Origin of the sequence: Neobacillus niacini, assembly GCF_030817695.1 — a bacterium.
Taxonomy (GTDB): domain Bacteria; phylum Bacillota; class Bacilli; order Bacillales; family Cytobacillaceae; genus Neobacillus; species Neobacillus niacini_F.
In genome coordinates, this window is the sequence record NZ_JAUSZQ010000002.1 from 4,463,893 (window position 1) to 4,579,235 (window position 115,343).

General features: G+C 37.0%; 123 protein-coding genes and 2 riboswitches (2 of these 125 only partly in view). Of the genes, 43 read left to right on the forward strand and 80 right to left on the reverse strand.

Annotated features, from left to right (window positions below; all coding sequences use genetic code 11):
* The 4 genes from QFZ28_RS22550 to QFZ28_RS22565 form a co-directional block, all read right to left on the reverse strand.
* A protein-coding gene (locus QFZ28_RS22550) for a YjbA family protein (protein WP_307196732.1) crosses the window boundary here: on the reverse strand, positions 1–604 show its 5' portion. It extends 143 nt beyond the left edge of the window; the window shows 604 of its 747 coding nt (coding positions 1–604); the start codon lies at positions 602–604; its stop codon lies off the left edge, out of view.
* Between the two features lie 108 nt (positions 605–712).
* Positions 713–1,522, reverse strand: a complete 810-nt coding sequence (locus tag QFZ28_RS22555) for a DUF2268 domain-containing protein (RefSeq protein ID WP_307196733.1) — start codon at positions 1,520–1,522, stop codon at positions 713–715.
* Between the two features lie 120 nt (positions 1,523–1,642).
* Complete coding sequence (gene fabF, locus QFZ28_RS22560; RefSeq protein WP_307196734.1) at positions 1,643–2,884, reverse strand: beta-ketoacyl-ACP synthase II; 1,242 nt, start codon at positions 2,882–2,884, stop codon at positions 1,643–1,645.
* 49 nt (positions 2,885–2,933) lie between these two features.
* Complete coding sequence (locus QFZ28_RS22565; protein ID WP_307196735.1) at positions 2,934–3,866, reverse strand: beta-ketoacyl-ACP synthase III; 933 nt, start codon at positions 3,864–3,866, stop codon at positions 2,934–2,936.
* A gap of 183 nt (positions 3,867–4,049) precedes the next feature.
* Between QFZ28_RS22565 and QFZ28_RS22570 the strand changes: the two genes are divergently transcribed.
* Positions 4,050–4,277, forward strand: coding sequence for a hypothetical protein (locus QFZ28_RS22570; protein WP_307196736.1), 228 nt, complete (start codon positions 4,050–4,052; stop codon positions 4,275–4,277).
* 25 nt (positions 4,278–4,302) lie between these two features.
* On the opposite strand, the gene QFZ28_RS22575 is transcribed toward QFZ28_RS22570, so the two are convergent.
* A complete protein-coding gene (locus QFZ28_RS22575; RefSeq protein ID WP_307196737.1) occupies positions 4,303–5,148 on the reverse strand; it encodes a hypothetical protein in 846 nt (281 codons plus the stop codon).
* A gap of 61 nt (positions 5,149–5,209) precedes the next feature.
* On the reverse strand, positions 5,210–5,932 hold the full coding sequence (locus QFZ28_RS22580; protein ID WP_307196738.1) for a hydrolase: 723 nt from the start codon (positions 5,930–5,932) through the stop codon (positions 5,210–5,212).
* A 229-nt stretch (positions 5,933–6,161) separates the two neighbouring features.
* Between QFZ28_RS22580 and QFZ28_RS22585 the strand changes: the two genes are divergently transcribed.
* Positions 6,162–6,347, forward strand: coding sequence for a YjzD family protein (locus QFZ28_RS22585; protein WP_307196739.1), 186 nt, complete (start codon positions 6,162–6,164; stop codon positions 6,345–6,347).
* A gap of 51 nt (positions 6,348–6,398) precedes the next feature.
* Here QFZ28_RS22585 and clpB read toward each other — a convergent pair whose 3' ends face one another.
* Both clpB and QFZ28_RS22595 read right to left on the reverse strand, forming a co-directional pair.
* Positions 6,399–8,993: an ATP-dependent chaperone ClpB gene (gene clpB / locus QFZ28_RS22590; protein ID WP_307196740.1), complete on the reverse strand. Its 2,595-nt coding sequence runs from the start codon at positions 8,991–8,993 to the stop codon at positions 6,399–6,401.
* A 103-nt stretch (positions 8,994–9,096) separates the two neighbouring features.
* Positions 9,097–9,276: a YjzC family protein gene (locus QFZ28_RS22595; RefSeq protein WP_307196741.1), complete on the reverse strand. Its 180-nt coding sequence runs from the start codon at positions 9,274–9,276 to the stop codon at positions 9,097–9,099.
* A gap of 258 nt (positions 9,277–9,534) precedes the next feature.
* On the opposite strand from QFZ28_RS22595, the gene QFZ28_RS22600 reads away from it, so the two are divergent.
* A complete protein-coding gene (locus QFZ28_RS22600; RefSeq protein WP_307196742.1) occupies positions 9,535–10,227 on the forward strand; it encodes a Crp/Fnr family transcriptional regulator in 693 nt (230 codons plus the stop codon).
* A gap of 130 nt (positions 10,228–10,357) precedes the next feature.
* On the opposite strand, the gene mobB is transcribed toward QFZ28_RS22600, so the two are convergent.
* Positions 10,358–10,906: a molybdopterin-guanine dinucleotide biosynthesis protein B gene (mobB, locus tag QFZ28_RS22605; protein ID WP_307196743.1), complete on the reverse strand. Its 549-nt coding sequence runs from the start codon at positions 10,904–10,906 to the stop codon at positions 10,358–10,360.
* Positions 10,894–12,159 (reverse strand): molybdopterin molybdotransferase MoeA, encoded by a 1,266-nt coding sequence (locus QFZ28_RS22610; RefSeq protein ID WP_307196744.1) that lies wholly within the window; start codon positions 12,157–12,159, stop codon positions 10,894–10,896. Before QFZ28_RS22610 ends, mobB begins: the two co-directional genes overlap by 13 nt.
* Positions 12,160–12,355: 196 nt before the next feature.
* Here QFZ28_RS22610 and ric point away from each other — a divergent pair, with 196 nt between their 5' ends.
* A complete protein-coding gene (gene ric / locus QFZ28_RS22615; protein WP_307196745.1) occupies positions 12,356–13,054 on the forward strand; it encodes an iron-sulfur cluster repair di-iron protein in 699 nt (232 codons plus the stop codon).
* A 74-nt stretch (positions 13,055–13,128) separates the two neighbouring features.
* Here ric and moaA read toward each other — a convergent pair whose 3' ends face one another.
* Positions 13,129–14,145, reverse strand: a complete 1,017-nt coding sequence (gene moaA / locus QFZ28_RS22620; RefSeq protein WP_307196746.1) for a GTP 3',8-cyclase MoaA — start codon at positions 14,143–14,145, stop codon at positions 13,129–13,131.
* Positions 14,146–14,390: 245 nt separating this feature from the next.
* Between moaA and QFZ28_RS22625 the strand changes: the two genes are divergently transcribed.
* Positions 14,391–15,089 carry a Crp/Fnr family transcriptional regulator gene (locus tag QFZ28_RS22625; RefSeq protein WP_307196747.1) on the forward strand — a complete coding sequence of 233 codons (699 nt, stop codon included), beginning with the start codon at positions 14,391–14,393 and terminating at the stop codon, positions 15,087–15,089.
* A 39-nt stretch (positions 15,090–15,128) separates the two neighbouring features.
* On the opposite strand, the gene QFZ28_RS22630 is transcribed toward QFZ28_RS22625, so the two are convergent.
* The 3 genes from QFZ28_RS22630 to QFZ28_RS22640 form a co-directional block, all read right to left on the reverse strand.
* The gene (locus QFZ28_RS22630) at positions 15,129–16,253 is read right to left on the reverse strand and encodes a TIGR04053 family radical SAM/SPASM domain-containing protein (RefSeq protein ID WP_307196748.1); all 1,125 of its coding nucleotides are present in this window, start codon (positions 16,251–16,253) and stop codon (positions 15,129–15,131) included.
* Between the two features lie 162 nt (positions 16,254–16,415).
* Complete coding sequence (locus QFZ28_RS22635) at positions 16,416–16,724, reverse strand: metal-sulfur cluster assembly factor (RefSeq protein ID WP_307196749.1); 309 nt, start codon at positions 16,722–16,724, stop codon at positions 16,416–16,418.
* 18 nt (positions 16,725–16,742) lie between these two features.
* Entirely contained in the window at positions 16,743–17,516 is a 774-nt protein-coding gene (locus tag QFZ28_RS22640; RefSeq protein ID WP_307196750.1) for an alpha/beta fold hydrolase, read from the reverse strand.
* A gap of 218 nt (positions 17,517–17,734) precedes the next feature.
* Here QFZ28_RS22640 and QFZ28_RS22645 point away from each other — a divergent pair, with 218 nt between their 5' ends.
* The 3 genes from QFZ28_RS22645 (at position 17,735) to QFZ28_RS22655 (ending at position 18,999) form a co-directional block, all read left to right on the forward strand.
* The gene (locus tag QFZ28_RS22645) at positions 17,735–18,550 is read left to right on the forward strand and encodes a Cof-type HAD-IIB family hydrolase (RefSeq protein ID WP_307196751.1); all 816 of its coding nucleotides are present in this window, start codon (positions 17,735–17,737) and stop codon (positions 18,548–18,550) included.
* 108 nt (positions 18,551–18,658) lie between these two features.
* A complete protein-coding gene (locus QFZ28_RS22650; protein WP_283864202.1) occupies positions 18,659–18,811 on the forward strand; it encodes a hypothetical protein in 153 nt (50 codons plus the stop codon).
* A gap of 2 nt (positions 18,812–18,813) precedes the next feature.
* The gene (locus QFZ28_RS22655) at positions 18,814–18,999 is read left to right on the forward strand and encodes a DUF3813 domain-containing protein (RefSeq protein WP_307196752.1); all 186 of its coding nucleotides are present in this window, start codon (positions 18,814–18,816) and stop codon (positions 18,997–18,999) included.
* A 44-nt stretch (positions 19,000–19,043) separates the two neighbouring features.
* Here the strand turns inward: QFZ28_RS22655 and QFZ28_RS22660 are convergent, their stop codons facing one another.
* Positions 19,044–19,496 carry a BsuPI-related putative proteinase inhibitor gene (locus QFZ28_RS22660; RefSeq protein ID WP_307196753.1) on the reverse strand — a complete coding sequence of 151 codons (453 nt, stop codon included), beginning with the start codon at positions 19,494–19,496 and terminating at the stop codon, positions 19,044–19,046.
* Between the two features lie 14 nt (positions 19,497–19,510).
* Entirely contained in the window at positions 19,511–20,362 is an 852-nt protein-coding gene (locus QFZ28_RS22665; RefSeq protein ID WP_373428100.1) for a YitT family protein, read from the reverse strand.
* Between the two features lie 106 nt (positions 20,363–20,468).
* Here QFZ28_RS22665 and QFZ28_RS22670 point away from each other — a divergent pair, with 106 nt between their 5' ends.
* Positions 20,469–21,326, forward strand: coding sequence for a DegV family protein (locus tag QFZ28_RS22670; RefSeq protein ID WP_307196755.1), 858 nt, complete (start codon positions 20,469–20,471; stop codon positions 21,324–21,326).
* Positions 21,327–21,354: 28 nt separating this feature from the next.
* Here QFZ28_RS22670 and QFZ28_RS22675 read toward each other — a convergent pair whose 3' ends face one another.
* Together QFZ28_RS22675 and QFZ28_RS22680 are read right to left on the reverse strand one after the other, a co-directional pair.
* Positions 21,355–21,486 (reverse strand): DUF3941 domain-containing protein, encoded by a 132-nt coding sequence (locus QFZ28_RS22675; RefSeq protein WP_081810752.1) that lies wholly within the window; start codon positions 21,484–21,486, stop codon positions 21,355–21,357.
* A gap of 69 nt (positions 21,487–21,555) precedes the next feature.
* Positions 21,556–22,419 (reverse strand): CvfB family protein, encoded by an 864-nt coding sequence (locus QFZ28_RS22680; RefSeq protein WP_307196756.1) that lies wholly within the window; start codon positions 22,417–22,419, stop codon positions 21,556–21,558.
* Positions 22,420–22,564: 145 nt separating this feature from the next.
* Between QFZ28_RS22680 and QFZ28_RS22685 the strand changes: the two genes are divergently transcribed.
* Positions 22,565–23,056, forward strand: a complete 492-nt coding sequence (locus QFZ28_RS22685; RefSeq protein ID WP_307196757.1) for a YajQ family cyclic di-GMP-binding protein — start codon at positions 22,565–22,567, stop codon at positions 23,054–23,056.
* A 111-nt stretch (positions 23,057–23,167) separates the two neighbouring features.
* On the forward strand, positions 23,168–24,040 hold the full coding sequence (locus QFZ28_RS22690; protein WP_307196758.1) for an SDR family oxidoreductase: 873 nt from the start codon (positions 23,168–23,170) through the stop codon (positions 24,038–24,040).
* A gap of 49 nt (positions 24,041–24,089) precedes the next feature.
* Here the strand turns inward: QFZ28_RS22690 and QFZ28_RS22695 are convergent, their stop codons facing one another.
* Both QFZ28_RS22695 and asnB read right to left on the reverse strand, forming a co-directional pair.
* Positions 24,090–25,598, reverse strand: coding sequence for an alpha-amylase family glycosyl hydrolase (locus QFZ28_RS22695; protein ID WP_307196759.1), 1,509 nt, complete (start codon positions 25,596–25,598; stop codon positions 24,090–24,092).
* Between the two features lie 62 nt (positions 25,599–25,660).
* On the reverse strand, positions 25,661–27,511 hold the full coding sequence (gene asnB, locus QFZ28_RS22700; RefSeq protein ID WP_307196760.1) for an asparagine synthase (glutamine-hydrolyzing): 1,851 nt from the start codon (positions 27,509–27,511) through the stop codon (positions 25,661–25,663).
* 164 nt (positions 27,512–27,675) lie between these two features.
* On the opposite strand from asnB, the gene QFZ28_RS22705 reads away from it, so the two are divergent.
* On the forward strand, positions 27,676–28,239 hold the full coding sequence (locus QFZ28_RS22705; RefSeq protein WP_307196761.1) for a DUF2777 domain-containing protein: 564 nt from the start codon (positions 27,676–27,678) through the stop codon (positions 28,237–28,239).
* 50 nt (positions 28,240–28,289) lie between these two features.
* On the opposite strand, the gene QFZ28_RS22710 is transcribed toward QFZ28_RS22705, so the two are convergent.
* Positions 28,290–29,318: a ThiF family adenylyltransferase gene (locus tag QFZ28_RS22710; RefSeq protein ID WP_307196762.1), complete on the reverse strand. Its 1,029-nt coding sequence runs from the start codon at positions 29,316–29,318 to the stop codon at positions 28,290–28,292.
* 221 nt (positions 29,319–29,539) lie between these two features.
* On the opposite strand from QFZ28_RS22710, the gene QFZ28_RS22715 reads away from it, so the two are divergent.
* A complete protein-coding gene (locus QFZ28_RS22715) occupies positions 29,540–31,369 on the forward strand; it encodes an aldehyde ferredoxin oxidoreductase family protein (RefSeq protein ID WP_307197097.1) in 1,830 nt (609 codons plus the stop codon).
* 56 nt (positions 31,370–31,425) lie between these two features.
* Here QFZ28_RS22715 and QFZ28_RS22720 read toward each other — a convergent pair whose 3' ends face one another.
* The 4 genes from QFZ28_RS22720 to QFZ28_RS22735 form a co-directional block, all read right to left on the reverse strand.
* Complete coding sequence (locus QFZ28_RS22720) at positions 31,426–31,707, reverse strand: hypothetical protein (protein ID WP_307196763.1); 282 nt, start codon at positions 31,705–31,707, stop codon at positions 31,426–31,428.
* The gene (locus tag QFZ28_RS22725) at positions 31,700–31,972 is read right to left on the reverse strand and encodes a ubiquitin-like small modifier protein 1 (protein WP_307196764.1); all 273 of its coding nucleotides are present in this window, start codon (positions 31,970–31,972) and stop codon (positions 31,700–31,702) included. Before QFZ28_RS22725 ends, QFZ28_RS22720 begins: the two co-directional genes overlap by 8 nt.
* A 119-nt stretch (positions 31,973–32,091) precedes the next feature.
* The gene (locus tag QFZ28_RS22730) at positions 32,092–32,451 is read right to left on the reverse strand and encodes a YisL family protein (protein WP_307196765.1); all 360 of its coding nucleotides are present in this window, start codon (positions 32,449–32,451) and stop codon (positions 32,092–32,094) included.
* Positions 32,452–32,533: 82 nt separating this feature from the next.
* Positions 32,534–33,142, reverse strand: a complete 609-nt coding sequence (locus tag QFZ28_RS22735) for an ATPase, T2SS/T4P/T4SS family (RefSeq protein WP_307196766.1) — start codon at positions 33,140–33,142, stop codon at positions 32,534–32,536.
* A 206-nt stretch (positions 33,143–33,348) separates the two neighbouring features.
* Positions 33,349–33,435, reverse strand: a riboswitch (cyclic di-GMP riboswitch).
* Positions 33,436–33,663: 228 nt separating this feature from the next.
* Here QFZ28_RS22735 and QFZ28_RS22740 point away from each other — a divergent pair.
* From QFZ28_RS22740 to QFZ28_RS22765, 6 genes are read left to right on the forward strand one after another with little or no spacing between them, the layout of a single operon-like run.
* Positions 33,664–33,888 carry a spore germination protein gene (locus tag QFZ28_RS22740; protein ID WP_307196767.1) on the forward strand — a complete coding sequence of 75 codons (225 nt, stop codon included), beginning with the start codon at positions 33,664–33,666 and terminating at the stop codon, positions 33,886–33,888.
* A 16-nt stretch (positions 33,889–33,904) separates the two neighbouring features.
* Entirely contained in the window at positions 33,905–34,141 is a 237-nt protein-coding gene (locus tag QFZ28_RS22745; protein ID WP_307196768.1) for a spore germination protein GerPB, read from the forward strand.
* 9 nt (positions 34,142–34,150) lie between these two features.
* Positions 34,151–34,771, forward strand: coding sequence for a spore germination protein GerPC (gerPC, locus tag QFZ28_RS22750; protein ID WP_307196769.1), 621 nt, complete (start codon positions 34,151–34,153; stop codon positions 34,769–34,771).
* Complete coding sequence (locus tag QFZ28_RS22755; protein ID WP_307196770.1) at positions 34,761–34,931, forward strand: spore gernimation protein GerPD; 171 nt, start codon at positions 34,761–34,763, stop codon at positions 34,929–34,931. The genes gerPC and QFZ28_RS22755 overlap by 11 nt, the downstream gene beginning before the upstream one ends.
* A 12-nt stretch (positions 34,932–34,943) precedes the next feature.
* Complete coding sequence (locus QFZ28_RS22760) at positions 34,944–35,324, forward strand: spore germination protein GerPE (protein ID WP_307196771.1); 381 nt, start codon at positions 34,944–34,946, stop codon at positions 35,322–35,324.
* A gap of 53 nt (positions 35,325–35,377) precedes the next feature.
* Positions 35,378–35,596, forward strand: coding sequence for a spore germination protein (locus tag QFZ28_RS22765; protein ID WP_251631743.1), 219 nt, complete (start codon positions 35,378–35,380; stop codon positions 35,594–35,596).
* A 40-nt stretch (positions 35,597–35,636) separates the two neighbouring features.
* On the opposite strand, the gene addA is transcribed toward QFZ28_RS22765, so the two are convergent.
* From addA to QFZ28_RS22790, 5 genes are all read right to left on the reverse strand, one after another.
* Positions 35,637–39,428 (reverse strand): helicase-exonuclease AddAB subunit AddA, encoded by a 3,792-nt coding sequence (gene addA, locus QFZ28_RS22770; RefSeq protein ID WP_307196772.1) that lies wholly within the window; start codon positions 39,426–39,428, stop codon positions 35,637–35,639.
* Positions 39,421–42,915: a helicase-exonuclease AddAB subunit AddB gene (gene addB, locus QFZ28_RS22775; protein ID WP_307196773.1), complete on the reverse strand. Its 3,495-nt coding sequence runs from the start codon at positions 42,913–42,915 to the stop codon at positions 39,421–39,423. The genes addA and addB overlap by 8 nt, the downstream gene beginning before the upstream one ends.
* 172 nt (positions 42,916–43,087) lie before the next feature.
* Positions 43,088–43,642: a signal peptidase I gene (gene lepB / locus QFZ28_RS22780; protein ID WP_307196774.1), complete on the reverse strand. Its 555-nt coding sequence runs from the start codon at positions 43,640–43,642 to the stop codon at positions 43,088–43,090.
* Positions 43,643–43,644: 2 nt separating this feature from the next.
* On the reverse strand, positions 43,645–44,298 hold the full coding sequence (locus QFZ28_RS22785; protein WP_307196775.1) for a TVP38/TMEM64 family protein: 654 nt from the start codon (positions 44,296–44,298) through the stop codon (positions 43,645–43,647).
* Positions 44,299–44,341: 43 nt separating this feature from the next.
* Positions 44,342–45,289: an LCP family protein gene (locus tag QFZ28_RS22790; protein ID WP_307196776.1), complete on the reverse strand. Its 948-nt coding sequence runs from the start codon at positions 45,287–45,289 to the stop codon at positions 44,342–44,344.
* A 227-nt stretch (positions 45,290–45,516) separates the two neighbouring features.
* Here QFZ28_RS22790 and QFZ28_RS22795 point away from each other — a divergent pair, with 227 nt between their 5' ends.
* Positions 45,517–45,882, forward strand: coding sequence for a hypothetical protein (locus QFZ28_RS22795; protein WP_307196777.1), 366 nt, complete (start codon positions 45,517–45,519; stop codon positions 45,880–45,882).
* A gap of 5 nt (positions 45,883–45,887) precedes the next feature.
* Here QFZ28_RS22795 and QFZ28_RS22800 read toward each other — a convergent pair whose 3' ends face one another.
* Complete coding sequence (locus tag QFZ28_RS22800; protein ID WP_307196778.1) at positions 45,888–46,460, reverse strand: competence protein ComK; 573 nt, start codon at positions 46,458–46,460, stop codon at positions 45,888–45,890.
* Between the two features lie 190 nt (positions 46,461–46,650).
* Here QFZ28_RS22800 and QFZ28_RS22805 point away from each other — a divergent pair, with 190 nt between their 5' ends.
* Positions 46,651–46,884 carry an IDEAL domain-containing protein gene (locus QFZ28_RS22805; RefSeq protein WP_307196779.1) on the forward strand — a complete coding sequence of 78 codons (234 nt, stop codon included), beginning with the start codon at positions 46,651–46,653 and terminating at the stop codon, positions 46,882–46,884.
* A gap of 56 nt (positions 46,885–46,940) precedes the next feature.
* Here QFZ28_RS22805 and QFZ28_RS22810 read toward each other — a convergent pair whose 3' ends face one another.
* The 12 genes from QFZ28_RS22810 to QFZ28_RS22865 all read right to left on the reverse strand — a co-directional run bounded on the left by QFZ28_RS22810 (position 46,941) and on the right by QFZ28_RS22865 (position 57,508).
* The gene (locus QFZ28_RS22810) at positions 46,941–48,209 is read right to left on the reverse strand and encodes a M48 family metallopeptidase (protein ID WP_307196780.1); all 1,269 of its coding nucleotides are present in this window, start codon (positions 48,207–48,209) and stop codon (positions 46,941–46,943) included.
* Positions 48,210–48,303: 94 nt separating this feature from the next.
* Positions 48,304–48,612 (reverse strand): AzlD domain-containing protein, encoded by a 309-nt coding sequence (locus tag QFZ28_RS22815; protein WP_307196781.1) that lies wholly within the window; start codon positions 48,610–48,612, stop codon positions 48,304–48,306.
* Positions 48,602–49,333 carry an AzlC family ABC transporter permease gene (locus QFZ28_RS22820; RefSeq protein WP_307196782.1) on the reverse strand — a complete coding sequence of 244 codons (732 nt, stop codon included), beginning with the start codon at positions 49,331–49,333 and terminating at the stop codon, positions 48,602–48,604. The genes QFZ28_RS22815 and QFZ28_RS22820 overlap by 11 nt, the downstream gene beginning before the upstream one ends.
* A 245-nt stretch (positions 49,334–49,578) precedes the next feature.
* Positions 49,579–51,135: a fatty acid--CoA ligase family protein gene (locus QFZ28_RS22825; RefSeq protein WP_307196783.1), complete on the reverse strand. Its 1,557-nt coding sequence runs from the start codon at positions 51,133–51,135 to the stop codon at positions 49,579–49,581.
* 244 nt (positions 51,136–51,379) lie between these two features.
* A complete protein-coding gene (locus tag QFZ28_RS22830; RefSeq protein ID WP_307196784.1) occupies positions 51,380–52,390 on the reverse strand; it encodes a YheC/YheD family protein in 1,011 nt (336 codons plus the stop codon).
* Positions 52,391–52,438: 48 nt separating this feature from the next.
* A complete protein-coding gene (locus QFZ28_RS22835) occupies positions 52,439–53,824 on the reverse strand; it encodes a UDP-N-acetylmuramoyl-tripeptide--D-alanyl-D-alanine ligase (RefSeq protein ID WP_307196785.1) in 1,386 nt (461 codons plus the stop codon).
* Positions 53,825–53,828: 4 nt separating this feature from the next.
* Complete coding sequence (locus QFZ28_RS22840; protein ID WP_307196786.1) at positions 53,829–54,905, reverse strand: YheC/YheD family endospore coat-associated protein; 1,077 nt, start codon at positions 54,903–54,905, stop codon at positions 53,829–53,831.
* A 19-nt stretch (positions 54,906–54,924) separates the two neighbouring features.
* Positions 54,925–55,785 (reverse strand): YheC/YheD family protein, encoded by an 861-nt coding sequence (locus tag QFZ28_RS22845; RefSeq protein WP_307197098.1) that lies wholly within the window; start codon positions 55,783–55,785, stop codon positions 54,925–54,927.
* The gene (locus tag QFZ28_RS22850) at positions 55,786–56,235 is read right to left on the reverse strand and encodes a hypothetical protein (protein ID WP_307196787.1); all 450 of its coding nucleotides are present in this window, start codon (positions 56,233–56,235) and stop codon (positions 55,786–55,788) included.
* A gap of 163 nt (positions 56,236–56,398) precedes the next feature.
* Positions 56,399–56,629, reverse strand: a complete 231-nt coding sequence (locus tag QFZ28_RS22855) for a hypothetical protein (protein WP_307196788.1) — start codon at positions 56,627–56,629, stop codon at positions 56,399–56,401.
* Positions 56,630–56,837: 208 nt separating this feature from the next.
* On the reverse strand, positions 56,838–57,278 hold the full coding sequence (locus QFZ28_RS22860; protein ID WP_307196789.1) for a hypothetical protein: 441 nt from the start codon (positions 57,276–57,278) through the stop codon (positions 56,838–56,840).
* On the reverse strand, positions 57,275–57,508 hold the full coding sequence (locus QFZ28_RS22865) for a hypothetical protein (protein WP_307197111.1): 234 nt from the start codon (positions 57,506–57,508) through the stop codon (positions 57,275–57,277). Before QFZ28_RS22865 ends, QFZ28_RS22860 begins: the two co-directional genes overlap by 4 nt.
* Here QFZ28_RS22865 and QFZ28_RS22870 point away from each other — a divergent pair.
* Both QFZ28_RS22870 and QFZ28_RS22875 read left to right on the forward strand, forming a co-directional pair.
* On the forward strand, positions 57,418–58,047 hold the full coding sequence (locus QFZ28_RS22870; protein ID WP_307196790.1) for a polysaccharide pyruvyl transferase family protein: 630 nt from the start codon (positions 57,418–57,420) through the stop codon (positions 58,045–58,047). The genes QFZ28_RS22865 and QFZ28_RS22870 overlap by 91 nt on opposite strands.
* A complete protein-coding gene (locus tag QFZ28_RS22875; protein ID WP_307196791.1) occupies positions 58,028–58,333 on the forward strand; it encodes a glycosyltransferase family 8 protein in 306 nt (101 codons plus the stop codon). The genes QFZ28_RS22870 and QFZ28_RS22875 overlap by 20 nt, the downstream gene beginning before the upstream one ends.
* A gap of 189 nt (positions 58,334–58,522) precedes the next feature.
* Here the strand turns inward: QFZ28_RS22875 and QFZ28_RS22880 are convergent, their stop codons facing one another.
* From QFZ28_RS22880 to hemE, 9 genes are all read right to left on the reverse strand, one after another.
* Positions 58,523–59,830, reverse strand: coding sequence for a YheC/YheD family endospore coat-associated protein (locus tag QFZ28_RS22880; protein WP_307196792.1), 1,308 nt, complete (start codon positions 59,828–59,830; stop codon positions 58,523–58,525).
* Entirely contained in the window at positions 59,820–61,169 is a 1,350-nt protein-coding gene (locus tag QFZ28_RS22885) for a YheC/YheD family endospore coat-associated protein (protein WP_307196793.1), read from the reverse strand. The genes QFZ28_RS22880 and QFZ28_RS22885 overlap by 11 nt, the downstream gene beginning before the upstream one ends.
* Positions 61,135–63,432, reverse strand: a complete 2,298-nt coding sequence (locus QFZ28_RS22890) for a YheC/YheD family endospore coat-associated protein (protein WP_307196794.1) — start codon at positions 63,430–63,432, stop codon at positions 61,135–61,137. The genes QFZ28_RS22885 and QFZ28_RS22890 overlap by 35 nt, the downstream gene beginning before the upstream one ends.
* 101 nt (positions 63,433–63,533) lie before the next feature.
* On the reverse strand, positions 63,534–64,268 hold the full coding sequence (locus QFZ28_RS22895) for a YheC/YheD family protein (RefSeq protein WP_307196795.1): 735 nt from the start codon (positions 64,266–64,268) through the stop codon (positions 63,534–63,536).
* A 266-nt stretch (positions 64,269–64,534) separates the two neighbouring features.
* Positions 64,535–65,521: a lipoate--protein ligase gene (locus QFZ28_RS22900; RefSeq protein WP_307196796.1), complete on the reverse strand. Its 987-nt coding sequence runs from the start codon at positions 65,519–65,521 to the stop codon at positions 64,535–64,537.
* Positions 65,522–65,537: 16 nt separating this feature from the next.
* Positions 65,538–66,272: an MBL fold metallo-hydrolase gene (locus QFZ28_RS22905; RefSeq protein ID WP_307196797.1), complete on the reverse strand. Its 735-nt coding sequence runs from the start codon at positions 66,270–66,272 to the stop codon at positions 65,538–65,540.
* 55 nt (positions 66,273–66,327) lie between these two features.
* A complete protein-coding gene (gene hemY, locus QFZ28_RS22910) occupies positions 66,328–67,749 on the reverse strand; it encodes a protoporphyrinogen oxidase (RefSeq protein WP_307196798.1) in 1,422 nt (473 codons plus the stop codon).
* A 31-nt stretch (positions 67,750–67,780) separates the two neighbouring features.
* Positions 67,781–68,716 carry a ferrochelatase gene (gene hemH / locus QFZ28_RS22915; RefSeq protein WP_307196799.1) on the reverse strand — a complete coding sequence of 312 codons (936 nt, stop codon included), beginning with the start codon at positions 68,714–68,716 and terminating at the stop codon, positions 67,781–67,783.
* 173 nt (positions 68,717–68,889) lie between these two features.
* Complete coding sequence (gene hemE, locus QFZ28_RS22920; RefSeq protein ID WP_307196800.1) at positions 68,890–69,936, reverse strand: uroporphyrinogen decarboxylase; 1,047 nt, start codon at positions 69,934–69,936, stop codon at positions 68,890–68,892.
* Positions 69,937–70,216: 280 nt separating this feature from the next.
* Between hemE and QFZ28_RS22925 the strand changes: the two genes are divergently transcribed.
* Positions 70,217–71,614, forward strand: a complete 1,398-nt coding sequence (locus tag QFZ28_RS22925; RefSeq protein WP_307196801.1) for a hypothetical protein — start codon at positions 70,217–70,219, stop codon at positions 71,612–71,614.
* 28 nt (positions 71,615–71,642) lie between these two features.
* Here QFZ28_RS22925 and QFZ28_RS22930 read toward each other — a convergent pair whose 3' ends face one another.
* Positions 71,643–72,278: a phosphatase PAP2 family protein gene (locus QFZ28_RS22930; protein WP_307196802.1), complete on the reverse strand. Its 636-nt coding sequence runs from the start codon at positions 72,276–72,278 to the stop codon at positions 71,643–71,645.
* Between the two features lie 131 nt (positions 72,279–72,409).
* On the opposite strand from QFZ28_RS22930, the gene QFZ28_RS22935 reads away from it, so the two are divergent.
* Entirely contained in the window at positions 72,410–73,588 is a 1,179-nt protein-coding gene (locus QFZ28_RS22935) for a M20 family metallopeptidase (RefSeq protein WP_307196803.1), read from the forward strand.
* Positions 73,589–73,607: 19 nt separating this feature from the next.
* Here QFZ28_RS22935 and QFZ28_RS22940 read toward each other — a convergent pair whose 3' ends face one another.
* From QFZ28_RS22940 to QFZ28_RS22950, 3 genes are read right to left on the reverse strand one after another with little or no spacing between them, the layout of a single operon-like run.
* Entirely contained in the window at positions 73,608–74,330 is a 723-nt protein-coding gene (locus QFZ28_RS22940; protein ID WP_307196804.1) for an EcsC family protein, read from the reverse strand.
* 48 nt (positions 74,331–74,378) lie between these two features.
* A complete protein-coding gene (locus QFZ28_RS22945) occupies positions 74,379–75,590 on the reverse strand; it encodes an ABC transporter permease (protein WP_307196805.1) in 1,212 nt (403 codons plus the stop codon).
* Entirely contained in the window at positions 75,583–76,323 is a 741-nt protein-coding gene (locus tag QFZ28_RS22950; RefSeq protein WP_307197099.1) for an ABC transporter ATP-binding protein, read from the reverse strand. The genes QFZ28_RS22945 and QFZ28_RS22950 overlap by 8 nt, the downstream gene beginning before the upstream one ends.
* Before the next feature lie 588 nt (positions 76,324–76,911).
* Here QFZ28_RS22950 and QFZ28_RS22955 point away from each other — a divergent pair.
* Positions 76,912–77,331, forward strand: coding sequence for an HIT family protein (locus QFZ28_RS22955; RefSeq protein ID WP_307196806.1), 420 nt, complete (start codon positions 76,912–76,914; stop codon positions 77,329–77,331).
* A 139-nt stretch (positions 77,332–77,470) separates the two neighbouring features.
* On the forward strand, positions 77,471–77,995 hold the full coding sequence (locus QFZ28_RS22960) for a tryptophan transporter (RefSeq protein ID WP_307196807.1): 525 nt from the start codon (positions 77,471–77,473) through the stop codon (positions 77,993–77,995).
* Positions 77,996–78,056: 61 nt separating this feature from the next.
* Here the strand turns inward: QFZ28_RS22960 and QFZ28_RS22965 are convergent, their stop codons facing one another.
* Positions 78,057–78,245 (reverse strand): hypothetical protein, encoded by a 189-nt coding sequence (locus QFZ28_RS22965; protein WP_307196808.1) that lies wholly within the window; start codon positions 78,243–78,245, stop codon positions 78,057–78,059.
* Between the two features lie 278 nt (positions 78,246–78,523).
* Between QFZ28_RS22965 and QFZ28_RS22970 the strand changes: the two genes are divergently transcribed.
* Positions 78,524–79,099: an HTH-type transcriptional regulator Hpr gene (locus QFZ28_RS22970; protein ID WP_307196809.1), complete on the forward strand. Its 576-nt coding sequence runs from the start codon at positions 78,524–78,526 to the stop codon at positions 79,097–79,099.
* Here QFZ28_RS22970 and QFZ28_RS22975 read toward each other — a convergent pair.
* Positions 79,096–79,434 carry a DUF1878 family protein gene (locus QFZ28_RS22975; protein WP_307196810.1) on the reverse strand — a complete coding sequence of 113 codons (339 nt, stop codon included), beginning with the start codon at positions 79,432–79,434 and terminating at the stop codon, positions 79,096–79,098. The genes QFZ28_RS22970 and QFZ28_RS22975 overlap by 4 nt on opposite strands.
* A 220-nt stretch (positions 79,435–79,654) precedes the next feature.
* On the opposite strand from QFZ28_RS22975, the gene QFZ28_RS22980 reads away from it, so the two are divergent.
* Positions 79,655–79,834 carry a hypothetical protein gene (locus tag QFZ28_RS22980; protein ID WP_307197100.1) on the forward strand — a complete coding sequence of 60 codons (180 nt, stop codon included), beginning with the start codon at positions 79,655–79,657 and terminating at the stop codon, positions 79,832–79,834.
* Positions 79,835–79,915: 81 nt separating this feature from the next.
* On the opposite strand, the gene QFZ28_RS22985 is transcribed toward QFZ28_RS22980, so the two are convergent.
* Both QFZ28_RS22985 and QFZ28_RS22990 read right to left on the reverse strand, forming a co-directional pair.
* Complete coding sequence (locus tag QFZ28_RS22985; protein ID WP_179597851.1) at positions 79,916–80,005, reverse strand: YjcZ family sporulation protein; 90 nt, start codon at positions 80,003–80,005, stop codon at positions 79,916–79,918.
* 59 nt (positions 80,006–80,064) lie between these two features.
* Complete coding sequence (locus QFZ28_RS22990; protein ID WP_179158254.1) at positions 80,065–80,154, reverse strand: YjcZ family sporulation protein; 90 nt, start codon at positions 80,152–80,154, stop codon at positions 80,065–80,067.
* Positions 80,155–80,484: 330 nt separating this feature from the next.
* Here QFZ28_RS22990 and QFZ28_RS22995 point away from each other — a divergent pair, with 330 nt between their 5' ends.
* Positions 80,485–81,348 (forward strand): peptidylprolyl isomerase, encoded by an 864-nt coding sequence (locus QFZ28_RS22995; RefSeq protein WP_307196811.1) that lies wholly within the window; start codon positions 80,485–80,487, stop codon positions 81,346–81,348.
* 45 nt (positions 81,349–81,393) lie between these two features.
* On the opposite strand, the gene QFZ28_RS23000 is transcribed toward QFZ28_RS22995, so the two are convergent.
* From QFZ28_RS23000 to QFZ28_RS23025, 6 genes are all read right to left on the reverse strand, one after another.
* Positions 81,394–81,582, reverse strand: a complete 189-nt coding sequence (locus QFZ28_RS23000) for a sporulation YhaL family protein (protein WP_307196812.1) — start codon at positions 81,580–81,582, stop codon at positions 81,394–81,396.
* A 111-nt stretch (positions 81,583–81,693) separates the two neighbouring features.
* The gene (yhaM, locus tag QFZ28_RS23005) at positions 81,694–82,638 is read right to left on the reverse strand and encodes a 3'-5' exoribonuclease YhaM (protein WP_307196813.1); all 945 of its coding nucleotides are present in this window, start codon (positions 82,636–82,638) and stop codon (positions 81,694–81,696) included.
* 39 nt (positions 82,639–82,677) lie between these two features.
* Complete coding sequence (locus tag QFZ28_RS23010) at positions 82,678–85,689, reverse strand: ATP-binding protein (protein ID WP_307196814.1); 3,012 nt, start codon at positions 85,687–85,689, stop codon at positions 82,678–82,680.
* 9 nt (positions 85,690–85,698) lie between these two features.
* Positions 85,699–86,916, reverse strand: coding sequence for a metallophosphoesterase family protein (locus tag QFZ28_RS23015; protein ID WP_307196815.1), 1,218 nt, complete (start codon positions 86,914–86,916; stop codon positions 85,699–85,701).
* Positions 86,917–87,031: 115 nt separating this feature from the next.
* Positions 87,032–88,285, reverse strand: coding sequence for an ABC transporter permease (locus QFZ28_RS23020; RefSeq protein WP_307196816.1), 1,254 nt, complete (start codon positions 88,283–88,285; stop codon positions 87,032–87,034).
* Positions 88,278–89,177, reverse strand: a complete 900-nt coding sequence (locus QFZ28_RS23025; RefSeq protein ID WP_307196817.1) for an ABC transporter ATP-binding protein — start codon at positions 89,175–89,177, stop codon at positions 88,278–88,280. Before QFZ28_RS23025 ends, QFZ28_RS23020 begins: the two co-directional genes overlap by 8 nt.
* Positions 89,178–89,295: 118 nt before the next feature.
* Between QFZ28_RS23025 and QFZ28_RS23030 the strand changes: the two genes are divergently transcribed.
* Positions 89,296–89,481 (forward strand): YhzD family protein, encoded by a 186-nt coding sequence (locus QFZ28_RS23030; RefSeq protein WP_307196818.1) that lies wholly within the window; start codon positions 89,296–89,298, stop codon positions 89,479–89,481.
* 44 nt (positions 89,482–89,525) lie between these two features.
* Here the strand turns inward: QFZ28_RS23030 and QFZ28_RS23035 are convergent, their stop codons facing one another.
* The 4 genes from QFZ28_RS23035 to QFZ28_RS23050 all read right to left on the reverse strand — a co-directional run bounded on the left by QFZ28_RS23035 (position 89,526) and on the right by QFZ28_RS23050 (position 93,436).
* Complete coding sequence (locus QFZ28_RS23035) at positions 89,526–90,314, reverse strand: enoyl-CoA hydratase (protein ID WP_307196819.1); 789 nt, start codon at positions 90,312–90,314, stop codon at positions 89,526–89,528.
* Positions 90,315–90,458: 144 nt separating this feature from the next.
* Entirely contained in the window at positions 90,459–91,970 is a 1,512-nt protein-coding gene (locus QFZ28_RS23040; RefSeq protein WP_307196820.1) for a coproporphyrinogen III oxidase, read from the reverse strand.
* Between the two features lie 122 nt (positions 91,971–92,092).
* A complete protein-coding gene (locus tag QFZ28_RS23045) occupies positions 92,093–92,962 on the reverse strand; it encodes a Cof-type HAD-IIB family hydrolase (RefSeq protein ID WP_307196821.1) in 870 nt (289 codons plus the stop codon).
* A gap of 126 nt (positions 92,963–93,088) precedes the next feature.
* Positions 93,089–93,436, reverse strand: coding sequence for a YlbF family regulator (locus tag QFZ28_RS23050; RefSeq protein ID WP_307196822.1), 348 nt, complete (start codon positions 93,434–93,436; stop codon positions 93,089–93,091).
* Positions 93,437–93,613: 177 nt separating this feature from the next.
* Between QFZ28_RS23050 and QFZ28_RS23055 the strand changes: the two genes are divergently transcribed.
* From QFZ28_RS23055 to QFZ28_RS23090, 8 genes are all read left to right on the forward strand, one after another.
* Positions 93,614–94,972, forward strand: a complete 1,359-nt coding sequence (locus tag QFZ28_RS23055) for a YheC/YheD family endospore coat-associated protein (protein WP_307196823.1) — start codon at positions 93,614–93,616, stop codon at positions 94,970–94,972.
* Complete coding sequence (locus QFZ28_RS23060; protein WP_307196824.1) at positions 94,973–96,076, forward strand: YheC/YheD family endospore coat-associated protein; 1,104 nt, start codon at positions 94,973–94,975, stop codon at positions 96,074–96,076.
* Positions 96,054–97,421 (forward strand): YheC/YheD family endospore coat-associated protein, encoded by a 1,368-nt coding sequence (locus tag QFZ28_RS23065; protein ID WP_307196825.1) that lies wholly within the window; start codon positions 96,054–96,056, stop codon positions 97,419–97,421. Before QFZ28_RS23060 ends, QFZ28_RS23065 begins: the two co-directional genes overlap by 23 nt.
* On the forward strand, positions 97,415–98,479 hold the full coding sequence (locus QFZ28_RS23070) for a YheC/YheD family endospore coat-associated protein (RefSeq protein ID WP_307196826.1): 1,065 nt from the start codon (positions 97,415–97,417) through the stop codon (positions 98,477–98,479). The genes QFZ28_RS23065 and QFZ28_RS23070 overlap by 7 nt, the downstream gene beginning before the upstream one ends.
* Positions 98,480–98,554: 75 nt before the next feature.
* Complete coding sequence (locus QFZ28_RS23075; RefSeq protein ID WP_307196827.1) at positions 98,555–98,764, forward strand: YheE family protein; 210 nt, start codon at positions 98,555–98,557, stop codon at positions 98,762–98,764.
* Positions 98,765–98,831: 67 nt separating this feature from the next.
* On the forward strand, positions 98,832–99,026 hold the full coding sequence (locus QFZ28_RS23080) for a hypothetical protein (RefSeq protein WP_307196828.1): 195 nt from the start codon (positions 98,832–98,834) through the stop codon (positions 99,024–99,026).
* Positions 99,027–99,141: 115 nt separating this feature from the next.
* On the forward strand, positions 99,142–100,044 hold the full coding sequence (locus tag QFZ28_RS23085) for a PucR family transcriptional regulator (protein ID WP_307196829.1): 903 nt from the start codon (positions 99,142–99,144) through the stop codon (positions 100,042–100,044).
* Positions 100,045–100,151: 107 nt separating this feature from the next.
* Positions 100,152–101,261 carry an ABC transporter ATP-binding protein gene (locus tag QFZ28_RS23090; RefSeq protein WP_307196830.1) on the forward strand — a complete coding sequence of 370 codons (1,110 nt, stop codon included), beginning with the start codon at positions 100,152–100,154 and terminating at the stop codon, positions 101,259–101,261.
* Between the two features lie 43 nt (positions 101,262–101,304).
* Here QFZ28_RS23090 and QFZ28_RS23095 read toward each other — a convergent pair whose 3' ends face one another.
* Positions 101,305–101,547: a hypothetical protein gene (locus tag QFZ28_RS23095; protein WP_307196831.1), complete on the reverse strand. Its 243-nt coding sequence runs from the start codon at positions 101,545–101,547 to the stop codon at positions 101,305–101,307.
* Positions 101,548–101,930: 383 nt separating this feature from the next.
* Between QFZ28_RS23095 and QFZ28_RS23100 the strand changes: the two genes are divergently transcribed.
* On the forward strand, positions 101,931–102,134 hold the full coding sequence (locus QFZ28_RS23100; RefSeq protein ID WP_034675254.1) for an alpha/beta-type small acid-soluble spore protein: 204 nt from the start codon (positions 101,931–101,933) through the stop codon (positions 102,132–102,134).
* A 90-nt stretch (positions 102,135–102,224) separates the two neighbouring features.
* Here QFZ28_RS23100 and fumC read toward each other — a convergent pair whose 3' ends face one another.
* The 9 genes from fumC to thiT form a co-directional block, all read right to left on the reverse strand.
* Positions 102,225–103,604 (reverse strand): class II fumarate hydratase, encoded by a 1,380-nt coding sequence (gene fumC / locus QFZ28_RS23105; RefSeq protein WP_307196832.1) that lies wholly within the window; start codon positions 103,602–103,604, stop codon positions 102,225–102,227.
* A gap of 291 nt (positions 103,605–103,895) precedes the next feature.
* Entirely contained in the window at positions 103,896–105,911 is a 2,016-nt protein-coding gene (locus tag QFZ28_RS23110; protein WP_307196833.1) for an ABC transporter ATP-binding protein, read from the reverse strand.
* Positions 105,908–107,665, reverse strand: coding sequence for an ABC transporter ATP-binding protein (locus tag QFZ28_RS23115; RefSeq protein ID WP_307196834.1), 1,758 nt, complete (start codon positions 107,663–107,665; stop codon positions 105,908–105,910). Before QFZ28_RS23115 ends, QFZ28_RS23110 begins: the two co-directional genes overlap by 4 nt.
* A gap of 314 nt (positions 107,666–107,979) precedes the next feature.
* The gene (locus QFZ28_RS23120; RefSeq protein ID WP_307196835.1) at positions 107,980–108,180 is read right to left on the reverse strand and encodes a sigma-Y antisigma factor component; all 201 of its coding nucleotides are present in this window, start codon (positions 108,178–108,180) and stop codon (positions 107,980–107,982) included.
* Positions 108,173–108,523: a YxlC family protein gene (locus QFZ28_RS23125; protein WP_307196836.1), complete on the reverse strand. Its 351-nt coding sequence runs from the start codon at positions 108,521–108,523 to the stop codon at positions 108,173–108,175. Before QFZ28_RS23125 ends, QFZ28_RS23120 begins: the two co-directional genes overlap by 8 nt.
* Positions 108,477–109,034: an RNA polymerase sigma factor SigY gene (sigY, locus tag QFZ28_RS23130; protein WP_307196837.1), complete on the reverse strand. Its 558-nt coding sequence runs from the start codon at positions 109,032–109,034 to the stop codon at positions 108,477–108,479. Before sigY ends, QFZ28_RS23125 begins: the two co-directional genes overlap by 47 nt.
* A gap of 135 nt (positions 109,035–109,169) precedes the next feature.
* Positions 109,170–111,197 (reverse strand): transglycosylase domain-containing protein, encoded by a 2,028-nt coding sequence (locus tag QFZ28_RS23135; protein ID WP_307196838.1) that lies wholly within the window; start codon positions 111,195–111,197, stop codon positions 109,170–109,172.
* Positions 111,198–111,307: 110 nt separating this feature from the next.
* On the reverse strand, positions 111,308–111,763 hold the full coding sequence (locus QFZ28_RS23140; RefSeq protein ID WP_307196839.1) for a helix-turn-helix transcriptional regulator: 456 nt from the start codon (positions 111,761–111,763) through the stop codon (positions 111,308–111,310).
* Between the two features lie 177 nt (positions 111,764–111,940).
* Complete coding sequence (gene thiT / locus QFZ28_RS23145; protein WP_307196840.1) at positions 111,941–112,516, reverse strand: energy-coupled thiamine transporter ThiT; 576 nt, start codon at positions 112,514–112,516, stop codon at positions 111,941–111,943.
* 135 nt (positions 112,517–112,651) lie between these two features.
* A riboswitch (TPP riboswitch) is annotated at positions 112,652–112,758 on the reverse strand.
* A gap of 199 nt (positions 112,759–112,957) precedes the next feature.
* Between thiT and QFZ28_RS23150 the strand changes: the two genes are divergently transcribed.
* The 3 genes from QFZ28_RS23150 to QFZ28_RS23160 form a co-directional block, all read left to right on the forward strand.
* Positions 112,958–114,091 (forward strand): histidine kinase N-terminal domain-containing protein, encoded by a 1,134-nt coding sequence (locus tag QFZ28_RS23150; protein ID WP_307196841.1) that lies wholly within the window; start codon positions 112,958–112,960, stop codon positions 114,089–114,091.
* 189 nt (positions 114,092–114,280) lie between these two features.
* A complete protein-coding gene (locus QFZ28_RS23155; protein WP_307197101.1) occupies positions 114,281–114,682 on the forward strand; it encodes a MerR family transcriptional regulator in 402 nt (133 codons plus the stop codon).
* A 61-nt stretch (positions 114,683–114,743) separates the two neighbouring features.
* Positions 114,744–115,343: the beginning of a hemolysin family protein gene (locus tag QFZ28_RS23160; protein WP_307196842.1), read on the forward strand. Its footprint extends 750 nt past the window's final position; the window shows 600 of its 1,350 coding nt (coding positions 1–600); its start codon is at positions 114,744–114,746; its stop codon lies off the right edge, out of view.

A 115,343-nucleotide genomic window follows, 5' to 3' on the forward strand; every position in this document is an offset into this window, starting at 1 on the left:
AGTTTAATTCCTGAATAGCTGAGTAGCGCTCTGGGCACCATTCAGTAAACCAATAGCGTACTTCTGCCTCATTCTGAGATGTATGTAATTGATCAAGTGCCATAAATAACAACTGTTTTAGCTGACGCTCTTTTCGTGTTAATCCAGTCATTAATTCAGGCTCAGGTGATAAAATATGAAAATCCTTATCCACTGAACTCTGTTGAAAATGATATTTTTTTGCATCATGATTTGCAATCATCTCGTAAACAAGCTGTTCCTGTCTCGGTATGAGTCTGCTCTTTCTAATCGGTATTGAATATCCGATTGTATCAACTGCTAATATTCCAACCCCATCTGTAACCACGAAGCAATACTCAAGCTGAACTCTTTCATGGTTTTTTCTTAAATATGCCTTTTGAAAAATATCATCTAGAAGCTGTTGAGGTAATTCTGAGAGATCGTTCTCGATATAGTTAAAGAGAATCGGTTCTACTTTTAACAAAGGAGCTTGGTCTAACAGCTCTACACCGTCATCTTTGCGCCATTCATGAAAGTGGCACACATTATATCCGTTTTCTTCACCTTCAAACCAATTTACCCAAACATCATGAAGATACAACATTGTACAACCCCTCACTTCAAGAAACTGTTTGTCAATCAGTATGGGCAGACATAAGTTAATTTATTCCTGAAGAACCAAATACTATTTATTGAGCGCACAAAAAAAAGCCTATTTTTTTCGGCCCTTTTTTGGATAGTTATGTTCAGTCAATAAATACTTCTTTGCAGGCAAAGTAAAGGATAGTTTTGTAGAATAATGATTATGGCGATAATAATCTTCAACAATTTTAAAGCCCGCCGCGTATCCAAGTAATTTTGGAATCCTTCCTGCCCCATACAACAGATCATCATGTTTCTTTTCACTCTTTTTTACGTTTAAGTTGCCTTGTAAAAATTTTTCCCAGAAGTTATCTAATTCAGTTTCTGAATACATCGTACACCAATCAGCTAAATAGTTTCTCCCACAATGAACGAGAACTGAGTATTCTGCGAGCCCTTCGATAATAATAGAATCCAGTAAGGTATAATCATCGAATCTTTTAGTTTGTCTATTTAACCTGCAAATGTGATGGTATTCATGGACAAATAGGGCCTCTAACTCTCTTGAATTTAATCTATCTGAAAGAAATAAAAATATTTTATCCGGGTATGATACTCCACCCTTAACCTTTTCTTCTTGTCTAGAAAAGAAGCTTTTATTTTGACCAATTGGAAAAAGGTAGATAGGGATGTCTGGTCCTCCCCATTTCCTTTTATATTCCTGAAAAATACCTTCTACCTCTTCCCAAACCATGTTTTCCTTCATCGAGTTGAAAATTTCCTTAGTCAATCTAGATGCTCGATACATCCCGAAACCTGTTAATTGATTATAGATTTTGGGGGCACTTAGTCCCTTGAACGCAGAAACCAGCTTTTCGCATATTTTCGATGGAGTGTCAAACTCCTCGTCCAGCCATTTATCTGTTCGAATGATCCCCATTTCCTCACTCCATACCATATCATTTAGTTACATTTTATGACTGGTATGAAAAGTGGTTCGGGTATTGGTTGTCTTCATAAAAGAAAAATAGCCTGCCAGGTGTAACCCTGGTCAGGCTGCTTATTTTTCATATTTTTTGAAGACAATCGTTGCATTGTGGCCGCCAAAGCCTAGAGAGTTACTCATTGCTGCTTTTATTTCTTTTTGACGTGCCTTATTCGGGACATAATCTAAATCACATTCTGGATCTGCTGTTTCATAATTAATGGTTGGAGGGAGAATACTGTCTTTCATCGCAAGTACAGTAAAGATCGCTTCAACACCACCTGCTGCTCCCAGAAGATGACCAGTCATTGATTTGGTTGAACTGATTGCCAGCTTGTAAGCATGAACTCCGAAAACTTCTTTCACTGCAAGCGTCTCAAATTTATCGTTATACTCAGTACTCGTTCCATGAGCATTAATATAATCGATATCTTCAATACCTAGTCCAGCATCGTTAATGGCCATTTTCATTGCACGCGCGCCGCCCTCACCACCTGGGGCTGGTGCAGTTATATGATATGCGTCTCCCGTAGCACCATAGCCAACGATTTCAGCATATATTTTCGCACCACGTGCTAATGCGTGCTCTAATTCTTCGAGAACAATGATACCAGCGCCCTCACCGATAACAAAACCATCTCGATTTTTATCAAATGGTCTGCTTGCACTCTTAGGATCTGGATTTGTCGATAGAGCTGTATTCGCACAAAATCCAGCAACCGACATCTTTGTAATCGGCGCTTCTGCTCCACCTGTAATCATGGCATCAGCGTCACCTCGCTGAATGACTTTAAATGCGTCACCAATTGAATTCGTTCCTGTTGCACATGCTGTAACGGTACAAGAATTAAATCCTTTTGCACCTAGGGTAATTGAGACTTGACCAGTTGCCATATCAGGAATCAGCATTGGTACAAAGAATGGACTTACTCTCTTGTAACCTCTTTTTTGAAAGATTTCATATTGCTCTTCAAAAGTTTCCATTCCGCCAATACCTGAACCAATCCACACTCCAATACGGTGCGCATTTTCATCCGTAATCGTTAGTTTAGCATCTTCAACTGCCATCAGTGCTGATGCAACGGCATACTGAGTAAAACGGTCCATTTTTCTTGCATCTTTTCTTTCCATAAAGGATTCAGGATTAAAGTCATTAATCTGTGCGGCCACTTTTGCAGGATACTCTTCTGCATTTACTCTTGTTAAAGGTCCGATCCCAGACTTTCCTTCAATAATCCCTTTCCATGTTGTTTCAACATCTAATCCAAGCGGGGTAACCGCTCCTAAACCTGTTACCACAACCCTGCGCTTATCCATATAAGACATCTCCTTTAATACACTTCATTGTATATTTATCTAATTCCCTTTATTTACCCCATCTAATCGCAATGGCGCCCCATGTTAATCCACCACCAAAACCTACCATAACAACGAGGTCATCGTCTTTGATTTTTCCAGCCTCTATTTCCTCAACAATAGAAATCGGTATAGATGCCGCTGAAGTGTTCCCATATTTATGAACAGTCTTGGACATTTTTTCTATCGGAAGCTCAAGCCTTTGTCTAGAAGCTTCCATAATACGGATATTTGCTTGATGAGGGATAAGGAAATCAACATCCTCTTTTGTCAGTCCAGCCTTTTCGAGTACATTAATACAGCTTTCACCCATCTGTCGCACTGCAAACTTAAATACTTCCCGTCCATTCATAATAATATACTCTTCTTGGTATAAATGCTTAGCACCAGTTCCATCTGCACCCAACTCAAAGGAAAGAATACCTCTGCCTTCGGATACCTCTCCAACAATTACGGCTCCAGCACCGTCTCCAAATAGGACTGCAGTATTTCGGTCTTTCCAGTCGGTAATCCTTGAAAGTTTTTCAACACCCACCACCAAGACATGCTTATAAACTCCAGCTTCAACAAACTGCTTGCCAGTAACGATACCGTACATAAAACCAGCACAAGCTGCACTAACATCCATTGCCGCAGCTTTTTTTGCACCTAACCGTTCTTGAAGCATACAGGCTACAGAAGGGAATGGCTGATCTGGTGTTACGGTTGCAACCAAGATTAAATCGATATCTTCAGGAGTGATTCCAGCATTTTCAATGGCTTTTTGAGCAGCAGCAAACCCCATATCAGAAGTATTAGTGTTATCATCTGCGATACGACGTTCTTCAATGCCTGTCCGTGTTCGAATCCATTCATCTGTTGTATCCATTATTTTTTCTAAATCTGCATTGGTTACAATCTTTTCTGGTAAATACCTTCCAACTCCAATAATTCCAGCGTTCAAGGAATCATCCCCTTATATATTAATCTTTTATTATTATCAATTATTATGACTTGGTACTAATTTTATCAAATAAAAGTATGGTTAAGCAACAATTAAATAAACCATCCCCCGCTTATGTCCATACCATTTGTTCATAAACTTCATAATCTAAAGGAGAATCATACTATAAGGAGGGGGCAAATCATGGGAAAAGAAAGTAATCGAGATGATCGCTTTTCAAGAATGATGTTTGGGGATCGAAGAGAGAGTATACGGGGCAAACATCATAGTGTTCCTCAGTCGAATTCATCTTCACTTGATATTGAATCAATAATAGAAAACATAAGCAAATTAAGGGATTCCTCCCAAAACCTAAAACCATTACTTCAAATGGTTTATCCTTTCGTACAAGGATTTTTAAAGAAAAAATAAGCTGCCGTGGTATACGGCAGCTCTTTTATTTATCTGCATTTATGCGGTGAGCATGTTCTATTTGCCTAGTCAACGCAGCAGATAAGGGTACGGTACTAGGAACAATTATCTTGGTTAAATCCTCTTCCATTATTTCTGCTTTTGAATTGTTTAAACCCTGTTCGTTTATTTGAAGTAGTGCTGCACATAAATTCCATTGATCTCTTTTTCCACTTTGGAGCAGATATTTGCCAGGTTCCTTGTTTTCAATGATTTCTATAATGGATTTCACCGTATCCTCAACAAACAGGGCGTCACATGTTTCCTCCCGCAGTCCTTTAAATGGCTTACCTCTATCCATTTCCGTTAAAATGGAAGATTGAAACATAAAGGTTTCTGGCTGCCAGGGTCCAAAGACAGTTGGTAAATAAAGTATATAGCAATCCTTATTCTGAGAAATAATCCTTTTTAAGAAATCCTCGATAACAACTTCAGCTTTTGAATCAATCACATTTCTTAACAGTTGACTTGGAACCACAAATACAATATTTTCCCAGTTGTTCCTGTTGATTATTTTGCTTATCAATTGATCGGCTAGTAAGAAATCTTCCTTATGTCTCATATATAGGTCATAAACAGAGAGTACAATTGTTTCATATTCCGAAGAATGATTTGATATCTCCCCTAATGAAACCTCAGAAAAGTTAGCGTTTCTCCCAATCTCAAGTCGTTTTTCGTTAATCATATCCTCGTTTACTTCAGTCTCTAGTTGTACTCCCCTTACCTCAATCCCTTTATCAAGAAATGCTTTGCATACATGAAAATTCACAAAGTCAAATACTCCAATAACAACGACCTTGTCCATCACAATTCCTTCCTCCCCAAGCTTCATTAGTGAATCCTATGCGGATTCATGAAGAATTATATCTATATTAAGGAAGGAGGCGGCGAGCTTATAGCACCTTTTCGAACTGATTGAAAAACTTCTTCATCATATTTCCGAGCTGCTGCTTTTTTTCTGGAACAATATATGTTGGACTAATATTCGTATTAACGAGTAATTGTTGCAGCTGTTTAGATTGATTATAGGATTTACCACTGGACATCACATGAATAATCTTTATTGGAATACCAATATCCAATTTCACTTCATCTGCCATACTTTGAAGTTCGTGCTCAAGTGTAACTTGATCCTTCTTATGAGCAGCTGTCAATTCTCTCATTAGCTTTTTGTAGAAAAACTTGTGTTCTTTTTCAAGTTCGATATGTTTTTTTAAAGAAAGAATGGGATTTAATAAAACGACTGACCTTAGTTGCCCCTGCATTTTCTCCATTAATCTAACAGCCACTAGAGCCCCCATGCCTTCAGCTATTAGATGAACTTTATTATTTAGAATTTCACTTCTAATTACTTGCTGATACAGCCTTTGTGCAAGCTCTACAGCATGGTCACTTCCCCAGTTTCGCCCATACAAATTTGAGGAAAAAATAGTATATCCTGATTCTTTCAATTGGTTGATAATGGACAGTTTTCCTTCATTCTGGGTCCAAAAGCATTTGCTATCATCAACAAAATGCCTTTCATCTCCAATTATTAAAATTCCAAAACCTGTGGGCTTTTCAGGGTAATGGATGATATTCCACTGAGTATCCATCTGAAAATTCCGGTTCTCCATCGCTAAATCTCCTTTTACATATTTCCTCAAAATATTGTATGTGATTTCACATGAGGCGAAAGGGAATATAGCCTATTGGACAACTATACATCCGTATTTTTATTGTTAAACCTGGGTGTTTACTTCTCTTAGACCTGCTTTCCGGAGAGTTTTCAATTTTTGCTTTTATTATTTCAATAGCATATGGTAATATTATTAGAGATGATAAATAGGGTAGAGGTGAAAGATAGTGCGTTACTTTTGGACTTTTTTTTGGGTGTTTGTTTTAGTGCAAATGCTTTCATATGTAGTTAGTTCAATGACAGAAGGTGGAGTATTCAACTTCCAGTCAGGTGCCATTGTTTCTGTGGGCATTTTCATTTTGATTGTTATTGCAACGGCAGTACTTCCTAATGATCCTGTTGAAAAACACTAAATAATGTGAAGAAAGGTCATCCTTTAACCGGATGACCTTTTTTTGATTTCCTTACTGTATAGATATGGTTAATTCCCCATTATCAGTTGTAACACTGACGACGGAATGGTCGTGAACATTGCCAGCAATAATGGCCCTTGCAAGTTTTGTCTCAATATTACGTTGGATAAATCGTCTTAATGGTCTTGCCCCATAGATAGGGTCAAAACCATTTACCGCAATGAACTCTTTCGCACTATCCGTAATATTTATTTCAATTTCCTGTTCTTTCAGCCTGCTTTGAAGTTCCTTCATCATTTTTACGACGATATCTTTTATTTCATTTAACGATAAAGGTTTAAATAGGATTGTCTCATCTATCCTATTTAAAAATTCAGGGCGGAAATGACTCTTTAGTTGCCCTAGCACCTTTTCCCTTGTTGACTCTGAAATCTCAATTTCGTCTTCATGTCGTTCCAATAAGAAATGAGAACCGATATTGGATGTCATGATAATGACAGTGTTTTTAAAATCGACTATTCGTCCTTGTGAATCTGTAATTCTGCCATCATCAAGTGCTTGCAGGAGAATATTAAATACCTCAGGGTGCGCTTTTTCAATTTCATCCATCAGGATTACGGAATACGGCCTTCTTCTAACGGCTTCTGTTAACTGCCCGCCTTCTTCATAACCGACATACCCTGGAGGGGCACCAATTAGCCTTGAAACAGCGTGTTTCTCCATATATTCCGACATATCGATTCGTATCATTTGTTCTTCACTATCAAACAACGCCTCTGCAAGTGCTTTAGCTAGTTCAGTCTTTCCTACACCTGTAGGTCCTAGAAACAGGAATGACCCAATCGGTCTGTTTGGATCCTTGATTCCGGCACGTGCCCGCAATACCGCGTCGGCAACTAATTGTACGGCTTCATTTTGCCCGATTACTCGTTCATGTAGCAGCGCTTCTAATCTAAGAAGTTTCTCCCTTTCACCTTCAACCAGCTTAGATAGTGGAATACCAGTCCACCTTGAGACAATATTTGATATCTCTTCTCCGGTAACCTCCTCTCGAAGTAACCGTTCATTTTTCGCCGTTTGTGACTCAAGCTCCTTTAATTCTTTTTCCGCCAATGGAATCTGACCATGGCGCAGCTCTGCAGCACGGTTTAGATCATATTTATCCTCGGCCTGTTGTAATTCTCTTCGAAGTTTCTCAAGTTGTTCCCTTTTCTCCTGCAATTTTTGTATTCCTTGTTTCTCATGAAGCCACTGGGCTTTCATGCTGTTTGCCTGGTCTTTTAATTCTGCGAGTTCCTTTAACAGGGACTCAAGCCTTTTCTTACTCGCCTCATCCTGTTCCTTTCTCAAGGCTGCTTCTTCAATTTCCAACTGCATAACTCTGCGGGTTACCTCATCAAGTTCTGTTGGCATTGAATCAATTTCTGTTCGAATAAGGGCACATGCTTCATCCACTAAATCAATTGCTTTGTCTGGCAGAAAGCGATCGGTTATATAACGGTCGGATAATGTTGCGGCAGCCACGAGAGCATGATCATGTATTTTTACCCCATGGTGAACCTCAAATCTCTCTTTTAACCCACGTAAGATAGAAATTGTGTCTTCAACATTAGGCTCTTGAACAAGTACCTGCTGAAATCTTCGTTCTAGTGCAGGATCCTTTTCAATATATTTACGATGTTCATCGAGGGTTGTGGCCCCAATACAATGAAGTTCTCCACGAGCGAGCATAGGTTTCAGCATATTCCCTGCATCCATAGCTCCATCCGTTTTTCCTGCCCCCACAATGGTGTGAAGCTCATCAATAAATAACAGGATCCGTCCTTCACTTTTTTTCACTTCATTCAATACTGCTTTTAATCTTTCTTCGAATTCACCTCTGAACTTAGCCCCAGCAATCAATGCACTCATATCCAGCGAGAAAATCGTTTTATCTTTCAACCCCTCTGGAACGTCTTTCCTAACAATCCGCTGGGCCAGTCCCTCAACAATTGCGGTTTTTCCTACTCCCGGTTCACCAATTAATACAGGATTATTTTTGGTTTTTCTTGAAAGAATTCTAATGACATGACGTATTTCTGCGTCCCTTCCAATAACCGGGTCCAGTTTACCTGCTTTCACTTCTGCTACAAGGTCTCTTCCATATTTATTAAGCGCATCGTAAACGGCCTCTGGATTTTGTGATGTCACTCTTTGGTTCCCCCTTATTTCCTTAATTGCAGCTAAGATATTATCCGGAGTTTTCCCATTAGATAGCAGGATTTTCTTCATTTCCGAATCATTTGCATAACAAGCTGCTAATAAAATATGTTCAATTGAAATAAAGTCATCAGTAAACTTGGAAGCAAAATCTTCGGCACTAACAAACAACCGCTGCAGCTTGGATGTAATGTATAACTTCCCTTGCTCGGCACCACTTCCTGTAACTTGTGGTTTTTTATCAAGGACAGCCTGCAATGCTCTTTCAACGTTTTCCGTTCGGATATCTGCTTTCGTTAATATAGCTGCTAATAAACTATCCTCTTGGTGTAGTAACGTTAAGAATAAATGGGGTTCATCCACCTCTTGATGATTGCTTTTTACTGCTAAAGATTGAGCATCTAAAATACCCTTTTGCAGCCTCTCAATCATACGATTTAAATCCATATTATTCACCTCTTTGACCATTTTTGACCTATTTATTTTTATTATATACGAATATTAATGAAATATAAAAAAAAAGCCATCCAAGGATGACTTTTTCAAATTATTAAGGTTTATGCTGGTAAGTCCAAACGCGTTCATCATTTGAGTTTTCAGGGAACCTATCTCCTGCTTTAAGCCTAATCTTTTTTGGATTATTGACATTTGACTCCGTATCACCGATTTCTACATATACACCGTTATTTGGTGCTTTTTGTCCAGGCTTAAAATGACGACTTTGGCCCATTTTTTCTGTCCCTCCTTTTTCTGTACAATCTTATTATTTCCATTTAATCTTGGGGCATTAAAGGAATTATTATGAAATACAACTACCTTTCATGAGATGATATTTTGACGATTGTATGAATTTATGCCAGAAATATTGATATATAAGCGTTGTTAACAATATAATTATAGTATTATCTAGTAAATGAAACCCTTGACTGACATTTATTTAGGAAAGCAAATCAGCGATTTATTTCGCCCCTTTAAGGTGGTTATTCTTATGCAGTCAATAAAAGAAATACCTGTAAAGTTAACACAACTGTTTGATACGGTTCACCATATGAAGAAAATTGAAAAAGGCACATTTTTGTTCCAGGAAGGTTCCACTGCAAATGAATTGTATATTGTCAAAAGTGGAATCATACAAATCAGCAAGATAATTCCAGATGGCCGGGAACTTACATTAAGAATGTGTTCAAAAGGGGACTTTATTGGGGAACTTGATCTGTTTTCTCTTGCACCTAAGTACTTGTTAAGCGCCCGCGTGGCTGAAAGCGGCGAAGTAGCAGTTATTATGAAGGATGTACTCGAGGAGAAGTTTGGAAAGAACCATGAACTGTCACTTGAGTTTATGAAATGGATGAGCCTGCAGTATCGAAAAACCCAAACCAAATTTCGAGACTTGGTTCTTCATGGTAAAAAAGGTGCATTATTTTCTACGCTCATTCGAATTACTAACAGCTATGGTATAAAAACGAATCAAGGAATTCTTATTGAATTACCGTTAACGAATCAAGAACTGGCTAATTTTTGCGGTACATCACGTGAAGTAGTCAACCGGTTGTTAAGTGACTTAAGAAAAACAGGAATTATCTCCATTGATAAAGGCTCCATTACTATTCATGACTTAGATTATCTAAAAAATGAAATTGATTGTGAAGACTGTTCTCCAGAAATCTGTAAAATAGACTAAATAAAAAATCGGTCAGTTTTGACCGATTTTTTATTTAGTCTATTAGAAACAAACATATAATCCCCAATTTGTATTTTAGCGCAAATATGTATGCTCCACAGTGATAAAAGTACCATTTTTGACAATTTTATTAATTATTTTCATCAGTATTATGAACAAGCTTCATCAAATCTTTCGAGATCTCCATCAGTGCCAGTTCCTCTGAAATATAAAACACTGGAACCTCCAACTGTCCTCTAACTATATCTATCAATTCTTTCTTCCAAACCAGGACTGTCTTAATGTTAGATACACTGGAAATAAGTAAAAGATCGTTTTCGTCTTTAATAATTAGTAATTTCGGATAAGATTTCTTTTTATGTCCCTCAATTAAAATAATATCTGGTCTAAAGAAATCCACAAATCTAATTTGTTCTTCAAGTGTTAAAGCAGTTTCATCTGCTTGCAGGCATAACCTGCCCTCTCCTTCAACCAACGAAGCAACTGCTCCAGCGTTTATGTGCTTAGCTGAGTCCTTTTGAGAAAGAATGTCTGGTCGTCCTCCGTGCCCATGGTGCTTTATGGTAACGGTCTTAAAACCTTCATTTTTTAAGATTCCAATGAGCTTCAAAATGATAGTGGTTTTACCGCTATTTTGGTATCCCACGATTTGATAAATGATTGGCTTTACCAAGGCCATTCACTGCCTGCTTGATCTTCAAGCAACAAAATTTCAACCTCATCACCTGCTTTAAAGCTTCTTGTCCCTCCAGGAAGAATCATCAACGAATTAGCTCCAGAAAGACTCATAATAATATTGGATTTGTCTAAACCGCTAGGTGTTGCACTTAATTTCCCTTCCTTGATTGAAAAGGTACTGCGGACAAATCTTGTGAATGGATTAGCCTTAGGAAAATCAACCTCTAGGACTGCTTTTTCTTTTCGCAAGTGTGGAGTAGTAGAAAACAGCATTTTGCGAATGATTGGCCGTGCAAACAACTCGAAACCAACATAGCAGGCAGAAGGATTGCCTGATAAACCAAATAGCAGTTTCCCTTCTAATTGAGCTACTGTTGTAACACTTCCAGGTCTCATGGCAACTTTATTAAATAAAACTTCTGCACCCAGCTTTTCATAAATGGCCGGTAAATAATCAAAATCACCAACAGAAACGCCGCCCGTTGTAATAAGTATATCTACTTTCTGTAGAGCAGTTTTTATTGATGTAAAACATGTTTCAAAAACATCCGGAAGCTTGCCATAATAGTGAACAACTGCTCCAGTTCTCTGTATTTGGGCGGCGATCATATGTGAATTACTATTTCTGATTTTACCAGGTACTAATTCTTCGTCCACTTCCAGCAATTCTGTTCCAGTGGCAAATAACCCAATTATTGGTTTTTTAGCAACAGGAACCGAGTTGTAGCCAAAAGTGGCCAGCATTGCTTGAATCCCAGGGTTAATCAGCGTTCCCTTTTTTACTAGAACTTCACCTTCCTTGGCATCTTCGCCTCGATAGGAGACGTTATCACCCTTTTTAAAGCTTCGTTTTATCGACATATATGGCAACCCATTTTTCTCGTATGCTTTTGCGACCTCAAACATGACCACTGCGTCTGTTCCCTCTGGCATCATTGCCCCGGTCATAATTCTAACTGCTTCGTAGGCTCTAATGATCTTAGAAGACGTCATTCCTGCGCCAAGATGGTCGACCACTTTAAATTCTACTGGATTATTTAAAGAAGCTTCTTTTGTATCTATAGACCGGACAGCGAACCCGTCATATGGTGCTCGATCAAAATGTGGAACATCGCTAGTAGCAATTAAGTCTTCTGATAAAAAACGCCCATAGCTTTCATCAATTGATACATATTGTGTTTTTCCAACTAAATGGTATTCCATTATTTTTTTAACTGCATCCCCAATCGGGATTGGTTTTCTTCTCTCTAACAAATCCATCACTCCTGCAGGAAACATATCAAATTAATTATCATTATAAGCCTAACGAATAGTCACAAATATAGCAAACATCACAACATAAGACAAAAAATTATTAAAACATGTCAAATGTGTGATTCAGGTCACCTACTTTTTTTGGGGAATACCTTATTCTTAAGCTAGAAACTACCAAAAACATTAGGAGGAAAATATGATTACTTTCCCTTTTACTACAAATACATTGGTTAGAGACATTGTTAATGAAATGCCAAAAACGAGTAATGTGTTCAAGAAATTCAGAATCGACTTTTGCTGCGGTGGAAATATAGCTTTATCCGAGGCAATTGCTGCAAATGGAATAAATGAAGAAGCAATCATGGCGGAACTAAAAGCAGTATTTGAAAAAAACAATTCCGCTGAAACAGATGTAGAAATTTGGACAAAGTCGGATTCAACTACGATTATTGATCATGTTATCAACTATTATCACCGTACATCTGAAGAAGAATTATCATTGCTTAGCCCTTATGTTACAAAGGTTTCCCGTGTGCATGGTGACAGTCATCCAGAGCTTTTAAAGGTTCATGAATTATTTTATGAATTCAAAAAAGAATTATTGGAGCATATGGCCAAAGAGGAAGCAGTTGTCTTTCCGTTAATCAAACAACTTGCTGATGGAACAGTAGAAAATCGTGAAGAAGCGATTAACATGATTGTTGAGCTAGAAAAAGAACATGATCATGCAGGTGAAATCTTAAGACAGATTCGTGCTGTAACTTCTGATTACACTTTGCCATTAGACGCTTGTGGAACCTACCGTTTAGTTTATAAACGCTTAGAAGACCTAGAAGGACTAACATTTATGCATGTGCATTTAGAAAATAATATTTTATTCCCTAGATATTTTTAATTAGGGTAAGTCAAAGAGGCTGAATAACAGCCTCTTTTTCTATGAAAAAAGCCCCTCTTTTTAGAAAGAGAGGTTTAGCCGCCGATATAGGACATTTCAATTTTTTTGCGATTCTTTGCTGTCTCCTCTGTTCTTTCATCCGAATATCTGTCATTTCGACCGTTCCAAATGTCTGTTATTCGGTTTCGCAGCTCTTCATCTGTTGCACCATTTCTCATAAAGTTTCGGATATCATGACCATTTCCATTAAATAAACAGGTAAAAATTTGTCCATTTGCCGAAAGTCGCGAGCGCGTACAACTGCTGCAGAAAGACTCTGAGACAGACGAGATAAAGCCAACATTAACGTCTGTGTTCGTATAATTATATAATTTTGCTACCTCACCAAAATAGGCAGGATCAAGAGATTCTAATTGATAGTGCTCTTTAAGTATGTTGTAAATCTGTTTTTTTGTGATCACATCATCCAATTTCCAGCCATTAGATGAGCCAACATCCATATACTCAATAAAGCGGAGCTCAAATCCATTTTTTAAGCAAAAATCTGCCATTGGGATTATTTCTGAATCATTAAGACCCTTTTTAACAACCATGTTAATTTTGACTTTGAGACCAGCTTTCTTAGCAGCTTCAATTCCATCTAACACAGGTTGGGTGCCGACACCACGTCCGTTTATAGTCCCAAACAGCTCATCGTTTAATGTATCGAGGCTTATGTTCACTCTTTTTAATCCAGCCTCTTTTAATTTATCAGCGAGTTTAGGAAGAAGTACTCCGTTTGTCGTTAAAGCGATGTCTTTTAAGCCATCAATTTCTGATAGCTTTTTCACTAGAATTGGAAGGTCTCTGCGAAGCAGTGGTTCCCCGCCCGTTAGACGAATTTTCTCTACTCCAACACTTACAAAAGCTTTTGCTACTCTTTCAATTTCCTCATATGTCAGCAGCGCACTTTTCGGCAGAAACTCAAAATCATCACCAAATTGGTCTGCAGGCATGCAATATTGACAACGGAAGTTACAACGATCGATTACCGAAATTCTTAAATCACGTAATGGGCGATCTAATTTATCTTTAATAATGGTCTTTTCCATTCATATCAACTCCATTATTTTAAAAGCGAATAATATAATGCAAGTGTAACATCTATGAATTAAAAATACTGTTACTTTATTCACTATCATAACATTTCTTTTGCAATTTTTTAACGTGTTACGTTTAATTATTTGAGTTTTCACTATATTGTCATTGTTTACTCCTCACGAAGGTCAAAACGTAAGTTAAAATAATACTAACGAAACTAGAAGATGAGTCAAAAAATGACTTTGAGGTGAGATGCATGTTGACTAAAATGAAACCAACTCATTCATTAGAAATAAAAGAGCTGCTTAAATTTGCTGACCGAAAAATTAAAAGTGAGAGAGGAACCTATTTATTTCAAGAGGGAATGCTCGCTGAAGAACTTTATATTGTTTTTTCTGGTAAAGTACAAATTAGTAAAATTACTTCCGATGGACGTGAACTTTCCTTAAGAATATGTGGAGAAAATGATATTTGTGGAGAATTAACACTATTTACCGACAATCCAAGATATTTATTAAGTGCTAAAGTATTGGAGGAAGGAGAAATCGTTGCCATCAAGAAAGATGTCATTGAAAGTGAAATTTTCCAAAATAGCAAACTTGCTTTCGAGTTTATGAAATGGATGAGTGACCATTTCCGTAAAACACAGACAAAATTTCGTGATCTTGTCTTAAATGGGAAACGAGGAGCACTTTTTTCTACTCTCATCCGCATGTCTAACAGCTATGGTATTCATAAAGAAAATGAAATATTAATTGATTTACCACTAACCAATCAGGAACTGGCAAACTTTTGCGGAACCTCGAGAGAGAGCACGAACCGTATCCTAAGTGAATTGAAAAAAGATAAAATCATTAATATTAAAAAAGGAAAAATTTCTATTCTAGATTTGCAATATTTAAAGGATGAAATTGGTTGTGAAAATTGCCCTGCTATCTATTGCAATATTGAATAGTGATATGGAAGCAATCGAACTCGATTGCTTCCTTACTTTTTATTGCGCTTGTTTTTCACGCATTGCTTGTGGAATATACACACAGAACGGTTCACTTTCCAAATAATCCCCTGTCATCGCATAAGCTCTAGATCTTGAGCCGCCGCATACATGACGGAATTCACATACTCCGCATTTACCTTTATAAAGATCTGGGTTTCTTAATGATTGGAATACTGGTGAGTCTCGGTAAATCTCCGCTAATAGTGTTTCACGGACATTTCCTGCTTTAACTGGTAATAATCCGCTTGGATACACATCTCCAACATGAGAGATAAAGACAAAGCCATTTCCATCATTAACACCTTTAGGTGCTCGTCCAAGTCCGTCAATCGAACCTGTTAAGCCTTGTTCTGTTAAGGCACTTAAATAATTTATTTCATCTGTCTGATTTTTTGCCTCGCGCATTTTTTGCTGGATAACAACACGGCGATAGTGTTGGGCAGCGGTAGTCTTAATATCGAAGGAAACTCGCTTACTAAGGTCATATAACCATCTGAATACCTTCTCATGTTCAACAGGTGAAATCATATCAGACTCCTGTCCTCTTCCTGTTGGTACAAGGAAAAAGACACTCCAAAGTACGCATCCTAAGTCCTCAACCATTTTTGCCATTTCATCAAGGTATTCTATGTTGTATCTAGAAATAACTGTATTTATTTGAATGGGAATTTCAAGTTCATGCAAATATTTAATTCTCTCCATTGTAAGATCAAAAGAACCTGCTGTTCCACGGAAGTGATCGTGAACAGCCGCCGTTGGTCCATCAATACTGAAAGCCCAGCGGGAAAGCCCCACTTCCTTCGCTTTTTCAATCGCTTCTTTTGTCACATTTGGAGTAGCACTTGGGGTCATGGAAACTCTAACGCCTTTTTCTACTGCATATTTTGCTATATCAAAAACATCTTGTCTCATTAAGGGGTCTCCACCCGTGAAGACCAGCATTGGATTATTCATTTCGTATATTTGATCGATAAGGTTCTTACCTTCTTCAAATGTTAGTTCACGTGGGTCTCTTCTTAATTGAGCTTCCGCACGACAGTGTAAACAAGCTAATTGACATGCACGTGTAAGTTCCCAAATCACAATAAATGGATCTTTATTAAAATCACGGCCAAAAGCCATATGAAACGCCTCCTAAAACGGCTATTTCAAAAACCAAACAGCCTTATTACCTGTAATTATATATAGGTTTCCACTACGGATAAGTGAACTACCTCACACTGCTTATCAAAAAATATGTCCACATTGTGAAGTAAAAAAGACAGCAAAATTGCTGTCTTTTTCTTAACGAATTCCTAATGCGATTTTTGCATAACGTGACATCATGTCCTTGTTCCATGGCGGGTTAAACACGATATTAACCTCGACCTCTTTTACTTCAGGAATATCGGCTAATGCTCGCTTCACTTGGTCAACAATGGTTCCTGCAAGAGGACAGCCCATGGAAGTTAATGTCATGGTAATCGTTACATTTCCTTCATCATCCATTTCTGTTTCATACACTAATCCTAAATTAACGATATCAACACCTAACTCAGGGTCAATAACAAGCTCTAAAGCACCCATAATATTTTCTTTTAACTCTTCATTCATCTGTATCACTCCTTATAATTATTGTAGTAAATGTTTCTCAAACCATTCAACCATTGCCTTTAATCCTTCTCTGCTTACCTTATGGTCAGCATACTCATCTGTAATGAAGCGGATATTTTCTGGTTTTTTACTATAGTTGTCCTTTACAGATTGATAAAAACGGTATGTTAACTCATATGGTACAATAGGATCTTTTTTTCCATGCCAAAATAACAAGGGTCTATTTTCTAGCCTATTGGGTTGATGGCTCAAATCATATTGACGTAAGACTGATAATTGCTCTGCAATTTGCTCATCAGTAAAAGAAAGGGTAACACCAACGTTTTTCATTTGTTTTAATTGCCAATGTAAATATTCCTCATATGCTGGCATCCCCATTAAGCTAACTGCAGCTTTGACCCATTTATATTTGGTTAGAGCACCCAAGGTCACAATACCACCCATAGAGGTTCCAGCAAGTCCAATTTTTTCCGGGTCTGCTAATCCTTCTTCTACATAGTATTCCTTATAATCGTTTAATTCATGGATCGTCTTGATGACAATTTCCCAAAAATGACCGTATAGATCTCTTTCGGTTAAACCTTGTTCCCTTTCACCATGGTAGATTGCCTCTGGCAGGATGACTCGAAAGCCCTTTTCCGCTAATAAATAGGCATAATGCAGATTATTCTCCTTGGTACTAGTGAAACCATGGGTAAAAATAATAAGCGGAAGTTTCTTTTGTTGTATACTTTTTTTTACTATATGTAGGAAGGGATTATGATTCAGCAAACTTTTTTCAACGATAATCACGTAGGTAAATCCTCCTGGGTAAAATAATTATATCTGAAAGTAAAAACTAATGAAGTAAATTTTTTTACAGGTATGGTATAAAATTGTTAACATAGTAATTATAATGGTATGACTTTCCAACAAAGAAGAAAATCCATAGTTGTAGTGTATCATTTCGTTAACCATTTATCTAAAGCTTCGACTTATTGGTTGAGAAAACGATTCAAAAAGGAGTCAATATGGCAGAAAAACATTTAATCGCATTGGACTTAGATGGAACTTTATTAAAAGATGATAAAACCATTTCCGAGAAAACGAAAAAAGTTTTAAGTAAGGCTAGAGAAGAAGGGCATGTTGTGATGATTGCAACAGGAAGACCTTTTCGTTCAAGTGAACCTTATTATCACGAGCTCGGGCTGGACACACCTATTGTTAACTTCAATGGTGCCTTCATGCATCATCCACTTGATTCCAGTTGGGGATTTTATCATGACCCTCTCGACGTAAAAGTTGCCAAAGAGATTGTCGAGGCGTGCCGGTCCTTTCAATTTTACAATATTATTGCCGAAGTAATCGATGATGTTTATTTCCACTATCATGATGAAAAGCTTTTAGATATTTTTAGTATGGGCAATCCAAACGTAACAACGGGCGATTTACGAAATTACTTAAAAGATTCTCCTACTAGTTTGTTAATTCATACAGAGGAAGATGAATTAAAAAATATACGCAAGCATTTGTCTGAGGTTCATGCAGAAGTGATTGACCACCGCAGCTGGGCTGCGCCATGGCATGTCGTTGAAATTATTAAGTCAGGGATAAGTAAAGCTGTTGGTTTAAAAAAGGCCTCTGAATACTTCAACATTCCCGCTGAAAGAATTATTGCTTTTGGCGATGAAGATAATGATTTAGAAATGCTTGATTATGCAGGCCGCGGGATTGCGATGGGTAATGCAATTGATAAAGTCAAAACGATCGCAAATGAAGTAACTCTGACAAATGAGGAAGACGGGATCGGGGTATATTTGTCAGAGTTGTTAAACTTAAAATATTGATAGTGGTTCACCATTGTTTACCTAAATGAAAAACTTTCAATGGAGCATACTATTTTTGTGAGGCGCTGCAGTGCTTCATACCAAGCTCACCAAATTGGAGGGATTACAATGGGTAAACGAAACAAATCAAAACGCTTTGTCCAGCAAGGAGTGGATACCGTTAGTAAGCATGATGAACGTATTCCTTACCACATGACCTACGCTGAAGCGGAAGCCCAGAAAATGGCCAATGTGCGTGAATCCTCGCTTGGGGGAATATAACGATGGGAAATCAGTTGTTCCAAGAAGCAAGAAGATTTGTTGAGATGGCAAAATCTGCCGACCCTGCTGAACGCGATTCTGTGATTTCGAAGGCAAAGAATGCATTAAGTTCCGCCTATGCTAATTCAACCTTCGCAGAACAAAGTCAGCTCCAAGAAATGCAAAATGAGCTTGATCAACTTAAATAATGGAAAAGCTGGCACGTGTTTTAGGAACGTGCCAGCTTTTCTTTTTATGGAAGAGTAAATTTCATTATGCTGATTAATGATTGGTCGTTACTTAATGGTTTGTTATTAATTTTACTTGGTAAAAGAGTCGCCTTAACAGTGTATTCTCCTGCAGGAACTCTTTTTCCATTTACTTTGTAATCCCAATTTTCTACTTTTCGAAAAGTTTGTTGCGGTTCAATTTTAATGGTTTGTAGTGCCTGTAAAAAGAAGCGTCCTTTTGAATATCGATATACTTCATGCCCAGATTGGTCAGTAACAGTAATCTCATAAAATTGTGAGGTAGGAAACTCAAAATGCAATGGAGCTTCCTCATTATTCTTAATAAGAAGTTCAAATTCCACTCTCTCATTTCCTGCATAAGGAACAACTGAAAACTGAAATTGCTCACCATAACTTGCCTCTCCTTTTAAACTAAAGGAAAAAAGAAACAAAATCACACTTAAAACAATTCTCACGATTTACACCCTCCCTATTCCCGTCTAAAAAATCCATAAATCCCTGTTGTCTGAATAATATTCGTGAATGCATTAGGATCAACCTCAGCGATAATTCGTTCCAAATCATATAGCTCATAACGGGTGATAACAATCATCAACATGTCCCTTGCTTCGTTAGAAAAAGCTCCTTTTGCAGGAATCATCGTAATACCTCTAACTAGCTGAGAATGAATCGCTTTCTTTAGTTCATCTGCTTTTTTTGTAATAATCATTGCAGTAAGCTTAGCGTGTCTAGTATGGATTGCGTCCACTGCTCTTGTAGAAGCATACAAAGAAACAATTGTATACAGGGCTTTTTCCCAGCCATATAAAAAGCCAGCGGTAATGATGATAACAGCATTCATAATAAACATATAACTGCCAATTGGTTTATCCTTCATCCTTGATAAAACCATCGCAATAATATCAAGTCCGCCTGTTGAAGCCCCCCATTTTAGGGTAATTCCGACACCTACGGCTAAAATTACACCCCCAAATACTGAATTAAGGAGAATATCTTTTGAAACCTGTGTAATTGGAATTAATTCTAAGAAAAGTGATGATAACGCTACACTTAAAAAACTATAAATGGTAAAGGACTTACCTACCTTCAACCAACCAAGGATGGCTACAGGAATATTAAGCAACAGCAATAAGAATCCCATTGATATATTTAATGGTGTTTGGTCACTTATTACTTTTGATAATAATTGTGCTACTCCAGTAAATCCGCTAGAATACACATTTGCTGGAATTAAAAATAAATTTATTGCCAGAGCATTTAGGAATGCACCCACAATAACAATAATTGTTTTTTTGGTCTGTTGCCATAACAAAAGCACCATCTCCTTTAATTTTTTAAGGTGTTATCTCTAAAGCTGATAATTGTATTTTTGATGTGAAACCGATAAACTTAAATTAACTATATTAGCTTGAAAGCAGGTGAGCTTTATGCCAGTAAAAATACTTGCAGACAGCGCATGCGATTTACCAAAAGATTTTTACTCTGAACATAACGTCACATTATTCCCACTAAAAGTGCAAGTTAATGGGCAAGAATATGAGGATGTTAAAACAATTGATCCTAAAACGGTTTATGACGCCATACGCAGCGGCGATGTTCCTAAAACGTCTCAAGTTTCTCCTTTATTATTTGAGGAAGTCTTTACTGAAATGGCTGAAAATAATGAAGATGGAATATATATTGCTTTCTCTTCAGCATTATCTGGTACATATCAGACATCTGTTATGATTCTTGACCAAGTGAAGGAAAAATATCCAAACTTTAATTTAACTATTGTGGATACGAAGTGTGCCTCACTTGGATTTGGCCTTATCGTCAAAGAAGCAGCAAGGCTTGCTGCAGAAAATGTGTCAAAGGAAGCAATACTTAAAGATGTGTTATTCCGAAGTCAGCATATGGAGCATTTGTTTACCGTAGAGGATTTAGATTATTTAGCCAAAGGCGGTCGTGTCTCAAAAGCTTCAGCTTTTTTGGGTGGATTACTAAATATAAAACCTATTTTGAATGTAGAAGATGGGAAACTCGTTCCAATTGAAAAAATACGAGGAAAAAAGAAAGTTTATAGACGAATAGTTGAACTGATGAAAGAACGCGGTGTAAGTTTTGATGATCAAACAGTTGGCATTAGTCATGCAGATACCGAAGATACTGTTTTAGAAGTAAAAGCAATGATTGAGGAAGAACTGCATCCAAAAGAAGTCTTTATTACTTCTATCGGTTCAACAGTCGGCGCACATACTGGACCAGGAACCATTGCAATTTTCTTTTTAAATAAATTACCATAAATAAAAAAAAGCGGGAAAGCCCGCTTTTTTATTTATGGTCTGTTTTCTTTGAATACTGATTTTTTCCTGCTTGACGATTCTTCTCACGCATCATATTTTTTTCGTGTCTTAATGCATTATTATCTTGAGCCTTTTTATCATTATCTGATGTATGCGGCATACTCATACCCCTTTCAAAATGCTTTCACTAGTAGTGTTATCAATTTAAAAAAGAGTATGTAGAAAAAAGTTAATCTTTCTTCAGATAAGTCCAGCTTCCTTCTTGGTAAACCCTGCCGTCTTTCATAAGTTTTCCAAGCCCCCGCTTAAACGCACCCTTACTCATTTGAAAACGTTCTTGTATATCCTCAGGCATACTTTTATCATTAAATGGCATAGCACCATTTCTGCTCATTAAATACTCAAAAATCCGTTCAGCTTCAAGGTCCTGTGATTCCTGTTTTCTTGGAAGTAACGACACATTTACTGTTCCATCTTCCTTAACATCAATTATCCGACCTTCTACCTTTTGTCCTAATCTCGGCTCTTCCTGTCTTTGTGATTCATGAATGAATCCTTTATACCCCTCAATGGTGTAGACCCAGCTTCCGACCTTGGCTGTACGATAGATATGCCCTTGTATATTTTTGTTAAAATCCTTTCTGGTCGCCTTTGTTGAAATCGATTCAATGACAGGGTCTGTCGCTAGCCTTGCATATAGCAAATAATTGTTATTTACTCTTAGTGTTGCGTAGACTAAATCACCTGGCTTCGGCCAAACTGACTTATGGACTGGAAGATCATCAATCCCTAATAATAAATCCTTTTTAATCCCAATATCTAAAAATACACCAATATTTGGGTTGGTATCAACAACTTTAAGCCAAGCATATTTCCCAATAGCTATTTCAGGTATAGTGGTAGAGGCAGACGTTCTGCCTTCGGAATCCACATAAAGAAACACCTCGACGGATTCTTCTACCTCATATTCTCGGTCCGCCTCATTTATATGCAACAAAACATCTTCATTACCATCTGTTAAAAAATAGCCGAAATCTGCTTTTCGTGCCACCGTTAATGTAACTGTTTGACCAATAAGTTCTTGTAAAGACATCTTACCTCACCTTTTCTTTCCTATCATTATCCATAGGGTTGTTTGAACTGCTATATTTTACTATAATGTACCCATAAAGGGAAACTTTAGCAGTACGATGAATACTAAATACCTTTATTAAAATTATATTGGAGGTATTATTACTATGGCCAAAGATGAATCTTTTGATATTGTATCCAAAGTAGAATTTACGGAAGTCACAAATGCAATTACCGCAACGATGAAGGAAATTAAGACCCGTTATGATTTTAAGGGCAGCAAAAGTGAGGTTACCCTGGATAAAGAAGATCTTGTTCTAGTTTCAGATGATGAATTTAAGATGGATCAACTAAAAGACGTCTTGCTAGGCAGGTTGATCAAAAGAGGTGTTCCTGTTAAGAATCTCGATTATGGAAAAATGGAAAAGGCCTCTGGCGGTACTGTTCGCCAAAGAGCCAAGCTTGTTCAAGGCATTGATAAAGAAAATGCTAAGAAAATTAACACGATTATTAAAAATAGCGGTCTAAAGGTAAAAAGCCAAATTCAAGACGATCAAGTCAGGGTTAGCGGTAAAAACCGTGATGATTTACAAAAAATTATCGCGCTTGTACGTGAAGCAGACCTTACCGTCGATGTTCAATTTATAAACTATCGATAAAAACTCATTACCTAGGTGAAAGGAAATTTTTTCTTTCGCCTTTTTTATTTTCTAATATTTTCGTTCATTTTCCCCAAACTAACATGGTAAATAATCTTGGAGGTAAAATGAATGTCCAATAACGAACAACAGCAAAAAATGGCTTTTCCACCCCAGCATCAAAATCATCAGCCTGGTATCGAGAGTGAAATGAATCCTCGCCCGGTTTCAATCGGGAAAAACTATAAAAGTGCTGGTAAATTAGCTGGTAAAACAGCGATTATCACTGGCGGGGATAGCGGCATTGGTAAGTCCGTTGCCATTTATTTCGCCAAAGAAGGTGCAGATATAGCAATTGTCTATTTGGACGAGCATCAGGATGCAGAAGAAACAAAAGGGCTTGTTGAAGCAGAAGGACGCAGATGTCTGCTTTTTTCCGGTGACGCAGGCAGCGAGGAATTTTGTAAGGATACCGTTAGTAAAACAATGGATCAATTTGGAAAAATTGATATCTTGGTAAACAATGCGGCGGAGCAGCACCCGCAGAAAAGTCTATTAGATATTACCTCCGAACAGCTTGAAAAAACGTTTCGGACCAATATATTCTCCTATTTTTATATGTCTAAAATGGTCCTGCCCCATTTGAATCAAGGTGGTACAATTATCAATACAGCATCGGTCACTGCTTATGCCGGCAATGAGCAATTGTTAGATTACTCTGCAACCAAAGGTGCAATCGTTACCTTTACACGATCCCTTGCAAAATCGCTTGCCCCGCAAGGTATAAGGGTAAATGGCGTCGCACCTGGCCCGATTTGGACGCCGCTTATTCCTTCAACCTTCAATGAAGATCAAGTAGCAAGCTTTGGATCTAATACACCACTGGGCAGAGCGGGCCAGCCATTTGAACTTGGCCCAAGTTACGTATACCTTGCTTCTGAAGATTCTTCTTATGTAAGCGGACAAATCCTCCATGTCAACGGCGGAGAAATCGTAAATGGATAGTCTCGCTAAATGAAAGTGCGATACTCATTCGGAGTATCGCACTGACTTTTTACCTTCTTCTTTTCCTAATTTTTAAAATGAAAATCATGAACAAGATATACACCGCAACTAAGGAGCCGACTAAAGGAAGATTGATACCGCTTTTTTCTGTTAACACATATATTTCTGACTCATCACGGTCGATGATAAGGTCATATTGATTACCATTGCTCCGAACCAAATCTCCGCTAAGCAATCCACGTAATTCCTTATCACCTTCAATTTGCTTATTGTTTAAGGTAATGTTTTGAGATTTACTAGTATTATTTATGGCGATAATCGCTGTTTCATCTTTGTAGACACGTTTGAATACCGCCATTCCATCTTTTTCGTAAAGCATTTCCATACTTCCTCGGGTTAACGAAGGTAGTTGATTCCTCAATTCACCAAGCTTGGTCATATAGTCTATGAGTTCCTTCTCAGTACGAAAATTCATTGGCTGGCGATTATCTGGAATTTCTCCACCATTTAATGCAATTTCACTTCCATAAAAAACAACTGGAATACCCGGGGTTGAATAAATATAAGTTAAGGCTGTTTTCCAGCGTGCACCAGGAAAATGTTTATTTGTAACGATATCTTGTGTAAATCTATGTGTATTTTCGTTATCAAAAAATTGAGGCTGCAATTCTGGTTTTTGAACCTTACTATCATTTAAAGGGCTAAAGGGTTGATTAGTAGCAGCGAAGACATTTCTTAACTCTTCACTATGCTGATAATCAGTAAGGCTGTCAATTCCGGCGCCTTCGTATTTTTCAAGTTCTACTGAACTGTTTGGAGAGGTTATCCCCAACAAATAAAAGTTTTCCTTTTCGCTTTTTACCTCTTTTGAGAAATCACGCCAAAAGGACACAGGTACATGATTTACTTCTGGAAGGCTATAACCATCAATATCTGTCTCGTTTATCCACCACTTAGCAGCCTCCAATAAATAATTTTTAACCTCAGGGTTGTCCTGATTTAGGTCAGGCAAACCGTTTACCCATCCATTTTCGATTTCACCCTGATCTTTAAAATTGCTAATTTCCCGCTTTTCGTTGAACCAATCTTGCTTGGATGAGTCCACCAACCATGAGTGTTCTGCAGAGACATTATTGGTTACAAAATCAATAACCACCTTCATATCTCGTTTATGTGCTTCTTGTACAAGTTTTTTAATTGTTTTCATTGTTCCAAAATGTTCATCAGGTTTATAAAAGTCATTTACCCAATAGCCATGGTATCCACCAGCAGTATTATCAAATATCGATGTTAATCGGATGGCCGTAAAGCCCATATCTTTTAGATAATCCAACTTATCAATAACTCCCTGAAAATCACCGCCATTATAGGCTAAAGGATCTAGAGTATTAACTTCCTTATCATTGTTTGTATTGGCATTAAAGAAACGATCAACCATGATAGAATAAATGGTTTCATCCTGCCATCTTCGGTCTTCTTTCTCCGTTTCTGCATGTGCTGGCAGTGAAGTTATAACAAAAAAACAGATTAAAATAAGTGTAATTAAGGTTTTTTTCATGTTCAATCCCCTTCCATACACTCATTTTAATCGAATAATGGTGTGAATCCAACTATTAATATCTAAGCATTCACTATATTAATATTGTAATCTCTAAACCAAATATCTAGTTGAATAAAGTACGCTAATAGCTGTGGACCTGACATCAACTGACCAAACCATGGCTCTTTGAACGAATTACCGCCAGATTCAACCAGTTGATTGAGTAAATCACGATTGAATAGTTCGTATAGAACCGAGGACTTATCAGCTAATATCTCCCTCAATTGCTGTTGAACTGCTACAGTATATTCTGGATTATGGGTTTTTGGATATGGACTTTTCTTTCGATAAAGGACTTCCTCTGGAAGAATTCCTTCAAACGCTTTTCTTAAAATCCCCTTTTCTCTGCCATGAACCATTTTTATATCCCATGGGATATTCCAAACGTATTCAACAAGACGGTGGTCTGCAAATGGAACTCTGACCTCAAGACTTGCTCCCATACTCATCCTATCTTTTCGGTCGAGCAGTGTTGTCATAAAATGTGTCATATTAATATAGAAAAGCTCTCTCCGTTTTGCTTCTTCTGCGCTCTCTCCATCCAATCTAGGCGTTTCCTGGATGGCTTGATTGTATTTTTCTATCACATAATTCTTTAAATTCAATCTTTGCTGCCAATCAGCTCTTAATAAATTATTTCTTTCATTAACCGAACGCATCCAAGGGAAACTAGGTCTCTCCAAATCTTCCTTACGATGAAACCATGGATAGCCTCCAAAAATCTCATCTGCACATTCTCCAGAAAGACTTACAACAAAGTCCTGTTTTATTTCCTTACAAAACCAGAGTAAGGAAGAATCAATGTCAGCCATACCTGGACAATCGCGGACATGAACCGCTTCTGTTAAGTCTTTCACTAATTGCGCTTGAGAAATGGTTTTAAAATGGTGATTTGTATTAAACTCATTGGTTACAATGTTAATCCATTTTTCATCGGCATTTGGCTGAAATTCATTTGCTTTGAAAAATTGGTCATTACCTTCGTAGTCAATTGAATACGTATGAAGCTGACCTTTTCCTTGGTCTTTAAATCCTTTAGCAGCAATCGCTGTAATAATACTTGAATCAAGCCCGCCTGATAGGAAGGTTGAAAGCGGCACATCTGATACAAGCTGTCTAGTTACTGCGTCTGTTACCAAGTAACGTACCTTTTCAGCTGTTTCTTCCACATTATCCTTATGGACATCACTCTTAACATTCCAATAGCGCCATATCTTTAAGCCATTTTTCGAAAAGGTCATAGCGTGTGCCGGCCTTAACTCCTTAATGCCCTTAAAGATTCCAGATCCAGGAGTTCTCGAAGGTCCTAAACCGAAAATTTCTGAAAGCCCCTCATATTCTAGTTCTGTTTTCATTCCAGGGTTTGCAAGTATAGCCTTGATTTCCGAAGCAAATACAATCCCGTTATTTAATTCCGTATAAAACAATGGTTTAACTCCCAATCGGTCGCGGCCAATAAACAATTGTTCTCTCTGTTGATCCCAGATTGCAAAGGCATAGATACCGTTTAAATAATTTACGCACTCTTCCGCCCATTCTATATAGGCAGTTAACAGAACTTCTGTATCAGAATGACCTTTGAAAGAATATCCTTTAGTAAGGAGAATTTTGCGGATATCTTCGGTATTATATAGTTCACCGTTGTAACAAATGGTGTACTCTATACCTTCCTTTTGTTTTGTCATTGGCTGTCTTCCGCCTTCAGGATCAACCACGATAAGGCGCTTATGACCAAACCCGGCATGTGTTTGAACCCAGAGGTTCGTTTCATCTGGTCCTCTTTTGGCAAGAGTTTTTGTCATTTTTTCAATCGTATCTTTTTGATTCCTTAAGTCCATAGTAAAATCAATCCAACCTGAAACTCCGCACATAAAACTCTCCTCTCTCCAGTAACTGAGACTGGATATCATTACATGCTTTTATTCTATTCAGCCCAAATTATTTGGTAAATTGTCCAAATTAAAGATAAACAAGTTATAAAATCTCACAAAGATGTCTACAAAGAAAAAGAAAGCACTAGGCACGGAGGTTAAACATGAATCGACAACAAAGAATTAAACTATTAGATTTTCAACTGAGGGCCTATAACGAAGGAGCAGTTGAACAAATAAGTGATCAATGGATTTTTTTCGATGAAGAAACGGAAGAAGCCGCGATGCTCGATGACTTCCTTCAGCAAGAGATTGAAATTTTTCGCGGGAATCGTTGGAGGAAAGGAATCTTAATCGAATCTGGGAAGATACGGAGCGGTAATGAGCTTATTATGCTTCGAGATCATGACAAGGTAAGAATAAGAAAGCATTTAATTTACTCATTAGAAAGACTTTTAGAGGGAATGAATGATGACGCCTTTTTTCAATTTGTCACTACCTTAAATTCCCTGGATTTTTCTATATACGATTGTATCTATTGTTATAATCACCTTTCCTTCTTATCCGATGATAATCAAAGGGATGGGGTAAACTTTATTGTCTTCGATAACCAGGAACAAATTTGTAATGTTCAGCATCATTTTTGTTATTTTGAAAAGGTAAATGACCGCTTTGAATTCACTTTAAATACTGGCAAAAGATTGGTTATTGAAAAGATGATATCTTAAGAACGAAAGGTGTGTTTTTCTAATATCAGAAAAGACACACCTTTTTCTTTTTAGTTTCCTATATATTTTGAGTAAAGAGATTTTGCTTTTACGATATCATTTGTACCATGGACCAGTACTCGACCATCCTTGAATACGACGATGGAGGTTTCATTATCGGGAGAAAAACGTAGTAAAAATTGGTTTCCGGTAACTTTTCCATTCTTCTTTAGGTGTTCACTAAGTTTCTTTAGGTCTCGCTGACGCTTTTCTCTAAAATATATTTGCACGGTATCTCTTCCACACAGAGAACTATAAGTTTCTTGAACGGCGGACGAACGATCAAGAAAGTCAAACTGACGTTTTACACATGCAGGACATTGTTGATTTTTCCCCTCACTTGTATCCATTGAAAAAAAGGATGTATCCCATATATCAATTTGCTCAAGATTAGAATTTGTAGTGGCCCCTATTATTAGTTTTATCACTTCTATTGCTTGGAAGGAACCGATAATATCCGTTATTGGTGACAGAACACCAATCGTGTCACAGGTTTCCCCCCTGCCAGCTGGCACTTGTGGAAATAGACAGCGATAGCATGGGGTTATTCCAGGTTTAATAACCGCAAACATCCCTCTTGAGCTGACTGCAGCCCCATGGACCCAAGGAATTCCATATTTAATTGCAAAATCATTGATTAGGTAGCGGGTCATAAAATTATCAGTTCCATCAATGATAACATCAACCCCTGTTAATAATTCTTCCGCATTATCCAGATTTAAATCTGAAATAACTGGGTCAATTGTAACCGTAGAGTTAATACTGTTCAGTCTCTTCCCCGCAGCAACTGCCTTCGGGAGATTTAAATTTACATCTTCCTCATTAAAAAGTGATTGACGCTGCAGATTGGAAAGATCAACAACATCTCTATCAATTAACCTTATGTATCCTACACCAGATCGGACCAAATGATTGGCACAGACCGTTCCCAATGCTCCCACACCGACAATAGCTACTTTGCTTTTCAGCAATTTCGACTGTCCTTCTTTCCCTATTCCTGAAAAAAGAATTTGTCTTGAATAGCGTCCTAAATCATCCATGTATAATCCTCTTTTCTAGATTGATAGTACATTTTACCGAGACTAGTAATCTACGTTAATTTTAATTGAAATTTTGAAAACTTTAAATATTAAATATATATAAATGATTGTATAATAGAAATTGGGTTTATTTATTAATTTTGAGAGGAATATCCTATTCATATTTTTTAATATAAATGGGAGATAAGCTTCAATTTATTAATGAAAGAGAGGGAAAAACATTGAATTTAGGTGGTTTCTTAAACAAAGAAGTGGTAGTTGATTTAACAGCTGGTACGATTAATTACAGACCTATTAACGAAGAGGATGCAAAAAAGTACATTGGCGGCCGTGGTCTTGGCGTAAAATATGTACTTGACAATGGGCCGGAAGTTGAGCCATTATCTCCTGAAAATATGCTTTGTATTATGACTGGTCCTGTAACCGGTTCACGTTCTTCGATGAGTGGACGTCTTTGTGTTGTGACGAAGTCTCCGTTAACGGGAACCGTTACGGACTCTCATATGGGTGGATGGACTGCAGCACGCTTAAAATGGGCAGGTGTCGATAACATCATCCTTACAGGGAAAAGTGACAAGCCTGTTTATCTTTATATCGAAGATGGTAAGGCGGAACTGCGTGATGCGTCTGACTTATGGGGCAAAGGAACAAGAGACACAGTTAAAACGATGCAAGCTAGATATGGCGAACAAGATCTTAGTGTCATGACGATTGGTCAAGCCGGTGAAAACACAGTTAAGTTCGCTTCCTTTATTAACGAGCATGACCGCGCAGCTGGACGTGGTGGAACAGCTGCTGTTGCTGGCTATAAAAAATTGAAAGCGGTTGTAATTAAGGCACCTCAAAAAGGAAATATGCCGCAGCCTAAGTTAGAAACTGAGTATAAAGAGGCGAACAAAAAGGCAGTAAAGGCTATTCTTGACGGCGGATTAACGGCACCAAATAAAGGTGGTCTTTCCGTTTACGGTACAAACGTATTAACCAATATTATCAATGAGGTTGGAGCACTTCCAACAAAGAACTCCCAGTTCACTCATTGGGATGAGGCAGAAAAGCACAGTGGTGAATATGTCAACGAGCATTTACTTATTAAAAATAATACGTGTCATGCATGTCCTGTAGGCTGTAAAATCGAAGTTGAAGTCAAGGATGGGAAATATAAAACTAGAGTTGAAAGTATTGAGTTTGAATCTGCTTGGTCACTTGGCTCTAACTGCTTATTAAGCGATGCCGAGGCCATTTCTTATCTGATTGACCGCTGTAATGAGTACGGTCTTGATACCATTGAACTAGGCCACTGCTTCTCCGTTACGATGGAAGCCTATGAAAAAGGGCTGATTACGGAAGAGCTAATCTGGGGCGATGCGGATTCCATGATTGACCTAACGAAGAAGATTGCATTCCGTGAAGGCTTCGGCGGCATCCTTGCTGAAGGTCCTGCAAAAGCAGCAGCTTCTTGGGGTGCACCAGAACTTTCTATGTCTGTAAAGGGACAATCAATTCCTGCATATGACCCACGTGGTATTCAAGGGATTGGTCTCGGTTATGCAACTAGTAACCGCGGAGCCTGTCATTTACGCGGCTATACGGTTGCCAGTGAAATTGCCGGTATTCCAGAGCCTACAGACCGCCTTAAGCCAGAAGGAAAAGGTGAGTTATTAAAAGTATTCCAAGATATGCTTGCTTTCTCTGATTCTATGAATATTTGTAAGTTTTCTTCCTTCTCGGAAAATGCCGAGCATTATGCAGAGCAATATAGTGCTATGACTGGTATTCCGATGACAGCTGATGATGTGATGAAGGCTGGGGAAAGAATATATAATCTTGAACGTTATTATAATAACCTCGCTGGATTCGATAAAGAAGAAGATGATTATCTGCCAAAACGTTTCACCGAGGATCCTGCATCTGGTAATAGTGCAGGTGAGGTCAGCCGTATGGATATTATGCTTAAAGAGTACTACCAAGTACGCGGCTGGGAGGCTGGAAAAGTTACCGAAGCGAAGCTTCGTGAGCTTGAGATTATCGACCCGGAAAATCAGTTAGTATAATAAAAGAAATCGAAGGCTTCTGCATATTGTGCAGAAGCCTTTTGTTTGGAAATTAACTATCCGCCTATCCTTCTTGTTTTCACCCGATAATTTTTGATCAGCTCTTTAAGCGTGATGTCACTTGAGGCATAAAACCGAATATAAACACAATTGACTTTAAATGTAGAAGTAATTGAAAGCTCCTCTTCCCTTATTATTTCACCATACCAGTGTTCAGATTTATATATGTAAGGAAATTGATCTGTAATTTGTTTAGCGCCTAACTCTTCAAAATACATTCCTAGGTGCTTTCTATTTATTCCACGAAACTCTAATTCCTGCTGCGGCACATTAACCACCTGCCACAGGAGGAAATAGTGCAAATTGATCGCTATCTTTTACAATGGTCTCAAGACCATCCAAATGAATAATATTTCTCCCGTTTATAAAAACATGAACAAATGGAAGCAGCTCTTTTTCAGGAGTAAATATTTCTCCCTTCAAATCAGGAAACATTTCAACCATCTTATCCAATACATCAATTACCCGTTGACCGTCTGGGTTAACCTCAACCCCAACTCCGCCGCAAATTTGCCGGAGATTAGCAAACACTCTAACCAGCATATCAAACACTCCTCTCCCCTTACTTAAATAGTAAAACTATTTGCAATAATTGTCATCCTTTTTTAACGAAGAAAGAGCTGCCGGGGAGTGAACCCGACAGCTCTTTTTACTAAGCGATGTTATACATAAAAAATCGACATAGGCAGTTTATCAAACCCTAAATACAATACAAGTAAGAAGGCGATAACAAACTGTATCCATAAAACTGAAGTTTTTCTATTTTGTGCAACCTTACTAAGGATCATTTCAAATAAACCAATTACCCATATCCCTACTACCGCTTTTAGCACATACAACAAATCAATATTGGACAGCATGAAAATTAGACCAACACCTGTTGCAATGATTAGCAGATAAAGCACACGCAGGATCATACGGACAATTTTTGCGCCCTTTTCTTTTCCGCCTTTTAATAAAAATATGGCGACAATAAACAAAATTAGGGCTAACACCCAAGCAGTAACGTGACCGTGAATCATTTAATCTTCCTCCTATGTATCAATAGCTTTTAGCAACACTATCATACCATAGGCATAACCAAAATCCTAAATAAAATAGACTCTAATAATAAGAACCTTCAAGAGGATTAACAGTAAAAATGTCTCTAAGCACAATATTTTCCCCTTCGATTCCCTGAACCTCTGTTATCTTTGTAATTTTTCTTATGTCACCATTTAATCGTGAAAGGTGGACAATGATGTCAATTGTACCAGCAATTTTTTCCCTAATTGCTGTAATAGGCAAATTCATCCCTTCAAGATAGGCAATTATTTCTAAACGGTCAATCATATTACTTGGACTACTGGAATGACCTGTTGCAAGAAAACCATCAATCTTTTTGTTTTCTTTCCGAAGTATGTCACGTACATCTTTACCACGAACATCTCCAATTAAGTTCCTTTCCTCTTTTGGAACGAAACTGGAAAGGGCATTGACAAGGGTTGTTTTGCCTGACCCTGTTCCTCCGCTTACTAGAATATTTAATCTAGATTTGACACATGTACAGAGGAAGAGGGCCATTTCTTTTGACATGGTCCCGTTACGAATAAGGTCCTGCAGCTCTAGAGGTTTCCATGAATTCCTTTTAATGGTCAGCCTTGCTGACTTGTATAATTTCTGCTCTACACCTTGTCTCTGATTATTATGTTGGATTTGTTTTAATAGCCCCATTGATTGCACCCGCCTTGTTTTTGTTTTTTTGAAAACCAATTTGCTCACAAAACATAAAAAAGATATGAACGGTTAGGCAGGGTTCGAAGAAACAAAATAAATATACCCCGCCTTTACCGAAAGGGGGGTTAACAAATGAAGGACAACAATGTACATAGAAAGACCTATGTAAACAATGCTGTTATCTACAAAAAACACCCTGTTCTTTCGGTAACTGGCTGGCGTAGTGCGAAAGCACCTTAGCCCCTTTAGCTTTGCGTCACTGATTTTCATCAGTTTTGCCTTTATCGAGAATCAGTGTCTTTATATTTCCGACTGATCTCTTAAATCTATCATAAGTCCTTTTGTACTCATCTTATATCCTACTATTATATCATTTTTTAAAAACATATAGGTAATACTACCTAATTATATAATTTTCCCAACCTATTAAGATTAGCTTTACTTTTTTGGGCGAATGAATCACATTACACCAATCCATACATACGATATTAGGAGAAAAAAAGTAAAGGGTGTTGTTGATGCCAGCAATTGTAGGAGTTGCACAAGTCATATCACTTGGCAGCAGTTCTGTTTTTCATATTGGAGATGTCTATAAAATCATGCCGTTCTCTTCTGCCAAAACTTTCTCCGGTGCTGGGTCCTTTAATACGGGTGAGAGTTTAGTTGTTCATAATAATAATTTAAGTAATACAAACACAAACGATTCAGATGGTATCGATCAAGGAATCGTTCTTAATGCATAGGGAATAGGTGGTCTACATGAATTTTTATATACAACAGTCTATACAAATTAACTTTATAAAAATTAGCAGTATTACTAATTCTTCTGTTCTGCAAATCGGCAGTGCTGGAATTATCAAACCAGCCTCTTACTTATATAATACAGGAGGTTTTACAAAGCCAGCCCCAAAGGCAGGCAGCACTCAAACAACAAATGGCCAATCTAGTATTGCAGTGCCTTTGGCAGGTGCTGGGAGAGAAGATGATACACAATGAGGTGATGGTATGTATCAGGATTATTCCCAACTTCTTCAATGGGTTCAAATGACTTTACAAACACAGGAACATAGGATTGCTGTACTAGAACAGACCATTCAGAAACTTCAGGAAGAAATGAAGCAATTAAAGGAAAAGCCTAGTATTAAGGTCGATAAAATTGAATACAAATTCGATCAATTAAAGGTCGAAACTCTGGATGGAACATTAAACATTGGACTAAATCCATCGGATTTGGCAAATATTGAAGATTTTGCTGTACAAAATCAATCCTTAAATACACCTATCCATCCTAAGGCACAAATGCAGCGGTCTATGAAAATTGAAGAATCTATTTATCAGTATTTAGAAACTGAACTTCCAGCACTATTTAAGGAAATCCAACAACAATTAAATGTTCGTTTAGATGATTCCTATTTAGATTTTATCAAACAAGATATCATGAAACAGCTTCCAGCCAGGATTGACTACCATGTACAAAATACTGCAGCCAATAATGATGAAGGCGGACAAAGTACGGAGGAAAGCATTATTGAATTACTTAAACTGGAAATCAGAAAAGGTATTCTAATATTTATTAATCATTTACCGGAGAACGTGAAAGGAATGAACACACAAAATGAACTTTGAAGTATATAATCGAGACCTTCATGTTGATACAATTAGAATTCTAGGCGTTGCAAGTGCTTCACTCGTAATGGTAGGCGACACACAAACTATTCAACTGGCTTCAACCTTCGACACTCCAGCAGAATCACTCATCATTGGGCCATTTGTGCCATTATTTTAGGCAGGAAAAAATATGCTTCAAAGGTCTTCTGTCGTTAACACCATGAAAGTGACCTCTGCCTCTTTTGCCTCCACCATCCAGCTTGGTGATTCTCGAATTATTAATGGTTTTTCACGAGCTTTAGCGGTGCAGAGGGAAGCTGATATGTTTTATGGAAAAGAAGGAAACTTTTCAAACTATCCTTTGTTTTCAGAACCTATACCTTTATTGCCAATTACTGAAAGATTGACTATAACTACTCATAATCCCCTTCCAATCATTAAAGTCAATACAATCTCTATTCTGGCTATGTCATCGTCTGCTATTCTGCACGTCGGGAACAGTGATACCGTCTCACTGGAAGCCAGGGTCAAGCATATTAGGCAGCTGTTCCATACTGAGGATGAACAATAACAGGATATTAGGCATAGGATATGAAGGATTAAACAATGCAAAGGATGTTGTTAATGCCAGCAATCATTGGTCCAGTTCAGATTGTGAATGTAAGTGGTGGTGTTGTTCAATTCGGGGATACAGTCTACATCTCTCCAAAAAGTGCCTCAAAAACGAATGCAGGTTCTGGAGGTTTTAATACAGGGGGAATCATTTTTACAGCCAGCGGAATCAGCGGTACCAATGTATTAGATGCAAATTTACTCGACCAGCCAATAGGCGGGAATAATTAATAAAAGACATAAACTCTCACGGTTTATGTCTTTTATATTGTTATTCCTTTTCTTCATCTAGTTTTAAAATATGAGCACCGTCAAAGAAGAATAAATATCTTTCGTTGACTTTTCTCTTCCAAATTTTCTCCAGAGCTTTCGTGTATAGGTTGATTTGCAGCCGGTAACGATTTTCAAGTATGGGTTTAGCCTGCTCAAAACCACCTTTATATCGATCACTTATCCCGTCCGATTTAAAGTCAATAAGAACAAGACCATTTTCATCTTCAAACACACAGTCGATAATCCCTTGAACAAAAACTGATTCATCTTCATCCTTCCAAGTTGGATACACTTCAGACGCTGGCAAGGATAGCGTAAATGGAATTTCACGGTTCACTGCCTTTGCGTTTAATATCCGCGTGCCTAAATCTGACTCAAAAAATTTCCCAATGAGTTGAGTATTAATGACCTCAGCCTGTTCTATGGTTAACAGTTCATTACTAACCATTGACACGATTTGTGCCTCTACAGATTCTATCGTAACAGGTCTTGTCAAATCCACATGCTGCATGACCATATGCAAAGCAGTCCCTCTTTCAGCAGGGCTAAGCGCCTTTTCCTGCATAAACTTAGGTCGTTTGGTGATGGAATTTTTAAATCTGCTTAATAATTCAGTACTACTATGCTCATCGGACATCTCACGCTGGCGCTTGATTTCAGATACCGACTGCTTCGAGCGATGGGTCGAGGCATTGGCAAAGGAATACTCCCATGTTAAGCGTGAATGAATTTCCTCTCTATAAGGCGATGTTACGTGTATCGTTTCCTGATTCTCCACCTTTTCTAAAAAGGTATCCTCCTCCATGCTTTTCGCTGCTTCCCAATTTTTAATCTCATCGGCATTCATTACTGTAATTTTCCATGCAGATGGGTGACAGGAAATCTCATCGGGAACAAGCAGGTTTTGAATCCCTATCTTCCTTAGTTCTATACTGTCCTGGTGCCGAATCAGTGCTGGTCCTACCCAATCCATATAACAGCCTGCTGCTGCCCTTTCATAATCCTTGAGCAGCCAATTCGTATTAGTAGAAACATCGGTCCACTGCTCTATTTTTTTGTCCGCTTCCTTTAACGTACCTGTCAAATATAGCTTTTCCTTGGCACGTGTCAACGCCACATAAAGGACCCGCATTTCTTCTGCGAGCATTTCCATCTTCTTTCTGCGCTTAAAAGCAATTTGAGGTAAAGATGGATAGGAAATTCGTTTTTCCACATTTACATATTTTGCAGCAAAGCCGTACTCTTTATCAAGCATATAAGGTTTACGCATATCAGACATATTAAAATTACGCGACAATCCAGCAATGAAAACGACTGGAAATTCAAGACCTTTGCTGCTGTGAATGGTCATAATCCGCACAACATCTTCCTGCTCTCCAAGCGCTCGAGCTGCTCCAAGGTCATCTCCTCTTTCAATCATTCTCTCAACAAAACGCAGAAAGCGGAATAGCCCTCGGAACGAGGTTTGCTCATATTGCCTTGCCCGATCATACAAAGCTCGTAAATTAGCCTGCCGCTGCTTACCTCCAGGCAAACCGCCCGCAAAGTCATAAAACAGTGTATCCCGGTAAAGCTGCCAGATCAATTCTGAGAGTGACCCCTGGCGAGCCATAGAACGCCATTGTTCCAAATGGTCATAGAAACGGCGCACCTTTTCGTATAAAGGTTCTGTTTTTTCTGTCGGGCTGCTGCGGCAGAACTTTTTAACAGACTCCCAAAAAGTCCCCTTGTTGTACAGACGTATTTGCGCCAGTTCCTCTTCGTTCAATCCGACGATAGGCGAACGTAATACAGAAGCCAATGGGATATCTTGAAATGGGTTATCAATCACTCTTAGCAGCGACATCATGATGGCTACTTCCGTTGCCTCAAAATATCCAGAGGAAAGGTTCGCATAAATCGGAATCCCTTGTTGTTTAAATTCCTCCATGATTTGTGGTGCCCAGGTCATGGAACGAAGCAGAATCACCATATCACGATACATAATCGGACGGTAAGAATTTGTTTTGGGATTATAAACCTTGGTTTCATTTGCAATTAATTGTTTAATTTTTGAAGCCATCACTCTTGCTTCAAGCTGTGATTTTTCTAAATCGACTTCATCAAATTCAGAAGGTACTACCTCCGTTTCTGATTCAGCTGCCTCTGTAAGTGATTCTTTACTATCATTATTTTGGTCAATAAGCAATAGCTCAATTGGGAATGGTTCATCTTCAGGATACGGTGCCCCCGGCCGTAGTTCAGCAGCTTCATCATATTCGATTTCTCCTACCTTGACACCCATGATTTGTTTAAATAAATAATTTGTACCTTCTAGTACTTCTTTCCGGCTTCTAAAATTACGTGCAAGATCAATTCGCAATCCTGTACCATTACCGTCCTGTCTGAAACGATTATATTTTCCTAAAAATAAGTTCGGCTCTGCTAAACGAAAACGATAGATTGACTGTTTGACGTCGCCAACCATGAACAGATTACCATTCGTCTCATCTTCTTTTGCAACTAGCTTTAAAATGGTTTCCTGAACCATATTCACATCTTGATATTCATCCACAAAAACTTCATTAAAATGATGGCGATAAGCTAATGCCGCTTGCGATGGATGAAACTCTCCTACAGCAGTTATTTCCCCTGTTAATATTTCTAGGCAATAATGTTCCAGATCGGCATAATCCACAAGCCCCTTTTCTCGTTTTGCTTTCTCAAAGCGCTCAGAAAAAACTGTGACTAAATGGACAAGCGTTTCAATGAGCGGGCGCATTTCTTCCATATCTCGTAAGAAGCCTTCAGGTTTTCTTAGAAAAAGTTCTTCTTTAATATCCTGAATTTTCTTTTTAGCCTTATCACGAAGCTTTTGAGCCTTTTCCGTCAACTCTTTATCAAAGTGATCCCCTTTTACTTGTTTCGCTCGTGAAAATGACCAAGTCTGCATCGCATTGTAAAGTGCTGACCACGAGTCACGGTTCGCCTGGATAAGAGTATTAATCACATTTAGATCATCAAGAAAGTTTTCTGCCCTCGGTGCCGGACCACCTGGAAGCTTCGTTACTTCCAGTCCGCGCTCAATCATTTCCTTTGCACCTTCTAATTGAAGTTCAATGTCAAAAATAAGCGCTTGTATGAAGGGTAATTCTTCGAGATTTGATATAGCAGAAACATCATACATAGCAATCATTGACTGTAGATAATGACTAGGCAAAGGGTTTGACCTTGCAAAATCATAAATATCCCTGACGATATCCATTAGAGCACTATCGCTCCGGTCACTGGTAAAGGAGTCTACCAACCGAAAAAAAGGCTCATTATCCTTTTTTCCATACTCCTCTTCAAACAGTTCGTCCATGACTTCATCCCTAATTAACTGTGCCTCTGTCTCATCGGCAATTCTGAATCCAGGATCGACATCAATTAGATAATAGTATTTTCTTATAACCTCCATACAAAAGGAGTGAAGAGTCGAAATCGAGGCTTTATTTAATAAGCTAAGCTGCTTTCGTAAATGGCGCGATCCTGGATCCTTATTAATCGCTTTTTCCAATGCTTCTCCAATTCGATGACGTATTTCCGCAGCAGATGCGTTCGTAAATGTTACTACTAAAAGCTCATCGACATCAATAGGATCTTCTTCTGAAAGAATCTTTTGGATGATTCGTTCGACCAGAACAGCCGTTTTACCAGAGCCTGCTGCGGCTGCAACAAGAATATCTTTATTTTTACCCATAATCGCTTTCCATTGGTCTTCCGTCCAGGTGGCTCCCTCAGGTTTAGGAGGTATTACAAAACTACTCATTTGCCCCAACCTCCTTTCGAATTAGCTCAAAAATTGTTTCCTTGGGCTGCGGTGTTAGAATTCGATAATGATTTTCAATGGACTCATCAAATTGACATACTGATTTGTAAGCACAAAATGTACATGGTGTTTTGTCTTTCAGTTTATATGGAGTAATAGCCACTTGACCATCCACTATAGCCTCTCCGGTAGTTTGATAGAGCCTTCGAACATAATTCCTTAAATCATTGAATTCATTTAGACTCGCTACTTTTGATTTCTTCGTCAAATTGCCGTCTTTTTTAATCCCCGCCGAAATAATCTGTGAATCACCTGATTCAAGTGTTTGGTCCATCATCTTGAGGACATCAGGGTCACCTACCATTAAACCGTTCATCTTGAATTTTTTCATGATTTCCTTTTCAATTTCATCAATCGTCAATAATTTGGAGGTACTTATTAACGGGTTATGGACATGGAAATATAGGACTCCTGCAGGGCTTGCTTTCATTTCTACCAGTTCGTCAGAATGGGTAATGACGATATCTAAGTAGGTTAACATTTGCAGGGCTAGTCCATAATATACCTCGTTAAGGTTAACGTCCTTTTCACTCGATTTATAATCAATTACACGTAGGTAAGTATTATCATTTTCACCCTTTGCTTGATCGACCCTGTCGATACGGCCAGCTAATTCCATTCGTTTTCCATTTTTTAATAAAAACGTTAATGGCGGGAGCTTGCCATTTCGTCCAAAGCTCAATTCTAATCCGATTGGCGAGAATCCACTCACTTTCGCATGTTCGCTTAATACTTGAGAGGCACGGGTAATAATTTGTTCTAATTTTCGTTTGATATAATGATGACGCTCTGAGCTTAATAGAATCTCATTTTGGAGCTTGGGAGCTAAAGCATTCACTGCCTCCCTGGCCAGTTCTTCACATTGTTTCTTTGTAAGAGCTGCCCAGCTAAGTCTTTGCTCATTTACAAAATCAGAAATATGCTTTAAAGCAGCATGAAATAATTCCCCTATGTCAGGAGCTTCCAAACGATAAACCTGCCGTTCACGAAGCTTTAACCCATGCTGTGCAAAATGTGAAAAGGCACAGCCATTATACAATTCCATTCGCGAAACACTAGCCTGTATCGTATCACCATACAATTCGTCTGCAGTTTCCTTTGAAAGCTGTACCGTCTGGTTGGTATAGAAGAGACTTGAAAATACTTTCTCTGCTCTCTGCTTCCACTCGCCGTTAATATATATGTTATAAACATCCCACCACAAATCGGATATAGGATAATTACGCTTTTTCAATTGAAGCTGTGAGGTCAGGTAAGATAGAGTTGTTTTGTGATTGGTAATAAAGTTTAACTGCGCTTCTTCTGTTAGTTCAGCAGGAACGGCACCATAAAAATGTTCTTCTAGATTTGGATACATATCTTTCAATCTCTTAATATAAGATGAAGCTATTAATGCCTTTCCTTCATCATTGGCAAGCGGATAACTCACATAAAGAGATTCTGACGGTGTAGTTAGGGCTTTATAAGCTATAAAATTCTCATCCAATAAGCGTGTTCTGCTGCTTGGAGCTACTATTAGATCTGCAGCAAGTAACATCTCACGATCATCATCAGATAATATCCCTTCATCGGCAATTTTTGCAGGTAATACCCCCTCATTAACACCAACAATAAAGGCAGTTTTTATGTCTGTTAGTCGAGATTTTTCCAAATCTCCGATGATCACCTGATCTAGAGCCGGAGGAATAAGTGAAAAATAGAGTGATTCAAATCCTGCTTCCAAGATAGTAGAGAATGACTTTAGAGAAACAGCTTCATCCCCTAAAATTTCAACATATTGGTCTAAGAGATCGATACAGGCATTCCAAACCTGATCATGCTCACGCATTTTTACAAGATTGCCTTTTTGTTCAGCTTCTACTTTCCAATTTTCCAGTTTTGAAGGAATATCTAATTCTTCTAGATATAAATAGATGGCTTCACAAAGTTTCCGGCCTGTATCTGCTTTTTTTAGCCTTCTTGATAATCGAAGTATCGGAGCTGTTACCATAAGTTTTAATTCATTCAATTGCTGTTCTATTTCTTTCTCAGCGTCTGTTTGTACATTTGCTTCCATTTCAAGTCCCTTGAAGCGGCGGTACGTCCATCGGTCTTTACTCGTCCATTTACTGCCCTTAATTCCATAAGCAAGTACATAGTTTTCTAGTCTATCCATTTTTCCCCGCATTCTCTCTGGGTTTTCCTGGAGCGGGTATATCAATTCCGTTTTGATTACTCTAAAAACAGGCTCATAACGCCAAAATGATTGAATTACTTCCAAGGTTGACCGGATTAATTCTATCAATGGGTGATTCAGCATTGTGCTCTTTTGGTCAATAAAATAGGGAATTTGATAATCAGAGAAAACAGGCTCTACGATTTCATGATAATCGCTGCCATTTCTTATCAATAGGGCCAGGTCTTTATAACGATAATTCTTTGTCCGAACCAACTGAAGTATTTCGCGTGCTATTCCCTCAATCTCCGCTCTGCGATTAACTGCTTGACCAATATGGATATCTGTTTTTCCATAATAGGGCGCCGCAGGTCTGCTATCAAAATGACTCTCTAAATGCTGTAAGGATAACTGATTCCATTTCTGCTGCTGCTTTAAAAAGATTGTAGGCTCCATCTCGATTCCTTCAACTTTTGCCAAATCGTATAAAGTGCAGCAAGCATCACTGGATAATCGAAATAAATCCAATTCATCCGGCACCGTTTCAAAGGAAGTCCTGTCAGTGGTCATGGTAATTGTTACTCTCTGACAATGTCTCATTAACTCTTTTATGACCAAGTATTCTTGTGGTGTAAAGCTATAAAATCCATCTATATAGATTTCGGCCTCTTTTAAGTAGGTTGATTCCGAGGTTTTTTCTGAAAGCAAACGAAAATAATCTTCGGAATCGATATACTTCCCAAAGACTTCATCCTCAAACTGTCTATATATAATCTCTAAATCATTTAATTTATCCTGCAAGGCTCTAGAAGCATTTTCACTATTTCCATTGCTCATTTCAGCCTTTTGAATGATTTCTTCCGGTGTAATACAATAACGTTTAAATTCAGTAATCATTTGTTCAACTTGCTGAACAAAACCGTTTTTATCAGCCGCACGATGGAACAATTTTAACTCGTCTTTTTTATCTTCTATAATTTTTCGGATGAGCATGCTTATCCCTACACTGCTTAAATGATAGCGGCTAATGCCCCCAGTCTCCTGCAATATCCTCCAAGCTAATCTTGAAAAACTGTACACTTGCGCCCGAATCATACCACCAAGTATTGGATTCGTAGCCAAACGATATTCTGTTGAAAAGGTCATCTGTTCCGGAACAATATAAATAATCGGTGCTCCATCTGGATTTTCCAGCAGCCGGTCTTGTATTTCATTCATACACATTTGTGTTTTACCACTTCCCGACCTTCCGGTTACCATTCTAAAAGACATGTTTCTTCCCCGCTTTCCGACTACCATTCAATAAACTTTATATATTCATTTTATCACAAAAAGAGCACAAACGTTTGGAACACCTCATATAGATTTAAACCAGTAATGGTAATTTTTAAACAAAAAAGAGACGATACTATCATCGTACTCTCAGGTTTCTATCTATTCTTATTTAGAATTGAACATCCATTTCGTTTAGCGGCCAGTAACGGAGGTCGACTTTTCCTACAACCTGGTTAACAGAAATGAACCCAAAATGCCGGCTGTCCCAGCTGCCCAAACGATTATCTCCTAGTACAAATAGCTTTCCTTCTGGTACAGTACTTTCACCTGTAATTTCCTTTAAGCTAAAATCGCCTGTGAGTTTGACACCGGGTATTTCTTGCTTATAAACAGATAAAAATGGTTCCTTATACTTTTGTCCATTGATATATAATTGATCGTCTTTAAACTCGATTTTATCCCCTGGAAGCCCAATCACCCGCTTAACGAAATCCTCTCTCTCATTTGCATGAAAAACAATCACATCAAAACGGCTTAAATCACTAATTTGGTAGCCTAACTTATTGACTACTAATTTGTTCCCATCCTGGAGGGTGGGCATCATCGATTCTCCCTCAACAACATAATTAGAAAAGAAAAAAGTTCGTATAAAAGCAAAAATAATAATCCCAATTGCAAATGCTTTAATCCATTCAATCCCCTCTTTTTTCCATTCAATATTCACTTTTAACTCCTCCTTTTCTTCAGCTCTTTACCTCTATTTATCTCCTCATTATGGTCATTTTCCATTCTCTTATTCAATCTTACTTCAACTCTTTTTCCAACATACCAAAGAATAAAAATAACTAGAAAAACTATGCCGCTACGGTAAGGCCGAGTAATCAAGGATTGAAGATCATAGCCAACAAAACTAATGGTAAAAATCATCACCATTTTGCCAATTGCGACAGCTAACATGTATTGATAAATACTGATTTTCGAAAAAGCTGCTACCACATTTACAACAACAGATGGTGTAAACGGGAAACAAAGGAGCAAAAAGAGCGGTCCAAAACCATGCTGATCTACCCAGTCCATCAGCTTTTGGACCTTTGGGTGTCTTGATAGAAAAGAAAAAATTCTCTTTTGTCCGTACTTCCTGATAAGCAAGAATAGCAGCAGCGCTCCCAAACAAGACCCCAGCCAAGAATATAAAAATCCCAGCCACAGCCCAAAAGCACTAGCATTAGCCATTATAAATATAAACAATGGCAGAAACGGTAGAAATGCTTCAATCATGGGCAGCACTATTCCGGGTAATGGTCCAAAGGACCGGTACTCTTGAATTAAGTCCATTATATTTTCTAGTGTGAACCAAGTCTTGATTGCTTCCAAGTCCATATGATTGCTCCTTACCTTATTGCATGATTGCTGATTAATTGGATTATTGAGTTAAGAATTGGTGAAAAGCTTCCCTATTCATCTCTAAATCTAAATCCAAAACAGAACCTTCCCCTTTTATTTGTGCATCTTCATATCCATTTTCAATTGGAATTCTAAAGGTCTGAATATTTCCTCTATCCTTTGCAAAGAAATCCTTCGCCATAAACAATATATCTCCGGTATCCATATTTGTGTTGATATAAGGTGTAACCACACCTATTAATTTAGGCAGTTTCGGCAGCGTTTGAATGCCTGAAAGCTGATCACTTATCGCCTGAAGTGCTTGCTGCTGACGTTCAACTCTCCCAAAGTCACCTATCGCATCATGTCGAAAACGAACAAAACTAAGCATTTGCTCCCCATTTAACCTTTGAAGTCCTGGATTGAGTGGAACCTCAATATAATCTTCCATTCTCTTTTCAACGTTAATCTCAACCCCTCTAGGAAACGCTTCATCAATTAACTGCACAAAACCTTCAAAGTCAACGATTGCATAATACTGTAAATCAATATCAAAGTTTTGTTTGATTGTCTTTCTCATCAGTTCAGGACCGCCGCGCATAAAGGCAGAATTGATTTTGTGCTTACCCTCACCTGGAATATTTACATAAATATCTCTCATGATAGAAGTTAGCTTATAAGTTCCTTTGTCCTCGTTATAATGCGCAATCATTATTGTATCGGCCCTCGATACTTCCTCACCTTCTCTAGCATCGCTTCCTAATAAAAGGATATTAGTGGCCCCATATTGATCCTTTTTACCTTCAAAGGTGTAAACTTCTTCGTTAACGTTATTTTCCTCATTATTAATTTTCTCTAATGATTGATTAACTCCTTGTTTATACTGATAATATGCATAACCTGCAGTTGCCCCAAACAGCACCAGCAAGACTAATACGATAGAGGTCGATTTTCTTTTTTTCTTTTTTTTGTGTCTTTCATATCTCATACCGGATTCACCCATCTGTGTCATATTTTTAAGGACAAATTTATTCTGTCTATATATAATTCATTTTCCCCGAGAAAATATCCTTCTATCAAAAACTTTCTCATACAAGCACCAAATTTTGCAAATAAAAAAACGCAAGCTTTTAAGCATTGCGTTCTCAATAAGACTTTAGTATGATAAATAAGAACAAATGTTCTAAAAAAGATTAAAAAGGGGCCGTGGATAGGATGACCAGGATTCCAGAAGAGGATCGTAATATAATGGAAAAAGCCATCTATTTGCCGATGGTATTAATTGTCTTAAATCGTGATTTAACTGTTGTAGAAAACAGTCCATTTAAATTAAAAAAACCCTATTTACAATTAATTGAAGAAACAATGAAAAGCATTCAAAAGGAATTAGCAGAAGTGAAACAATATATGAAGAAGAATAACCTAAAAGTGATTGAAACAAAACGGGACGATGCCTTTACTATGTATATGTTCTTATATAAAGGGTATGAAGAAGCACATAATTACTTTAATCCAAGAATACGCAATAAAGTTCAAGAATTGATGGAGTTCTATTTTCTAAGGCAGTATCTGTCCCGTTAAGATGTTTAATATTTATCCTTAATCTTCCGTTTACCATATTGGTAAGTATCTTCTGATGCCTCCATGGCCTTTGGCCGTTGTAATAAATAAAAAGATTTTTTTTCATTGTATTCAATTCTTTGCATTAACTTCGTTCTTAAATAAGCTGTTCTCTCCAGTTGAGAAATAATCGTACTGCACGAAATAGGGAATGTAAATGACTGATTATTATTAAAATGAATTAACGTTTCTTGGGGATTAATTCGATCGTAATCTTTTACATGTTCATGGGAAATCCAAATACATTCTTGACGGCTTGGTGATGTGGTAGGGAAGAAAAAAATGCGGTTTGTAGGATCAATTGCAATTGGAATCTTATGGGCATAACCAACTAACTGTTTTGTACCATTCCTGCGACCCTCATAATCACTCCCATAGTATTCACAACTATTTTTTATAATATCGAGCGGTTTAAAGGGGGATAAAAATTCATCCTCTACTTCGAAAATCTCCGAATAAATTTTACTGCCATACGCGATGGGTTTAACGAACATCGTAAATGGATTTACCTCATATTCTTCAATTTGTTTTAGCTTCAAAATAGTTTCAACTCCCTTAAGCAATTTTATTAATCATATCATGTTTGTTTTATGGTTTATTTATTTTTCTGAATTGTTGCGAATTTATTCACAAAGTTATTACAGAAAAAATAAAACTGAAGATTATAAATATTCGTTGATATTCTTAAAAAAAACCCATATAATATTAAAAAGCATCGAGGTGATTTTGATGAATGAGAAATCATACACGGAATTAATGAAAATTGGTGCCATGAAACGTCAAGGGAAAGAGAACTATGTCCAAGATTTGTACATTGATATGCTATTATCAGAGATTCAATTAAATGTTGAAAAAGAAAAACTCCTAAAAAAAATTGACTGTGCGATTGACCATCGGGATAAACAAAAGTTTTACCTTTTATCAAAGAAATTAGTTGAGATAAACAAACGACTCGGAACGTAAACAGACACTAGTTAAAATAAAAATGGGAAAGGAGAATAAACTCTCCTTTCCCATTTTTATTTACGTTGTTTTACTTCATACTCTTCTAGCATAGAAATGCGTTCAAGCATAGAAGGATGACTGTAACGGAATATCTTCACCAATAAAGGCGGGTTAACTTGGCTTAATCCCGAGCGGGTTAATTCCTGGAAAGATGTTATAGCAGCCTCAGGATTCTGGGTCATATTAATCGCATATCTGTCAGCTCTGGTTTCCTCATAACGAGAAATTAGATTAGAGAAAGGACTGGAGGCAAACAGGAGCATTGATATAATCATGAAAAAGAGCGGCAAGGAACGAATATCTTTTACTTCCGGTATCTTTAGTTCATTTCCATATCGCGCGATTACCCAATTCATGATTCGATACGTTAGATACAAACCAATAAGTGAGAACAATAAATATAAAGCGATTCCGATATAAATATGCTTTTCAACATAATGACAGATTTCATGGGCCATGATAAATAAAATTTGATCATCGGATAATTTATTAAGTGTTGTATCCCATAGTACAATCCTTGCGTTCGAGCCAATCCCTGATACATAAGCATTTAAGGAATTTGTCTCCTTGGACATATTCACTTCAAAAACATGTTCGGCAGGAATTTGCGCCTTATCTGCTAATGCTAATATTTTGGTTTCCAATTCTTTATTTTTCAAAGGATAAAAATCATTATATAACGGGTCGATGATGACGGGCTGTAAAAACATCAAAAACAATGTAAAAGGTATAGACAATATCCAGGCATAGAGCCACCAGCGTTTAACGCTTTTTTTCATGAGCCAATATAAAACTGGAACAATAATCAGTAAAGTCCCGTAATTAATCCAAAAATCGATTAACTCCTCCTTCATCCAAGAGGCGAAGGTTTGTGTTGAAATGTTATACGTTTTTGACAAGGTGTAACTAATATAGCTTAGAGGCAATGTAGCCAGGAAAGCAAAAAATGAAAGCCAAATAAGGTAAATAGGCGTTTGCAGCAGCTTAAACTTGGACGAACTTTCTGCCCACGATTTGAAAGCCTTCGAAAGGCCAAATAATAAAATCAGAAAGTAAAAAAGCCATTCAAAGGGTGTAGAAAGAAAAAATAGCAAATTTCTTATTTTTGAATACTCTTCACTTAACATTAATTCCCTGCCATTTAAAAAAGTCGCAGGATCGGCTTTCGTTCCTTGATATTCAAAGGGCAAGCTTGAGTCTGCAAAGTGGAATAAATACCAATAAAAAAACAACCCATATATCACATAGGCCAAAACTGCATAGAATCCCATTTTCCTAACCATGTAATGTTTTGTCCCCCTTTTTGTACAACCTCTCTATACTTAGTTTAGTTATAAAGTTCAGATTTAGAACTAAAAAAAGCCGGGCTATACCGACTTAGAGAAAATAAGAATAGAGAGCAAGGACTGTAATCGAACCTAGAACTACAACGATAACGTTTGCCCCTAAAAAGGCAGCAACAAAGGCAGCGGCAGCACCTGCGATTCCATACCAAATATCCTCTTTTTGAAGAAATAAAATCGCAGGGAATATTAGTGCACCAAGGGTTGCGTATGGAACATTTTTTAGTACACCTTGGATAAATGGCGGCAGCTCCATACCCTTAAACAAAACAAACGGAAGCATCCTTGGTATATATGTAACTAATCCCATTCCAATAATCATCCATACTATTTCACTTTTCATGCTTTACACCCCAATGCCTTGCTTTTATCACTTCTATCAGTTCAATCATAACCGCCGATAAAATGGTGGAGGTAACAATTGACCATCCTTGTGCCATAAAGCCGCCAATGGTAAAAATCGTATTAAATATCGCAGCTAAGGAGGCTAGAAATAACACCTTCGCACTTTTTTTTAGAGAAGGAACTAAGAGTCCAATAAACATGGCATAAAGCGCCACGCCCATACTTTCTTGTAATGTTTGCGGAAGACTTGCCCCTATCAAATGACCAATCCCTGTAAAAATAACCCAACTTGAATAGGCCAATAAATTGACACCAAACATAAAACCAGTAGTCGCTGTCTCTTCTCTCGTTGCCACGACTGAAAATGTCTCATCCGTAATTCCAAATGAATACAGCATTTTATTGCCAAGATGGTCATCTTCACACTTTTCAGTTAAAGAAGTTGACATTAAAAAATGACGAATGTTCACAATGAACGTAGTTAATACAATTTCTAATATCCCTGTCCCATAGGCCAGCAGGCTTAATGAAATATATTGTGACGCCCCTGCAAATACCACCATGCTCATTAATACTGATTCATAAATAGAAAGTCCTGATGTTTTTGCAAGAAGTCCAAAAGTCAAAGCAATGGGAAAATAACCAATACCAATGCTGATCCCTGCCTGTAAACCCTTTTTAAATTCAGTAGATTCTTTTCCAATTGCAAAATCAGACAACTTTATCCCCCTCCTATAGAAAGCGTAAGGCGCCTGCCTATCGGCGACAAGCATAAGACGAGCCGGCATGAAGGTTGCTCTTTAACCTTCTTGACGGATTGGCTTATGCCTCGAGTCGATGGCGCCTGAAGCTAGACTTCTTTATTCCTTGAATCAAAAGTAAATTTTATCAAATTTTCAAAAATAATGAAATAAAAAAACATGGCGAGAATTCTGCCATGTTTTCCCTTTTATCCATTATGTTTTTAAACGGTGTGAGTAATTTGAGTTTTTAGTGCTCTTCTTAATATTTTACCTGTTGTATTCTTTGGAAGTTCTTCCAAGAATTCAATCGAAGCAGGAACTTTATACTTGGCTAAATGTTCTCGGCAATACTCAAGTAATTGCTCTTCAGTCGTATTCGGATTTTTGCTCACAACATAGCATTTAACTGCTTCTCCGAGATTTGAATCTGGCACACCAAGTACCGCTGCTTCTACTACATCAGGATGATTATACAGCACTTCTTCCACCTCACGAGGATAGACATTAAAACCGCCGACAATAATCAAATCTTTCTTTCTATCCACGATGTAAAAATATCCATCTTCATCCATTCTTGCTAAATCACCTGTATATAACCAGCCATTACGTATGGCAGCTGCTGTTTCTTCAGGCATTTTGTAATAGCCTTTCATGACATTCGGACCAGATACAATTAATTCACCCACTGCCCCAACTGGAAGTTCCTCTCCCAGTTCATTGACAATTTTGTTCTCAACATGGAGGATAGAAGTTCCGATTGAACCGGCTTTACGCGGGCGGTCCAGTGGATTGAAGCACGTAACTGGGGAGGCCTCAGATAGACCATAACCTTCAGAAACCCGGACATTGAATTTCTTCTCAAAGTTATTAAGCAGGGCAACAGGTAATGAAGCACCGCCAGATATACATAATCTTAGAGATTTAAAATCTTCAGGATTGCCTTCGGGGTATTGGTATAAGAAATTATACATCGTTGGTACCCCTGCAAAAATCGTCGCTTCAAACTCTTTTGCTAATTCAAAAATTTCCTTAGGACTAAACTTTGGAGCGATCAACAAGGTAGCTCCACTTAATAATGGTGCGTTTAAAGCCACTGTTAAACAGAATACATGGAACATAGGAAGGATAGTGATGACACGGTCTTGATCATTCATCCTTAAATAATCGGCTACATCGCTGGCATTGCTATATAAATTTTTGTGGGTTAACATCGCACCTTTTGGTTTCCCTGTAGTCCCCGAAGTATAAAGAATAATCGCTGTGTCATCATCTTTCAGCTCTGGGCCTTGGTAGGTGAGATCACCAGAGGCAATTACTTCTGTAAACGATTTCATTTTAGAGTAAAGTGTGAGAGATTCAACATTATGCTGAGAAATACCATTTTCACTAGTTTCACAGAATACAAACTTCTTTACCTTAGGCAGGAAGGCATGGACTTTTTCTGCTAATGGAATCGCCATATCTAGCGCAACAACAAGTTTTACATCACCGTTATTTAAAATGTACCCAATTTCATCTGCTGTATAAATAGGATTAACTGGGATGACCGTGGCTCCTAACCTCAAAGCCCCGTATAAGCCAATGACAAAATGAGGCGAGTTCCCAAGTAACAAAGCAACGTGATCACCTTGTTTAACTCCTAACTTTTCAAGCCCGGACGCGAATTTTGTAATCGTCCCATCCAATTCAGCATATGTAGTACCTTGTCCCATAAAATAATAGGCCGTTTTGCCTGCTGCGTTTTTAGCAGTTTCCCGAAGTCTAGTTAATAAATTCATAATTTCCCTCCTTTTTGTGAATGAATACTCATTCACTAAATCGTAAAAATTTTCTAAATATATTATATTTAAAGAAATTTAAGTATTCAAGTAAAACTTTTAAGAGATTCATCAAATTTCCACCTCTACAACTATCCATAACACAATCCCCTTCCTACTCACCTTTTATCAGTCTGTTAATAAGAAGGGGGATTTGTATGACCTTAAAAGGCATGCTCCATTCTTGTGCTTCATTATAAGGTATTCAATTTTTATTTATAAGATATTTACAATAAGGAATAAGGCGTTTGGCAACTTCAAATTCTCTGTTCTTTGAACCTGGTCTCCAATTCACTTCAAACATCCACAATCTTTGGTTTGCATCCATACCAACATCTATACCAAGCTCATCAAAGGAATGTTCATATAAAGTATCAAAATGAGCAGAAAAGGTTAAAGCAAAAACCTCAAGGCTTTCCTTGATCTTTTTCGAATCCTCACCAAATTCATCTTTTAAAAAGGAGGCTAATTCTCCGCGGTAGCCGCCACTGCTTATATTACTAATCATTTTTGCATTTCCACTTATTCTAGGATAAATCAAGTTGATTTCCCATTTCCCTTCACCATTTTTTTGAACATGTAATCTAAAATCATACGTAAGACCATTTTTTGTTTTACATTCAATGAATGGCTGCATCAGAAACTTTTGTCCCGTAATAATTGGCTGAAAGTATCTGTTAAGTTCTTTTTCATTCATATACATTGTGTTGAATTGTTCTGTTACTTTATACTGTTCCTCCGTTTTTTCAATAAAAAACACCTTTTTCCCATGATTTCCAGATAAAGGTTTTATTACGGCTTTCGGCTGATTTTTTAGAAATGAAATAAGTTCTGCAGGCTTGTGCAGCGTAGTGGAAGGAATTAGATAAGAGGCGAACACTTTTGCTTTTTTCACTTTTTTGTACACTTTCAATTTGTTCCCTACAGGAAAGCTTGTTAAAATGGCATATTTTTTTAACTTCTTTAATATTTTAGTCTGGTTCTCCGTTTTTGGGTTACAACTGTTTATCACAACAGCAGGAAAATCTACTTGTTTTTGAATCCACTTCCCTTCCTCATACATCCAGCCATCAATCTTCATGATGTCAAAGTCCACATTATTAAATGAAAAGTAAAAAAAGTGAATCCCCTCCATTTTCGCAACGGCTGCAAAGGGATACGCCTTTTTTACATCTACAGGATTTTTCCGGAAGTGGAGCATACCGATACCTTGCAAATCCATCACATCCTTAGAAAAGTGTCTAAATTTGTTTGTAAATAATATTTAAGAAAATCGGTATTTTTCTACGACCCTACGATAGCTGTGATCCATTTTACCAAGTGACATCTTAAATAGGATCACCATCTCCTCCGTACCAATTTCAGCTAATTTGGATTCTAATTGAGCGGCATTTACAACGGAATGAACCTTACTTGGGTCCATTCCTAAGCTAATCGCTTTTTCACCTGTTAGCTTTGCTGAGGGACCAATGGTAATTAAATAATCTACTCCTCCGTAATCCATAATCGTTTCTCCTATTTTGAGGTGCTGATTTTTTAATTGTGATCCCAGACGCTGCATTTTACCAAGAACAAGGACCTCTTTTTTCCCATTAGATATATTTTTTAGAACTTCTAAGGCTGACACTACGGAACTAGGATTACAGCTCCACGTATCGTCAATGACGGAAATACCTTTTGAGTTATACAGTTTCACATGACGCTCCATTGTTTTAAACGTCTTCAACCTATTGATTGCATCTTGAATTGAAATTCCTATTAAGCTTACTGCTGCGATGGCGGCTAGACTGTTATAAACATTGTGCTCGCCATATCCTGGAATAACCACCTCGTATTGAGTCTTATGAACATGTAATGTATATACCATCCTGTCATCTTCATATCGAATATTAGCTGCACTAAAATCAGCTTTCTGATGCTGACCGAATGAAAGTACACATCCTTTAAATAAACCGGTTGGTAATCTTTTTATATTTGTATCATCAGCATTAATAATTAATGTTCCTTTTTCAGATAGAACTTCTAACATTTCTGCCTTTGCTCTTATATATTTTTCTAACGTTTTGCACCCCTCTAGATGTGCTTCACCAATATTTGTTATGATACCGATAGTTGGTTTAAAATATTTTCCGCTCGACTTAATATTTCCAGGGTAGGCTACCCCCATTTCAAAGACAGCTGCTTCTGTTTGTTCATTTATTCCCATTAAATAGTGTAAATTTAAATGAAGACCATTTTGACTAAGCATCGTGGAATGGACTTGTAAGTATTGTTTTAAAATATGCTTAATCATATCCTTTGTGGTTGTTTTTCCACATGTTCCTGTTACGCCAATCACCGGAATAGAAAAAAGGTTTCGGTAATATTCAATAAACTGGTAATATGCCTTCTTACCATCTGCAACCAAAATAACCGACGCCGATTGATCAACCGAAGTCAGAATATGTTTATTTTCGGTTACAATTGTATAATTCTTTTTTCCCAGTAAGGAATCAGGACTTATACTTTTTTTATTCATATGAAAGTAAATAGAATATTCACTAATATTTTTTATCATTTTTGCAACTTTGCTTATCTCAAATTCAGCGTTTCCTTGAATCATTTTGCCATTTATCACTTCAACAATATCTGCAAGTTTGAGAGTCTTCATAAAATTACTCCTCATCAATCTTGGAATCAAAAAGATACCGCGCATAACTTATTGGTGTGGTATATGTTGCATTCCATACTTCATGCATTTTAGCTTTTCCAAATGTTATTCTAAGATCGCGGCCATTACATTCAATAAACATTGGAAAACCTTCAGTAGTTAAACCTATATCCAGCCCAACATCTGCAAGGTAAGGGAAATACTTATTTAATTCAGTTACAGCTTTAATTGAAAAGTCTTCAATAGAGTAGTAGACTTCGTTAAAGTCCAAGTCAGAAAAATCGTTTAAAAGTTCAGTGAGCGTTTTACAGGTACCACCTTTTGCAACATTGGTTACATAATTTCCTATTTTAGCAACCTTACCAACCATACCTGTTACCTGCCATTCTCCTATCCCATTTTTTTGAACGGAAACACGTAAGTCAAAAGGGCTTCCTTGATACTCAGCAAGAGGAATTCGTTCCTGAATAATGTAATTTTTATTTGAGACCTTTTTACGAACGATTTCTGGCCATTCGGTAGCAAAAGCCTCTCTCTTCTGGTTGTAGTAAACTTCCCAAAGTTCACTATCCTTTTTTTCGACCATAACGACCCCGCCGCCTAGACTTCCACTATTCGGCTTAATGATTAGCGCTTTATGCTTCTCCATCATTTCGATGAAATTCCCTGAACTTGCTCGTTTCGTTTCAGGCAAATGGGACTGCAATTCTTCATTTTTCATAAGAATATTATGAACGTCCAATTTTCCATAACGGTTCCAATCATTAAAAATAATAACCCCAGATTTCTGAAGGTTCTTTATCTTTAACTTTGATTCATTCCTAAAAAAAAGGCCACGATTATGAATAATTTGAGGTATGGCGATTTTTTTCATTTCATATTTTCCCTTGTTACCTTTTACTAGCGCATTAATTTGATTAGTCTCAATCGTTATATCTTTTAATCGAAAAAAGCAAGGACACAGCCCAAATTGTATACAGGCCTCTTCATAAAAACTGATATGTTCAAAATAGGACACGTTAGTCTTAATTCCACTATATATCAACCCATCTACTAATATACCAACGGTCGGAGTATTCATATTCCTAATCTCCTTTTTACTAAAATCCGGCTAAAGCTTTCGCATAACGAAAAGGTGTTACAAATAAAAGTCTCCTTAAGTTATAATTCTTCACTTTTACCAGGCTATCATAGCCGTACCTTTTATTAACTTCTAAAAACCACACTTGATAATTTTGATCAACAATACAATCGATTGCTACATCCCCGTAATTCCCTACACATTTATCTAATTCCATACAAACTTTTTTACACTTATCATAGATTTTTGATTGAATCTGTATAGCTTCTTGATGATTGATTCCAAACAATAACTTAATGGCTTCAATACCCATCAAAAGTTTTTCTACATATTTTAAATTGGTAACAATCTTGTCTTTCCTTGCCACTCTGCCGATCATGCCTTGACATTCCCACTGTTTCAACCCATTTTTTTGCATATATACTCTAAAGTCAACATTTCTATCCCCTATAGTTGTGGATACACCTTGTTGTATAATGTATCTGCGGCGAATAAACTTCTTCAAAAACAGGTTTAAATCAGTTTGTTCACTCATAATAGTTTTTATATTATTTTGATTAACAAAAACATAATTTCCCTGGACATCCATTGTTACATTAAATATCCCTCTGCCTCCTTCACCTTCTGGAGGTTTTATATATACTGTCTGATGCTTTCTTAACATCTGATTAAGTTGTTCGAGACCTGTTAACTTCTCCGTTTCGGGAAATAGCTTTTTCAAATTTTCATTCCTTGAGGCATATTCTGGCAGTTCCCCTTTACAAAAATAGTAAGAGTTAATAACCCTGTCCCCAATTTGTGAAATTAGATCATTATATCTTACTGTATCAATGGGATGCCGTTTATAAACTACATCTGGATATGGGAAAACTCCATAAATTCAACGTGTGGTTGAATTCTCTCCTTGTGGATTATAATAATATCCTTCAATTTGTTTTTTTTCGATATTTATTCCTCTTGCAGCACAAACATAGATAAGTCCCTTAATACTTTGATATTCGGAAAAACGACCTTTTAGTCTATCTAATCTCTTTGGGGTTAATTCATTAGGCTTTAAGTAGGCAACAAAAGCAATGACTGGACCTAAAGAAAGGACTCGCCCGTTAATGACCAATTCATATGGAATATCCTCTGGTAGCGTGAGTTCATTTGACATTCGCGGAATACCAATTGTGTCGTCTGGCAATTCTTCATCAATATTCACTACCAACTCCCTAGAATATCCACCAATTTTTAAAATGATTCTTTGAGAAACAATCCTGTATCGTTCTAACAGTTTCATGGAAATATCGATTGAATCTTGTTTCTGTTGATGACTTATAAAAACCATTGGATTTACCTCCGCTAAAAAAAACTAAAAAGTTTACTTATTATTACATGCAAATATATATCCATTGCCACGGCAGTTTCCCTATAATAAAAAAAATAGCAAAAAAGCACCTATATATAACAGATGCTTCTTGAGTACTTAATCTATTATTGGATAAACCATTCTACTTTATTTTAAAATATTCATAAAACCAATCCTCGAGATTATCAGAAATGGCATCGTAATTTTTCGCAGAAATGGAACTTTTTATTTTTCTTTTCATACTAGTATTGTTGTCCCCATGTACAACAACCCAGGTAACAAGAGGATAATTCACCATTTTATAGTTTTTATTTCTAAGATAATTTGTAACTTTCCCATGTGGAAAAATTACCCACTTAAATTTAGACTTCATCACGACTCTCTTCATAGGGGTTCGAGGGAAATCACTATTACGAAAATAAAATATTGCACCACTTCCACATCCAGTATAAAAACGTTCCCTTACCCATATCTGTTACTTTTCATTTTCGCCATACAACCAGTGTTAATAACAAATGCATCAGCAATTAGATGGGACCTAATATATTCCACAAATCGATAGTGAACCCAATCATCTGCATCTAGAGGCATAAAGTATCCTGAGAACCGCTTCTCCTTAAATAGGCTCCAATCACTCTACATTTACGAAACTTGTCACTGCTATATTTACTAATGTGAGTTGGGGGCGGGAAATGAACAGGCAGCCATGTAACTCTCTCATGTTTCATTTCTGTTATATTTGGTTTTTCATGACCTGCAATTACTATTCTAAAATTTTGGTCCGTATTGTTTATGATTGACCTTAGTGTTCTAGCTAAATTGTTTTGAACCCTTGTCCAATTTCGGGATGACCTTTTACTTTTTAGCGAAATAGCAAAGGCAACTTCTACTTCATTTGGTTTGTTATATACTACAATTTTTATCTTTTCAAAATAATCATCAACCTGATCCAAATGTTCCAAAAGGGTTTGTTTCACATTGTCCGATGAAAGGTCCCCCGTTATTTCGAGCTGAGGGTTCATTTTATCTTTTTTTTAGGCATCGTATATATTTGAAAATCAGACTCACTTGAATGTTGTAATACTACTTCATCCAAATACTGAATTGTTTTTATAATGGCTTCAAATCGTGTGATATTCCTTTGCTTAGAATTTTTTTCAAGTGATTTCATACCCGAGAACAAACGCGCAACCCATCCTGCCAAGCCATACTGACCTGCCTCTCCAGATATGGGTAATCGTTTACTGTCCAAGAAATCATCTTTTCAATAATCCCACTTCCCTGAAATCCCCAGACGCCATAATAACTCAACTTTATCTCGTCGGCCATACCAATAAAGGGTACCATTTTTGCATATTTCCTGTTTTCGAAAAAGATATCGTACCTTGCCAACGCCTTTATAACAAAATAGCTGATAAAAAACGAGTAGAGCTTAAAACAACACTTTACAACCAAAATGAATTACTTATCTTGATGCAAAAGTGTACTTTTACGATTAACTTAAAATTACATGCAAACGTTCTATCAGCAGTGGCAGGAATCCCCTTTATAGCCCTAGGCTATCGTTTTAAAACCTTTGATTTTGCAATTTCCATTGGTTTGGGTGACCTTGTTGTCCCGACCGATGACTCTAACATTCACCGTAGCATATTAAATCTAGTTGATTATATAGAAGAACATCAAGATATCATGCATCACATCCCTCCTCTACAACTGGAATGTGAAAAAAATTGGATCAAATTTTTACTCTATTTACCTAAAGAATTCTATGGTGGAGATAAGTCAGATTGAGAAGGGAAATCAAATCAGATTAAATAGATCTGTAGAAAAATATGGTATTAAGATTAGTTTATTTTCAATTGACCAATCATTATTTAAAGATTTTAAGATTAGAAATCACCTAAAAGTGGAAGTTTATTATCGACTTTTGATCCCCGAGCTATTATCAGAGGATATAGATAAAGCCATTTATTTAGACAGTGACCTTATAGTAAAAGAGGATATTACTAAACTTTGGGATATTAATAACGAAAATGACTTTTTAGCTGCTGTTAAGGTTCATTTAAATTCCAGCTAAAAAAAACATGCCAATCACTCTCAATCCCACCTAATGCCGGATATTTCAATAATGGAATTACTATTTAAAAATAACTTTATGGGATGATAACATTTAAAAAGTTATTAAATATCACCAAAACAGACCCTAATAGTTAGAGCCTGTTTTGGTGATATTCATGTTTTATTTTTAAAAAATAAACGATGAAGTTTAGCCTCCCATAGCAAGATATTTTGCATATAAAATTGGATTTGACTTGACTAAATAATACATTTTCCGGTCTTTAATAATTAACGGGAAATCATGATCTGGTCTCTTATTCATTTCAATAACCCAAATTTTATCGTTTTCATCAATTCCAACATCAATGCCTAAATCAGCATAGGCACCCGCGATTTCATCCACTTTACAGGCCATATCTAAACAAATTCTTATTATTTCTTGGTATTTTTTAAATGCTGTTAACTCGTCATAGCCGAATTGTGTTTTTAATGCTCTTATACCTTCCAATGCAAAGCCATTTGCTTTAAAATTTGAGGATATGGCATTCGTATTTCCGAATCTTGCAATAATGCCTGTACATTGCCAATGGCCAGTTTCATTTTTTTGCAACATTACCCTATAGTCTACCTTTCGATCCTCGAATGTATGAAGCTTGATGGGCTGCTGCAACAAATATAAAGAGTGCTTAGACAGGAAATTAGCCATCTGATCTTCTGATAATTTTATGATTTCATCTTGATAATTTTTCATAATTACATATTGATCTTCAACTTTTTCTATATAATAAATTCCCTTTCCTCTAGACCCGTCCTTAAGTTTTAAATAAACACCATTATATTTCTCTATGAATTTATCTACATTTGCTAAAGTTACTTTATTGGTTGTTTCAGCAAGATGTTCTTTTAATTCTTCAAAGGGGGAAAGCCATTTCCAAAATTGCCATTTGTCAAAATATTGAGCATTAAAAAAACTCTTACCCATTTTTTCTTTTAAACCCTTTAATGTTTTTTGGGATAGCTCTACCCTTCTGAAAATCGCACCCGGAAAGGGAAGTATACATTTTCTCCAATGATTAGGAACTGAAGGATCGTATAAATATCCTGTAATTTTCTCGTTTAAAAAATCAATGTGCTCTTCACAAAAAACAAACAAAACACCATTTATTTGTTCGTATAACATTGCATAAATTAAATAATTATTTAAATACTTTTCCAGTCTTTTTTCTGATTTTCCTAATAATAAACCAATTACAGGACCTACGATTAATTCATCGTTTGAAAATAAGAGTTCATACTTTACATTCGTATCTATTAGTAACTTCGAAATAATATCCTGGCTGACTAGAATATTATGTTTATTGTTTGATTGTAACAATGACAAAGCAATCGGTATCCTTCTTTTTCCAAACGATAAGGTAATGGTTTTCTTACTTTCAATCCCTAAGGAGGCTGCTAGTGTAATTGGAATAGATACCGTGTTACTTGATAAGCTATCAGAAACTATTTCATAAACCACCCCGTCTTTCACCTCCCAAACCAGATAACCATTTAGCATAATGTAAGGGGGCTGATTTTATTTTATAATATAGTTGATAATCATCTGCATCCAAGGCAATGGTCATGTCTGGACTCCGATTATTAATCTCAATCAGCCAAAGGTTATGGTTCTCATCCATTCCAATATCAATCCCAATATAACCTAGATGTAAACCTTTACTCTCTAATACTTTACAACATGTAATTGCCAACTTTTCAATTTCCATATACTTCTTAAATGCATTTTTTACATCATCCTTAAATATTTCACAAAGGGATTTCCAAACTTTTTGTGCTGACCCACCACTTGATATATTGCTTACAATACTATCTACTTCACCAAACTTAGTTACCATTCCAGGAACAATCCAATCACCATTGTGATTCTTACCAACAATCACCCGAACATCCATCACCCTATTATCTTTAGTCAATAATGGTATTCGTTGCTGCACAATATAGTTTTTTAGGCTTATTTCAGACTTCAGGTAATATACTACCGCTTCCCAGGTTTCAAACACAGTTATTATATTTTTGTCTTTTACTCTATAGATTAAATTAAACTCCTGACCCACTTTTGAAAGTTGATAAATTCCAGATCCCTGCATACCTGCCTTCGGCTTAATAAACGTTTGTTGATGAGCCTCTATTAATCTTCGTACATTTTCTACATTTTCACCTAGAACAGTTTCAGGGAGATATTTCCTTATTTGTTCATTATCAGAAAGCGATTCCCACATTTCCCATTTATTAAAAACATGAGAATTAAAGAATTTGTTACCAATTAACTCAAATAAATTCCTCCGGATTGGTTCTTTTATTGGTTTTCTGAGAAAAACAACTGAAGGAAATGGAAAAATCCCCTCCTCCCATTCATGCTCCTTTGGATTAAATGCATATCCAGTGACAAGCTTATTTTTCACATCTATTCCATCTAATGTAAAAAGAAGAATTAGTCCATTTAGATGCTTATAATCAATTAAATAATTTTTATAAATCTTAATTCTTTGTTTAGTCAATTCGTCTATCTTACCGCGAATCAACAAACCAATGACTGGACCAATAATTAATATTTCATTTTCAACCGCAATTTCATACACATCGATAAATTCAGGGAGAAAAAGTCTTTTATAGATTTCACTTGATAAATAAATAAATTGTTGCCGATCATCATGATGTATTAAGGTAACACTTTCCTTTATTGCCCCAATACTAATGGTGATTGAATCTCTGTCACTTATTAATAATTTTTCTAAAACGTTTAAAGGAAGAGATATTGTTGGATTAGGAGTAGAAATTGTTTTTAATATAAGTTTCATGTGAGCTCCCCACCTCACTTTCACTAATGCTGAATCCTTGTAAATGGATAGCATAAAAGATAGGCTGAGAGCGAATTTTCAAGTATATTTCATAGTCCATTTCTTTAAAGCCTTTAAAACTCGGAAAAATATTTGCCTCGATAATCCATGGGTACCCTTCTTGATCAAGACCAATATCTAAACCAAATTCTGCATAGTGTTCGTCTTTTCTATCTATTAAATTACAGAACTTCTGACACAGATTTATCACACTCTCATAAATCTTATCGTATGATTGATCAATTCCTGATCCATTTACTACTTCCTCCAAAGTCATTGCTTCTCCGCCTCTTGCAATATTGGTTAACACCTCATTTTCACCGGCAACCCTGCATTCGATACCAGAGCATTTCCAGCTTTTTATATCATACTTTTGCATTACAACTCTCACATCCAAGGGTCGGTTGTTTATTTTTAGAAGCGGAATATAGGTTTGATACAAATATTGCTTATTTAATAAATTCAACTTCATTAACATTTCCTCTAATGCCTTGGTATCAGGAATCAGATGTCTGAGTAGAAACTCATTTTGATGTTCGTATAGGATATACCCTTCAGCTGGTTTTTGATTTTTTTCAAGTGTAAAGATGCCTCGCCCACGTGAAAGGCTGACGGGTTTTAAAATAATTCTTTCTTTATCCTGAATAAATTTAATTAAATCGTCCATTTTTTTCAAGAGATGTGTGGCGGGGACATGGTTACGAATTTCCTTTTCATCTTTTAATAAAATAAGATCAGATTTCTTAAAGTAATGGGAATTGAATAAATTCTTATTTGTCATTTCAATTAGCAGGTTAATCCGATCAAGGTTCTGATGAAAATTTCTACGGTACAAGGCAGCTGGAATCGGTGCAGAATCATACCTCCACTTTTTTTGGGTTGGATCATACAGCATTCCATATGCAATCTTTTCCTCCAAGTCGATGGAACGAGTGGAAAAGGCAATAACTAAGCCGCCAAATTTCTCATATTCCCTGAGACGGTCAGAGTACTTTTCCATATATGTTGGATTATACAGTTGATTTTTTTCCCCTAGCAACAGGCCAATCGATGGACCAATTATTACTTTATCGTTTGATATCTTTAATTGATATATCAAGTCTATTGGGATATGCATCTTCTTTAAAAGAGAACTAGAGATAAGTACTTCTGCAGGATTGGAAAATGAATTTCGGTTTAAACGATAATCACTTTCAATGATGTCAAGTTTACATGTTTGTTCTTTAATGCCAAACTGAATGAAGATTTGGTTGCTGGTGATTAAGTTTGACTGAAGCATTGGTAATTTCAGGCACATTTCTTCGTCCTGATACTCCTTTAATTTGATCCAGTGATTAATACTATCTTCATTTGAAGGCATTTTCGGGTAATCTTCAGATTCTGGACTTGATAAAAGTTCGGTTGATTGTGATGGATAAGCAAGACTATATTCATTACTGATTTCATCGTGATAATTCTTTTGTTGTAGTATTTCCTTGGCAACCTTGAATGGGAATTTACATATTTTTTCACATATCTTAGTGTTCCATCCAAAAATGTCGTTAACAATGGTACTGACCGGACAGGTTGAACTTAAAGAATAGAAACCATTACTATTTAATGAAAATACAATACCAATCTCGAAAATTCCAGGGTAATAAAAGTGAATGATATCTAAAACCTTTTGGCTATACTCCCATAATTCATCCATTGAGGCATCTTCTAGATAGTATAATTTTTGGCTGGAATCTTTTGCGTATATAATCGGGGATTTCCATTTATTATTTAACTTTTTTTGACCTAATACATATAAAGTAAATAAAGTATTGTTAGCGTCGTTTTCTTCATCAAAATCTATTTTTATATCAGAATATGAATCTATTAATGCACCTAATTCTTTTTTCTTTATTATATGGTGCTCATTAAGGACTTGAAATTTGGGGTGGTTAGAAAGTTCCCTTAATTTTTTGATATTCTTTTTTTTATAAAACATTGTTGGGTTATAGATAATTGATGGGATGTCAATTGTATCCTTTTTTACTAATGAATTATTCTGTAGTTCAATTGCTTGGGTTTTTAAACTCTCGAGCGAAATATCATTAATTGTAAAGAATTGAATTTTTAGGTTTAACTCTTTTCCTTTCCTAGCATAAATATGCCATATTTCGTCTTTTTTGTTTTGTTTGCTAAGTAGCTTACTCCATTCCCTTTTAGAAAGTAGTACCCCAACGGTTTCCATCCTCATGACTCCACCTCCTAACATAAAACAGGTAATTAGGACCTTTACCATAATTTATATTCATTGCTTATTAAAAGGTATGGGCAGATATTAAACTTAGCCATTTTTCATCCTCTTTTATACGATTTAATGGTTTCATAAGAGCCATCATTTAATAATTTAAACATGGATACAGCAGGAGTTAGATTTGCTTCTATAATCCAGACCTTCCCTTCAGTATCAATACCAAGATCTATTCCGTATACACGTTTTTTGGTATAGGAATTTGCTAATTGCCCCGCAATTAACAAGGAAACTTCCTCTAAATCAGTTACAATATCTTTAATATTTTCGTTGTTTACCAATGATATTTCAATTGCATTTTCCACAGATAATATAGCTTTTGCTGCATTAGTCACAATAAAATTATTTGCTGCCACTCTTGCAAGTTTACCCGTTACTGCCCATTCTAATGAATCCTTTTTCCTTTGTACCATTACCCGAACATCAAATGGATTATTATTTATCGTTGCAAGTGGAATTCTTTGCTGAACGATATACCGGTGTCTATTTCTTGGAAAGTGATTCTCTTTTAAGTAATCGTAGATGTTCTCTTTTCCGTTTATCAACGTTTCACTGCGTTCAATATGAAGTACGAATTGTTCATTTGATAATGAAGAGATTTGGATAATTCCTCTCCCCTGAAAACCATTGCATGGCTTTACCATTATTTGATTATATTTGTCTAACATTGTATTTAAAGAAGTTCTATTCAAATATTGTGTATCAGGTAAAAAGGATGCAAGTCTTTCATTCTCCAACATCAATTTATGTTTTGTCCATTTCCCAACAGAAACACGCATTTTATTTCCCCTTTTTAATTAGGCTGTATTAAATTTGCCTGTTGATTTCCGCTCCAATCAACAGGGTGCAAAATCAACATTTAGCATTAACACAGCCTTTAATTAAAAGCCAAATTTCTCGGAACATTACCCATTTTAGTTTTTTATTCACTAATAATTTATTCTAAGAAATAGAGAAGGGATGGACTTTTAATCAATCAGCATAGAAATAATAAATTAACCCGAGCCTAAAAAAATACACGGTGAATATTTCACCGTGTAAAACTCTAATATATAAGGTTGATAAATTCTTCTTTTGATACATTTCCAAAATAAAAGGTTGTGTCGACGTCTTTAAGTGCCGCTTCTATCTCGCTCTTTTCGTAGCGAACATGCTTTAGTTTATTTTCGATATCACTTACATCGCCGACACCGAAAAAGTCACCATAGATTTTACAGTTTTCAATAATTCCTCTATCAACATCTAAGCGAACATCAATTTGCCCCACTGGGAAGCGATGGGAATGCTGGAGATTAAATTTCGGCGATTTGCCGTAGTTCCAATCCCAATTTTGATATCGTTCCTTGGAAAGTTGGTGGATATTCTCCCAATCCTCTTCCGTTAACACATATTCCGTTACTTCTTGCCCTTGAAAAATAAACTTCAGCAAAGCAGAACGAAACTCTTCAATAGTCCATTTTTCTGTCAAAAATTCTGATATATTAGCCACCCTGCTTCGAACAGACTTGATTCCTTTGGATTCGATTTTATCCTTTTTTACCCTCAGGGCTGAGACAATATGCTCCATTTCGGAATTGAACAGCAGTGTACCATGGGTAAACATCCGTCCCCTGGTCGAGAATTGGGCATTCCCAGATATTTTCCTGCCTTCAGCTAAAATATCATTCCTGCCGCTTAATTCTGCATTTACTCCCATCTGTTTTAGTGCAGCAATCACCGGCTCTGTAAACTTACGGAAATTGTGAAAGCTATCACCGTCATCTTTTGTGATGAAGCTAAAATTAAGATTGCCAAGGTCATGATAGACCGCTCCCCCGCCAGACAATCTGCGCACCACATGGATACCATTACTCTCAACATACTCGGTATTAATTTCTTCTACTGAATTTTGGTTTTTTCCAATGATAATCGATGGCTCATTTATGTAAAATAATAAATACGTTTCATTGATATCAAGATTTTTCAACGCATATTCTTCAATGGCAAGATTTATTCTTGGATCGGTAATGCCCTTATTATTAATAAATAACATACGATCTTTCCCCTTCTTATAGTGAAATAGTTTGAAATTCTTCTGCTAGTTTTATTATACCAGTATATTCCGTACTGGCTTCACTAATAAGCTTAGAAACCTCTCCGTAATGCGGCAGATGGGTAAGAATTAGTTGTTTAACTTCAGCTCTTGCAGCAAATCTTCCTGCATCAACGCTATTCATATGACCTGCTGATTTGCCGTTTTGGTGCTGATAAAAATTACATTCACATAATAATAGGTCTGCGCCTTTACTAAACTCAATAAATTCTTCTTTAAAGGAACTATCTGCTGTGTACACAATCGACTTTCCGTTTGCTTCTATCCTCATTGCATAGCAAGTCACCGGATGGTCCGTTTTTAAAAAGGAAACTTGGAAGGGACCAACAGTCAAAACATCATTAGGTAAATATGCATTTCCCTTTGTGATTTCTTTGTAGGTTAACTTCGCAAATTCTGTATTGTCTAAAGAATGGCCATAGATAGGTAATGTCGGAAAACTCTTTCCTAAAAAACCCTGTATCAATCGTGCGTGCTGCAGGACCCCAATATCTGCAATGTGGTCAGGATGATAATGAGAAATTAATACCGCATCAAGCTCTTCTGGCTCAATGATATTTTGCATTTTCGCAAGAACACCGCTGCCACAATCAATTAACAGATTAAATCCTTCATGCTCCAGTAAATATCCTGAACTTGCGCCATTTTTTTTCGGGTATCCACCCCAAAAACCGATAATTGTCAACTTCATCTAAATACCCCCCTTGTTGATAAAAAAAGAAGCTATTTATAAAACAGCTTCGAGTTTATTCTTTGACATTTAGATACTCTAATACACCTTTTACAGCTTCTTCACCTTGGTCAATACAATCAGGAAGTCCTACGCCGCCAAAGGAGGCACTGGCTAAAAAGACACCTGGCAGCTCGGATTTAACATGCTTTCTGATGGTCTCTAGACGCTGTTTATGTCCCACTGTGTATTGCGGCATGGAATCCTTCCAGCGCGAAACGACAGCAAACTCAGGCTGCATTCCAATATCCATTGTCCTGCTTAAATCATCAAGAACAATCTGAATAATTCTATCATCAGAAAGATCGACGATGGTTTCGTCGCCTGCTCTCCCTACATAACAGCGCAGCAGCACCTTTCCTTTTGGAGTAGAATGAGCCCATTTTTTATGCGTCCATGTACAAGCTGTTATGGAATAATCACCATTTCGAGAGACTACAAAGCCTGTTCCATCAATATCGTTTTTTATTGCTTCTTTAGGAAATGCCAGCGCCACCGTTGCAACTGATGTTGAGGGTACTGACTTGAAAGGGTCAAAAAAACGATAGTCCGAGAACATGGATTGAGTTATTTTATGTGGAGTTGCAGCAATAATACAATCAGCTGTCAATGTTTCACCGTTATTTAGATAAAGTTCATATTGTTCATTTGTCTTTGTAATTTTATCGACTCTGTGCCCTTTTAATATAGAATTAGGGTCTAGTTTCGCTTCTATACCTTCAGCAAAGGACTGAAGTCCAGACTTAAAGGTTAAAAATGCACCTTTTTTCTTCTCATCAGGTTGTTGTGTTTTCGGTTTTGCTGGTGTGGTTTTTTTCATCCCCAGGATAAGGCTGCGATATTTTTGTTCAACCTCATAGAATTGTGGGAAGGTCGACATTAAACTCATTTGATCAATATCACCAGCATAAATACCGGATAACAATGGTTCGATCAAATTCTCAACTACCTCATCACCCAGCCTTCTGCGAAAAAATTCACCTAAAGACTGGTCTGTATTTCCTGGTGATTTTGGTAAAATAAAATCGGCAGCTGCTCTAAGCTTGCCAGGTATTGAAAACAAACCTGTCGTAATAAATGGTCCTATTTCCGTCGGGATTCCCATAATGGAACCCCCAGGCATCGAATAGAGCTTGTCATTTACAAGAACATAGGATTTCCCTGTCGAGTTAGATACCAGCTGCTCCTCCAACCCTACTTCCTTAGCAAGTCTAATCATGCTGGTTTTTCTGGCTAGGAAAGAATCGGGACCTCTTTCAATGATGAAACCGTCTCTAGTAACGGTTTGCATTTTACCTCCGAGACGTTGTGATGCTTCGATCAGTTTGATTTCAAGAGGCAGCTTTTTATCGTTAATGATTTTTTGAAGGTAGAATGCCGCAGTAAGTCCCGCTATTCCGCCCCCAATAATGGCGACCTTCTTTTTTTCTTCCGTCACGGATGTCACCCTTCTTTCTTTGTTCGGATTGCTATCTGGCAGCTAATTTTTTTAAAATAACCGTCGACATAGCGTCAATTAAATCTGCATGTGCGTTTGGCATTTCAGGACGATAGTATTTCGCTCCAACTTCCTTGGCTGCTATTCTACATTCGTAATCGTTATCATAAAGGACTTCCAAGTGTTCAGATACAAAGCCAACCGGTGCGTAAACAAATGCTTTATAAGCATGTTCTTTTGCTAATTCCCTAGTTAAATCCTGCACGTCTGGCCCTAACCAAGGATCAGGTGTGTTCCCCGCACTTTGCCAGCCAATTGCATATTTAGTGATACCAGCCTGTTTTGCAATTAGATCAGCGGTTTCCTGAAGCTGACTTGGATAAGGATCACTAAACTGTAAGATTTTCTCTGGAAGACTATGGGCTGAAACAATCATCATGGCGTCATTTCTTTCTTCATGCGGCATTTGATCATATATTTCCTTAATTTTATCTGCCCAGTAATTAATAAATTTTGGTTCATCATACCAGCTATCAACGGACGTGATTGTAATGCCCCCGAGCTTTTCTGCTTCCTCATTCGCTCTGTTATTATAGGACTTGATACTAAAAGTTGAATAATGAGGCGCCAAGACTATGCTAACAGCATCTTTTATTCCATCAAAATGCATTTCCTTCACGGCATCCTCGATAAATGGTTCTATATGCTTTAAACCAAGGTACATTTTGAACTCTATTTGATCTTGAATTTGATTTATATGTTCCTCGAGCTTTTTGGCCTGCTCGATTGTAATTTTAGCTAATGGTGAGATACCGCCAATTGCTTGATACCTATTCCTTAATTCTTCAATCATTTCTGGCGTAGGCTTTCTGCCATGTCGAATATGTGTATAGTAACGTTCCAAATCATCTAAGTGATATGGGGTTCCGTATGCCATTACGAGTAATCCCATTTTCTTTTTCGTCATCTTCCGCACCTCATTTTTATGTCTTGCTGCTTTAACCAAATATTAAACTTTTATAATGGCTCATATCAGGATTTAGAGGGCCTCTAATTGTTTTAGGGCCCTCTTTTTCATGCATATAATATTGTGCCAAAAAAACACTTATCTTACCAATTTTAACACTCGGTTCATAGTATTTATCTGCTTAGTTTTGACGCAGAATACTCATGGACAAATGAGGTTAATTTTTTCAACGTTGCTGGGTTTACCGATGGGAAAACACCATGGCCAAGATTAAAGATATAGCCGCCCTGAGCCATCCCTTGGTCTAAAATAGCTTTAGCTCTTTCTTCAATCACTTCCCAAGGTGATAACAAGATCGCTGGATCAAGATTACCCTGAACGGTTTTATGAATTCCCATTTCTCTTGCTTGTAGAATCGGCAAACGCCAGTCCAAACCAACTACATCAAGTGGAAGGTCATTCCACTCTAATGCAAGATGACTGGCACCTACTCCAAACATAATCAGGGGAACATTCTCTTCTTTAAGTTCTGTAAAAATTCTATTCATGACTGGCTTAATAAAGCTGCGATAGTCTTCAACATTCAGAGCTCCAACCCAAGAATCAAAGATTTGAATCGCTTTAGCACCAGCCTTAATTTGTGATTTCACATATGTAATGATCATATCCGCAAGTTTTTCCATTAATGCGAACCATGCTTTAGGCTCAGAATACATAAAAGCTTTTGTCTTGTTATAGTTTTTGGAAGGTCCGCCTTCAATCATATAACTTGCAAGTGTAAAGGGAGCCCCTGAAAATCCAATTAATGGAACTGACAATTGTTCTTGGGTTAATAATTTAATTGTGTCTAATACGTATGGTACGTCCTCTTCCGGATGAATTTCACCAAGTTTTTCAACATCTGCTAATGATGTGATTGGGTTATCGATAACAGGACCAATCCCAGATTTTATTTCAACCTGCATTCCAATCGCCGGAAGCGGTGTCATGATATCCTTATAAAGGATAGCCGCGTCAACATTATACTGCTCTACTGGAAGGCGGGTTACATAAGCACAAAGTTCAGGCTGGTGAGTAATTTCAAACAATGAGTACTTTTCTTTAATTTCTCTGTACTCTGGCTGTGAACGTCCTGCCTGCCTCATGTACCACACTGGCACGTGATCTGTCTTTTCTCCTCTTGCTGCTTTTAAAAATGTATCGTTGAATTGCTTCGTCATGTAAATAAATCCACCTTTCAAGGACATGTCTCGTTTTATTTTAATATATGTAGCCGAAAATTAAAAACTTTATAGAGTACATAGCACTGTTTTCACTATATCGATTATTCCTATTTGTGTATAGATTACGATGAAAAGTGTCAAAAAAAAGTCGTTTTTAACCTTATTTATTATTCAAATTCCTCTCACCACTTTTATACAAATTCATATTCTGTATTACATCTAGAGTAGAGGGCGAATACCTATTTTTAGGCCTTAGATGATGAAAGGAGGTTATTGTATGCTTGTCGAGCTTTCAGCTCTCCATTGGATATATGTTGTCTTTATTGCTCTCATTATCGGATTTATGGTCAAACGAAGAGATACCACCCTTATTTGTATCCTTGGAATATTCCTTATTGCCATTACTGCAACGGGCTCCTTAAGCAGTTCAGTTAGTAGTATCTTCAACAGTTTTATATATGCAATTACCGAGTTGTTATCTACAATTTTAGTCATCTCGATTATTGTAGCTATGAGTAAAACCTTAACATCTACTGGAATAAACGATGTGATGATTTCACCTTTTACAAAATTAATTCGTAACCCTTCACTCGCATATTGGACCATTGGGATCTTAATGATGGTCATTTCCTGGTTCTTTTGGCCGTCTCCGGCTGTTGCGCTTCTAGGAGCCGTGCTGCTTCCTGTCGCCCTACGAGCAGGTCTTCCAGCTTTAGGCGTTGCAATGGCTATGAACTTGTTCGGTCACGGCATAGCATTGTCAGGGGACTTTGTCATACAGGCTGCGCCGAAATTAACATCGGATGCCGCCGGAATTCCAATCGGTGATGTCATCAGTGCCAGTATTCCATTAGTATTTGTCATGGGGATTGTGACCACCATTGCTGCTTTCTATTTTCTAAAAAGAGATATGAAAAATGGTGTGCTCAAGCCAACTCCATTTGTACCTATGGAGTCATCTGAAGATACAACATCCGAGAAAAATCTCCTCACAATTGGCCAAAAGCGATTCTTCGCCATTCTCATTCCGATTTTATTTGCCATTGATGTTGCCGGGATGCTTATCCTCGACCTGACTGGCGGTGATGCAACTGCATTAGTGGGTGGAACATCCATTCTTATCCTTCTTCTAATTACCATGGTCAGCCATAAAAACAAGGGCCTAGAAAAAACCACAAGCTACTTAATTGAAGGGTTCACATTTGGTTTTAAGGTATTTGGTCCAGTTATCCCAATTGCTGCATTCTTCTATTTAGGTGATGCTGGTTTTGGAAAGATTATCGGTGACTTTTTACCAGAAGCTTCTCAAGGTATTGTAAATGACCTTGGTATTGCTTTAGCCAATATTGTTCCATTGAGTAAAGTAGTCGGGGCTGTGACACTAACCACTGTAGGAGCAATTACAGGTTTGGATGGCTCTGGATTTTCAGGAATATCACTCGCGGGTTCAGTTGCGGGCTTGTTTGCAGTTGCCATTGGTAAAGGTGCGGCCACTCTAACTGCCCTTGGCCAAATAGCAGCCATTTGGGTAGGGGGCGGAACATTAGTACCTTGGGCGTTAATCCCTGCAGCTGCTATATGTAACGTTGACCCATTTGAATTAGCACGGCGAAATCTGCTTCCAGTTGTAATCGGTCTTGCAGTTACAACCATCGTAGCAATATTTCTCATTTAAAAAAGAGGCAGCAGCCTCTTTTTTGTTGTTATTTTTTCAGTCTCTTTTTAAAGAATTTGTACATATCTTTGGAAGCAAGCGCCCAAATATAGCCAAAGGCAAAACCTCCAATGACATCTGTAGGGTAATGGACTTGAAGAATGATCCGACTTGCTCCAATTAATAAGAGCAACAGTGCAGTCAGGATGATAACCATTCTTTTCGCCTTTGAGGACTTCAAATCCTCCAATACGAGATAGGCAATAAAGTAATAGAAAATGAATCCTACCATTGCATGTCCACTTGGAAAACTTAAGCTATCCACATGTGCTAGATGGTCGAACTCTGGTCTAGGTCGGGCAATGAGGTCCTTGAGAAGTTTATTGACTTCATTTCCTATAGCTACCGATAATGCAATGGCTGCAGCACCTAATAGATTCCTTTTTATCAGCAAAAACCAGCCTAAAAAGATCAAGGCGACAACGCCAATCCCCTTCTTATCCCCTAGTTCCGTTAAAATAAGAAAAAACGGGTTGAACATATCTGGTACATAAGCAAATAAGTCTGCTAGTTTATCATCCAGCCAAAAAGTTTGTTTAGCAGCTACTTTGATAGAAGTATAGAGTGCTATTACAATAGCAAAACCTAAAAATAAGTAGGTAGAAGTATTCCATTTATTTATCATTTGTTTAATGATCCTTTCTCTATCTAAACTCTATAAAATTATAAAGAAAACTTACTTTTAAATCTACATAATAGTGTAAAAGTGTTAAAATAGTTTGATAATAGAATAATAAGTGTTTGGAGGTATATCATATGTTGAAGCAATTGTTTTCAAAATTAGAAGATTACTATGAAGATATGATTACAATACGCAGGTTTATGCACCAGCATCCAGAATTGTCCTTTCAAGAATATAACACGGCCCAATATATAAAGGAATTCTATGAACAACTTGGGATAGAAGTAAAAGGTAATATTGGGGGAAATGGTGTTGTTGCAAAAATTTACGGTAAAAAGCCAGGGAAAACGGTCGCATTAAGGGCAGATTTCGATGCATTACCTATTCATGATGAAAAAGATGTACCTTATAAATCCTTGGTTCCCGGTGTCATGCATGCCTGCGGTCATGATGGACATACAGCAACTCTTCTTGTACTTGCCAAGGTACTAAATGAATTGAAGGATGATCTCGAAGGCAATTATGTCATTATTCATCAGCATGCTGAAGAATATGCACCAGGTGGAGCGATTACCATGATTGAGGATGGCTGCTTAGAAGGTGTTGATGTGATATTTGGAACTCATTTATGGGCAAGTGAACCGACCGGAACCATCCAATTTCGAACTGGTCCTATTATGGCGGCAGCGGATCGTTTTGAGATTGATATCCAGGGAAAAGGCGGCCATGGTGCACAGCCGCATAAGACGAAGGATGCCATTGTCACGGCTTCACAGTTAGTTTTAAATCTTCAGCAAATTGTCAGCCGGAAAGTGAATCCGATCGAGTCTGCCGTTGTCACAGTTGGCTCATTTACCGCTGAAAATGCATTTAATGTAATAGCAGATAAAGCAAAGCTTGTGGGGACAGTCCGCACCTTTAATGATGATGTTCGCCAATACATCGAAGAAGAAATGGAAAGAATTATTCACGGCACATGCTACTTGTCTGGCAGCACCTATAATTATTTATATAAGAGAGGTTATCCAGCAGTTGTCAACCATGTGAAAGAAACAGAATTTCTCATTGCAGCAGCCAGGGAAGTCCCTGAGGTAACTACGATTGAGGAATCTGAGCCGCAAATGGGTGGAGAAGATTTTTCCTATTACTTAAAGGAAGTACCAGGAACGTTCTTTTTCACTGGTGCAAAACCTCCAGGTGCCAATCCAGGCTATCCTCATCACCATCCAAAGTTTGATATTGATGAGAACGCGATGTTAATTGCAGCGAAAACGCTTGGAACAGCAGCAATAAAAATACATCAATCCAAATAACCTAAGCCCCCCAACTGTATTAAAGTTCGGGGGCTTTTGTTAGAATTCTTAACCTATAGGCGTTCATTGCAGTTTCTCCCAAGTGTTTGAGGAGATTATTATTTGCATAGGCGCCTACAAATGCACCAATTCCTGGCACTAACTGGAACATCTTAACAAGATCAATATAATCTCTATATTCCTGTTGAAATTTACGCCAATCCATTTCAACTAGCTCTTGCTTTCTCACATCCCAGTTTTCTATCTCAGCTAATGTTTCGCGACGGATATCATCACTTGAAAACGCAAGCTGGAAAATATGAAGAATAAATAGCCGCTCTTCAAATTCTTTCGTGTTAAATCCATAAATAGCTGCCGCTTCAAAGAGGAATTTCATCTTGATGGAAAGGAGTAAAGGAAAATCTGCCAGCCCCAGAAGGATTCCTCCAGCACCTGTTCCCGCACCTTCAACCAAGGCCGTTTTTTGGAAGATTGCTGTCTTTTTCTTCATTAATTCATCACGTTCTTCAAGTTTCAGACCAGCAGCTTGATTTTTGTTGGTCGTAAGCTGGGATCCAAATAAGGTGGTTTTGACCATTCCCTTTATACTTTCTGTCATCACCTCGTGAACCTTTTCCGGAATCATTTCATTTATTTTTCCCTGCGCTTTTTTTGAGATTCGATTCATCATCCCTGATCTTCGAGTTAATTTTCTTTTCCATTCGACCACTTCCCCATATACCTTTAACTCATATTCATTCATGCTCCCACTCCCCTCAGCAAAAGGATATTAAGTTTTTTTCCAATCCATTCATGCTTTTAGTCTTTTCTTACTATAAACACTTACAAATAAAAAACTAAACAGCATTCCAGAGAAGAGGATTATTAACGAAAATATCCATTCTCCTTTAAACATAATAACGATTGTAAATATAGAGGATTGAATGATTAAAATTTTCATTAAAAGAGAATGAAAAGCAGCTGTTTTATGGGTTTGAGAAACTGGATACAGGTAAATCCAAAGCTTGTTTTGATGATGATTCCATAATGGCAGCAGCTGGAAACCTGTTAAATAGATAAATAAGAGTGAAAGCACAATTTGCCCTGCCCCAAAGGAAATAAAATACAGCGCTAATGCACCTATAACGGTTAATCGAATAAAAAGACCTAAATAATCGGATGATCTCAAGAATGTTCTTGCGAATAAATAATGATAGGTTTTATCTTCCGAAAAGGAAATCCGATTAATCAACCAGTCCAGCCATTTTCTTCTTTTTACTGTATCTTTTAATTTCGGTACATCTGTGAATAAATTGGCTAGGCGATAGAATGACGCCATCCGCTTTTCTTCTTGTACAATAAGCAAATCCCATTTCAAACCCATCTTTTTCGTCCTAACAGAAAAGGAGCGGAAATAAGACGCCATAATGATAGCAAATATCAATAAGAACAGGAAATGTGCGTTGTTAAAAAGCAAAAAGGTAAATAACACATTAATGAAATAACGGACGAACATGTCCCAAGTATAAACGGATGGCTGTACATAATAATGAATTTTCCAATTTACTGCAATATTCCATCCTTTAATGACCAGCAGGATGATGAAGAAAATCAAAAAGGATTGAAAGCCGTTTCTGCTGACATGTGCATACATGGGCATAACTATAGCTAAAACCATTAATAATATGTATCCCTGAAAAACTAGACTAAGCAATCCAGAACGCAAAAAATAACCTTTTAAACGTGTTTCAAGCGGAATTAAAAACACTTGATCAGCTTCAAGCAAAAAAGTATATACGGGGCTGTGCGTTAAAAATAAACCTAAGATAACTGCAATAATTATCTCCGCAGGAAAATCCTGAGACAATGACCTTATCCAATTTTGATAATAAAAGGCAGCCGTACCAATTAAAAATAACAAAACCACAACAAGGTGACCGTTAAGAATATACCGAAGATAAACACCAAATTCTTTTAATCGATGGACAGATCTGTCCTTCCATAGCTTTTTCTCATCAAACATAATTTTCTTCCTTTGTTAATTGGATATATAGATCATCTAAAGAAGCCGCAGGCATTGAAAACTGTTCTCTCAATTCAGTAAGAGTACCTTTTGCACGAACCTTTCCTTCATGAAGTATGACGAACCTGTCACAGTACTTCTCGGCAGTGGCTAGAATATGGGTCGACATTAATATGCCTGCCCCGTTTTCTTTCATCTTTTTCATTAAGTCAAGCAATGATTGAATACCAAGCGGGTCAAGACCAACAAATGGTTCATCCACAATGTAGAGGGAAGGCTGCACCAAAAAAGCGCACATTATCATTACCTTTTGTTTCATTCCTTTAGAAAAATGTGCTGGGAACCATTTTAGTCTTTTTTCCATTCGAAATTCAGTTAATAACTTCCCAATTCTGGTTTTATATGTAGACTCATCTAATCCGTATGCCATAGCTGTTAATCGCAAATGTTCTTCAAGGGTGAGTTCTTCGTATAACACTGGCGTTTCCGGAACAAAGGTAAACATCTTCCGATAAGCTTCTTTCTCTTCCGCGATGGAACGCCCATTTATTTTAACAGACCCACGATGCGGCTCCATTAAACCAATAATGTGTTTGATTGTTGTACTTTTCCCAGCACCATTTAGACCGATTAATCCAACTAATTCTCTCTCATTGACTTCAAAAGTTACATCTTTTAGGACTGGATTTCTTGTATATCCTCCTGTTAGGCTTTCAATCGATAATAAAGACATATGCTCCGTCCTTCCTATTGCATGATTACCTTTCATTTTACCAAATCACTATTGATAAAAATAGTTTTCAAATTTTTGGTTTCATTTTTGTATATTTCAAATCAAAACGGACATCATAATATTCGAAGGGGAAACACCTACTCGATGAAGTGATTCATCAAAAATTTGAAATGAGGTGTCTGTCAAAGACATTTAACTTTTCAAACCAAGTAGCTTCTAAACGTTTCAAATAAGGGGATGGTTGTTTTGCACAAGTTGCCTTGTAACCATTTAGAGTTCATTTAACACCAGCTATTTATCAAAAAAATAAATGAGGTGTTTACGGCAGATTATCATCCGTTTTTATAAGTTGATGAAACTATAAAAACAACATAGGGGATGGTCAGCTTGAACAATAGTTACGGTTTATAAAAACACTAAATTGTCAAATGAGGTGTTTATCAAACGTAATTCCTGATGAACGTATAATATGAAGCAATTCCCCTTCGAGAGGGCAGGATTCTATGCGGATCCTGTCTCTTTCTTTTTTTATGACTAAAACATATGGTAAAATACGGTTATAAATACCAAAAAAGGAGTTGTATCGTAATGAGTGATTGTATCTTTTGTAAAATTGTTAATGGTGATATCCCTGCAGCAAAAGTGTATGAGAATGAACATGTTCTAGCTTTCCTAGATATAAGTCAGGTAACAAAAGGACATACATTGGTTATCCCCAAAGTACATAAAGAAAATTTATTTGAGTTAACGGCAGAAACAGCTAAAAACCTTTTTGAATCAGTACCTCAAATTGCAAATGCACTAAAAACGGAATTTAGCCCGCTCGGATTAAATCTAGTTAATAATAACGGGGAACATGCCGGGCAAACAGTTTTCCATTTCCATATTCATTTAATTCCACGCTATGGTAAAGGAGACGGATTTGGCGCTGTTTGGAAAACAAATACGAGCGATTATACTCAAGAGACCCTACAAGAGATGGCAGCGAATATCAATAAGCATTTGTAACGATTGGTAAATTATCTGAAAATTATATCTTTATTATTCTTATATTCCTGTGATATAATGATAACAAGTTTTTCGCTGTAGGCATTTAGCGCACTACAGGAGGAACAAATAGCTGAGTTCAGCAGAGGAGAGATGAGAAATGAATACAAAGAATCTAGTAGTCCTATCACTTTTGGCGGGAATTGGGGTAGTTTTGCATACGGTAATGCCGGCCTTCCTAACCATTAAACCGGATATGATGCTGGCAATGATGTTCCTGGGAATTATTCTTATTCCAGAAATTAAAAGTGTTATGTTATTGTCTATTGTGACCGGAGGACTATCCGCACTCACAACCGGTTTTCCAGGCGGTCAACTCCCAAATATCATTGATAAGCCCATCACTGCTTTAGTCTTTTTTGGTTTATTTTTGGCATTAAAGCAATACCGCAACTCCATTATTAGTGTTGCCGTCTTAACTGCAATTGGGACATTAGTTTCAGGATCTGTCTTTTTGGGAGCAGCATATTACATTGTAGGCTTACCAAGTTCTTTCACAGCTTTATTTGCCGCTGGTGTTTTACCTGCAATTGCACTGAACACTATTATTATGGTTATTTTGTATCCAGTTGCTCTTTCAGTAGTAAAAAGAACAAAGACATCATCCATTGTCATCTCAAAATAACACAAAAGAAAAGAACCTCGAAGAAAGGTTCTTTTCTTTCTATAAAACAGCAAATAAGTAATTAAAAGCTTGATAAAATAATACTCACAAGACAAAATATAACTCCGCCTCCGGCTAATGCTGCAGCTCGTTTTTTTAAAACTTGTTTAGGTGGATAAAATCCTGGTTTTATTAAAGCTAGAGCATTCCAAATAGCACCGGCAAAAAGTAATATACTTAGCAAAAAAAGGACCGAAGTTATGGCTTTCATATAGTACCCCCTATTGAAGAACCAATAATTGATACTATCATTAATATGATTTACTGTGCTCCTCTATGTAGAATATTCAAAAGGTTGGCATTATTTAGTGAAAAAACGTAATATAAAGAAGAACTATTTTTTCAGATTTGTATGCAAAAATAAAAAAAATATTAATTTCCAGTAGAAAAAACGTAATTTCTAAAAATTTTGTGAATTTACATCTTTATTAATTTTTATTTTATTGGCATAATGTTAATAGAGAAATAAAAAAGTAGGTGAAATTGGGGATGTCGGAGAAACAGTATTCAATGAAAGAAGCGATGCTATTTAGCCAAAGGATTGCGCAATTAAGTAAAGCCCTGTGGAAATCAATTGAGAAGGATTGGCAGCAATGGTTAAAACCTTTTGATTTAAATATTAATGAACATCATATCCTTTGGATTGCATACCATTTAAATGGAGCATCTATTTCTGATGTGGCAAAGTTTGGTGTTATGCATGTTTCAACAGCGTTTAATTTTTCAAAAAAGTTAGAAGAAAGAGGATTGCTTACCTTTTCAAAGAAAGAAAATGATAAACGAAATACGTATATTCAACTCACTCCAGAAGGTGAAGATATCTTTCTTCGTTTAATGGAATCCTATCATCCCAGTGGCAATGCTGCATTTGTTGGTGCCCTGCCGTTAAGAGATTTATATGGGAAGTTTCCCGATATTATTGAAATGATGGCGATTGTTCGAAATATTTATGGCGAAGATTTTATGGAAATCTTTGAACGTTCTTTCCATAATATTGAAACAGAATTTAACGAAAATGATGGAAAACTCAAGAAGACTGAGAAAACAGAACAAGAACTCTCTTAAAGACATTTTCTAAACTCCGAAAAAAGAGGTTCGAATAGGTGCTGCTTTAAACAAGCATGAACAACTTCCTTCGCGATAAGTTTTTCCGGCAAAGAATTTAGAAACTCAATGAAAAGCGGATGAAAATTTATGAACCCTTCCGCTTTTTGTTCTTCCATTTTTATGTTTAAATGCTCACATAACAAATTAAATGTCTCTACTTCATGTTCTGATATCCCATTTTCGATTACCAATCTATAGAATTCAAGATTTGGGGCAGCAAGCATCTTTAAAAGTAACTTTTGATGGTATTCGAGAAGATTCACTCGGGCTTGTAATTCAACGTAATTCTCCATTAGAGTTCGACCTCCGTTCACTGCTTTAACTTCCTAAATTCATTATTTACCCTTTTAAGGCCGATGTAAACCTATTCTTGAATTAGAACAGATAATAAGTCTTTTAAGAGGTTTTATTTCAATTTATTTCCTACTTTTCTACCATTCCTTTTAACTATCTTTTTTTGAAAATTTTTGATAATGTATTAACATATCATGAACATCAGGGAGGGAATCGATGATGATCTCCATTTTTATTGTTTTGGCTATTTTTATTTTGTTCTATATTAACAAAATGACCAATTCCCTTTGTATTCAAAAGGATATTCCGGAAGAACGTCAGCATAAAGTATTTCGCACAATAAATGTACTTGTCACGATATTATTGATTTCGTCCTATGTGGAAATTCTGTATACATAGGTTTACTTTATGTAATGTTTCAGTGTTAGAGACAAATAAAAGCGATGAGAAAATTCTCATCGCTTTTATTTTGTTTTTAGGTTAAAACCAAGAAGCCCCAATAATTATTAACAAGATGAAAAGGACAACGATTAACGCAAATCCCCCACCGTGGAATCCAGTTCCAGACACACAATTCTCCCCTTTCTTAAATGGTAAAGCTGCTGTCTGCATCGTGAGTTACCCTAATATTAAAACCAAGATGCTCCAACAATAATCAATAGAATGAATAGGACTACAATCAATGCAAAGCCTGCTCCGTATCCGTGTCCACCACTCATCGTAATACCTCCTTTATTATTTACTACGATATTCTATTCAAGCTGTATTGATTTCGACTAGGCGCTTACCTTATTTTCTTAGGAAAAAGTCCACCTTTTTATATTTAGGTATTAATCCAAAGAAAACATGTCGTTTAGCCGATAGGCACTTGAATGTATATCCTTTTTGTTACATGTTATCGTATGTACGAATTCTCGGGTTCGCAATGGGGAAATGCCCATAATCAGGGAAACAAATACAGGAAATATTTTTGCAGTGGTTACCATTTATGTTATAGTATAGTTTGTGGACAAAACCCACAAGAATTTACTGTTTAGGAGAGGTTCCTCATGAAAAAATGGATGTTAGCCCTTACATTAGCTGGCGGGGTTATTGCCTTAAGTGCGTGTAATCAGAGCGGCGGTTCTACTGTGGCAGAAAGCAATGCAGGAGATATAACACAGGATGAACTTTATGAAGCAATGAAGGAAAAGGTGGGGGCACAAGCATTACAACAGCTTGTTTATGAAAAAGTCCTTTCCGAGAAATACGAAGTAACAGACAAAGAATTAGATGCCAAGGTTGCTGAATTAAAGGAGCAGCTTGGGGAAAACTTTGAAGCGGCGCTGGCACAATATGGCTATGCCGATGAAGAAGACTTTAAAGAGACTATGAAGCTGGGTATGATGCAAGAAAAGGCTGCCATGAAGTCTATAAAAGTTACAGAAAAAGAAGTAAAGGAATACTACGACAACTACAAGCCTGAAATTAAGGCTCGTCATATTCTCGTTGCTGATGAAAAAACGGCATTAGAAGTGAAGCAAAAGCTTGATGCTGGCGAAAAATTTGAGGATGTAAGCAATACGTATTCAACTGATGAAGCGGCAAAGCAAGCTGGCGGTGACCTAGGATGGTTTGGTGCTGGAGCAATGGATCCAGATTTTGAAGCCGCAGCGTATGCCCTCAAAAAAGATGAAATCAGCGGCCCAGTAAAGAGCTCATTTGGATATCATATTATTCAATTAACGGACAAAAAGGAAAAGAAGTCCTATGAAGAAATGAAAGACCAAATGGAAAAAGAATTAAAATCCTCAAAGTTAACAAATGAAAAAATTAACGAAGTGATGCAAAAGGAAATTAAAGAGGCAAAAGTGAAAATAAGTGATAAAGACTTAGAAAACGCACTTGATCCAGCAGCTTCAGCAGCACAATAAGAAAGACAAAAGAAGGAACTCGGTACGAGTCCCTTCTTTTTGTATTTATTCAGCAGTCGCTCTTTCTCCCCCACGGCGTTCTTTTTCTTGTTCCAGCCGCGTTAAATAAATTTCTCCCTCTTTTTCAATATTCTCCATTTCTAACATGCGTTCTTCTCTGCCTGTTTTGATTGCCATCAAGGCGCTTATTACGATACCAACCACGACTGCATATACCCAAATAGGAATAGTCATTTATTATTGCTCCCTTCGTTAGTGGTTGTCCACTTTTTTATACAACATATTCGATTAATCGCTAAATATTCATCCTGTGAACAAAAAAAATAACCCAGATGATGGGTTATCTTATTTATGAAATATCGGTTTGTAGAATGATCGGTTGTCTAATGCAAATACACGTTCAGTAAATTCTCCAGGTTTAACTCTTTCTAATGCACGATCAAGCATGTTCATTTTTGCGTCTAAATTATCGATATAATGGAGAATTTCTGCTTCTTTAATTAACGGCGGTTTTGGACTACCCCACTCAGCCTTCCCGTGATGACTTAATACGAGGTGCTTTAGTATTAACACTTCCTCACCATTTATCCCGAGTTCCTCAGCAGCTTTGCCGATTTCATTGACCATTATGGTAATATGACCTAGTAAATTTCCTTCCACTGTATAAACAGTAGAAATTGGCCCTGATAATTCAACTACTTTACCCATATCATGTAAAATCACTCCGGCATAGAGCAAGTCCTTATCTAGACTAGGATAAAGTGTAGCAATTGCCTTGGCTAGGTCGAGCATACTAACAACATGGTAGACAAGTCCTGAAACAAACTCATGATGATTCTTGGTTGCTGCCGGATACTCAAGAAAAGCCTTCTGATGCTTTTTCAATAGATGGCGCGTAATTCTTTGGATATTAGGATTTTTCATATCAAAAATATATTGTGTCAGTTTACTAGTCATCTCTTCTTGGCTTAATGGTGCGGTCTCTAAAAAATCCTCCAACTTTACTGAGTCACTAGGACCTGTTCTTCGAATCTGCCGGATTTTCAGCTGGCTTTTACCACGATAATTATGGATATCCCCGATAATTTTAACGATTTTTTGAACGGTGTAATTCTTTTCATCCTCTTCATTTGCATCCCAGAGTTTCGCTTCTATCTCACCACTTTGATCTTGAAGGATAAGTGTTAAGAATGGCTTTCCATTACTGGCTATCCCTTTTGTGGCACTTTTAATAAGTAAATACAGATCAACCTGTACACCGAAATCATAATCTAGTATTCCTTTAGTCATAAGTCTCTCCCCTTCCCATTAATACAAGTATAACATTCTCTATGAAATTACTTCGACATTACCTTTATGAAGATATTGAACATTTTCTGGTTGAAAGTATGGAAGCAAATGTGTGTGACAGGTAAAAAATAAAATTTGATTATGTTGGAGCGTGGTTAAAAGCTCCATCACCTTTTTGGTGCGGTTAGCGTCAAAATTTACAAAACTATCGTCAATAATAATCGGAAAGTGATACCTTTCGTAAAGAGTCGCAGCAAGCGCTAATCTTATAGAAACGTATACTTGCTCTGTAGTTGCTTGACTTAATTCATTTGCCTCGAATAAAGTGTGATCGCTCCTTTCAATCAGAAAACCAGTCCCTGACTGTTGCATGTGTATACGCTGATATTGACCCTCTGTCAGAAAGTAAAGGTATTCCTCAGCTTTTGCCAGCATTCTAGGCAGATGAACGTTTTTGTACTTTTCAACCGTTTTTGTTAGTATCTTTTGCGCTAAACTAAAAACCGACCATTCTTTTGCTGCTTCTTCTAACTCAAACTTTTGCTGCTTATAGTGGTGAAGTAATTCAGAGTATGATCCCCCCTCTTCAAGAACTTGAATCTGGTAGTTTGCCGCTGCTTGTTTTTCCTGCAGTTCCATTAGTCTAGAAGATAACGTTTCGATCCTCTTATGATACTGGATTAATACTTCTTCTACATTGTGAATTTGTAGTAGTCTTTCTATCTCGTCTTCTTTTAGAAACGAGTATTGGAGTTGCTTCCTAATATCCTTAAGCCTTTCAATATGTTTAAACTTGGTTTCGCATTTTTTACCAAGTTCATAGAATGCCTCCTCATCCTCCACATTTGCTTCTTCAAGAAGCTTCTTCTTCTCCGAAATTAGATGTGCTTGTTCCCGTTTCATTTGATTAAGGTCTGCCTCAAGGTCATCTAACTTTCCTTGCTTTTCTTGAATTTTTATTAACTTTCCATGTTCATCCTTTAGTTTGTTCCGTAATAAATATCCAATTTTTGAAAAATCACTGCCTTGGTCTGCTAAATATTGTTTTGCGTAATAGGTGAGTCTTTCAGAAATATTAGCCTGTTCAAGGTTAATATTTTCCATCCTCGCTAGTAAATTCCTTTTTTCTCTGCCTAATAGCTTATATTGTTCAATGAGCTGGAATGCCTCGAGGAAAAAAGAATCCGCAATATATTCAGGTATATGTAGTTCACCGCTCAGTTTCAGTATCGATTCCTTATTTTCTGCTGCTTCTATTTCCCACTCCTCAAATTTCCTTATAACTTTTTCATATAGTGTTTGCTGCTGTTCAAGCTTTATTTTTAATAGCTGTTGCTGCTCTTTCCAGTAATTATCCTGCTTCAATTTTTCTTGTAAGGCTGGGATGTTGCTATTTTTATATTTCTCGAGTAATTGAAGTAACCTTTTTTCATCTTCTAACAACTGACTTAGAGTTTGATTGATCTTAGTATCATTTTTACGGCTATTGTTTTTACTAAGAAAAACACCGATTAGAAAACTTCCTAATACACCAAAAACTAACAGAATCCATTGCTTGGTATACAAACCATAAAGTGATAGAATCAGCAAAATTAATCCAATCGCTAAAAACTGAATTTGTTTTTGTTTGTTTATCGCTGCAAATGTCTTCTTATCCTGTTCATGAGTATGCTGATAATACTCTATTTTGTCCTGGACAGCCTTTAATTCGTATTCGACCTTTCCTTTTTCACTGTCTACACTGACTAACTTTTCAAATCGTGCCCTTTCATGAGCTGGAATCATTTGCGTTTGTGCATAACTAACCTTTCTTTCTAGCTCCTCAAGAGAGTTTTTTTCTTCTCGAAATTTCTCTTCAAGGTCCTGTTTTACTTCCATAAGCTTTTGCTTTTTCCTCGCTGACTGCTCTACTTGATTTTTCATATAGATATTGGTGTTGATCGTTAGAACTTCTTCTTCCCTTAGAGGTAAGTGCAGCTTTTCATTTATGTTGGAGATTTTTTCTTCTAAATCTGCTAATTTCAATTCGTACTGTTGTTTGTCTAAGTTAAACTGCTCATGGATGGGAATTTGATCTAGCGCAGCAAGTATCATGGACTCATCAGCAAGCAATTGCTTTTCTGGCTGTATAGCGACAACTTCTTGTTTTAATTGAGAGATTCTTTCCATTAAACTTGAAATCTGAGCATTGTATGGATAGATAAGCTGATTTAACTTTTCTATTCTTTCTATACCTCTGGCCGGGAATGGATTTTCTCCAAGTAAATTGATTTCTGTATTTATCCATCTTTCTTCTTTAACAAGTGACTGGATTTTTTGCCATTCATTTAGCTTTTCTACCTCGCTTTTTACATCCTGCAGTGAATGGCTTATGTCTTCTATTTCCTTATAGATTCTGTCTTTATCTGTGACCAAGGTCTCGTAGTCTTGGTTTTTGGCAGCTGCTTTTTTTAGGTCGCCACTAAGTTCATGCAGGGCTTTGAGTTTTTCATTTATCACCGGCTTCTTTCCGCTTGGTTTAAAACGATTCTCTAATTCCTTCTGAAGTTCTGCCTCTGTTTTAGCTAGTCTTTCTGTTCCGAGTGTACCAGTAGAAAATAAAAACTTCCCTAATTCTTCGCCTTTCATTTGGTGGATGTTTTGCAGCCCATGTAAATTAAAAGAAAAAATGGCTTGGAATAGTCCTTTATCCATATTCCCCAACAGTAGCTTAAGCAGTTCCTCTTCACCTGTCGTTCCGTCCTCCAGCGTTACGACAACATCCCCAGAAGCCTTGCCTCTAATCCTTTCTATCGTGGCAATGCCAAACTCATCAAACCAAATCCTAAGCTTACCGCCGTAGTTTGAGCCGTTTTTGGGTACATAACGAAGTTCCGATGATTGCTTTGTTGGGAACCCAAATAGGATTCCATGAATAAAGGCCATGATTGTTGATTTTCCTGCCTCATTTTCACCATAAAACACTTGAAAGTCAGAAAGGTCCTTAATCACGATATTAGTCAACTGGCCAAAGCCGTATATATGTATCTCCTGGATTTTCAGGTTAATCATCTCCCTTCATTATTGATACAATAACCCAATTAATAGTTTCTCAGCTTTTTCCAATAATTCTTTTTGTTCGCTTTCTGTTAAACCTGTTAAATATTTTCTGCCCAATTGATGCTGATATAATGGTGCAATTGCCTCCTCAGGATTCTGATAGTCACCGATGGTGGCAAACAGCTCCGTATAAAAGTCCGCTTCGTTCATTAATTTTTTTCTATCAAAGTGCTGTTTTTCTTCTAGATTTAGATTCACGATCCAGACAAATGATTCTTCATCATTCTCATAGTCTAACAGCAGCTCGAGAAGTTCTGTATCTAGGATTTTTTTCTCTTGAAAATCTTCAAATTGAACATTTTTTAGGTTTAAGGTAAGCAGCGTCCCTATTCCAGCTTTACGCAACCGTTCGATGGTTAGCTGACATAGCTGCAATATTTCCTGAAAACTTTGTGCCGAAGCCGCATCAACCGTAACTTCTTCCCACCATACATCTGATGTTTCTACAAATTCTGTTTTGGCCTCGAGTTCATTCAACGTAACAAGATAGCATCCTTTTACGCCTTCTTCCTTTCTATTACGCCCTTGGAGATTCCCTGGATAAATGATTGGCGGCGTTTCAGATAATATGGTCCGTTTATGGATATGCCCTAAAGCCCAATAATCAAATTCTTTCTCCAAGAGATCCTTGATAGAAAATGGAGCGTAATTATCATGATCCGTTCTTCCACCTTCATTTCCATGGAGAATGCCAATATGAAAATCGGCAGGATCCTGTTTTTGATAGTCAGCTATTCTTTTATCAAGTATGTGTCTTTGTATATAACTAAAGCCATATAAATGGACTGTTTCACCACGTTTAGTGTGGAATTCCTTCATTTCAACATCACTGCCAAAAAAATGAACGTTCGGGGGCATATCAAGGTTTACCCATGAGCCGCTTAAATGATCATGGTTTCCATGAATAACATAAACAGGAATATCCTTTTGTGAGAGCTTTTGCATTTCATTGCGGAAGCGTGATTGTGCACGCAAGCTTCTATCTTCCCCATCATATAAATCCCCGGCTAAAATGACAAAATCAACGTTGTGATCAATGGCAGCTGCTATAAGCTTTCTTAAAGCTGTGAACGTACTCTCCCTCACTCTTGAAAGGATATTTGCAGGTAAATGCTTTAATCCAACCATAGGACTGTCCAAATGCAGGTCAGCAGCGTGTATAAATGATATCTGTTTCATTAATAAGCTCCTTTCAGTGAGTTTTCTTTCATTGTAACACCCCCAAAAACCGAATGCACGTTCTGAATCGAAATTTTAAAAAAGCCTTGCCTTTAATCGGCAAAGCTTTCGCATTTTATTCTTTTTTTGTTAATTGCAATGCCTTTTTAATGTCTTTGAATGAATTGGATTTTCCATACATTAGGACTCCTCCGCGGTAAACACGGGCGCCAAATAACGCTAAGATAACGATTGTAGCCATAAGAATGGATATCCCTAATGCAGCTTCCCAAACTGGAATATTCAGCATACCTACTCGTAAAAACATAATCATTGGGGTGAAGAAAGGTATATACGATGTAATGACAATAAAAGGTGAATCTGGCTTTCCAAGACCAAACATTGCTATCATAAATCCTGCCACAACTAGTAATGTCATAGGCGTAATCATTTGTTGGACATCCTCAATCCTGCTGACCAAGGAACCTAAAAAGGCAGCGAGAGTAGCATAGAGGAAATAACCTAAGATAAAGAAAACAACAGCATAGAAAATCGTTGATAATGAAATATCTCCAAAACCAAATGCGTCAAAAAAACCGCCTTCTAGAGAAGACATATTCCGTTTTATTGAGAAATAACCTACAGAAAGAAGTACCGTAAGCTGAGTTAAGCTTAATAAACCAATACCTAGTATTTTACCAAACATTTGCTTTACCGGAGACACACTCGAGATCAAAATTTCCATCACTCTCGAAGACTTCTCCGTTGCCACTTCCATAGCAATCATACTAGCATACATGATAACAGCAAAATAGATGATAAACAGCAAAACATAGACCAGTCCCCGAGCCTGATTTAATTCTTCTTCCGTTTTCGCATTTTCTTCAAGAGCAATTTTCTCGAAAGAAACGGGTTCGTATAGCCGCTCAAGCTGTGCTGGTGTCAAATTAATCTTTGAAGCTGCCAGCATCGTCTTCATTTGTTGAAGCCCCGTTTGAAGATCAGAAGATAATGATGAATCGGCAACAGTCATTGCTTTATATGTAGCTTCAGGCAATTGTTCCGCGTCATACCGCAGCTGGACAACCCCAGCAAATTTCCCCTCTTCTACTTCCTTTTCAGTCTCTTTTTCAGAGCCATCAAATTCTGTCAACTGCAGGTTTTTATTTAAAGCATTCATTTGTTCTTTAAACGGTGGGAACAGCTGACCGGTTTCATCTAAAACAGCAACCTTTTCTTTTCCGCCGCCCTTATCAAAAACTTCAATGATATTATTCATATTGGTTAAGACTAATGTGATACCGACCGTCATTAAGGTTGTAATCAGAAATGACTTTGTTTTCAATTTGTTTAAATAAGTATGGAATAAAATGATCCAAAATTTATTCATAGGAATCACCTACTTTTTCGATAAAAATATCATTTAAAGAAGGCTCTTCAAGTTCAAATTTCCTGATGAATCCTTTATTGACGATGTCTTTGAGTATTTTTCCAGCAACATACTCACCATCAATTTGAAGATGAACTCCCTCTGTTGTAAATCTAGTCTTAACCACTCCTGGATAATCTTTCAGGTTATCTAATGGAAAATCGGTATGTATAATAAGATTCTTTTTCCCAAATGCACGTTTTATTTCTTTTAATGCACCGTGTACAACCGGAGTTCCTTTATGCATTATACAAAGATGCTCACACATCTCTTCAACGTGGTGCATTTGATGGCTTGAAAAAACAATCGTCGTTCCTTTTTCCTTTAATGTAAGAACAGCATCTTTGAGCATTTCAACGTTAACAGGATCTAAACCGCTGAATGGCTCATCTAGAATTAATAATTTTGGTTTATGTATGACGGCCGCAATGAATTGAATTTTTTGTTGGTTACCTTTTGAAAGCTCTTCTACCTTTTTATTTTCATATTCAGGAACTTTAAATCTCTCCAGCCAGTATTTTAATTCTGATAGAGCTTCACTTTTCGGCATTCCTCTTAATCTTGCAAGGTATACAATTTGATCGCTAACCTTTAATTTGGGGTATAAACCTCTTTCTTCAGGAAGGTAGCCGACTAAGTGGCTTGTGGAATAATTGATGGGCTGCCCGTCCCAGGTAATTCTTCCATTAGTAGAATCAAGCAGGCCCAGGATCATTCGAAATGTAGTCGTCTTCCCCGCGCCGTTTGCTCCTAAGAAGCCAAACATTTCTTTTTCAGGTATAACGATGGATAAATCCTTTACTGCTGTAAAATCACCGAACCGTTTTGTTACATGTTCTAGTTTTAAAACCATACGAATTCCCCCTCTCAAAAATACCTATACGAAAATCCCCTGAAAAAGTTTCGCTTTTGCAAAATATCAAGAATTGTGCAAAAATTATAATATCGATAATAACGAAGGGGGAAATAAGATGAAGACTTACAAATTAACAGCTTTTGAAGCAAATGGGGAAAAGATCGTCGATGAGGCCATTCAAGCTGAACATGATGAAAGAGCAAAAGAATTAGCTGAAAAGTTATTAGCAGAAAAGAATTTACTTGAGAAAACACATCGTTTTACATCACCAAGTGGGAAGCTTTTATTGTTCCATTCCTAGTCTTGAAACAGAAAAAAGAAGCAATGCTTCTTTTTTCTCCATACTTATTTACCGATAAATTTTGCTGGTCTTTTTTCTATAAAGGCTCGAATTCCTTCTTGGTGATCGAAGGTTCGACGCATGTTTAGCTGACCGTGTTTTTCTAGTTCTAATATTTTTATCAACTGCGGTCTGTTCATATCTGCTAGTATCTTTTTCGTTTTGATCATAGCCTGAACTGGACGCTTCAGCCAATCGGATATTCTAGCATCTAAAGCTTCTTGCAAATCTTCTGCAACTTCTTGTACCAATCCTATTTCCAGTGCTTCTTGTGCGCTCATCATTTTTCCATCCCATATAACCTGTTTTGCCTTGATTTCTCCTAATCTCTTTTCTAAAAAGAAATGAGAACCGCCATCTGGAATTAAACCAATACCGATAAAATTCATTGCAAGTTTACTCGTTTTGTCAGCAATGATGTGATCTGTAGCCAACGCAAGACTAAATCCAAGCCCTGCTGCAGCACCATTTACGGCGCTAATCGTTAATTTTGGGATACTATAAAGAGTTATGATTAATTCACTAATGCAATCCATCACAGGAAAGAATTCGATTTCATTCAAGTCAGAAAGCATTGTTTTAATATCGCCGCCTGCCGAGAAAGCTCTCCCATTCCCGGTTAAAACAACAATATCAATATCATCCGATTCAGCTATTTCCTTAAGTTTGCTAACCAGGCCCTTTATCATGTCCACATCAAGTGCATTTAATGATTCCGGTCGATTCATCTCAACCGTTGCAACCCGTCCGTTCACCCACACCTTCACCTTATCCGTTACAAAATTAATCGTCACCCCAAACAACCTCCCATTATCTTAGTCACTTCCATTATAGCTTGAATTGCGTTGGTAAAAAACAAATTTTCATAATATATGGAATTTTCACTGCAGTGATGTTTTTGACAATTCCTCTATTAACAACAAAAAATCTCCTGCAATTTATGCAAGAGATTCTTTTTCAGAAAAAATTTGATTTAATATTTTTATTTTTTCATCCGTATAAGCTTCAAAGCTTTCATTATATGTTTTAGGGTCTTTGGGATTAGCATACTGTGTAATTTTTCCCGTTTTCGGGTCAATGAATTTGCTGGAAGCGCCGCATCCTAGCCCGATGATCGTCTGTTGTTCCTCCATTATCATGATATTATAAATACTTTCTTGATTTGGAAACGCGTAGCCAACATTCTCAAGATTACCGAGAATATTTTTTTGACGATAGAGATAATAGGGAACATAGCCGTGACTTTCTGTCCACTCTGTTGCTAGATTCATCATTTGTTCTACTTCATCACGACCTGCAACTTTATATTTACCCTTGTTTTTCGTCATTTCTGAAGCGCGTTTAAACGATAAAGTATGGACGGTTAGGGACTCCGGCATTAGCTTTTCTGTTTCTGCCAGTGAATGTGTAAATTCAGCCATCCCCTCGCCAGGAAGACCAATGATAAGGTCCATGTTAATATTGTTCATGCCCATTTCTCTTGCTAAATGATACTTATCAATGGTTTCTTTAACACTATGATGGCGCCCAATTGCCTTTAAAGTTTCTTGTGTATAGGATTGGGGATTGATGCTAATCCTGTCGATTTTCCATTTCTTTAATACCTCTAATTTTTCAGGGGTAATGGTATCTGGACGTCCTGCCTCGACCGTTATTTCACGTATATTCTCAACGTCTGGGAATGACGCATACATTTCTTCATAAAGCATATCCATTTCTTCAGCTGTAATACTCGTTGGGGTACCGCCTCCATAGTAAACCGTTGTAATTCTTATATCCTTTTCCTTTAGCCATTCACCAATTTTCTTTATCTCATAGTGCAGACCACCCAAAAACGAATCTACCGATCCTTGTCTGCCGTTTATCGCATAGGCTGGGAATGTACAGTAGGCACATTTTGTCGGGCAAAATGGAATCCCAATATAAATGCTGACTTCTTTTTGCAAGTCATAAAGATCAGGAACTATGGCTAGCTGCCTATCGACAATATGCTGCATGAGCTTGACTTTTTCATCTGAAATCAGATAATCATTTTTTAATTGCTGGTGGGCAAGTTCTAGAGGCACACCCTCTTGGACTTTACGATGTAAAAGCTTTGTTGGTCTAACCCCAGTAAGGATTCCCCACTTTTGGGTAATGCCTGTCCAATTCTGCAAAAGTGTCAAATATACATGGGCAACAGCATTTTTTACCTGCTTAAAATATTCCTTCTCCTTTTGAAAGGGCTGTACTGTTTTTTGATATTCTGTTGAGAAGTTCTTCCCCTTTGTATCAAGTAATTCAGCAGAAACCTGAATATGTTTATCTTCAGTTATAATAAATTTTATAGTTAAATCTGCCTCATCGTCTAAAACCTTCACAATCTCTGTTTCTTCAAAAAACAAATTTGCAATCAGCGTTAATTGACGATCAAATCTGGCATCCTCTAACCCGATAATCGAAATTCTCATTAGAATCACTCTTTCAAATTAAACTTCTTTAAGTGTACATAATCACAAAAATAAGGTCAATACAGTGGAAATCATTCACAAAAGTCAAAGACATCACCGTAGTGACGATGATGTCTGCTAATTTACTTCTTAATGATATTCATTTTTCTTAAAAACTCAATTGGCTGCTGCTTTCTGAAGTGTTCTTTAACCATATAGGCGACACCGTGCTCATTTTTAGATCGAGTCACCCAGTCTGCTGCTCTTTTTACTTCAAATTCAGCATTCCACATCGCCACACCTAACCCTGCAGCCGAAATAGCAGGGATATCATCTAATCCTTCGCCAATAACAACCATTTCCTTAAGTTGGATACCAAGATGGCTGCCAAGAAACGATAAACCCTTTAACTTTGAAACACCTGCCGGGACAATATCTAAGCGCAAACGGTCTAGCTGAATGGGTTCAATTTCTGTAAACATCTTTTCAATCGCCTTTTTTGCATCCTGTAGATCACTTTCCTCTTCAAAATAAACCTCTATTTTCGGAGCTGTCACCGGTTGATCATGTAAATATTCACTTAATGACGAAACAAATTGCTGAGAATAAAAAACAGGATCCCCTGATGTAAATACGGTTTTGGCTAACAAATTGTTATTTAATTTCAACCTGTTAGCTAACGAAAATTGTTCATGTACCAGCCTGATTTGACACGGCATACCCTCTAGGAAACGAACGGTATCATAAGTAATATTCTCGTTAATTCTTTCAACGTAATTTTGTTTATCCTGGATATTTGCAATATAGGCACCTTGATGTGTAATGAGCGGGTTTTTTATTTTCAATGCCCTAGCAACCTTCTTTGCTGAGGGAAAGCTTCTCGATGTCATGAGCGTTACATAAATTCCTTTTTGCTGAACATACTCAATGGCTTCCTTTGTTGACTTATGAATTTTCCCGTTACTTTGTAATAGAGTTCCATCAATATTTAATGCAAGCAAACGATAAATCATTACGCTGCCCCCTGTTCTTGGTGAAGTTACCCTTATAACACTTTTATGATTTTTCACACACAGATAGAACAAGTGCAGTAGAAAAGAAAAAGCTTCCGGAAAAACCGAAAGCTTTTTGTTATGGTATTATAAATTTCCGTAAAGTTCCTCTAAAGGCTTCATAATTAGTTGGTTTAGCTCCCCAATAATCATGCTCATTCGCTGTTCTGCCTGCATGAGACGGGCTATTTTTTCATTTTGTTGTACAACCGATACCGTTGATTGCGCCTGTTGGACTTCCTGCTCTGATATCTCTTGCCCCATCATTTGTTTTTGTTGTAAATTCATTTGAATTTGACGGAATTGATCAAACATATTCTTTGCTGCCGGGTCTGCATTTACTTCATGATACATTTGCTGTAATTGTTTATATTCATCGCTTTGACGAATTGCCTTTTCTAATGCATAGGCTGCATCGTATAAATTAACGGACATTCATTCCACTCCTCTTTCGAAAATAATCCTAATAACTATAACAAACTATGTAGGTAAATGCGAGGATGTTCAACTGCCCGTAATAAAGTATCACCAACCATTGGGCGATAACATACGATACCATATCTACGAATGCCTATTTTATAAAACATATTCGCCAATAAATGAGGAGTGACTATGCCCCCTATCACAATTGTTCCTATAGAAGCAGGTATCGGAACCGACATGTTTGCTCAAATGTCCTCACAATTGTTCAAACAGTTAAAGCTTGAAAAACAACAAATCAAGGTTTCTATAGGAAAGAAAATGGTGAAAGTTAATCTGCGAATTGTCGAGATGACACCTAACGAGATTCATTTCCCTGAAAATCTATTTCAACATTTTTGTTTACCAATTCAACCATATAAATTTCATTCGATTTATAAAAAAGAAATGAATTCACTTTTTTTTGGTCCAATCATTGGTTTGGTAACAGACTTTAAAAATAAAGGAAATCATGAACCCCATTTTGGTTCAATCCATAACTTTTGTGAAGAACTTCATCATGGGATAACAGATAACGGTGGATTTCTATATGTATTTTCCTATCCGAACTTTTCTGTTGAAGGATATTATTTTGACGCTGGTTTATGGAAGCCTGCAGGACTCCCTCTGCCAGATGTTATTTATAATCGTATCCACTCCCGGCGGTTGGAATTTGGTAAGGAGTATCAGTCATTTCGCCAAAGACTTGCTGAGTTATGTATTCCTATTTTCAATGATCGCTTCCTTTCAAAATGGGAGGTTCATGAGCACTTAATCCATGAAAACCATCTTCATTCTTATATACCAGATACAAATATTTTCACAAAAGATAATCTAACCGCTTTTGTAGAAAAGTATGAAACTATTTTTATTAAACCTGTACATGGAAGTCAGGGTAGAAATATTTTTAAACTACAAAAAGAAAACAGCCATTTTTCATTAGAATCTTCGGTCACTTCACCATTAGAAAAGCAAACAATCCTTTCCTTTGGAGAGATATATGGACATCTAAAACCTTTGTTGAACAATCGAATCTACATTATCCAACAGGGAATCCCCCTTCTAACTTTCCAATCTAGAGGAATGGATTATAGAATATTATGTCATAAAAATCATGAAAACAACTGGGATGTTACCTCTGTGGTTGCCCGGATTTCGGCAGAAAATGAGTTTGTATCGAATATTGCCAGGGGCGGGGAAATTATGACTCCAATAAACGCGCTAAAAGAGAACATGAGTATTAGCGAGGCGAAACGGGTCATATCTCAAATGAAAGATTTAGCCATCGAAACGGCCATGATTATTGAAAGAAAAACTTCAGGAATCACTGGAGAACTGGGAATCGACATTGGAATTGACCGGGATGCCAGACCTTGGATCATTGAGGTAAATTCAAAGCCATCGAAAAACTTTGAGGATGGTCAAATGAAAATTAGACCATCTGCTAAAGCGATTATTCAGTTTTGCACAAAGCTTGCATTAGATACAACCTCAGAAATGGAGGATTCATAGATGAAAACCTTTGGAATTATGACTTTAAACTTTGAAAGTGAAGCATTGTATATTGATGGAATAGCCGCACTCAGTCAATCCTGTGGCATGGAATGTTTTCACTTTCTTCCCTCTTCTATTAACCCACTTACCCAACAAGTCCAAGGGAGACGTTATAGTGCAATAGAACAACGTTGGTTTGATGACGAATTTCCAATTCCCGTCCTCATCTATGATCGCTGTTTTTACGGAGATGATGAACATTCAAAGCAATGCATTCCAATTGTTTCATGGTTAAAAAGCAGAAATGATATTACTTTTTTGGGCTTTGGATTGCCTAATAAACTAGAATTATACGGAACATTAACCACTTCTCGATTGGCACCCTATTTACCCCATTCACAATCAATTAAAGATTGCTCAGAAGTAGTATCTGCTTTAACTAAACAAAAAAAGATTATTATAAAACCCATTAATGGATCTCAAGGTTACGGAATTTATTATTTAAAGAAAAACGATAAAACCATCCATGTTAAAACCGAAAAGAATAAGAAAATTATCTCTAGAATTTTCCCAAATGAAACGAAACTGTGTCAATGGCTGCAGCCCCTGATTAACTTTCGGCCATACCTGCTTCAGCCTTACCTTGAATTATCAAATGCTGCCTCAAAGCCTTTTGATATTAGAATTCTGCTGCAAAAGGATGAACAGGGCGTCTGGGTAGAACGGGGAAAGGGAATTCGAATAGGAAATACGGGAGGTATTCTTTCAAACCTAAGTGCCGGAGGCTCAGTAATAGACTTTTCTACCTGGTCCTCCTCCTTACCACCAGCTGGTAAGGAATATATTTGTTCGGAGTTGAACTTTATAATAACCAATCTCCCATATATCCTCGAAAGAGAAATATCACCATTATTTGAAATTGGAATTGATATCGGAGTGGCGAAGAATGGAGCCCTTTGGATTTTAGATGTGAATTCAAAGCCAGGAAGAAAAGTAGTTTTACAAACGGACCCAGATTTAAAAGAAACCTTATTCCTTGCACCACTTCTTTATGGAAAATACCTTAGTCAATCAGAAAATAAAGAAAGGAAGAGCAACTATGAGAAAACGCTATACCATTGAAATAGCTGATAACAGCCAATTAGTTGTATATTGTCCTCAAGAGCTCTTGCAGGATAGGGTATTTAATAAAATTGCATTTGGTTCAAAAACAATTGAAGTTAACTTTAAACCTCATTCTAGGAAAAACAATTCTATTGTGATAAGCAATGAGGTTAAAAAACAATTACTTTTTCCTGACTTTTCAATAAAATTACATGTATTTGTTGAACACCATGTGCTCAATCTGGGGCCGCTAGTTGGAATTTTTACAGCAGGTTTCACCCCATTCCCCCACCGGCCGATAGGTGACAGAACGAACTTTTTCTCAAAATTATTATCGGTTAAAACAAACGTAGGGGCGATTCCATTTGTTTTTGGAGAAAAGCATATCAATTGGGATACAGGGACCATAAGCGGTTATTTTTATCACGACCACAATTGGCAGAGTATGGAGGTCCCCTTCCCGCATGTTATTTATGACCGGCTGCCAAATCGAAAGAGTGAAAGAAACCCCAAGCTGGCGAAGGTAAAAGAAACTTTACAAAGGGATTATCTGATTCCATGGTATAATCCCGGCTTTTTCAGCAAGCTTGATATTTATGAAAGATTACAGCAGGACCATTCAGTCACTAGATACCTCCCGGAAACACATCCATTTACTTCCTTTTCAATGATCGAAGATATGCTTTCTAAATTTGGTCATATCTATCTAAAACCAATAAATGGAAGCCTAGGATTAGGTGTCCATCAAATCCTGTATGATAAAATCCAAGACGAATATTACTGTCGCTATCAAGATCGTGAGGGTATGAATCGTCTACGAAAGTTCTCATCCTTAGAAGGATTGTTTCAAATCGTTTTTGCTAATCGTAGTTTAGACAAAATGATTGTTCAACAAGGAATTCACTTATTACGGCATGAACAGCGGCCAATTGATTTTCGGATACACACAAACAAAGACGATGAGGGTGTCTGGCATGTTACAGCAATCGCTGCAAAAATAGCAGGGCTTGGCAGTGTAACAACCCATGCCCGAAGTGGCGGGGAAATCAAAACAGTTGCGGAAATCTTCGAACCAGATGAATGTAAACTTTTTACAGAAAAACTTGTAAATGCTGCACTCCTATTAAGTAAAGCAATTGCAAACCACATGGAAGGCATCATTGCAGAGATTGGTTTTGATTTAGGAATTGATAAACATGGTGACATCTGGTTATTTGAGGCAAACTCCAAGCCAGGGAGATCGATCTTCAGTCATCCAGAGCTTAAAAATTTCGACCAACTTACCTGTAAGTTATCGATGGCGTTTGCTGTTTTTTTGACGGAACAAACTATCCTGCATCCCGAGGAAGTCATCAAATGGTAGTAATCAATCAATGGAGAAAAGGAATATCCCCTGTTATCGGAATTTTGACTGCACGGAAAAAAGATGGCTCCATTGCTGGAAATGGCACACTCTTTATTGAACTGCAAAAAAAGCTTATTTCACTTAATGGAATAAGCTTTATCTTTACGCTGGATGGCGTTCATCAAGAATCCATAGATGGATTAATATATAATCCAAAAAGTAATGCATGGGAAAGGATTACCTCTCCTTTTCCCGATCTCGTTTATAATCGAATACCCTTTCGAAGTTCAGAAGAAGAACTAAAAAGCAGTATGTTCTTTGCGAGCTTGAAGGAAAATAACATTCCCTATTTTAATCCCGGATTTATTGATAAATCGGAGCTTTATTATCTTTTTAGTAACCATCCCTTTCTTCACACCTTTTTACCATCCACGATACCAGCCATTCATAAACAAAAGCTTTCGGCCTTTTTATCTCATTTCCAATCGATTTACTTAAAACCTTCTCAGTCAGCCAGAGGGAATGGGATTTTTAAAGTAGAGCTAGATGCTCAGAAAAAAATACATGTAAAGGGATTAAAAGAGGACTATGTATTCGTCTCATTTGATTCTTTTTGGGAAGAGTGGGAAAGCAAACTATTGGAGAAAAACTATTTGGCTCAAGAGGAAATAAAGTCCGCTCTTTATGAAGGAAAAAGATTCGATTTTCGTATCCTAGCACATGCCGAAAACAATCAATATAAGGTTACAGGAATCGGAATCAGACAGTCCCAAAAGCAGGATATCACTACTCATATTCCTTCTGGGGGAAAACTTTTGCCTTATGAACTATTACGGAACGAGGAATACGACCTCTTAATTGAAACCGTTGTCCAACATATTGGTGCCTCACTATCTGAAACGTTTGGCTTTTTCGGTGAATTCTCAATTGATATGGGGATCAGTCAATCAGGGGAGTATTTTATTTACGAAGTGAACTCAAAACCAATGAGCTTTGACGAGAGCCACATCGAAGAGAGAAAAATTGAACATCTATGCCAGCTATTCCTGCAGCTAACCGGCAAAAAAAGTGATTAAAAACTTTTGCTGGATTGTATTCATTTTTTCCCGTAAGCTAGTATTAATTACTAGTATTTAAGGGAGATGTTGCTGTTGCTGACTCACTTTCAATTTAAGCCTTTATTTGAAAATAAGAATATTCCAGGCTGGAATTTTTCCTTTTACTATAAAAAACAAAGATATTCAGGTATCTATCACCAAACCGGAAAAATTGAATGGACAGTGAATACTCCAGAACAAGATGATATTGAAACATTAACCAGCCAAATCCATGAGCTAATGCTATACCATGTTTACGAATAACGTCTAGACTGAATGAAATATTCCCCTTTCCGTAAACTATTAGAAAACAGGAAAGGGATTGGTCTTTATGGAAAAAGGAAAAAATGTCCAAGCCAAAACAGATTTACAGTATGAAGGAAAAGATAAAGTCTATTTAGATATTGACAGAATTATAAATGAAGGATTATCAGGCGGCTCCGTTCATTCGCGTCACGATTCCACCAATATCGAAGAAGCAAGAAATCTGACAGAAGAAGAACCCCCATCTAAAGTAAATAAATAAAGCATAAAAGGCTGACAAGTTGACCCCTTAACGAGTCAGCCTTTTATAATTAAAGCAGGATTAATGTTATAATTAGTGCATTATTCTAAATTTATTAAAAATGGAGAAGTTAATCTTGTTAAAAAATCTCATTTCCTTATACACAAATTCAATTTTATATACTGAACATCCTAAACATACATCCGACCAATTTTACATATTTTTTGACGGATCCCAAAAAAACTGGCTTGCGATTCCGAAATCAAATCTAACGGAAAAAGAACTCAACCTTCTTCAAGTTCTATATGAACAAGTGAAAATTCCTTCGAAGCCCTTAACAACACTATCGCGAAAATGGCATGATTTTCTACTATTAAATGGGCCCATGCCCTCACTAAGTACCGACAGTAATTTTCGATTCATTCAGTTTCATATTAAAGGTCTTGGGGTTGACCCAACAGAAATTGAGCCAGCAATAAAAGGTTTTTTTTCTGATGAGGTACAAATTATTTGGGAAGATGAACATAATGGGATCGTCATTGAAGAAAGAAGACAATTGTCTCTTACGGAAAGTGAATTAACTTCCATGGCAGATACGTTAGAAAGTGATTTTTATGTAAAAATATCTTTTTATTTCGGGAAAATTTACCCATACTCTAGTCACTTACGTACCCATTTTGTGCAGGAAAAAGAGTATTTTGAATTCGCTAAAGAAAATCTTGAACGTACCAATATTCTTACCTTTGAAAAAATCTTTCCAGCTTTTGTAGCATTCAATCTGCCTGAATACATGAAAGAAAAGATTAAAATGGAACTTTCCTCTGTATTCTCTGAAGATCCTGAGTTATATACGACAATCAAAGTCTTCCTTGAAAATAACCTGAATGCTAGTTTAACGGCTAAAAAATTATATATCCATCGAAATACACTACAATATCGTATTGATAAATTTATTGATAAAACAGGAGTACAATTAAAGGACTTTTACGGAGCTTTTACCGTCTTTTTAGCGTGCCTGCTGTTTGAACAAAGGAAATAGGACATAATGCACAAAATTGGCTTTAAGAACTTTGTGCATTGTGTCCATACTGTTTGGAAACCTTTTCATGTACACTTAAGTTAATCAAAACAGGGAGGGTTTACAAAATGGCAGAATTAAAATTAGATCATATTTATAAAATCTATGACAATAAAGTGACAGCGGTTACAGACTTTAATCTACATATCCAAGATAAGGAGTTTATCGTATTTGTAGGTCCGTCTGGCTGCGGTAAATCAACAACATTACGTATGGTCGCTGGTCTTGAAGAAATTTCAAAAGGTGACTTTTATATCGACGGAAAAAGAGTGAACGATGTAGCTCCTAAAGATCGTGATATCGCAATGGTATTCCAAAACTATGCCCTTTATCCTCATATGACAGTTTATGATAATATGGCATTCGGTCTTAAACTTCGTAAGTTTCCAAAGGATGAAATTGAACGTCGTGTAAATGAAGCTGCAAAGATTCTTGGATTAGAAGCTTATTTAAAAAGAAAGCCTAAAGCATTATCAGGTGGTCAGCGTCAGCGTGTTGCATTAGGACGTGCGATTGTCCGTGACGCAAAGGTATTCTTAATGGACGAGCCTCTTTCAAACCTTGATGCGAAACTTCGTGTAGCGATGCGCGCTGAAATTGCTAAGCTTCACCGTCGTCTAAATACAACAACTATTTATGTAACACATGACCAAACAGAAGCAATGACAATGGCTTCAAGACTAGTAGTTATGAAGGATGGACTTATCCAACAAGTTGGAACACCTAAAGAAGTATATGAAAAGCCTGAAAACGTATTCGTTGGCGGATTTATCGGTTCACCTGCCATGAACTTCTTTAATGGTAAGCTTGAAAATGGCAAGTTTGTAATCGGAAAAACTTCAATTGCTGTTCCTGAAGGTAAGATGAAGGTTCTTCGTGAACAAGGATATGTAGGTAAAGAAATTATTCTTGGTGTTCGTCCAGAAGATATCCATGATGAGCCTGTATTTATCGAGGCTTCTGCAGGCACAAAAGTTACCGTAAATGTTGATGTAGCTGAGTTAACTGGAGCAGAATTAATGGTCTACTCAAGTTTAGATGGTCAGGACTTCGTTGCCCGTCTAGATTCAAGAGCTGACATTCACCCAGGAGATACTTTAGACCTGGCATTTGATTTAAATAAAGGTCACTTCTTTGACGCTGAAACTGAGTCCCGCATCCGCGTGGCGAATGAATAATTAGAATTAAGGTCCCGCATTCGCGGGACCTTTTTTAGTATTGCTATTCTTTAATAAAGATAACCTCGTCGTTATGGCAGGATGGACAAGTATATAGGTGAGGGCATTTTTTCCCTGAATTACTGTCCGGATAACCGTCCTCCATTTTCATTAAATCAATTTCCATGTACGGACTATAATCATCAAAAAAATCAATCAGTCTTCCGCTATCCACCATTTGTTCCCCGCAATGTGTACACAAAAGATACATTTCACGTAAACCATTACATATTGGGCATATTGACATATCCATTCACCCTTTAGTTTTTTATATGAGGTTAGTTTGCGTTACAATTACGGCACTATGTAACGGAATAAATTACCAGATAAATAATCGAATAAGCTGTCCGATTTTAATCATAATAAATATTACAAAGCAAGCAACAACAAACATCTCAAAGCAACAACCTTACATCGATGGGTTACCAAGTGTGAAAAGGAAATCCCTTTTCACCAACTAAAGGGTCTAAAGCCGGTGCAAGTCCGGCTAACCCAGCCACACAAAAAAAGTATGCTCCAATATCTTACTACTTTCAATGTGGGTTAGGCCAAGGTGGCAATGGTTAGCATAACCATAATGGTTCAATTCCATACTGACCCCAAAATTATTAAGAGGAGTGTTATTCAACTATGGCTAGTAACAACAACTCTAATCAACTTTTAGTACCAGGCGTTCAACAAGCACTTGATCAAATGAAGTACGAAATCGCTTCAGAATTTGGTGTTAACCTTGGAGCAGACACTACTTCACGTGCTAACGGTTCTGTCGGAGGAGAAATCACTAAGCGTCTTGTAGCAATGGCAGAGCAACAACTTGGCGGATTCCAACGCTAATTTTAAGTAAAACACTGTAAAAAATTAAATAATATGGCTTAAGCCCCCTCCACTATCGGAGGGGGCTTTCATTTGTGTTAACAGTATTCCTTAGACCATATTTTCCGGCTTAATCCATTCGTCAAATTGTTCTGCGGTAACATATCCTGTTTTGACAGCAGCTTCTCTTAACGTACAATTTTCTTTAAAAGCTAATTTGGCAATTTCAGCTGCTTTTTCATATCCAATGTACGGATTTAGTGCCGTTACTAGCATCAAGGATCGTTCCACATGCATTTTAATGACGTCTTTGTTGGCCTCTATTCCAATAGCGCAATTTTCATTAAAGGAACGAATACTATCTGTTAATAGTGTGATCGATTGAATTACATTATAGATAATCACTGGCTTAAAAACATTTAATTCAAAGTTTCCCTGGCTTGCCGCAAATCCAATCGTCGCATCATTCCCAAAAATTTGGCATGCTACCATCGTTAACGCTTCACTTTGCGTTGGATTTACTTTACCCGGCATAATCGAACTCCCCGGTTCATTAGCAGGGATGATCAACTCACCGATTCCACTTCTTGGTCCACTGGCCAGCCACCTCACGTCATTGACAATCTTCATTAAATCAGCTGCTAAAGCTTTTAAAGCACCATGTAAGAATACAATTTCATCATGACTAGTTAATGCATGAAATTTATTTGGTGATGCTTTAAATGGATATCCTGTATAGGCGGCAAGTTTTTCTGCTGCCTTCTCACCAAATTGCGGATGAGCATTGATACCAGTGCCGACAGCTGTACCACCAATAGCCAAGTCAAGTATATACTTCCTTGCGTCCTTCAACATTCTTTCATTCTTTTCAAGCATAACCCTCCAACCGCTGATTTCTTGACCAAGCGTGATGGGTGTTGCGTCCTGAAGATGTGTTCTCCCAATTTTCACGAGATTTATAAAGGCCGTTTCCTTCGATAAAAGGGTGCTTTTCAATTCACTGAGCGCAGGGAATAGATTCTCCGTTATTTTTATGTACGCAGCCACATGCATAGCAGTTGGGAAGGTATCATTAGAGCTTTGAGACATATTTACATCATCATTAGGATGAATCCTCTCAACACTTCCTTGACTGCGAAATAATTCATTCGCTCGATTTGCTATAACCTCATTTACATTCATATTGGTTTGTGTTCCACTTCCAGTCTGCCAGACAGCAAGTGGAAAATGCTCATTAAATTCTCCTTTAAGTGTTTGATCACAAACCGTCAGAATTGCGGTCATTTTTTCTTTCGACAGTTTACCTAAATCATGGTTAACCTCTGCTGCTGCTTTTTTAATTAAGGTTAACGCATAAACCACTTCTAGGGGCATTTTTTCGGCGCCAATTTTAAAGTTTTCGGAGCTGCGTTGTGTTTGTGCCCCCCAGAACTTGTCAATTGGGACCTGAATCTCACCAAGAGTATCTTTTTCCAATCTGAATTTTTCCATACCTTTCACCTCACTACTTCATTTTTGCATCTATATTCTTATCCTTATTCCCTTTTGCTAAAAAAAAATGCAGACATTTTGTCTGCATTTAATGTTTCACGATCATATAACCAATATAATACGAAAGAATTAAGAAACTACCAATTACATTTACAATTGAAAAGTCAGTCATCTACATTCCACCCCTTTTATTATGAAAGAGCTTAAACATATATAAATTATCATAATAAGGAGTTTTTACCTGTGATAAAAATAACAGTTTATTGAGATAAAATTGAAGACTTTGTGACATTATCCAACAAGTCCGGCACTGCCTTTCTGGAGTTCATACATTTGATAGTATTTACCCCCTAGAACCATTAATTCTTCATGTGAGCCACGTTCGACAATCTTTCCTCGGTCTAACACAAGTATTTGATCAGCATTGCGAATGGTTGATAACCTGTGCGCAATAATAAACGTCGTCCTACCTTTTTTCAAGACATCCATGGCTTCTTGGATAACAGCTTCGGTTTCAGTATCTATGCTTGATGTGGCTTCATCTAAAATTAAAATAGCTGGATTAAAAGCCAGGGCTCTTGCAAAGGAAATTAACTGGCGCTGTCCGCTGGATAAAGTACTGCCTTTTTCGATTACCGGTTCATCATAACCATTCTCCAGGTTTCTAAAGACCTTGTCTGCTCCAACATCCTTTAATGCTTTTTCTACCGTTTCTCTAGTGATCGATGGGTCACTAAGACTAACATTCGAGGCAATCGTACCCGTAAATAAATATGGATCCTGCAAGACGATCCCCATATGATTACGAATCGTTTGGCGTGGAATGCTGACAATATCCTTGCCATCAATAAGAATTTTGCCCTTTTGACAATCATAAAAACGGAACAGCAGGTTCATGATTGAGCTTTTTCCAGAACCAGTGTGTCCTACAAGGGCAACGGTCTCCCCTTGTTTCGCCTCAAAGTCAATATCTTTTAATACATACTCGCCATCTTTGTAACCAAATGACACATGATTGAATGTCACATTACCTTGGAATCGATCTATTCTTTCTGAACTTACATTCTCACCCGGCTCATCCATAAGTTTAAAGACTCTCTCGCCAGCCACTAAGGCTGTTTCCAAATTGGCTAATTGATTAACAATCCCCTGTACTGGATTAAATAGACGATTAATGTAATCAACAAAAGCATAAAGCACACCTAGAGAAATAACAGAAGCAGGATTTAACGCTTGAACCCCAAAATACCAGATGAATGCAACAAAAACGAGACTTCTTAAAACTCCCACTAAATTATGTGAAGTTAAAGCATTTAAGCTTAATAATTTATTTTGGTAAGTAAAATGTTCATTATTAAGTTTTTCAAATTCCTTTTCTGTTTCCTTTTCTCTCCTAAATGCTTGTATAATACTCATGCCGCCAATCGATTCATTTATGGTTGCATTGATATCACTTATTCGAGAACGAATAACATGATTGTATTTGGAAGCAAACTTTCGATACAGTAACATCCATCCGTAAAGGATTGGCAAAAGTAATAAACAAATAGCAGCCAGTTTCACATCTAGTATAAAAAGGGCCACATATATCCCTGTAATATAAATCGCACTGGTAAAAAATTGCGCTAACACAGTCACATATAACTCACGTATAGCTTCAGTATCATTGGTAATCCTCGCAACCACTTTACCAGCTGGAAGATTATCAAAGTATTGGATTGGCAGCCGTTGAATCTTGCCAAATACATCCTCACGCATTTTTTGGATGATACGATTTGCGGACTTCTGCAGTAAAAAGCGCTGACCATATTGGAAAATCGCTGAAATGACTAATAGGCATAAATAAATGACCAGCAGTGTAATAATCCCTGGAATCTCCAGTTTGTAAAACGCCATTAGCTCTTTCGTTGTAAGGACCTGTGCTTCATATTCCGCCTTCTTAGAACCCTTTTGGACCGTTAAAACACCTTCTTTAAAGGTCCTTTTCCCATCAAATTCAAGATTCCCTTCAACCATGACAAACTTTGCAGCTACCTGCAAAATTCGAATTTCTTTACCCTTTTGTTCACCGATTGAGAAATTCTTCTCTTTTTTATAAAATTGCTCGTTATATTCTGCTGTGTTTTTCCGACTGGAAGTCTCATACCAAACAGATTCAATACCTAAAATATGTTGGTCAATAATATTTTTTGCAATGAATGGACCTGCCAAATCAGTAACAACGGAAATGGTCAGCATAAATAATGCCGCAAAGATGATTTTTTTATAGTTTAATGCATACTGTGTTAATCGTCGGCTAGTATTCATGCTGTCACCTCCTCTTCTAAATTATTTTCCACTTGTTGACGTAAAAATTGTTCTTTATACCAGCCATCATTAGAAAGCAGTTGTTCATGAGTGCCTGCTTCGCTTATTTTTCCATCATCGAGAACGAGGATTTGGTCTGCATGCTCAACAGCTGACAATCGATGAGTAGTGATAATCGTGGTTTTGTCTTTTCTAATCTCACGAATATTATCAATAATTCTCTTTTCTGTTTTGGCATCAACAGCTGACAACGAATCGTCAAGTATCAAAATTTCAGGGTTTTTAATTAAGGCCCGTGCAATAGAAATTCTTTGTTTTTGACCGCCGGACAGTGCAACGCCTTTTTCACCGACCAGTGTTTCTAACCCTTCCGGCAGCATCTCTAAATCCTCTCTTAATGCGGCTAGATCAATCGCCTTCTCCAATTCTTCATCTGTTGCTTCTGAATTACCAAAAAGAATATTTTCTTTTACACTTTTTGAAAAAAGAACATGATCTTGGGGTACATAGCCAATCCACCGACGAACTTGATTTAGAGTTTGCTTGTTAAGAGGTACACCTGAGATAGACAGTTCACCTGTTCCAAGAGGATATTGTCGTAATAACTGTTTAATTAGTGTTGTTTTCCCACTGCCTGTTTTCCCAACAATCCCCAACGTCTGTCCTTGAAGCAATTGAACAGAAATATTTTTTAAATTATCCTCCTTTGAGGATGGATAGCGAAACGTTACTTCTTTAAAATCAACTCTGTCCGCAGTTTCTACTCTAACTGGGTTTGAAGGATTCTCAACGCTTTCTTCAAAAGACAATGTTTCATTTACCCTGTCTAGGGAGGCATTTCCTCTTTGCATAATATTAATTAATTCACCAATCGCAAACATTGGCCAGATTAACATTCCTAGGTAGACATTAAAGGAAACTAGGTCACCTAAGGTTATTGCCTGATTAAAGACTAAAAATGCACCATACCCCAGGCCAATCATATAACTTATTCCGACCAGTATTTTTACAGTTGGATCAAATAACGAGTCGATCCTTGCTACTTTTATATTTTTATGAAAGACATCTTCTGTCAGTTGATGGAACCTATCGCGATCTGCCTCTTCCTGAACAAAGGCACGAATCACCCTTACACCTGCCACCGATTCTAATACTCGATCGTTTAACTCTCCAAATGCATCCTGTGCTTCCATAAAGCGCTTATGAATTCTATTACCATAAATTTGCATGATGTATGCCATAATTGGCAGTGGAAGGATGGCTGCAATGGTTAGCTTCCAGCTAATTAACAGCCCCATTGTAATAATGAGTGTTAACATCCAAACACTTGAATCTACAAGGGTCAATATCCCAAACCCTGCAGTGATGGAGATCGCCTTTAAATCATTTGTAGCTCTTGCCATTAGGTCGCCAGTTCGATTTTTTTCATAAAATGTTGGTGACATTTTTAACAAATGCTTCATAAAACGCGATCTTAACTTCCTTTCAACCAGAAAAGCCCCGCCAAATAATTTATACATCCACACATAAGTGATTCCATATGAGACAACGATTATTAAGATAAGCCACCCTAGATATTTTATGATTTTTCCATTATCCATAACACCAAGATGGATATCGTCAATTGCCATCCCGATTAATTTAGGCGGAACAACGTCTAGAATCCCTACAAGAATTAATAATGATATAGCAATAATATAGCGCTTCCAATTTTCTTTAAAAAACCATTTTAATTTCTTTAAAACCGAAAACATGTCAATCCCCCCTTATAAAAAAAAGACATACCGCAATAGAGTGCAGTATGCCTCGAAACTAAAAATAGAGACAAAAAAACACACGTTACGTGTAAAAAGAACGCAACCTGTGTTTTAATTATCATTGAATTAAAATAAACTCACTAAAAAAAGGGTGTTAGGGAGCAGGTTACATTCGAATATTCAGTTGCTGGTAAAGTTCCGTGTAAAACAATCATCTTGTAACCCTCCTTTTCCTTTTTTTACATCCTTTGTTAGATTATCACCAGTTTATTTATATGTCAATTCCTATTTTTCAGAATTTTTCCAGTTAATTAATCAGTCTTTTTTCGAAAGATTTTACGAACAAATAATAAGTAAAAAAGTGTTGGCATTGGAGCTTGAATTAGACCAACAATTCCCCATAACCAATAGTTGTGATTGCGTTTCCTCGCATCTAAAAATAAATAGACACTTTGCAGTAAAAGGATAGCAGCAACAAAAACAATCAAAGTAGGTGACAATTCATTACTCATTAATTTTCACCTTCTTACGAAACCCATTAACTGAGTAGAATAGAATAAAAACCGGAGTTATGATTTGAATAAAGAGAAAAACCGCCGGCATTTGATAAAAAGAAACAATGATTCCACTTAATATCAGTAATGCGATGATAAGAAATAATGATAATTCTTTCCTTAATTTTTTTCTGTTATTTTCCTTTTCTGTTACTACCATATTTTCAAACCATTGTAGATCCGGAGTATAGACAGGGAATTGATCAACCTTGCTTAACCCTTCTTGCAGTTTGTGAATAGCATCCAAGTCATGATTATTTTGTTGTTCGTTGTCGAGTATGACGACTTTCTGTTTCTTCACCTAGTTTCAGCTCCCTTCTTACCGCCAAAATTCCATTATGAACCCTTGATTTCACCGTTCCGGAGGAAATTTTCATCCATGCACCAATTTCATCGTATGAATATCCATAATAATGCTTCAGTACAATGGGAACCCGAACGTCTACTGGTAATTTACCTAATGCCTCCAGTGCATCGTTCCATTCCTCATTCCGGCTTTCGAAATGCCATTTCATTTTCCGAAAAACTTCTTCTTGCCCTAACCATTTGTTTTCTCTCTTTTGCTTTCTGCATTGGTCAATATAAGCGTTAGTGGCAATGGAAATCAGCCATGTTGAAAATTTGCTTTGACCATTATAGAGATTAATTTTTTGAATACATTTTGCCATTGTTTCTTGAGCAAGTTCCTCTGCCATATCTGGATTCATTGTAATTTTCATTAAATACTTTACAAGGAACGGATAGTTTTCTTTAAACAACATGGCAAATGCAAGATGATCCCCTTCTTTTGCGCTTTTTATTAACGGATCCATCACACTTGTCCTCTCTTTCTACCATCTACCCTCTTTTTCCTTTCTATTTATGTATAAGACGTGAATATAGTCATTTCGTTCACGAATAATTAAAATTGTATCAAAAAAAGGCACGAATTTCTTCGTGCCTTCTTCTTAATGATTCATGTTTGGCCCTATTTTTTTCCATCGCTTTTCCCACTTTTCTCTTTGTCTTTTCCACCTTTTTTCCCATTTATTTGAATCCTCATTAAAATGCTCTTCAAGTGATTTCCGGTTCTGTTCTGCCTCTTTCTCTTTCTTTTCAATTAACGTGTCGATGTGCTCGACTCCAAAACTACTAGAAGGTGTACCTTGTAATGCTTGTTTCATTACTTCGCGAAATACAATAGCTGCTCCCGCACCGCTTGTCGTTTTCAAATAATGTTTTTCATCTGTTTTATCGTAGCCCACCCACACAGCACCAACAAGTTGTGATGTATAGCCAACAAACCATTGGTCCTTGACCCCTGTGACTCCTTGAATCGGTACTTGCGTCGAGCCTGTTTTTCCTGCAATCTCCCTGCCCGAAATTTGTGCGCTTTTTCCAGACCCATGCTCCACAACTCCAAGAAGCATGGTATTGATGCGATCAGTTACGGATTTTGTAGTGACCTTTTCCTTTTTTTCCTTCCACTGGGAAATCAAATTACCCTCTGCATCCACAATCTTTTTTATGGAATGAGCTTTAATTCTAACCCCATTATTAGGAAAGACAGAATATGCCTCAGCCATTACAAGCGGTGATACACCTTGTTCTAACCCACCGAGTGCAAGCGATAGATTACGATCACCTTTTTGTAGAGGTATACCAAAGCGTCTGGTTGAATTTAATCCTTTTTCGATTCCTATCTCATTTAATAACCAGACTGCCGAAACATTTTTTGAGTCTTTCACTGCTTCGTACATTGGCACTTCTCCCGCATATTCATGATTATAATTTTTTGGCTCATATTCACCAAAGCTCATTGGCTCATCCTTTAACATATCTGTTATTTTCCAACCAGCTTCAAGTGCAGGTGTAAAGACTGCAATCGGTTTAATAGAAGAACCTGGCTGTGCTTTTAATTGCGTTGCTCGGTTATAACCCCTAAAAGTATGCTCCCCTCGCCCGCCAACAATTGCCCGGATACCACCTGTTTTGGGATCAAGCAATATCCCTCCGCTTTGCACCAGAGAATCTTCCCCCTTTGGAAATATATCATCTCTTTGATACGTCTTTTCCATCGCATTTTGCATGGCTGGATCAAGTTCGGTGTATACTTTGTAGCCGCCTGTTAATAATTCATCCTGTGATAAATGATAGACTTTGATGGCTTCTTCAAAAACTTGATCCACATAGTGCGGATACTTCCCACGAAATGGATCTCCGCCTTTATTATTTAAAACTACTTTTTCATTTATCGCTGCTTCATATTGCTGTGTTGTTATATAGCCTTGATTCTTCATTTGAGATAGTACAAGATTTCTCCTCTGGGTTGCCTTGTCCAAGTGTTCATAGGGGTTTAGAGAAGAAGGTGCTTTTATTAATCCTGCCAGCAACGCTGATTCGCTAATAGTAAGATTCTCGACCTCTTTAGCGAAATAATTACTTGCTGCATGCTTAATTCCCCAAGCACCATCACCAAAATAGATTTGATTTAAGTACATTTGAAGAATTTCAGATTTGCTAAACTGTCGCTCAATTTCCATCGCTAAAAACACTTCATCTATTTTTCTTTTTAAAGTTTTCTGCGAGGTGAGTAACGTGTTTTTTGTTAATTGCTGGGTAATTGTACTGCCGCCTTCTACCATTCCACGAGCTTTGATGTCTCGAATAAGTGCTCTAGTAATCCCAATATAATCGACACCATGGTGCTCGTAGAATCGACGGTCCTCTATTGCAATCACGGCATTTTTCATTGATTCCGGTACCTGATCGATTGATATACCTTCATTTTTATTAGCAGATACTTTACTCGCAACCTCTCCATTCAAGTCATAAAAAACGGTTGCTTGAGGAAGTTCATTTTTTAAGGAAGAAATATCTGCATCCATGGAATAAGCGTACACAATTCCTAGAAAGCCCAAAACTAAAAGAGAAAACGACAGAACCATAACTTGGTTCATATGCCAACGCTTCCAATTATTCACTACCTTTTTCATAATTCCTCCTTAATAAGGATAAGAAATTAAGGACATCATTTTCTTTTTCCCAAGATAGGGAAAAATTATCCAAAAAAAAAGCACTCGAAATAAAATTCAAGTGCTTTTCTTTAATCTATCTTGGTTAATTCTTTAAAGCGGATTTTGGATTGTTTTTCGTCAAAGCTGCTGTAAACCCGATAGTGTTTGTCATCCAATATTCGGAAGTGTTTACTAAGAATATTCTGCTGGAGGATAAAACCGTTTTTTCTTGAGACTTCCCGCCACCAAATTCTTCCCCCAAAGGTTTTCATTTTTCGATAATCTATTCCTTCACGTGCCACGGTTTCCAAGACTTCAAGCGGTTCACTTCCAAATAAAAATTGGACAGTTTCTGTTTCTCTAAATAAAGCACAAATGGTGACAACCGTAGACCAGCCTGCCAGCACTCTTCCTTTTTCAATTTGAACCAAGGTTTTCTTTGAAACACCAATGATCTCCGCCATTTTATCCTGGGTATATCCTGCCTCTGTACGAATTAATCGCAGTTTATCTGAAACTAACCTAATTATTTCATCCCTATTCAATTAAAACCCTTCCTTCAGTACACCTATTAGTGTAATTTTACACAAGTTCACTCATATTGAAAAGAAAAAAAACGTTGATAATGGATTGAGTAAATAAACTCCTGGTAAAGCAATTAATCATCCTATATTATTTTCGAAAAAAAAATAGAAAAGTCACAGACTTTTCTATTTTTCAACTTATATCATTTTTTTCGGTGCGGCACTGATGACAAGGATTACAATAATTGCACATACGATAAAGCTTGGAAGCATATAGGTTCCATTGTATATTAGGGAATATACAGCTGCTGGCTGCCCTTCAGGTGCATATTCGCCAAAAAACACAATTCCTGATAGTACATGAGCAAGATATCTTAGAGCACTGCCTAAAAATGTTCCCATAATCACAAATGTGATCCATTTTTTCCTATTATTATTGGAAAGAGAGTCTTTCACTTGAGAAGCAAAAATACCTGCTAAACCAACTACTGAAAAGGCAATAGCATAATCAATAATTCCTTGTAAAAGGGTATAGATTTGTGAAAAACCAAGGATGAACTGAAGTAATCCTAGTAAAAATCCAGACAAGATTCCGCCTTTTACACCCCAACGAAATGACATTAGGAAAATGGGAATCATCGCAATAGAAATGGAACCTCCCTGTGGCCATATTTTTAGAGACAACATTCCTGAAACCAAATCTAATAAATATGCTAGTGCCGAAAATACTGCTACCTCAACCAAGAATAATGTGTTACTACGCTTTTTCTCCATACAAGTTCCCCCTAATATGTTTGAATTTTGGAGAACGTTCGAAAGTTGATACTGAAATATGACATATTAATATGGCGCCATATAAACAAAAAAGCAATGCAGGACTTTTAAGGATTGTCTGCATTGCTTATATTAATTTACGGCAAACCACATCCCTACGCTAGTGCTAACTAACAGGTTCATAGGGTCAGAACTCGAACGTTCACTCTCAGCCACCAAAAGCAGCTCCCCTTGTGGAAATATTTAATTATGATCATAAACGAATATACTATTTTTATAGGATTTTTACAAGGATAAATTTCCATTCATGTTATAATTAGATAAACTAGAATAGTGGGAATAGAAATTGATAAAATTTACCTATATTTATTTAAAGGGATTTCCAGCTATTAACGCGAATTTAATTTAATCAGTTCGGCACTGTCTTAGGAGGAAACTGTTATGTTATCTGAATTACATATGGATTTAATAGCTTTTTTTAATAAGAATAAAGAAGAATTAATTCGTGAGTGGGAGAATCTCATTGTTATTTCCAAAGGTGATCCCTATAAAGAAAAAATAAGTCAAAATGGAATAGCCATTTTTAATATTGTGTTAACTATGCATACGATGAGTGAAGAAGAACTCTTAGATTCTATTGAAAAGAATGCGATTGAAATTTCTGAAGAAAGAGCATTAGCGAATATCAATATTGGCGACTTTGTCTATAATGTTAACCTTGGCAGAACGGTTTTATATAGTTATTTAAGTAAGACAGGTCTAAACTGGGCTGATCTTCAAGAATCTATCAATAAGATAAATTTCTGTTTTGATAAATTTCTTTATTACGCAGTTACTCATTATACAGAAGCTAAGAACAAAATTATTGAAGAAAAAACGATGTTTATTGATTCGACTCATCAAGACCGTTTAACCCTTCTAGGGCAAATGACATCAAGTTTCATTCATGAATTTAGAAACCCGCTTACTTCTATACAAGGTTTTATCCAGCTTCTTAAGGCAGACTACCCAGATATGAAATATCTAGATATTATCTCCAGTGAGTTGGATCAACTTAATTTCCGTATTTCACAATTTCTACTTTTGTCTAAAAAAGAATTAATTGGAAAAGAAAAAGAACAATTTAATCAGAATAAATTAATTGATGAAGTGTTAAATTTCCTCTACCCTAGTATTTTAGACGGTAAGGTCAAAATTAAAAAGGATATCGTCGATGATATTACCCTTTATGGATATGCCGATGAAATGAGACAAGTCTTTATTAATATTATTTTTAATGCCATTGACGTATTAAACCATCACAGAATAGCTAATCCAACGATTGAAATAAAATGCGACATAGAAAATAATTCACATGTTGTTTTATCTATTTCAAATAATGGACCAATGATTCCAGCTGAATTGAGCAAAACCATTTTTGAGCCTTTTTTCACAACCAAAAAGCTCGGTACTGGTCTTGGCCTATTCGTCTGTAAAGAAATTATTGAAAAACATAAAGGTGAATTAACCTGTCTTTCAACTCCAGACCTAACTGTATTTACAATTAAATTACCCCTCGCTGCGTCTCCTTTGTAGGAGACGTTTATTTCCTATTTTGTTTCTGAAAATTTATAATTTTCAAATTCATAAGGACAAGACTTTTTTCATAAAATGATTATACCAACTAATTATCCAAACCAGAACGTTTGACTGTATAGTTGTAATTTACTATAATTATTTTTAAATTTAGATTACTCGAGGTGATTTGATGGGGCTGTTTATCGTATCGGTGAATTAGCAGAAATTGCAATGGTCTCTAAAAGGACAATCGATTATTACACATCAATTGGTTTACTTAGTGCAGAACGCTCTAAATCCAATTACCGAATATACTCTGATGAATCCTTAAAGGATTTAAAATTTATCGAAGAATGTAAGAGTTTGCACTATCCCCTTGACGAGATTAAAAGAAAACTAGATATGAAGAAGGACAAAACAATTCGTGATTCAGAAGTGGAAAAACATGTAAATACAGTTTCACAGCAAATGCAGCAGCTGCAGAATGATTTATTTGACTTAATTCCAATCATTGAAAAATTGGATGACCTTCAGAAAGAAAAACTCACATCGAATATATTGATGCTAAAATCAGTGCTGACGAACTCCCTTTTGAATAAAACGAGTTAATTTTTTTAAATTACTAGGAGGTGACTCCTTAACTCGTATGTAACGAGCTAAGGGAACTTATTTGGACATATTTAACTTGGTTTTAATAGCCATTTTAATTGCTTTAACTGCTTTTTTTGTAACTTCAGAGTTTGCTATTGTTAAAATTCGCAGTTCAAGAATTGACCAGTTAATTGAGGAAGGTAATTCGAGTGCTATTTCAGCAAAAAAAGTCATTTCAAACTTAGATGAATATCTTTCAGCTTGTCAATTAGGAATTACGATAACGGCCCTTGCTTTAGGTTGGATTGGGGAATCTACCATTGAGCATATACTCACTCCCCTTTTCAATGGACTAGAAATCCCTGAAGGTGTTTCCCACGTCTTATCAATTGGGATTGCATTTGCGACCATTACTTTTTTACATGTAGTCGTAGGGGAACTAGCACCTAAAACACTGGCTATTCAAAAAGCTGAATTGATCACTCTGGTCATGTCACGGCCACTAATCTTCTTTTATAAAGTGATGTATCCGTTTATATGGTTATTAAATGGATCTGCACGTATTGTAACGAGCATTTTTGGTCTTAAACCAGTCTCTGAAAGCGAAATGGCACATACCGAGGAAGAGCTTCGAATTATCCTCTCAGAAAGCTATAAAAGTGGCGAAATTAACCAATCT

Excerpts from the sequence above, each read along its gene's own strand:
- QFZ28_RS22675 (WP_081810752.1), bottom strand. The coding sequence starts at position 21,486 with ATGCCGCATACATCAGATAATGATAAAAAGGCTCAAGATAATAATGCA.
- hemH (WP_307196799.1), bottom strand. The coding sequence starts at position 68,716 with ATGACGAAAAAGAAAATGGGATTACTCGTAATGGCATACGGAACCCCA.
- asnB (WP_307196760.1), bottom strand. The coding sequence starts at position 27,511 with ATGTGCGGAGTTTCAGGTTGGATTGATTTTACTATGGACTTAAGGAAT.
- QFZ28_RS22970 (WP_307196809.1), top strand. The coding sequence starts at position 78,524 with ATGTCGGAGAAACAGTATTCAATGAAAGAAGCGATGCTATTTAGCCAA.
- QFZ28_RS22980 (WP_307197100.1), top strand. The coding sequence starts at position 79,655 with ATGATCTCCATTTTTATTGTTTTGGCTATTTTTATTTTGTTCTATATT.
- QFZ28_RS22730 (WP_307196765.1), bottom strand. The coding sequence starts at position 32,451 with ATGATTCACGGTCACGTTACTGCTTGGGTGTTAGCCCTAATTTTGTTT.
- QFZ28_RS22950 (WP_307197099.1), bottom strand. The coding sequence starts at position 76,323 with ATGTCTTTATTATCGATTGAAAGCCTAACAGGAGGATATACAAGAAAT.
- moaA (WP_307196746.1), bottom strand. The coding sequence starts at position 14,145 with ATGGAAAAGACCATTATTAAAGATAAATTAGATCGCCCATTACGTGAT.
- QFZ28_RS23020 (WP_307196816.1), bottom strand. The coding sequence starts at position 88,285 with ATGAATAAATTTTGGATCATTTTATTCCATACTTATTTAAACAAATTG.
- QFZ28_RS22760 (WP_307196771.1), top strand. The coding sequence starts at position 34,944 with ATGCTTCAAAGGTCTTCTGTCGTTAACACCATGAAAGTGACCTCTGCC.
- QFZ28_RS22810 (WP_307196780.1), bottom strand. The coding sequence starts at position 48,209 with ATGGTTAGGAAAATGGGATTCTATGCAGTTTTGGCCTATGTGATATAT.
- QFZ28_RS22665 (WP_373428100.1), bottom strand. The coding sequence starts at position 20,362 with ATGGTGCTTTTGTTATGGCAACAGACCAAAAAAACAATTATTGTTATT.
- QFZ28_RS23010 (WP_307196814.1), bottom strand. The coding sequence starts at position 85,689 with ATGATTAACCTGAAAATCCAGGAGATACATATATACGGCTTTGGCCAG.
- QFZ28_RS22850 (WP_307196787.1), bottom strand. The coding sequence starts at position 56,235 with ATGGTTTTTATAAGTCATCAACAGAAACAAGATTCAATCGATATTTCC.
- addB (WP_307196773.1), bottom strand. The coding sequence starts at position 42,915 with ATGTCTTTTAGAATGGTAACCGGAAGGTCGGGAAGTGGTAAAACACAA.
- QFZ28_RS22885 (WP_307196793.1), bottom strand. The coding sequence starts at position 61,169 with ATGAAACTTATATTAAAAACAATTTCTACTCCTAATCCAACAATATCT.
- QFZ28_RS22975 (WP_307196810.1), bottom strand. The coding sequence starts at position 79,434 with ATGGAGAATTACGTTGAATTACAAGCCCGAGTGAATCTTCTCGAATAC.
- QFZ28_RS22945 (WP_307196805.1), bottom strand. The coding sequence starts at position 75,590 with ATGTTTGATGAGAAAAAGCTATGGAAGGACAGATCTGTCCATCGATTA.
- clpB (WP_307196740.1), bottom strand. The coding sequence starts at position 8,993 with ATGGATTTAAATCGTATGATTGAGAGGCTGCAAAAGGGTATTTTAGAT.
- QFZ28_RS23120 (WP_307196835.1), bottom strand. The coding sequence starts at position 108,180 with ATGAGTAATGAATTGTCACCTACTTTGATTGTTTTTGTTGCTGCTATC.
- QFZ28_RS22855 (WP_307196788.1), bottom strand. The coding sequence starts at position 56,629 with ATGAAGTCTAAATTTAAGTGGGTAATTTTTCCACATGGGAAAGTTACA.
- QFZ28_RS22555 (WP_307196733.1), bottom strand. The coding sequence starts at position 1,522 with ATGGGGATCATTCGAACAGATAAATGGCTGGACGAGGAGTTTGACACT.
- hemE (WP_307196800.1), bottom strand. The coding sequence starts at position 69,936 with ATGACGAAGCAATTCAACGATACATTTTTAAAAGCAGCAAGAGGAGAA.
- QFZ28_RS23100 (WP_034675254.1), top strand. The coding sequence starts at position 101,931 with ATGGCTAGTAACAACAACTCTAATCAACTTTTAGTACCAGGCGTTCAA.
- QFZ28_RS22695 (WP_307196759.1), bottom strand. The coding sequence starts at position 25,598 with ATGAAAAAAACCTTAATTACACTTATTTTAATCTGTTTTTTTGTTATA.
- fumC (WP_307196832.1), bottom strand. The coding sequence starts at position 103,604 with ATGGAAAAATTCAGATTGGAAAAAGATACTCTTGGTGAGATTCAGGTC.
- QFZ28_RS22935 (WP_307196803.1), top strand. The coding sequence starts at position 72,410 with ATGTTGAAGCAATTGTTTTCAAAATTAGAAGATTACTATGAAGATATG.
- QFZ28_RS22940 (WP_307196804.1), bottom strand. The coding sequence starts at position 74,330 with ATGAATGAATATGAGTTAAAGGTATATGGGGAAGTGGTCGAATGGAAA.
- QFZ28_RS22860 (WP_307196789.1), bottom strand. The coding sequence starts at position 57,278 with ATGAACCCTCAGCTCGAAATAACGGGGGACCTTTCATCGGACAATGTG.
- QFZ28_RS23025 (WP_307196817.1), bottom strand. The coding sequence starts at position 89,177 with ATGGTTTTAAAACTAGAACATGTAACAAAACGGTTCGGTGATTTTACA.
- QFZ28_RS23045 (WP_307196821.1), bottom strand. The coding sequence starts at position 92,962 with ATGATTTATCGTTTGCTTGCATTAAATATTGATGGAACTCTATTACAA.
- QFZ28_RS22890 (WP_307196794.1), bottom strand. The coding sequence starts at position 63,432 with ATGAGGATGGAAACCGTTGGGGTACTACTTTCTAAAAGGGAATGGAGT.
- QFZ28_RS22745 (WP_307196768.1), top strand. The coding sequence starts at position 33,905 with ATGAATTTTTATATACAACAGTCTATACAAATTAACTTTATAAAAATT.
- QFZ28_RS22930 (WP_307196802.1), bottom strand. The coding sequence starts at position 72,278 with ATGATAAATAAATGGAATACTTCTACCTACTTATTTTTAGGTTTTGCT.
- QFZ28_RS22825 (WP_307196783.1), bottom strand. The coding sequence starts at position 51,135 with ATGAATTTATTAACTAGACTTCGGGAAACTGCTAAAAACGCAGCAGGC.
- QFZ28_RS23065 (WP_307196825.1), top strand. The coding sequence starts at position 96,054 with ATGAGAAAACGCTATACCATTGAAATAGCTGATAACAGCCAATTAGTT.
- QFZ28_RS22670 (WP_307196755.1), top strand. The coding sequence starts at position 20,469 with ATGCCAGTAAAAATACTTGCAGACAGCGCATGCGATTTACCAAAAGAT.
- QFZ28_RS22710 (WP_307196762.1), bottom strand. The coding sequence starts at position 29,318 with ATGGATGATTTAGGACGCTATTCAAGACAAATTCTTTTTTCAGGAATA.
- QFZ28_RS22785 (WP_307196775.1), bottom strand. The coding sequence starts at position 44,298 with ATGGACTTGGAAGCAATCAAGACTTGGTTCACACTAGAAAATATAATG.
- QFZ28_RS22635 (WP_307196749.1), bottom strand. The coding sequence starts at position 16,724 with ATGAATGAAGAGTTAAAAGAAAATATTATGGGTGCTTTAGAGCTTGTT.
- QFZ28_RS22645 (WP_307196751.1), top strand. The coding sequence starts at position 17,735 with ATGGCAGAAAAACATTTAATCGCATTGGACTTAGATGGAACTTTATTA.
- QFZ28_RS23040 (WP_307196820.1), bottom strand. The coding sequence starts at position 91,970 with ATGAGAATTTCGATTATCGGGTTAGAGGATGCCAGATTTGATCGTCAA.
- QFZ28_RS23135 (WP_307196838.1), bottom strand. The coding sequence starts at position 111,197 with ATGAAAAAGGTAGTGAATAATTGGAAGCGTTGGCATATGAACCAAGTT.
- QFZ28_RS22900 (WP_307196796.1), bottom strand. The coding sequence starts at position 65,521 with ATGTTATTTATTAATAATAAGGGCATTACCGATCCAAGAATAAATCTT.
- QFZ28_RS22815 (WP_307196781.1), bottom strand. The coding sequence starts at position 48,612 with ATGAAAAGTGAAATAGTATGGATGATTATTGGAATGGGATTAGTTACA.
- QFZ28_RS22685 (WP_307196757.1), top strand. The coding sequence starts at position 22,565 with ATGGCCAAAGATGAATCTTTTGATATTGTATCCAAAGTAGAATTTACG.
- QFZ28_RS22580 (WP_307196738.1), bottom strand. The coding sequence starts at position 5,932 with ATGGAGAACCGGAATTTTCAGATGGATACTCAGTGGAATATCATCCAT.
- QFZ28_RS22795 (WP_307196777.1), top strand. The coding sequence starts at position 45,517 with ATGACCAGGATTCCAGAAGAGGATCGTAATATAATGGAAAAAGCCATC.
- QFZ28_RS22895 (WP_307196795.1), bottom strand. The coding sequence starts at position 64,268 with ATGCGTGTTTCTGTTGGGAAATGGACAAAACATAAATTGATGTTGGAG.
- addA (WP_307196772.1), bottom strand. The coding sequence starts at position 39,428 with ATGAGTAGTTTTGTAATACCTCCTAAACCTGAGGGAGCCACCTGGACG.
- QFZ28_RS22650 (WP_283864202.1), top strand. The coding sequence starts at position 18,659 with ATGGGTAAACGAAACAAATCAAAACGCTTTGTCCAGCAAGGAGTGGAT.
- QFZ28_RS23070 (WP_307196826.1), top strand. The coding sequence starts at position 97,415 with ATGGTAGTAATCAATCAATGGAGAAAAGGAATATCCCCTGTTATCGGA.
- fabF (WP_307196734.1), bottom strand. The coding sequence starts at position 2,884 with ATGGATAAGCGCAGGGTTGTGGTAACAGGTTTAGGAGCGGTTACCCCG.
- QFZ28_RS22965 (WP_307196808.1), bottom strand. The coding sequence starts at position 78,245 with ATGAAAGCCATAACTTCGGTCCTTTTTTTGCTAAGTATATTACTTTTT.
- QFZ28_RS23090 (WP_307196830.1), top strand. The coding sequence starts at position 100,152 with ATGGCAGAATTAAAATTAGATCATATTTATAAAATCTATGACAATAAA.
- QFZ28_RS22840 (WP_307196786.1), bottom strand. The coding sequence starts at position 54,905 with ATGAATACTCCGACCGTTGGTATATTAGTAGATGGGTTGATATATAGT.
- QFZ28_RS23150 (WP_307196841.1), top strand. The coding sequence starts at position 112,958 with ATGTTATCTGAATTACATATGGATTTAATAGCTTTTTTTAATAAGAAT.
- QFZ28_RS23080 (WP_307196828.1), top strand. The coding sequence starts at position 98,832 with ATGGAAAAAGGAAAAAATGTCCAAGCCAAAACAGATTTACAGTATGAA.
- QFZ28_RS22725 (WP_307196764.1), bottom strand. The coding sequence starts at position 31,972 with ATGCTGGTTAGAGTGTTTGCTAATCTCCGGCAAATTTGCGGCGGAGTT.
- QFZ28_RS22705 (WP_307196761.1), top strand. The coding sequence starts at position 27,676 with ATGAATCGACAACAAAGAATTAAACTATTAGATTTTCAACTGAGGGCC.
- QFZ28_RS22570 (WP_307196736.1), top strand. The coding sequence starts at position 4,050 with ATGGGAAAAGAAAGTAATCGAGATGATCGCTTTTCAAGAATGATGTTT.
- QFZ28_RS22925 (WP_307196801.1), top strand. The coding sequence starts at position 70,217 with ATGCTTGTCGAGCTTTCAGCTCTCCATTGGATATATGTTGTCTTTATT.
- QFZ28_RS22995 (WP_307196811.1), top strand. The coding sequence starts at position 80,485 with ATGAAAAAATGGATGTTAGCCCTTACATTAGCTGGCGGGGTTATTGCC.
- mobB (WP_307196743.1), bottom strand. The coding sequence starts at position 10,906 with ATGGCCTTGGTAAAGCCAATCATTTATCAAATCGTGGGATACCAAAAT.
- yhaM (WP_307196813.1), bottom strand. The coding sequence starts at position 82,638 with ATGACTAAAGGAATACTAGATTATGATTTCGGTGTACAGGTTGATCTG.
- QFZ28_RS22595 (WP_307196741.1), bottom strand. The coding sequence starts at position 9,276 with ATGGGCCAAAGTCGTCATTTTAAGCCTGGACAAAAAGCACCAAATAAC.
- QFZ28_RS22955 (WP_307196806.1), top strand. The coding sequence starts at position 76,912 with ATGAGTGATTGTATCTTTTGTAAAATTGTTAATGGTGATATCCCTGCA.
- QFZ28_RS22755 (WP_307196770.1), top strand. The coding sequence starts at position 34,761 with ATGAACTTTGAAGTATATAATCGAGACCTTCATGTTGATACAATTAGA.
- QFZ28_RS22990 (WP_179158254.1), bottom strand. The coding sequence starts at position 80,154 with ATGAGTGGTGGACACGGATACGGAGCAGGCTTTGCATTGATTGTAGTC.
- QFZ28_RS22835 (WP_307196785.1), bottom strand. The coding sequence starts at position 53,824 with ATGAAGACTCTCAAACTTGCAGATATTGTTGAAGTGATAAATGGCAAA.
- QFZ28_RS22740 (WP_307196767.1), top strand. The coding sequence starts at position 33,664 with ATGCCAGCAATTGTAGGAGTTGCACAAGTCATATCACTTGGCAGCAGT.
- QFZ28_RS22960 (WP_307196807.1), top strand. The coding sequence starts at position 77,471 with ATGAATACAAAGAATCTAGTAGTCCTATCACTTTTGGCGGGAATTGGG.
- ric (WP_307196745.1), top strand. The coding sequence starts at position 12,356 with ATGATTACTTTCCCTTTTACTACAAATACATTGGTTAGAGACATTGTT.
- QFZ28_RS22790 (WP_307196776.1), bottom strand. The coding sequence starts at position 45,289 with ATGAGATATGAAAGACACAAAAAAAAGAAAAAAAGAAAATCGACCTCT.
- QFZ28_RS22905 (WP_307196797.1), bottom strand. The coding sequence starts at position 66,272 with ATGAAGTTGACAATTATCGGTTTTTGGGGTGGATACCCGAAAAAAAAT.
- QFZ28_RS22735 (WP_307196766.1), bottom strand. The coding sequence starts at position 33,142 with ATGGGGCTATTAAAACAAATCCAACATAATAATCAGAGACAAGGTGTA.
- QFZ28_RS22690 (WP_307196758.1), top strand. The coding sequence starts at position 23,168 with ATGTCCAATAACGAACAACAGCAAAAAATGGCTTTTCCACCCCAGCAT.
- QFZ28_RS22805 (WP_307196779.1), top strand. The coding sequence starts at position 46,651 with ATGAATGAGAAATCATACACGGAATTAATGAAAATTGGTGCCATGAAA.
- QFZ28_RS22680 (WP_307196756.1), bottom strand. The coding sequence starts at position 22,419 with ATGTCTTTACAAGAACTTATTGGTCAAACAGTTACATTAACGGTGGCA.
- QFZ28_RS22575 (WP_307196737.1), bottom strand. The coding sequence starts at position 5,148 with ATGAAGCTTGGGGAGGAAGGAATTGTGATGGACAAGGTCGTTGTTATT.
- gerPC (WP_307196769.1), top strand. The coding sequence starts at position 34,151 with ATGTATCAGGATTATTCCCAACTTCTTCAATGGGTTCAAATGACTTTA.
- QFZ28_RS23060 (WP_307196824.1), top strand. The coding sequence starts at position 94,973 with ATGAAAACCTTTGGAATTATGACTTTAAACTTTGAAAGTGAAGCATTG.
- QFZ28_RS23110 (WP_307196833.1), bottom strand. The coding sequence starts at position 105,911 with ATGAATACTAGCCGACGATTAACACAGTATGCATTAAACTATAAAAAA.
- QFZ28_RS23015 (WP_307196815.1), bottom strand. The coding sequence starts at position 86,916 with ATGAAACAGATATCATTTATACACGCTGCTGACCTGCATTTGGACAGT.
- thiT (WP_307196840.1), bottom strand. The coding sequence starts at position 112,516 with ATGGAGAAAAAGCGTAGTAACACATTATTCTTGGTTGAGGTAGCAGTA.
- sigY (WP_307196837.1), bottom strand. The coding sequence starts at position 109,034 with ATGGATCCGTTAATAAAAAGCGCAAAAGAAGGGGATCATCTTGCATTT.
- QFZ28_RS23115 (WP_307196834.1), bottom strand. The coding sequence starts at position 107,665 with ATGTTTTCGGTTTTAAAGAAATTAAAATGGTTTTTTAAAGAAAATTGG.
- QFZ28_RS22630 (WP_307196748.1), bottom strand. The coding sequence starts at position 16,253 with ATGGCTTTTGGCCGTGATTTTAATAAAGATCCATTTATTGTGATTTGG.
- QFZ28_RS23000 (WP_307196812.1), bottom strand. The coding sequence starts at position 81,582 with ATGACTATTCCTATTTGGGTATATGCAGTCGTGGTTGGTATCGTAATA.
- QFZ28_RS22765 (WP_251631743.1), top strand. The coding sequence starts at position 35,378 with ATGCCAGCAATCATTGGTCCAGTTCAGATTGTGAATGTAAGTGGTGGT.
- QFZ28_RS23030 (WP_307196818.1), top strand. The coding sequence starts at position 89,296 with ATGAAGACTTACAAATTAACAGCTTTTGAAGCAAATGGGGAAAAGATC.
- QFZ28_RS23095 (WP_307196831.1), bottom strand. The coding sequence starts at position 101,547 with ATGTCAATATGCCCAATATGTAATGGTTTACGTGAAATGTATCTTTTG.
- QFZ28_RS23050 (WP_307196822.1), bottom strand. The coding sequence starts at position 93,436 with ATGTCCGTTAATTTATACGATGCAGCCTATGCATTAGAAAAGGCAATT.
- QFZ28_RS22600 (WP_307196742.1), top strand. The coding sequence starts at position 9,535 with ATGCAGTCAATAAAAGAAATACCTGTAAAGTTAACACAACTGTTTGAT.
- QFZ28_RS22655 (WP_307196752.1), top strand. The coding sequence starts at position 18,814 with ATGGGAAATCAGTTGTTCCAAGAAGCAAGAAGATTTGTTGAGATGGCA.
- QFZ28_RS23055 (WP_307196823.1), top strand. The coding sequence starts at position 93,614 with ATGCCCCCTATCACAATTGTTCCTATAGAAGCAGGTATCGGAACCGAC.
- QFZ28_RS22625 (WP_307196747.1), top strand. The coding sequence starts at position 14,391 with ATGTTGACTAAAATGAAACCAACTCATTCATTAGAAATAAAAGAGCTG.